This window comes from Solimicrobium silvestre (genome assembly GCF_002976435.1).
Taxonomy (GTDB): domain Bacteria; phylum Pseudomonadota; class Gammaproteobacteria; order Burkholderiales; family Burkholderiaceae_D; genus Solimicrobium; species Solimicrobium silvestre.
In genome coordinates this window covers 1-115343 of record NZ_PUGF01000009.1, presented here as the reverse complement: position 1 = coordinate 115343, position 115343 = coordinate 1, and the positions used below count along the sequence as shown (strand labels likewise).

Sequence of the window (115343 nt, the reverse complement as noted above, 5' to 3'; positions counted from 1 at the left end):
ACCGAATAAATGCTTACGGAAAGCTTGATCGGCCTGGCAATAACGTTGACCGAGGCTGGTTAAATGAATGTCGCCGTGCTCGATATGAACTAAACCAATCAAACGTAACGCTTCATAGACAGGGAACAAATCATCATCTGATAAACCGGCTTCTTCGGCCAGTTTAGGTAAATCGGCGCGGCCATTAAATGGCTCATCGGCCAGCATTTCCAGCAAGCCTTCCATTTGACTGATTTCAGCTTCCGGTAAGCGGAACGCTTGATTTTGAGCGCTGCTTTGACCGCTGAAATCGGACTCGACCGGCGTGGTCGTCATTTGGGTGTACACCTCGTCAATCAAGGCGCGCACTTCCGGTGAATCTTCTGAACGGTCGCGCGGTAAAGAGACTTTAATTTCTGCGCGGACCCGGCCTGGATCGCTAGAAAAAATCAAGATACGGTCCGCCATCATGACGGCTTCTTCAATGTTATGCGAAACGATCAAAATACCCTTCATCGGGGTTTTTTTACTTTCCCATAATTCCAGCATATCGTTACGCAGCGTTTCGCCGGTTAATACGTCCAAAGCGGAAAACGCTTCGTCCATCAACAATACATCCGGCTTCATAACCAAGGCACGGGCGATCCCAACCCGCTGTTTCATACCACCCGATAATTCGCGAGGCAAAGCGCCTTCAAAACCGGCCAGCCCGATCATTTCAATGGCGGCTTCCGCTTGTTCTGCGCGGATCTCTTTAGGGATTCCTTGCGCTTCCAAACCTAATTCCACGTTTTGCTGAACGGTCAGCCAAGGAAATAAGGCGAACGACTGAAACACCATCGCAATGCCGCGTGCCGGTCCAAACAATTGCTGTCCACGATAAATAACCTGGCCTTTATCGGCAGGTAACAGACCGGCCATAATCCGCAATAAAGTCGATTTTCCCGAACCGGATTTACCTAACAAGGCGACGATTTCACCTTCTTTTAAAGTGAAATCCACACCTTCCAATACAACTCGTTCCGAACCATCGGCGGTCCGGAAATTTTTACTGACGCCGCTCAAGTTAATCAGTGCTTGATTCGCTGGTGTATTCGTTGGTTGTTTCGCTGATTGATCCATTGCCTAGCCTTCACTATTTAAACTTTTAGAAACTCATTTTTTCTTCAGCGATCCGATATAACTTACGCCAGATAAAGCGGTTACACGCGATCACAAAAAAGCACATCACAGAAATACCCAGAGCCACCCGCGGGAAATCACCGGTAGCTGTTACCTGGGCAATATAGCTACCCAAGCCCGTCGCGGTCAGCGTATTGTTACCCCAAGTAACGTATTCGGACACGATACTGGCATTCCATGAACCGCCAGAAGCGGTAATTGCGCCGGTTACAAAACTAGGGAAAACTGCTGGCAGCAAGAACCGTTTCCAACGCATCCAGCCAGACAAGCCAAAATTATCAGCGGCATACACTAATTCAGTCGGAATAATACTAGCGCCAGCAATCACGTTAAACAAGATGTACCACTGGGTACCGAACACCATTAACGGGGTGAGCCAAATGTCAGGATTGAGATGATATTTAACCAGCACAATCACCACTAAAGGGAACATGAAGTTGGCTGGAAATGCCGCCATAAATTGCGCTATCGGTTGCAGGCGTTCAGTGTATTTAGGATTCAAACCAATCCAAACACCAATCGGCACCCAAACCAATGACGCCAACGTGATCATGATCGTCACCCGCAACAACGTCAGGAAACCATACCAAAATACTCTTAGCACTTCGCCCCAACCTACCGCGCTGTGAATGTACGAGCCGATTTCCCAGCAGGCAAACATCACCAGTGCGGCAATCACGGCGTCACTGACGCGTTCAAAAGTCGGATTAATCCGTTGCGGGCGCGCCATGATGGAAGTGCCGTCGTAGTTTCTTCTGAACAGCAATAAACCGCGCTCAAAGTATTCGATCAATCGTGCAGTAACACCCTGAACTGCATTGGTGCGTCGCAATAAGGTCAAAAACCACGATTCTTGTCCGCCTTGGTCGCCGGTTTGTTCGTATTTGAATTTATTCGCCCAAGCAATCAACGGCCGGAACAACAATTGGTCGTACATTAAAATACCGAGCAACATCGCACCAATTGCCCAACCCATTGCTGAATAGTTTTCCTGATTAATCGCATAGGCAATATAGGAACCAATGCCCGGCAATTGAATATTGTGATTGGATACGGTGATGGTTTCGCAAGCGACCACAAAAAACCAGCCGCCCGACATCGACATCATCATGTTCCACAACAACGCTGGCATGGCGAAAGGTAACTCCAAACGCCAGAACCGCTGCCAAGAAGAAAGATGGAAAATACGTGCCGCTTCGCGTAAATCGGATGGCACGGTGCGCATGGATTGGTACATGCTAAACGCCATATTCCAAGCTTGCGAGGTAAAAATTGCAAAAATCGCTGCGCATTCCACACCAAGCAAACTACCTGGAAACAACGCGATAAAACCGGTCACGGTAATGGTTAAAAAACCCAACACAGGTATCGATTGCAAAATATCCAAGGCTGGCACCATGATTTTTTCCGCCAGCCGATAACGCCCAGCCAACGCGGCAAATACAAAGCTAAAGATCAGGGATAACAATAGCGCTGTCATCATGCGCAAAGTGGTGCGCAATAAGTAATACGGCAAATACCACGGATCTAGCGTGATCTCTAATGGCATTCCAACCTGATACGGGGTCGCCATTTGCGACGCGCCAAATGCCAGGAAAAACAAGATTCCGATAATGATGGGCAAAGCCATCCAGTCCCAGCGATTCGGCTGGTGAGATGCGGAATTATTACGTTGCCATGCCTGGCCGTTGAATTGGGAATGTTCCATCGTATGAACTACTTTGCTGAAATCGGTCTATTGAGGGGCAGATTGCTGAATGGGAGATCAGTATTTAAGAGCTGCGCAATTATCCACTTTTTCACTGCACTTCGGAGCAATAATTTTTAAAAAACAACTTCTTTATGGCTAGTAATGTCGCATGATGTTCCTTGATCCATCAATGGATACCCGCCTATGCGGGGCTGACGCTGCTGTTTTTTTGACGTCAGAAGTAAAAAATGTACTGACAATCAACAAATGTCGACTTGTGATTAATAAGTAAAGCCGCATCACAAATCGCACCTCAAATTAATGAAATTCATTATAAAGTTGCCGTGTGACATAGAAATGACTGGCTAAATTGTGCTACTCAGCAATAACGCCCTACTCCGCCCAAAACACGTATTTAAATTCCACATTAAAACATTCCAACGTAGTAATTGGCGTTAAATCTCCTATCCTTCAGTGTGACTTAAGCTGCTTGGCCGCTTGCTTGATGCAATAAATTTAATGTCGAATTAACTCTCAACCAATCAAAAACTATCTGTTGATGAAAATTCTCATACCCATATCAGAATATCAAACCCATCGCACTTTGCTGCTGGGAACATTCGGCTTGGGTATCGCAGCACTGCTACTTAATTCCATCTTGTCTTTATATGTTGGCGACCAGACGCTTTTTATAAATATTGCCTGGTATACCGGGCTAGGAATTAGCGGCGCACTCTTTGCCGCGATTGCGGCCTATCTACTATTGCGCTTAGATGTTTTAAAAGAAGGTAGTAGCTTTAACATCCAAATTGCGGTTGCCTTGCTTGTTATGGGCTACCTGGATGCCTTGCATTCATTGCAACCCGCCGGATCGGTTTTCATTTTGCTGCACGGCCTTTCCGATGCCCTTGGCGGCCTACTATTTGCTGCCATTTTGCTACCCAGCGTGCTGCTTGAAAATAAGTTATTACGTAAGAATTTGGGTATTTTCATCCTCATTAGCATCGTTTTACTGAGCATCGCGGTAATTTTATTCCCACACCGCTTTCCAGAGATTGCGCTGGGAGGCGACTTAACCGCCTTGCTAAATGTCGGCGGTGGATGCCTGTTTTTAGCCGCGTCAGTGAAGCTGCTGGTTTGTTTCTATAACAATAAAAAATCAGCCGATTTATATTTATGCCTGCAATGCGTAATTTTTGGCCTGTCAGCGATATTGATCGAATATTCAACACCCTGGAATTTACAGTGGTGGATCTTGCACGGCGTGCGGATGATCGGCTACTCGGCGGGTTTGTTATTAATTAATTCAATGTTAAATCTGACGATGGCATTGAAAACCGATCTGGACTCCCGCCTTAATAAAAAACTAATCCGCGACAGCGATGCCCTGCTGGCAACGTTAAATGATCACGCCATTATTTCTATCACTGACCGCGCCGGTCACATCATTGAAGTCAACGATGCATTTTGCACAATTAGCGGCTATTCGCGCCAAGAACTGCTAGGTAAAAACCACCGCATCATTAACTCAGGCGTGCAAGATACGGCGTTTTGGCGCGCCATGTGGAAAACTATTTCTGAAAACAAATCATGGCGTGGCGAAGTCTGTAACAAGGATAAAAACAACACGTTATATTGGGTAGATCTTCTCATTGCTCCGTTTGTCGATGAGCATGGCCAGATTGAAAAATATAGCGCTATTCATACCGATATTACCGCCAGCAAAAACGCCACCTTAATGCTGGAAGGCACGCTGCGCGACAGTAAAGCATTGCAAAGCACATTAAATATGCATTCGATTATTTCTATCGCCAACCGAGCCGGAAATATTATCGACGTCAACGACGCTTTTTGCAAAATCAGCGGCTATTCACGACAAGAACTCATTGGCAAAAACCATCGCATTATTAATTCGGGACTACAAGATACGGCATTTTGGATGGCGATGTGGAATGACATTTCCAAAGGTATTCCATGGCACGGTGAAGTCTGCAACCGGACTAAAAAAGGTTCTTTATATTGGGTAGATACCGTCATCGCGCCGATTGTTGATCAAAACGGTCGAATAGAAAAATATATTTCTATATTCAACGATATTAGCGCCAGCAAAATCTCGGCGCTGAATTTTGAATCAGTACTGCGTGACAGTACTGCGCTGTTAAGTACCCTTAATCTGCATTCGATTATTTCTATTGCTAACCGCGCTGGAAACATAATCCAGGTCAACGACGCATTTTGCCGGATTAGCGGCTATTCACGCCAAGAACTGATGGGTAAAAATCATCGGATCGTTAATTCGGGAGTCCAGTCAGCCGATTTTTGGACGACCATGTGGAATAGCATCTCTAACGGCACCCCTTGGCGCGGCGAAGTCTGCAATCGCGCCAAAGATGGCTCTTTGTATTGGGTTGATACAGTGATTGCGCCGTTTGTGGACAAAGACGGCCTGATTGAAAAGTATATTTCGATCCGCACCGATATTTCAGCCAGTAAAAATGCGGCGTTAAATCTTGAAAACGCCTTGCGTGACAGCAGCGCGTTACTGAGTACACTGAATTTACACGCCATCGTTTCTATCGCCAACCGTGCCGGCACGATCACTGAAATTAATGATGCCTTCTGCAAAATTAGCGGTTACTCGCGCCAGGAGTTACTGGGGCAAAACCACCGTATTGTTAACTCCGGCACACACCCGCCTGAGTTTTGGCACGACATGTGGCGCACCATTTCGGTCGGTAAGCCTTGGCGCGGCCAGGTATGTAATTGCGCTAAGAATGGCTCCTGTTATTGGGTCGACACTTTTATTGCGCCGTTCATGGATGAATTTGGGCAAATAGAAAAATACATCTCCATACGCACCGACATTACCGCCAGCAAACTCGCCGAAGAAGCGCTGCGCTGGAATGAGTCACTGTTGCAGATGATGTCTAATTCATCGCCACTGGCGTTCCTGGTCGTGGATATTCGCAGCGATAAAATCCTTTATTTCAACCTGCGCTTCTGCACAATTTGGGGCATTGAACACTTGGCAGATGCCATGCGCCGTGGTGAATTAAAGCACAATGACATCGCACCGGATTGTCTGGCCGTTGTAGCAGACCCGATCAGCTATACGGAATCATGCTGGCCTTTGCAGGACGAATATAACCAAATTGTGATTGAAGATGAAATCCTGTTTAAAAATGATCGGGTGGTACGCCGTTTTTCAACCCAAATCCGCGATTCCGCCGATACGTATTTTGGGCGTTTTTATATATTTGAAGAAGTTACCGAAAGCAAACGGGTTGAGCGCGCGTTGTCCAGCGCGACCGAATCAGAGAAAAATGCGCTAAATGCATTGCGCATTAGCGAAGAACGTATCAAATTTGCGCTGGAAGGCAGTGGCGACGGCGTTTGGGATTGGGATATTAAGCAAGGCAAAGTACAGCTATCTAAGCGCTGGAAAGAAATGTTGGGATATCAAGAGTCCGATATCGGCGATGACATTAGCGAATGGTCGAGCCGACTGCATCCTGATGACATGCAACGGGTGATGGCTGACGTGCAGAAAAATCTGGATAATAAAAGTGGCAGTTTCTCTAATGAACATAGAATGCGCTGCAAAGACGGCCAGTACCTGTGGGTTTTAGATCGTGGCATGGTAGTTCAACGCGACAGTCAAGGTGCGCCATTACGCATGGTCGGTACCCATACCGATATTACGACGCAAAAACAAGCCGAAGACGCCTTAAAGCAAGCCAGCGAAACGGCACTTGCCGCCTCCCTTGCCAAGAGCCAGTTTCTGGCAAATATGAGCCATGAACTACGTACTCCAATGAATACCGTCTTAGGTATGTTGACCTTGTTGCGTAAAACGGAACTCTCTTCAGCACAGACCGACTATGCGGTGAAGAGTGATACTGCAGCGCGTTCCTTGCTTGATCTGCTCAATGAAATTCTTGATTTTTCCAAGATTGAAGCGGGCAAGATGTCGCTTGATTGTCATTCATTTAGTTTAGAGCAGTTGATGCTTAATTTATCCGACATCCTGGCGAACAGCGTCGGTGAAAAGCCGCTCGAAGTCATGTTTGACATTGATCCAACCATACCCGGTAATTTATTTGGTGACGCAATGCGCTTGCAACAGGTATTGGTTAACTTAAGCAGTAACGCCATTAAGTTCACTGAACGTGGGCAGGTGGTCGTTTCGGTAAGCGTAGTGCGACAAAACTCAGCTAAAGTCACCTTGAAATTTTGCGTGCTTGATTCAGGAATTGGCATTGCGTTCAAAAATCAAACCGATATTTTCAAAGGATTTATACAGGCCGAAGCATCGACCACGCGCCGCTTTGGTGGCACTGGCTTGGGTTTGGCAATTAGCCAGCATTTTGTCGAACTCATGGGTGGAAAAATTGAATTGGAAAGTAGCCTTGGGCATGGCAGCCGGTTTTATTTCTCTATTTCACTGCCTATCATCAATAACGTTGATGTTCCCGAGCAAAATCAAACTGCCCCCCACCGCAGATTTGATGTGCGTTCTAATCACAAACAAACTTCACCCGCCACGCTAACCAATAACACAGTCAAACGATTACAAGGCATGCGCGTGCTGGTGGCGGAAGATAACCTGAATAACCAACAGGTAGTGCGCGAATTGCTGGAATGTGAGGGCGCAATTATCCAGATTGCGAATAACGGGCAGGAAGTTATTTATGCCATTACGGAGGCCCACATACCGTTTGATCTGGTGTTGATGGATCTGCAAATGCCGGTAATGGATGGATTTACAGCCACCACTAAAATTCGTATCAATTTAGGTATGCAAAATCTGCCCATTATCGCCATGACAGCCAACGCCATGGCGTCTGACCGTGAAGCCTGCTTGGCTGCAGGAATGAATAACCATGTAGGAAAACCGTTCGACCTCAACCATTTAGTTAATATTTTGCTTAAGCATACCGGCCGCCAAGAAACGGTTGATGTGGAGATGACGCAAAAAATTAGTATTTTCACGTCCAAACAGGTGTTTACCAAACCAGCGATAGATGCGGCTGCTGCAGCGAATGTCGACCTGACCACCGCCTTTAACAGGATCGGTAACAAATCTGACGTGTACCTGCGCATGTTGCGTACTTTTATGAGCGATGTAACGTTGATGCCGGAGAAGTTTCATCGGCATCTGATCGCTGGAGAATATAACCAGCTCCGCAGTGCATTTCATACACTAAAAGGTTTGACTGGCGCATTAGGCATCAACTCGTTGATGACTGCCGCAGGCTATGCCGAGCTCCAATTTGGCGGTACGTTAAGTGTTTCAGAAGCCGAGTCGATCGTGAAGCAAGTCTGTAATGCCATCAGCTCTTGTTCGTCAAATTTGGCGATGCTGTTAAAGGCCTTACAAGCCATGCAGAATGAGACTGACGCCGTGACTAAGCGCATGGCCGGCGTACCAAAAAAATTGTCATCGAATGAATTAATCAGTGTTTTGCAAACCATGTCGGAGCGATTAAAAAATTCCGACATGGCAGCGCTTGAATCCATGAATTTATTACGAAAAAATGCCAACTATGGCGAATTATTATCACCTATCGATGAGGCGATTAATGCCTTGAATTTTGAAAAAGCATTTCAACTTTGCACCTCCTTGCTAGAGAACCTCTCAAAATGATCAACACTCCTATCGACACGTTTTCAGCTAGTGCGCAGACAGGCTCAACAATGAACCGGCAACGGTTACTGATTGTCGACGACCAGCCGTTAAATATTCAAACGCTATACGAACTTTTTTCCGCAAACTATCAAATTTTTATGGCAACCAGTGGCGAGCAAGCGCTGAGTTTGTGTCAAAGCAAGTTGCCCGATCTGATCATACTGGATGTGGAAATGCCGGACATGGATGGCTATGAAGTTTGTCGGAGGCTCAAAGCAGACGTACATACCAGCAATATTCCAGTTATTTTTATTACCGGTCACCATAATGAAGCAGAAGAAACCAAGGGGCTCGATACCGGTGCTGTCGATTTTATTTCAAAGCCGATTAACCCCAGAATTGTGCATGCCCGAGTCAAAAACCAGCTCATGCTCAAAGCGCAATCCGATATGCTGCGCGATTGGGTGTATATCGACGGTCTGACTGGCGTAAAAAATCGCCGCTATTTTGACGAGCGCCTGAATGCCGAATGGGGGCGCGCCATACGTCATAATTCAGAACTCAGCATTATCATCATCGATGTGGATTTTTTTAAACTGTATAACGATTGTTATGGCCATTTAATGGGTGATGACTGTTTGCGGCTGGTCGCCAACAAACTCAACAGTTGTATTAACCGTTCCGTCGATTTAATGGCGCGTTATGGTGGCGAAGAATTTGTCTGCCTGCTTCCGGACACTAATCTGGCAGGCGCGATGACGGTGGCAGAACAGCTCCGGCAAGAAGTGATATCACTACAAATACCGCATGCCGTATCTAAAGCGGCACCCTTTTTAACGATCAGTTTGGGGGTATGTACCAAGCAAAGTATGATGGTGGACTCAGCGACTTCAATATTGACGCAAGCCGATGCAGAGCTTTATCTGGCGAAGAATCAGGGAAGAAATCACGTCTGCGGTAAGGTCATGAGCTAACCGCCATGAGTTAGGGTTAGCCGGGCCGGGTTGACTCGCATTCACCAACTGCGCATATGGTAAGACTTCACCCGGGTTAATTGCACAAAGCCCAAATAACTGGAAGAAACCCCGCGACCGCTTTGTTTTACGCCACTCCAGGCTAAGGCCGGGTCATGATAATCACAGCGATTCATCAACCAGGTTCCGGTTTGCACCTGCGCACCGATCTGCATTGCCGCTGTAATATCCTGAGTAAATACGGAAGCACTCAAGCCATAATGGCTGTCATTCATCAGTTCAATTGCCTGCTCATCCGTTTGTACCGGCATTACGCCAAATACCGGGCCAAAACAATCTTCTTGCATGATCTTCATTTGATGATCGGCATTCGCTAAAATTTGCGGTGCCATGTAAGGAGTATTGATATTATCGAGTGCAAATTTATGGATATCGATCAAACATTTTGCCCCCATACTCATCGACTGCCCGACTATTTCACGCACCGTAGTAGCTGCAGATAATCGCACCAAGGGGCCTAAGGTAGTAGATGCATTTAAGGGATTTCCTAATACATATTTTTCAACCTCGACCACCGCCCGGTCTAAAAATTCCTGATAACGCGAAGCATGAACATACACCCGTTGCACTCCGCTGCACGATTGGCCGGAATTAAACATCGCGCCCTCGACCACTGCATCGACCGTTTTTTCTAAATCGGCATCGGCACGAATATAGGTAGGATCAACCCCGCTCAACTCCAACCCAAGCCCAATACAGCGTCCCAATTCAATTTGCTCCACCATTAAAGCGCTGCTGCTATTACCGATGAAGCACAGATAATCGATCTCAGGCGCTTTCATGATCAGCCGGGTATCGGCGTGGGTCGTATGCACATATTGCAAAACTCCATCTGGAACACCGGCATCATGAAACGCTTCCACCAGCCGCTCCGATACCAGCGGTGTTTGCGAGGAATGGCGCAAAACCACGGTATTCCCCGCCAGCAAAGCAGTAATTAAGCTATTTACGCAGGTAAGCAAGGGGAAATTCCACGGCGCGATGATGAACACAATGCCATGCGGTTCACGCCGCATTAAACGCTGCATACCACTGACCGGAGCTGGCATCACATCCGCGAGTGCCGCTGGAGCAATGGAAATTAAATGCAGGGCGCAGTCTTGAAAGGCGTTGATCTCGCTGGGCGTATAGCGAATTGGCCGCCCCATTTGACGGGTAATTTCTTCAGCGATACCGGCTCTGGCCGTTACCAACTCAGCCACTGCATTTTGAACATGCTGGCAACGGTCAGCTAAGGAAAGTTGCCGCCATTTACGCTGTGCAAAGGTCGCTTTAGCCAAAACTGCCTGGATTTCAGAACTGGTCGCGCAGCGACGCTGAACAACAATGCTGCCGTCTATCGGACTAATAGTGCTGATGTCTTTAAGCATAATTACCCCTTATTGCGAGGTTTTGCGACACGAAGGCGTGATTGTAATAGGGCTACGCAAAATTGTTCCGGCAAGGCGAGCCGACGTAGATAGTACTTTAGTACAGCAAGGAGAGCACAACGCAGCTGGAGCGGTTTTGCGTAGCCCTATTTAAAACTTTAGGATACAAAATACTAATAAGCAATAATATTTTGACTATAAAAAGTATGTCAATAAATCCAGCCGAGCTCGGCTGGATCCAGTGCGAGCGCCACTCCCTCGGCCCTCAACACTGATACCTACACGGTATGGTTTAAAAAACAATTCAGAATAATTATCTTTTTATATACTCTTGATTACACCAACACGCACGCCCCAGATCGCAATACAACCGCAAAGGTAACTAGCCTCGCGCTCAATCACCAAGCACGGCTGGAGTCAATTGTCGCTGTGAGTACGCCGTGTCTTAATCAAACCAGCTAGTTAACCATACAAAGGTCGTCATGAACCATTCACCACCACACCTAAATCAACCACCCGGCCAGTCTGACTGGCGCATATGGCTATCCATCGTCTTCTTGGGCATCGGCGCTTTCACCATCGTCACCACCGAGCTGGCGCCAATTGGCCTGCTATCGGCGATCGCCCAAGACATCGGACGCAGCGAGTCCGCAATCGGCCTGACAGTTACCTTGTACGCCTGGATCGGCGCTTTCAGTGCACTGCTGGCTGCGATTGCCCTTGGCCGTATTCCGCGCAAACCACTGTTGATCGGCTTGATGCTATGTCTTGCGCTGTCGAATGGTGCAGCTATGACGGCGGACGGCTTTGGCCTGCTGCTGGCGGCGCGAGCCTGCGGTGCCGTCGCACACGGCTTGTTCTGGGCCGTTATTGCCGCATCAGCTGCACAAATCGCGCCGCCTCGACACGTAGGCCTGGCCATGTCGATCGTGTTCGGTGGCGTCTCAGCGGCGAGCGTGCTGGGCGTCCCACTGGCCACCCTGATCGGCCAAGAAAGCAATTGGCGCATCGCCTTTGGCGCCGTTGGCGCACTGAGCTTGCTGACCGCGCTCGGAATGCTAGCGGTGCTACCGCGCTTGGAACAAAACCAGGTCAAGGACACCCGCGCAGCATTGGGTTCGGTCCTGCGCCGCATGGATCTGTGTAGCATCTACGTCGCCACAGCGTTTGCCGTGACCGCCCACTTTGCCGCGTTCACCTTCATTGAGCCGTTCCTACGCGAAGCACCGGGCATGCAGGCCACCATGGTAATTGCCTTGCTGTTTGGCTTTGGCACCTCTGGCCTAGCCGCCAACTTCCTGACCGGAATCTTCATTGATCGCTACCTGCGAGCCCTCCTACTGTTGGCCCTGGCACTGATGACGCTGTCCCTTTTCGCGCTTGGCATCTGGGGCACGCAGATCAGCGTGGCAGGCGTCGGCGCCATGCTGATCCTGTGGGGTGCATCGATATCGACCATTTTCGTCGGCTTCCAGACCTGGATCCTTCGCACCGCTGGTGCGGCGGCCATGCCAGCATCCGCGGTGTACGTCGCCATTTTCAACGCCGCCATCGGCAGCGGTGCCATGATCGGCGCCTGGGTGCAGAGCCACAGCGGTTTTGCGGCCGTAATGATGGTCGGCGGCTTGGGCGGCGCTGCGTCGATCTTGGTGGTGACGGCTCTCGGCAGCCATACCTCCATTCCGCAATCGGAGCTACAGCCATGACTGCCCCTCTCCGTAGCATCAGCGAGACGACGCTGCGCGGCCAGCGCTTAATGGACACGCTAGAACCCGGCCTTTCCGTGCGCGTCGGCGACAGGCTTTCCGAGCTAGATCCTGGACTGGAGCGCCTCGTGACCGACTACGCATTTGGCGACGTACTAAGCCGTCCCGGGCTCGACATCAAGACTCGCGAGATGCTGACCGTGGCGGCGCTCACGGCCATGGGCAACGCGCCCGGCCAGCTCGAACTGCATATGCGCGGCGCCCTGAACGTTGGCGTAACCCGGGCTAAACTGTTGGAAATCGTTATCCAGATGGCGCTGTATGCTGGCCTGCCGGCGTGCATGAATGGCGTTACGGCCTACCGCGCGGTGCTGGCCGCCGCCGACCAGAACAAGTGAATCCACCCGAAGCATTTACCTCCCTGACTTTAAAGAGACACCATATGACAAACGATACTAACAACAGCGCAGCGCAGGCCCTGCCGGTCCGCATAATCGGCAGCAGCCTGGCCGTATCGGCGCTTGGATTTGGCGCCATGGGCATGAGCGAATTCTACGGGCCCTCCGACGACATCGCCTCCATCAAGCTTCTACACGAGGTCGCCGAACGCGGCGTTACCTTGATTGACACGGCCGACCTGTATGGCCGTGGCCATAACGAACTGCTAATCGGCGAATTTCTGCGCGCACGGCGCACGCTATACAACGCGGGTGGACTCAAGATCGCCACCAAGTGTGGCATCGAACGGACGACGGGCGGCACGCCGCCACGGCGCATCAACAACTCGCCTGAGTACATCCGGAGCTGCTGCGAAGCTTCGCTCAAGCGGCTCGATGTCGACTGTATTGATCTGTACTACATTCACCGGGTCGATCCAGCAATCCCCATTGAGGACACGATGGATTGCCTCGCCGGGCTTGTTCAAGAAGGCAAGATTGCCCAAGTCGGCCTGTGCGAAGTATCGGCAAACACATTGGGGCGGGCGCACCGAATTCACCCAGTGGCCGCGTTGCAGACCGAATATTCTCTGTGGAGCCGCGAGGTCGAAGACGAGATCCTGCCCATGACGCAAGCATTGGGGATCGGATTCATCGCCTATTCGCCACTGGGACGCGGATTTCTCACTGGATGCCTGACCCAGACCGACACGCTGGCCGAAGGTGATTTCCGTCGCGCCAACCCGCGCTTCCAGGGCGACAACATGATCCATAACCTGATCTTGCTCGACACCATGCGGGATATGGCCGCACGCTACGGCGCGACGCCCGGGCAAGTTGCGCTCTGCTGGCTGCTGGCACAAGGCGACAACATCGTGCCGATTCCCGGTACACGCCGCTCGGCATACTTGGCCGAAAACCTCGGCGCCGCCAGTCTTACACTTGCCAGCGCCGACCTGGCGTTGCTGAGCGAGACCATGACGCCTCACGCTGTACACGGAGCGCGCTACAGCAGTGAAGGCATGCAGGGAATCAACGCCTGAGGGAGTGATAGACGGTCAAGACGGCTTGTCGGCTAGAATCGCCCGTATGGTTTCGACCTTGAGGCGTACCGCCGGCCGCGCTTCGCTCGCTCGCGAGATGACCTGCATGTCGATCGACAGTCGCCGCGCGAGTTTGGGCTGCAGCACGCGGTAAACCACGCCGATGTGCGAGGTGGCCTGCATCGATTGTGGACACAGGGCTACCCCCTCACCTGCCGCCACCGAGGCCAGCAGTATCGTGAAATCCTTCGGTTCGAGGCGCCGCGGTGCCGTGTAGCCTAAGCCCTTGAAGATACGCTCGCACTTGTCGTAGAAAGCGGGATTGTCGCTGCGCGACGACCAGAACAGCGGCGTTCCACCCAGTTCCGCCAAGTCCACCTCGGTCTTCTCGACAGCAGGGTGGGATGCAGGCAGTACGACGATCATCGGTTCGTGGCCGACGATCTCGACTGTCAAGTCGGCGGTCAGGGTGACGATATCGCCAACGATCGCGATGTCAAGCGCGCCGCTGCGAACTCGCTCGACTAGATGCTTGGACCAGGCGCGCTCCAGCGGGCGCCCGCCAGTAAAAGCCGGGTCAGTAACGAGGGCATTCAGCTGGGGAATCAGCCTGTAGTTGATCACACTGGTCAGGCCGATACGCACGACATCAGCGCAGACATCGTGAAAGTGCTCCTTGACTCCAGCGATGGCCAGGTCCAACCCCATCAAGAATTTGTACGCTTCTTCCTTAAACACTTCGCCGGCTGTCGTCAGACTCACACGGTGGGTATCGCGGTGAATCAGCTGCACCCGCAGCATATCTTCAAGCGCCTTGATCTGGCGCGACAACGGCGGCTGCGACATGTTCAACAGCTCCGCGGCACGACGAAAATTGAGCTCCTGCGCGACCGCAAGGAAGCATTGCAATGTTCTGGTGCTGGGTAAGTGCTTGGACAACATGAGCATAAAATTCCTCCGGAACCGGTTGGTCGCTAGCCATGGCGACGCAACGCGCTCACCACACGCAGCGAAACATTGTCTATTATTCCATCTTTGCAGCGGGCTTGCTCGACAGCGGTAAAGGTTTGCGAATAATGTTTTATAAGGACTATCTAAACCAACCTGCAACGCAATATCAAATACGCCTATAATCGCAGCCTCTGTTGATTACTTCCTTTTACCGCGATACGCTATGAAAAACGGCACTCTCTACCTGCTCCCAAATACTCTCGGCATTGCCCATCCAAGCCAGCCGTTGTTTGACGTTATTCCTGTTGAAGTTCAAAAAATCACGGCCAATCTGGCCTATTTTGTTGCTGAAAATGCCAAAACTACCCGAGCTTTTTTAAAGCTGGTGAATAGCAATTTCCCGCTAGCCAAACCGCTACAAGAAATTCAAATCAGTGAATTAAATGTCAATACCAAAGAAAGCGCATTGCCTGATTTATTAAGCCCTTTGTTGCAGGGTCATGATGTCGGTTTAATTTCTGAAGCCGGGGTTCCAGCAGTCGCAGATCCAGGTGCAAATTTAGTTAAGTTAGCGCATCAGTGCGGCATTAAAGTACGTCCTATGGTTGGCCCTTCTTCGTTGCTATTGGCGGTGATGGCAAGTGGCTTAAACGGGCAAAGTTTTGCGTTTAATGGCTATTTACCGACCGATGCAGCACTGCGCAGCAAGCGGCTTCAAGAATTAGAATTACGCTCACGCAAAGACAAGCAAACACAACTTTTTATTGAAACGCCGTACCGAAATGCAGCTTTACTTGAAGCCTTCTGCCAGAGCTGCAATCCTGCGACAGAACTTTGTGTTGCGACTGATTTAAGTTTAGAAACCGAACAGATTCAAACCTTGCCGGTTTCACAGTGGAAAGCCTTGTTAGCCAAAGGGAAAATGCCTGACTTTAATAAAAAACCGACAGTTTTTTTGTTTTTGGCGTAAAAAAAACCCGTTGAATTCAACGGGTTTTCATCTTTAATACTTAATTAGGCTTCAATTCCCTGACTACCCAAATACTCTTCATAAGTTCCGTTGAAATCAACGATTTCCTTCTCTTTAATTTCCAGGATACGGGTCGCCAAGCTCGACACAAATTCACGATCGTGCGACACAAATATCAGCGTACCGGCATATTTTTCCAGCGCGATGTTAAGTGACTCAATCGATTCCATATCCATATGGTTGGTCGGCTCATCAAGCAACAGCACGTTATGACGGCCCAACATTAATTTACCGTACATCATCCGACCTTTTTCACCGCCGGATAATACTTTGACCGATTTTTTAACGTCGTCACCGCTAAATAACAAGCGGCCTAAAATGGAACGTACTGCTTGATCATCATCGCCTTCGCCAGTCCAGTCGCCCATCCAGTCAGTCAGAATTTTACCGTTGGCGAATTCTTCGGTTGGATCTTGCGGCATATAGCCCGGATTAGCATTTTCTGCCCATTTCACCAAACCGGTATCAGGGCTCAAGCCAGCCAACTCACCGCCAAGGCAACGCAAAAAGGTGGTTTTACCCGCACCGTTGGCACCGATAATCGCGATTCGTTCACCGGCTTCAATAGCTAAGCTGATATTTTTAAACAGGGTACGATCATATGATTTGGTAATGCTCTGCACTTCCATAGCCAGGCGATGCAGTTTTTTCTCACCTTCAAAACGGATATACGGATTTTGACGGCTAGACGGTTTAAGGTCTTCAATCTTGATTTTGTCGATTTGTTTAGCACGTGAAGTAGCTTGACGCGCTTTCGATTTATTCGCCGAGAAACGACGCACAAAGTCTTGCAACTCAGCGACTTTATCTTTGGCTTTGGCATTGTTCGATAATTGCTGAGCACGCGCTTGCGAAGAGGCCAACATGTATTCGTCGTAATTACCTGGATATACCTTCAATGTCCCATAGTCCATATCGGCCATATGCGTACAGACCTGATTCAAGAAATGGCGATCATGGGAAATGATAATCATCGTGGAATTACGCTGATTTAACACGTTTTCTAACCAGCGAATGGTGTTGATGTCCAAGTTATTGGTTGGTTCATCGAGCAATAAAATGTCAGGATTAGAAAACAGCGCCTGCGCCAATAAAACCCGTAATTTCCAACCCGGTGCAATCTCGCTCATTGGGCCTTGATGCTGGGCTATTTCAATCCCTGCACCCATTAACAATTCACTGGCGCGGGATTCCGCGGTGTAACCGTCGTATTCGGCAAACTTCGCTTCCAAATCGGCCGCGCGCATGTAGTCGTCATCGGTCGCTTCCGGATTGGCGTACAGCGCATCGCGCTCGGTCATGGCGGCCCACATTTCTACGTGCCCCATCATGACCACATCCAACACCCGCATTTCTTCAAAGGCAAATTGATTTTGCCCGAGCTTACCCAAGCGCTCGCCCGGATCAAGCATGACAGTGCCGGAGCTTTGCTCCAGATCGCCGCCCAAAATTTTCATGAAGGTGGATTTTCCGCAACCATTCGCGCCGATTAAGCCGTAACGATTGCCATCGCCAAATTTAACAGAGATGTTTTCAAACAGTGGCTTGGCGCCGAACTGGATGGTGATATTTGCGGTGGAGAGCACGTAGTACCTTTTGCGAGTAAGAATTTAACCGGGCATTATACCAGCAACACCATCTTATTAGAGTCGTAGCATAGGCAAATATTGCCCGTGCGTTACCTTTGATTAAGAATATCCTCGAAGAATATTTATTGGAGTCCGGCAGTAAATCAACCGTTTTGGAGTGATAAATGAGGATATTTCTCAAACTGCAGCGTAAATCCGTTTACATCACTAGTTAAGCTGATTTGTGCGCCGATTGGGAATGTCGCTTTATTTGGGCAATGTCCAAATGGCAAACCGGTAATAATTGGAATGGAAATTTTGCTACGAATAAAATCCAGCATTGCGTTGAAGTCGTAGCCGTTATCGTACTCAGAAGCGCAGTAATTGGTGAAATGCCCAAGCACCAGCGCTTTTTGGTTCGCCAATATCCCCGCATGGTGAAGTTGCAATAACATCCGCTCAACCCGGTACGGGTTTTCATTAACGTCTTCAACAAACAAAATTCCGCCTTCAATTTTCGGCATAAACGAACTGCCGACCAAATGCGCCAGCATCGCCAGATTACCGCCCCAAAATTTACCTTGCGCATGCACCGTTGGGTTGCCCTCAACTACCACATTAAGGTGATAATTGGCTGTTGTCAGACAATCCTTAAAATACTGAAATGAAGATTCATACAGTTGCTCCTGACCAAAATCGTCGTACAACATCGGGCCAGCAAAACTGATCGCGCCTGTTTTGGCCAACATCCCCAGATGGAACGCAGTGAAGTCACTAAAGCCGACAAATAATTTGCCACTGTTCGCCAAACGTTGAAAATCAATATCATCTAACAAGCGCGACAAACCATAACCACCGCGTAACGCCAAAACTACATCCACTTCCGGATCTTCAGCTGCGCTGTAAAGCTGCGCCAGACGAGTAGCATCATCAGCAGAAAAGCGCTGATATTTAGAATTTGGATCAACCAGGTTTTTAATTTTCCAGCCGCGCTCTTGAAGCCGCGCAATCGCACGTGGCACATAATCTGGATTTGGTGCGTAGGCAGAAGGCCCGATAATGGCAATGGTTGGCATTGAACTTTGACTAGGTAATGGTTGATTTTTTCTGTAGGCGGCGCTGCGCAAAAAAACTACTCAACATATTACTGCACTCTTCGGCCAATACGCCACCCGTTAAGCTGGTGTGATGATTGAGTTTTTCTTGCTCAAACAAATTAAACACGGAACCCGCAACGCCGGTTTTAGGATCAGTCGCGCCAAATATTACGCGGCTTAAGCGAGCATGTAACATAGCGCCTGCGCACATGGCGCAAGGTTCCAACGTTACATACAGATCACATCCGGGTAGCCGGTAATTTTGCAATTCCACACCGGCAGCGCGCAATGCCTGCATTTCTGCATGAGCACTTGGGTCATGAAGGCCGATCGGATGATTAAAACCACTGGCAATCACCACGCCATCTTTCACCAATACGGCACCGACTGGCACTTCACCGGCACTCGCCGCTAATTCAGCCTGAGCAATTGCCAAGCGCATAAAATGCGCATCTTGATCAACTAAGTCAGTCAATGGATTAATCACTGAATCAGTCACGAATACTTGAGTCATTAATCTCAGCCCAGCAATTAGGCGTTTCGTACAGAGTAACTTTTTGCAATGCCAAAGCACGGCCGTAACGGTTGTGATACACCTCTTTGAGCATATCAAAAGCAATTTGGGCTAAGTTTTCTACCGTTGGAACCCGGTCAACCACGACGGTTTTATGACCTGGCAAGGTGTGTAAAAAGTCTTTGACCACAGCATCTTTTTCATACACCAAAAATGCATGATCCCAAAGGCTGACTAAGTGCTCGTGCGCCAAAGCTTTAATGTCGGAGAAATCCATAATCATGCCGTTGTCGGAAGCACCGTCTTGCTTGACCACTTCACCAACTAAGGTGATGAGCAAGGTGTAGCGATGCCCATGCAAATTACGGCACTGGCTATTATGATCAGGAATCCGATGTCCGGCATCGAATTCAATTTTACGTGTGATGGTGAGCATAAGTTGTTGGAATTAAGGTATTTGTAAGAGTTTATGAGTTTGTAAGCTTAATTTCCAATGCGGATGGAGTTTGCAGTAGTTCACCGCTTTACGTAAATTTTCCGCTTGCAAAGGGCCATCCATGGCTTGCACAAAAAAATGCTTGAAGTCGAGTTGCTCATACTTTTGCATATCTTGGCCCGTTTGTGGAATCACCACTTTCAATTCATCGCCTTTAAAAACGATTAATTCCGCACCCATTTTTGGGCTGACACAGACCCAGTCTATGCCTTCCGGTACCGCGATGGTACCGTTAGTTTCTATCGCAATTTCAAAACCGGCCGCATGTATCGCATTAATTAAAACCGCATCCAACTGCATTAACGGCTCACCGCCGGTAAACACAACGTATTTATTAGCAGGATACGCCGCTGGCCATAAACCATTAATCACATCAGCCAATTCTTCGGCCTGTTTAAATTTACCGCCTAATTCGCCGTCGGTGCCAACAAAATCGGTATCGCAAAACTGGCAGATAGCCTTGGCGCGATCAACTTCCCTGCCCGACCATAAATTACAACCAGCAAAACGACAAAATACCGCAGGACGCCCAGCATGATTGCCTTCGCCTTGCAAAGTGTAGAAAATTTCTTTAACGCTGTAGGTCAATGCAGAACTCGCAAAAAAACGGATAAATAAAAGTTTGGCAGAAAGTGGGAAAGAACCGGTACTTCTGACTAAGATGGATGCGTGTGCATTTTTGTGCTTCACAGCCTGCCATTATATCATTTATAGCTATTATTATTGTTCAAGCACAAACCTGAACGGCATAAAAAAAACGCTGCGAAAATCGGCAGCGTTTTTTAGTCATGAAGTAAAACTAATTACACACGTTTTTTGTATTCGTTGGTACGTGTATCAATTTCAATCATGTCGTCTTGTGCAACAAACAACGGCACTTGAACTGTGAAGAGATTGCCGGTGGCATTTTCAATCTTAGCTTCTTTCAACACGTTACCTGAAGTGTTGCCCTTAACTGCTGGCTCGGAGTACACCACTTGACGAACGATTGTTGTCGGCAATTCAACTGAAATTGCTTTACCGTCGTAGAAAACTGCTTCGCATTCCATACCGTCTTTCAGGTAGTTCAATGCATCGCCCAGGTTTTCGCCTTCAATTTCATATTGATTGTAGTCAGTGTCCATAAACACAAACAATGGATCTGCGAAGTAAGAATAAGTTACTTCTTTTTTATCCAGAACGATCACGTCAAAACTCTCGCTGCCTTTGAAAACGTTTTCCAGAGGGCTACCGGTCAACAGGTTTTTCATCTTCCATTTGAAAGTGAAACCTGTGCGGCTTGAACCATTGATATCAATCCTTAAAACGATCATTGGATTACCATCAACCATAATGATATTGCCGACTTTAATTTCTTTTGCTGGTTTCATAGCGAGTATATGTAAAAAGAGTAAATTATATAAAATAGGATTTACGCAATTCTGCGTAAATCCCTTAAAAATCACCTGTCGCCTACTAACAGCAATGTCGCAAGCTTACGGTCGATTGAATTTTGGAATGCGTTTTGAAATGCGTTAAAATTTAGCCGCAAATTGTAACCCGTTTTCGCATAATGACGACTAAATTCCGTCAATAAACTTCAGTAAATTTGCAGTAAAGTTACCATTTGCCAACATATTTTGCTGCCAATCCGATGTTAGTGCCGCAATTTTAGGCAAATCAGCCTGTAACAAGAGCCAGGTTGAAGCTAGCTCATGAGGGCTTACCACTCCCTTTACTGCATTCCAATTGAGCGACATATCGACTAAACTTTGCGTCTTTGCCTTATATCGTTGCAGAAACGCATTCAATTTAACGTGATGTAAATCGTTGTCTTGTGGATAAATATGCCAGATAAAAGGCTGCCCTGCCCATTGCGCGCGCACGAAAGAGTCCTCTCCGCGCACAAAATTAAGATCGCAAGCCCACAGCAATTTATCGTAGTCAGACTGCGGAACAAAAGGCATTACTCGCACAGTCAATGCGCCACGGGTCGCAGTAGCGCCAGCTTTCGCAGATTGCCCTAAAAACAGTTGCACGGCATCAGCGGCAACGCCTTCTGGCACCAAACAAGTAACCGCCGTAGCACCACATTCCCAAGCATTAAATAATGCTGCAACCGGTGCTTGCGGATAACAAAATAGAGAAACTTTGAGCGACGTCATCTCAGCTGCCGTTACGCCGAACTGCCCAAGAAAAGCCGTCATTGCTGCAGGATCTTGCTGAAACTTCTGACGCTGTAGCGTCAAATTAGACTCAATCAGCAAACCACCAGTCAACTCTGTAAAGCCGGGATAGAAAAAATATTTTTTCAAAGGCAGCGACGGATGTGATGAGGGTAATCTATGACAACCTTCCACCCACTGCTCAGCAGTCAAACCTTCCAGATTAATCCATGCCGGTTTTACTGCCCGCTGCGCCATCGCCAAAATATAGACCGGGGGGATATCACAACCGAAAAATTCAATCACGATATCAGTCACATCATCGGCAGCAAACACACCGTCTTGATTAAGCCAATGCCGCACAATGATCGTACCTATGTGCTGCACATCGCAATTGATTACGACCTCCGGGCAAATGCGCTGAAAACTGACTAAATCATCCACCCACAGCGTAACCGCAATACCATGCTCGCGCTCCAGCTGCAACGCCAGACGCCAGCAGATGCCGATATCCCCGTAGTTATCTATTACTTTGCAAAATAGTGCTAACGATCTTGCCTGATGATTTTTTTGATGCATAACTGATGAACTATTAATCTACCAATAAAAAGCCCGCGCTACACAACTGTGAGGCGGGCTGTAATGAACTTACCTACTGCTATCGACTATTTTATTCCCACTCTATTGTTAATAGGGGGATTTTCACTAAGCCCAGTAACGCTTTCAGGAATTATTCTACTGCCGATACCATTAAAAATACCATGTTGAAAATTTTCAATGCTTTAAATGAAAAAAACCCCACACCAAATTAGAATAACTCGCTTGGTATGGGGCGAATACTAATTTATTGCTGACAGCTGGTCAATGAGCAATTGCACTAAAAGAACCCCACCGGATCAAGCATCCGATCCTTGCCTTGCTACAATGAAACCTTTGCGGAACCATAGAATCCATTCGCGCCGTATAAGTTACGCATTGACGGACCTAGGAACCGCAAATATCAAATATTTCAAGGCTCTCAGGTCTAAATACAATGCTTTAAACCATGACCTCTTCATTTTCTGGCAAATTCAATTCGAACAGCTAGTTTGAATCACTTCAATCCCCGAACTAAAAAATTGTGCAAATGTTTGCACATAAGGCCAGCATAATTTATGAAAATCCCTTATTCGAACAATAAACTTTAAGTGCGCTGTGTAAAACAATATTCTGCTCTGCATTGAAACTATAAGTATCAGACCGCGGTTCCCTATGCTTATAAAAGACATATCCATTGCTGCCCATATTTCCAATTATCGATCTTTCAAATAAGTCAGAAAAAATTGCTCTCGGGATAATATCATTACAATTTTCTTCAAAAATTGTGCACGCCTGAGCATAAGTAATACTATTTGAAAAGGATTGTTTACATGCTGTTGATATTGATCCAATTGCATTGAAGATATTTAATATTTCATCCTGATAGTAAAAACAGTGGAGTTCATTTTTTAATTCATTCACGATTTCTTCACAATAAATACCAATAAGCTGATGAATATCATTCCTTACTAATGGAAACCTATATTTGTGATTTTGCAATGGAGCAAAAAAGAGTATGAGATCTCTAGGACGAAAGAACGTATGATCAAGAATGTATTTAAAACTTGTTTTTGGTGCGCTTTCAGCTGGAAAACTTTTATCGAATGGGTCATTTACTAAACTGAGCCATGGGTCGACTTCATTAACTACTAGATGTTCGACCGAGAATGCATATTTTATTCTTTCATTCAAGAATTTTCGGATATTTAATTCTGTTTCCGGGAATGATTTATGGTATTCATCTTGGTACCAATTTATAGAAGCTGAATAAGATGAAAATATTTTTGCTGTATCTGCACTGGCGGTTGATGTAGATTTTGCTATGTCATCGCGCAGTAAAATTACAACCTTTGAATCCAAATTATTTTTTGCAAAAAACTGATTATTAATTTCCTTTGATACACGCAGTAAACTAATTATCGATTCTATGGAATTTTGATCTTTAGCATTAAAATTAATATCTAAATCATCAAAAAATAACAAATAGCTATTCCCGTTTTCTTTTTCATCCTTGCTTTGCAGGACTTTTAAAATTATTTCTTTTAGATGTGGAATAAGTTTGTAAAAAGGTGCGCGTGTCTGTTTTATTTCAACATCTTTTTTAAACTTTGAACTGAAGAAACGTTTCAAATATTCAATATTTATTTCAAATCCATCTTTTACTACCATTTCCTTTATTTCAGATCCTCTGATATCAATATATCCTGAATTTTTCTTTAGGAATTGACTTAGTAGCTGATATTCATCATTTTCATTTGCTGCCTGATTATCGGCAAATAATTTAAGAATATTGGTCAAAATCAACCAAGTGTAAAGATTCTCTCTTTCAATTTCATGTCCCGACTCCTTTCCAATTTGAACAATATGTTCGAGATTGAATTCACCTTGACGAATGAATTTGCAAAAGAGATTAGGTTCATCATCTGCCAAAAGAGAAATATATTCGGCGAAAGCACTCTTCCCCGCACCTTTTTTCCCGCAAATTATAAATTTCTCATTTTGCAATGCATCAATTAAATTATGATGATCTTGATAAACTTTAAGCAGTGGCATCCTTGATGTAGGCAGTGCTTCTGCTTCTGCTTCAGGAGATCCAAGAAAAATGCATTCAATGTTTTTTTGGGGCGAATTTTTTTGGGCAATGTGCTTAAAAACCATTGTTTTCCTCATTGTGCGAAGTGGAATGATATGATGTTACTAATTGCTGCAAAATTTAATTTCCATTTAGCAAGTTAATTGATTTTCCACTTTCTGGCAATAAATATATCTTCATTGAAATTTATTCCGTTACCCAATAAAAATAGCTATACTGTATAAAAACACAGTTAAGCTATGAACTCCCCTATTCCAACTTTATCCACTCCAGCCCGTATCGTGCTGTTTTCATCGCCGGTGTGCGCTGGATTCCCCTCACCTGCGACCGACTACGCGCAGCACAGTATTAATCTGAACGAGTACCTGATTTCCAATGCAAATGCCTCGTTTCTCTTCACAGTACGCGGTGAATCGATGTCGGGTATTGGCATTTATGACGGCGATACGCTGATTGTTGACCGCTCCATTACCCCTGCACATAACAATATCGTGATTGCGGTGGTTGATGAAGACTACACGGTCAAGCGTCTATATCAGCGCAACAACATAGTAAAGCTGCTCGCAGAAAACCCCGCCTTCCCACCTATTGAACTCAAAGACGGCCAAGAGCTGCGAATTTGGGGCGTGGCAACCTTCAATCTGCACAATCTACTCCGTGTGTAGTCATGGCCACCCTACCCCGCAGCATCGCTCTGGTCGATTGCAATAATTTTTATGTCAGTTGCGAGCGCGTGTTTCGGCCTGATCTGCAAAACAGGCCCGTGCTTGTACTGTCCAACAATGACGGGTGCGTAGTTTCTCGCAGCAATGAAGCGAAAGAATTTGGTATAAAAATGGCGGTGCCGGTGTTCCAGATTCGCGACCTGGTTAAACAACATGGCATTGCGGTGTTTTCGTCGAATTACGTGCTTTACGCCGATCTCAGCAACCGCGTTATGTCGATACTGCAGGAGTATTCGCCAGTGCAAGAGGTCTACAGCATTGATGAAACATTTTTGGATTTAACGGGTTTTACCGACATCAACGAACGCGCTTTGGCGATGCGCAACCAAGTTTTTCAGCACATAGGCATTCCAGTCTGTGTCGGCATTGGGCCAACCAAAACACTGGCAAAACTCGCTAATTTTGTAGCGAAACGCCACCCGCGCTCAAATGGTGTATGTAATTTCAATCGCTACTCACCAACGCAAATCAACAGCGTGCTGAACAATATCCCGGTCGACGAAGTTTGGGGTATAGGTCGCAAATTAAGTGCAACATTGGAATCACTCAATATAAATTGTGTAGCCCAGCTGCGCGATGCGAACGTGGCCAGCATGCGTGCGCGGTTTGGTGTAGTGATGGAAAAGACGATACGGGAATTACGCGGCGAATGCTGTATCGATTTGGAAGATGCTACGCCTGCTAAAAAGCAGATTATCAATAGTCGTTCATTTGGCCGATCAGTCACTGAAATAGATGACCTGCAGGACGCACTGGCGCACTTCGTGAGTAACGCCGCCAAGAAATTACGCGAACAAGAATCGATAACCGCGATGCTGCAGGTATTCATCCAGACCGACCGCTTCCGCACTGATCGGTCACAATACTGCCCCTGCGTATCGATCCCGCTCACCAGCCCGACCGCTAACACTATGAAGCTGCAGCATTGGGCGCTTGGCGGGTTAAAGTCGATTTACAAGACTGGATATCACTACAAAAAGGCTGGCGTCATCTTGAGTGAAATTAGTGCAGCATCGCACTGGCAGGGTGACCTATTTAGCTCCACCACCGAGAATTCAACGCTGATGCGCACACTAGATGCACTTAATGATCGCTATGGCAAAGGGACGGTGAAGATCAGCCAGGACGGATCGCGGCATTCGTGGAAGATGCGGCAGGAGAGTAAGTCACCGGAATACACGACCAACTGGCATGAATTACCAAGCTGTCATTAACGTTTATACTTTTAAAAAACAATGGCTAAGGACGCTCACCATGTGCGTAAATTTCATCACACCGTCTCACCAGCAACTTAAAACCCATTTTAAAGCGCCGATAGCGGCTAGCGCAGAATGGAAAACAGCGGTGTGGCAGGATTATGCTGCGCCGATTATCGTTGGCGATGAACATGAGCGGCAATCGCTATTGGGACTATACAGCATGATCCCCAAGAGTCATCTTCCGCCGGGAACCAAGCGTTTTTCCACTATGAATGCGCGTGCTGAAACGGTTGCCACATTGCGCAGTTATGCACAACCGTGGCGCGACGGCCAGCTCTGCTTAGTGCCAATGACAACGTTCTTTGAACCATGCTACGAATCTGGTAAAGCGGAGCGCTGGAAGATTGGCATGGCGGATGAATCACCGTTTGCAGTGGCTGGACTCTACCGATCCTGGACAGAGACGGACGGTGGCACATCCTTTTCGTTTACCCAACTCACGATCAATGCGGATGAACATCCGTTAATGCGACGTTTCCATAAACCGGGTGATGAGAAACGTTCGCTGGTGATCTTGCCGGAGTCAGCTTATGGTGATTGGTTGGGGTGTCGTGATTCAGAGCGGGCGAAGGCGTTTTTAAAACATTCTTCAAATGAGCACTTAGTTGCTTACCCAGTACCTAAAGTAGCTATTTCTAAACCTAAGAGCACTTCAAACTTAGGCTTATTTAATTGAATTTTAATTACTTAAAACACAGCTAAATTTAAACAGCTCGAGATAAATTCTTGTTGGTTTGACGTAAGTTATCCAAACGAGCGGCACGAGTTATGAGCCTCGCAATTTCAGCAGGCTGATGTAGTTTTCTTGTATTTGCTTTTAAAGCCACGGCAATATGAGGCAGAACTGAATTTCGCGGCACAACAAGGTTATCAGAGAATATAAATACTTCATTTCCCTTGTATGCCCGTGCAGCATTGTATTGAAGTTCGTAAAGAAATTTACGACGGTTTGCATAGTATCCTAAAATTTGAGCAACGCCATCATAGGATACAATCCATTTTTTATCACGTTGCTGCTGAATAATGCCAGCTATACGTTCATGATCGTTCGGTGCATAGTGGTTTAGGTATAATTTACTCGCTTTTTCAAAGTACGGTGGGTCACAATAGGTCAACGTGTTTTCTGGGAGAGTGGGTATATAGTCCGTGATGATTTGCTCAGCATCTAAATTCAAGAGTGTAATCGAATCACGGAAACCACCAATCAACTCAATCCTCCGAATAAGTTCATTTCGTGGGAATCGAGCATCTATTTTCCATTTCCCAGCTTGATCAAGACCTCCAATCACGCCTGCGGATAACACACCAGACCGATTTGTTCTATTCAAGTAAAACGTAGCGAACCCAACATCTAATTCTGAATGGTCATTGGGGTTTCGCATTATCTCGCGGTAATCCTTCCATTCCTCAACATTAAGTAATGCTCGCGAAATGCGGCGGCAAAATTCCTCGGTGTGCGTCAGAATTGAATTCCATAAAGCGTATATCGGCAGTGACGAATCATTGAGATGTATTTGATTAACGTGACCAGCGACTAGTAACTCCATTGCTACGCCAGCCCCACCAGCATAAGGTTCTACATAGTGACCGCCCTCTAGCCCGTTCGCTCTGATTATCTCAAGCACAAACGGCGTCAATTTTTGCTTGCCTCCGGGGTACCGAAGTGGTGTTTTATTTTGTGCCATAGTGTTATAAGTCAATTTCTGCCAGGTGGCTATTTATTCATCTCTATTAGCAACGGAAATACAGCAGCGAATGTTGTTGGAATCTGACTTGAATTAATTGCAAAAGTAGGGTGATGAACTAGTTGATTCAGTGAAGTAATCGACAGTATACCATCCGTCCGTCCAAGTTCAGTAGCTGGTCCGTGAAGCATCTTAAGCATCGTCTTATCTTTTTTGTTTTGAGTTAAGTGATTAATTATGTCTCGCAATACATCCATCAAAAACTTGTCGGATCCATCGGACTTCTTCACCGACAATCCAGATTGCGAGTGATCGTCACAATATGCTTTGGCTGATATTTCAAACATGCTGCGTAACAAAAAACAAAAGGCAATTGGATTATCCTTCAATTTCAGCTTTCCAGCTTCAATCCGTAACGTTGCAACTTTTGCGCGATTTTGCCCCATGATTTTTAAACTTTTAAGAGCGCGCTTAACTGATTTTTCATCCTCAAGCGGAGTAGCAATAACTTTACTATTACTAGGTTTTTTAACTACCAGCTGAGCATCTTTCGATTTATCATCACCTTCCGATTCGGCTGGATGTGTTGTCGTGTTCGCTGAGTCAACATCTACATTATTAGTATCTGGCGAAGCTCCTGAGTTGCCATCATCTTGCATATTATTAGATTCATCACCCCCTAATACACTAGAAACATCTTGTGAAGGAGGAAGGGGTATCCCAAATAATGTAGCAAAATCTTCAGAGCCACGGATCTTCGAAAAACCAAGTGTTTCAAGGCCAATGGCACGAATTATGTCATCCAGTGCTTTTTTATGCTCAATTTTAGGGTATTGTTTGGCGAGATCTAAACTCGAAGTTGATCCAAGTCTTGATGCGATTTTTTTTATTGCTTCATCCAGCACAGTCAAAGAATAATCGCCAGCCCAGCGATCCCGTTGTTCCTGTGTGTGATTTGTAGAGTGTATGAAAAATTTCTCAAGTAAATCTAGCCCAGCTTCGATACTGCCATTCATATCCCGGCTATGTCGCGCACGTGCCACAGCACTCCACGTATCACGCCCAGCCTTTATACCCTTACCATGTGTAAGCGTAATAATTTTATCGACAACAGCAGAATCCGTTTCACCGTAGACCGTACATGGAACGGCAGTATTGTCGACAATCCAATTGGAGGATAAACCTGCAATGCGCTTTACGATCTTAGGAGGTAAGTCAAGGTCAGCAGTATCAATTACTTTTAAGGCTATCTTTAAAGCCGCAATACGCCTATTCCCTTCTTTTACTACTTTGGTACCGTCAGACCTTTCCAATACAATTATATTTTCAGTCGGTAAATATCCATCATCAAGCAAACTTTCCATTAACCCCCAAAAAAAAGCTGGGCTTATTGAAATCATTGCATGAACTGCATTTTGTTCATTTGTCTGAATTACTGTTCTGAAATTAGCTAGGTCAATAACTAAATCTTTTACTGCAATTTGTTTGTTCGATGACATAGTTCCTCGTTATATATTTTTTCTTTCTATCCATAAGGCAATACCTTACAAAAAAAGAATCATCACGCATGTATGAAAAAAATGCAAGTTTATCTTAATATCAAACACTTACATTTAAAACCTGCGAATAACGAGGACAAATAAAGGACCATTTTAAAGCGAATACTAATGATTAAAACAACCCCACCGGATCAAGCGTCCGATCCCAGCTATAAATAATCACCTCCAACCTATCCACCGTTTTCACCCCACCACCTACGCAATATTTAATAGGTACCGCGTCCATTTCAAACTCAGCAAAAATGCGCCGGATATCGGGGTGATCGTTCAGGCTGACGATGGCCTTACCTTTTAAATTACGCAACACGCTTGCCATTTTTTCGTACTGTTCAGTCCCAAATTCCACGCCATAACCAGCGGTTTCCCAGTACGGTGGATCAAGGTAAAAGAAGGTATGCTCCCGGTCATACTTGATCATGCATTTATGCCAGTCCAGGTTCTCAATATACGACTGAGACAACCGTAAATGTGCGGCAGATAAACTTTCTTCTATCCGCAATAAATTAACTGCGGGTGCGGTTGTAGCGGTTCCCCAATTTTGGCCGGATACTTTGCCGCCGAAGGCATTGTGCTGCAGGTAGTAGAAACGGGCAGCTCGTTGGATATCTGTCAGCGTTTCTGGTGGCGTATCTTGCAGCCATTTGAATAGATCACGGCTGGATAATGCCCACTTGAATTGACGCACAAACTCTTCCAGATGGTTTTGAACTACACGGTAGAGATTCACCAGTTCGCCATTAATGTCATTAATGACTTCCACTTCCGCAGGCGGCCGCAAAAAGTAGAGTGCAGCACCGCCCGCAAATACTTCTACGTAACAAGAATGTGCGGGGAATTGTGGGATCAGTTGATCAGCCAAGCGACGCTTGCCACCCAACCACGGGATAATAGGTAATACCATAAAGTAAACTCTTTTATTGTTTTTTTATGCTAGTCTTTGCACGCCTCGCGAGGTGGCAGAGCCTTGCTTGATTTACTGGCAGAATCAGTGAATTGAGGTCAGTTTGATTGTTTCCGCAATCTTGCTGTCGCTCTGTCTTTTTTACAGATTGTAGATAAACATTGTAACTTTCTTAGTTATCCCCACACGAGATGAAAATCTTATTTCATCAGCAAAGGAAATAAAATGACTATTAAAATAGACGATCAATTTCGCCAATTCAACGTGTCAATGTCGACATATCCTTATCAGTAAATTGTGGTCTTGCTGTTGCATTACTGGATGGACTTTTAGCTGGTAAAAGAGCCATGCGCAGGCAAGGAGTGCCTGCTGAAATTTATGCACGAGTTCTAGCCGATGCCACGTCGCGAAGAGCATCTGACTGGAAATAAATAATCAACCGGCTTAAAATCTAGCCGGTTGAATTAAAAATTATTCCCCCAATCCATTCTCTCGAATAAAAGCTTGAGCTGCCCTGCCCGTTGCGGCGACTTGCTCAGACTCAAAGATCAATTGCTTAACAGCTCTGTCCATTTCTTCTGAAAGTACCCTGCCTCCGGTATCGGCTGCAGCGCCGCTAGTGGCGCTTTGGGTGTCGGTTTGTCCGGAAGTAGCACCACAGAACTGGGAGCCGATGCGCAACCGACGAGAATCGTTAAGTGCAGTAGTAAGGCGGCTAATTTCATCATCATGTACTTTCTGAATAGTGCTGCTGATAGTGGTCTGTTGCGTTTTTAATTGTGAGTTTTCAGCGTCTCGTTGTTCCTGCTTGATTTTTGCTAATTGAGTTTGTACTACTTTGTCGCTATTCCATTGTCGCTGCACAAAACTCCTGCCATGAAATTCAAAGAATAGACTCGCAGCAATCAGCACCAACGCACTCACCCACCACGGCATATTCATAACTCCCCCAAACACAATTTACGCTCAAATTCGCGCCGGTTGACCAGACCCTGCACCCGCTGTTTGCCGACGTACACCCAGCGACGCAAGCCGTCGCAAGCGGCGGCATAATCGCCACGATTGAGTGGGCCGACCACGGTGTTTTTTGAATTGCAAAATGCATTCACACCGACATTACTAGCAAACAGCGTGAAAGCATTGACCTGGTGCTGTTTAAGCGGCACCTCCACGCATTCCAACATGCCGTTTAAGTGTTTAACGATGTCTTGATTACGGAAATCAGTGCATTCTTGCGGGGTGTAAATCCGGTTTATATCGACGTTGCCGGTGTGTCCGTCGCATACAGTGGGTATCCCGGCCAGATCAAAATACGGTTGTGTAATGACCTTTCCGGAGCTTTCCCATTGCACGAAACCGGCAGTCATGACGGCGGTAATAATACCGATGTAAATCCTATTTTTGAGGTTCATAGTAGTGTCCTTATTTTTGACTGATGCCTGCTTTTACCGCCAATACCACACCCCATGTGGCCAGCCCTAAACTGATAATGGCGGCCACCGGCTTGGCGATTTGCCCAATCCAACCCAGCACCTTGAATGCGCCTTTTACGCTATCAAATACGATAATAATTTCTGCAGTGTTGTCTTCGGTGCGGCGGCACACTTTCATGTTTTCGGCTAGGCCGTCTTCCAGTGAACCAACCCACTTGCAAAGCGATGCCCATTCATCTGGACTTGGTGAACGAGGGAGAGAGTTGCCGTAGTCGTCTTGCATGTTATTACTCCTTTATTTTTTAACCTTGGCAACTACTTCATAGACCAATTCCGCGCCGGCGAACGCGTTAATTGCTACAGGTACAGGCATGGCTGGTTGCGATTGGCTTGGGATAGCTTCCGGCGCGACAGCAGTAATTGTTTTGTACAAAAATTCCAGAACGTTGTCGGTGAGCGCCGGTGCCTGTGCAATAGTGGTAGTGGTTTCCATGATGTGTAATTTTCCGTTGTCGCAGGCTGCTTCTGTCACATAGCCTCGCACGATCAATGACACGTATTTAGAGCGCATATCGACTGAGTAATGCTCAATACGGTGAAATGCGGCGGCTGAGCCTGTGTTGACTTCCTCAATCGATTTTGAGATACCTTTGATTGCCATGATTTATTTCCTTTTTTAAAGTTGTAGGACGAAAAAAAACACCCGAAGGTGTTTGGTTGATTTGAAAATCAGTTAAACCCAGTTAATTAAATCAATTTCAGCAATGGAAGTTGCTTGATGTATTTCTTGACGCAAGCGCTGACTCTTTTCATTCACTTCTGCCATTTGCTTATTGAGTGCCGTTCCCACATTAATCATGTCCGACGCAGTTAATGTAATAGTGCTGTTGTCTGCCAGTACCCAATCGATTGTAAAAACGGTACCGTCCAACTTGGCCTGTAGCGCTGTTTGCATGGCCAGCGGTATACGCTCTTTATCTGCCTGATAAACTGCGCCGTTGCAGATAAAATTGGCCGACTCCGCCAAATTGCGTTCATTCTTTATGCGATTCCATGCCTGTTCTTTTACCATGCTCAAATCACGCTGATCAACGAGTATTCGTTCAGGCATTTTCCAAATAAAACCTTCTGGCACATTGTTTTTAAGACTTAATTCAATGTCAGAATACAAGTGGATCAACCCGTTTTCGACAAAATGCGTATCGGGATTTCCATCACCCTCCACTACATCAACTCCATCCCGTTTGTATTCATGCATTTGCCCATCTGAGCAGGTTCCCCATTGAATAATTTCACCCGTTTTACTATCGTGCATTACATAATTAATCATCTTTTTACCTTTATTGCTACTAAACTTGTTTGTCTTCCAGTCATCTCTCCGGCGTGGCTCACCCTACACACATATCGACCGGGTGGCGCATAAAAGACAGAGACAATAGACTCACTAGAAAAAATAGATTTACCGTCTTTATAAACAGTTAGACGGCGTGTAGGGTTAGCTGAATGCATCATAAAAACAATGGGTGTTGTTCCATTTCTCGAAACATTTCCGGCACTAACATTGACTACGACCTCCGCACCACTTGCACTAACCGCCGTTTCTATCTCCGTGACAGAATTATCTTCAAGCTGATCCGTATTAATCACTTTCAGCTCATTAATCGTCAATTTACCGTTAATAATACTCATGCCCGGCGCATAAAGGTCACCGTTTGCCGTTGCCTGAAAATAGCGCCCGTTGTGCGCGTTACCTAACAACAGGCCACTTGAACTTAAATGAAATCCATTCCCGCCGTTGTTCGGCCATGCATAATTGCTGGTCGGATAGCCGCTACCACCATGAATAGTCGTTGAGTACAAATCACCTGCAGTAATGCGTCCAAGATTCGCGCTGATGGCGGAGAGGTCCGACACGGCAAGCCGATCAGCGGTAATTGTGCTGGTTTTAATCGCGCCACCATGTATTTGGGTGCCAATGCCAGGTGGTGACCACGGTGAAGGCAGAGTTTGGTTTGCGCCATTAGCAACCCCAATATAGGGCATGCAGAGAAACATCCACGAATCCCCTCCATACAACGTCCCATTTTTATATGTGATTAATCTACCTGCTACTGCGCCAGCTGGTGCTTGCCCTAGGATGAATAATCGTTTATAGCCGCTTAACGTCGTACCGCCATAAGCTTCTTCAGCATTGATCCATCCACCGTGTGTGAACCCAGCCCATGCTCCGTTAACATCAACCCAGCCAATAGCGATACTGATATGACAGCGATGAGCCCCGGTATAAATTGACATTTCGTAATAAGCACCTTGCACGATAGATACCGCTGGGGAAAGCACATATTGGTTGTCGTTTGGTGCTACTCCCCGTTGATTGACCGAAATGACATTCACACCGACCGGACGCCAGGCATCGCCAGCGCCATTAATGCTAAACGTGAACGGATTGATATAAAAATCAGTACCGCCTATATAACCATCCGGCAAAATTAACCCACCTGTTTCATACGTGGCAGTCAGCGACGCGTTATAGAGCAGGTTGCCGGATCCAACACCGGACTCAAACACATTGGCGGACAAACTTCCTGCTTTAATTTTATCGCCAGTGATAGCATTGGCTAATATCGAATCAGCAGTAACTGAACCATTAACCAGCAAGTTTCCATCGATACCAATTTGCGCCACACCGTTTTTAGATGTCACCACAAACGGCACCCGCTTTTGCACACCCGGCTGTACCACGGCAAAGCGATCTGCAAGGATGGTGAAGTCGCTTTGTGGTATGCCTTCAACAATCGTGGTGGCTAGGCCATAACCTGCCACATAACCATTGACGTCTGTTTTTACGGTGTATTGCGCTGATAGTCCATCGATGGACTTGGCTTGCGCCTGTACGCTTGCGATGTTGCCGTTGAGCTGTGTTTGTACAGTGAGTACTGTTGTGGCCACGGCACCTACAGCATCTTTTCTCGCCTCTTCCTCTTTAACGATTTGAGCAACGATGTCATTTGGATCAAACTCACCGATGGCGGTTATTTTGTCGCTTAACTCTTTAGTCAACATTGACTCAAGAATCGATCCAACATCAGGTAAAACACCAGCCACTGTTAATGGTATAGCAGTCGAGACGTTCAGATCATCTTTGCCCAAGGAATCGTAAGCGGCTGCACGAATGTAGTACTCATTCTTTTTATCTAACGCTTCCCCATCAGTGAATTTGGTTAGAGTCACGAAGCTATCAGCTCCGTCATAAATTTCATTTTCTGGTAATGCTGGACAGGCTGGATCGGTACTGATCCAGATAATAATTCCGGCAAAATCATCTTCTGGCGGTGGTGTGCAATTGAAATAACCCGCCCTAATGCCCTGATCTACCCGAATATTGACCAGTGCACCTATTTGTTTATTAGTGGCGATTAAGGAAGCTACCGCGCTTCCTGTACCAAATTTGCCCAAAGCTTTGATTCTGAATTCAACTGTTCGCCACGGCCCACCGTCTACTTTCATGTCGCCCACGGTATATTCAAAACGTGGCGTATCACCTACGTTAATAGTACGTACAACGATGGCAGGTTTACCAACGACGACTTGCGCACGGTAGGACGTTGCTCCTTTAACGTTATCCCATGCGATTTTTGCGGAGTTGGTGGTAAAGCCGCTTTCTAAGCGTAACCCGGTAATGTCGTCCAGCGGGGGCAATGTCGGTGTGACCGTAGCATTAAAAATAGCAGGTGGCGATTCTAATCCGGTGGATGAAATGGCCGACACTTTAAATTCATACTCGCTGGCTTCAACACTTTTAAAATCGATGCTGGGTGAACGGGTTTTGATGTCAGCCCAGGTTCCCAATGCTTTGCGCCAGAGCACACGATACACTGGAGAAAATCCCGTCCAGCTTAAGGTGGCGTTAGTTGCCACTACGCTATCATCGACCCAATAAGGGTGCGAAGTAAAGAGTAGGTTAGTCGGCGTGCTAGGTGCGCTTTCTAAGCCGGTATGTGGCCTTTCTTCAATACGGGTGCCATTATCGATATACTCAAATTTACCCGGTTCGTGCTGCAAGGCGGTAATCTCATAGGTCAAGCCGCCCTTTTCAATGATCGATAGAATTTTATAGGAGGGTGCAATCAGATCGATATTGTCGACTGACCAAATCGCCTGCGCTACCGGCAAGGTTGACCAATCACGTTGGACAGTGACAGTGTCGCCACTGATTGCCATGACTTTTCGCGTTTCTGTGATGCCGGTAGGTAAAATGACGGTGAAGTCATCGCCCACGGCAATTACTGGTGCTTTATCTAAGGTAACAGTGCGGCCAACGGCATGACGAAGTCGGCCAGCGTTACGACGCCCCATGCGGTGCGGATCAGCTATCCGTACAATTTGCCCGGGGCTGGATACCAAACCATCTAAACCAACTGAAAACGTGAGTGTGTCAGTTTCCAGCCTCGACGTAAGCAGCGCCCAATTTCCGGCGCGTTGCGCTTGGCCTTGGCTGGTGCAACCAAACGCAGTCATGCTGATCTTTTGCACGCCATACCGGGCAATGCCGTCATCGTCCTGCACATATTCAACACGGGCTTTGTAAAAATCAGCTGGGTCATTCCAGCTCACCAGCGCCACGGTATAACGGGTTCGTTGGCTACTGCCTACGCCGGTGAATTTGCCGTCGATGACGTTGGCGGCGGTGTAAATATAAGTCGGGTCGGTGGGTATATCGGCTGAAGTGATAATGCTGCCAGCTGCCCAATAACTAATACCCCGGAACAAGGACGCCAAGTCTTGCAGCACTTTGTAGGCTTCGGCGGCGGTCTGCAGGTAGAGGTTACAGGTAAAGCGCGGCTCAGTGCCGCCCAACCCATCTGGCACCTTGACGTCACAATAACGCCCAATCTGGTACAGGCTCCATTTGTCGATCGTGGACGCATCCAGCGTGTGGCCTAAGCCGTACCGGTCATTGAGTACCAGATCATAAAATACCCACGCCGGGTTATTGGTCCATGCCGGTTTAAAGGTGCCATCCCAAACGCCGGTATAGACGTGTGAGATGGGGTCGTAATTACTGGGTACTTTAATGATGCGGCCACGCAGATCGTAACTACGCGTGGGAATGCCTTGAAACTGGCTGGCGTCAATTTGTATGCCCACAATGGCAGACATGGGATAGCGTAATTTGACGTCGATGACTTCGGTCAGCGTGGAAATGAGGGTAGTGTCGGCAATGAGGGCGCTATTAGCGTTTGGAGTGGCGCGTGTGATGCGAATCACCCAGCCTGTTTTTGCAGGCGGCAATTCGATTCTGTGGCTACGCTCATAGCGTGAGGTAGTTTTACCGTCAAAAGTTTGGTTAATGACTGGCTTATAGCCGCCGCCATCGGTTGCCACGTCAATTTGATAGGCGATTTTATAGCCGTTGACATCGCCATTTTCTTTATCCATTTTACTGAGTGCGGCGACAGCCAAGCGTAGCCGGACGGCGGAAAGCTGGGTGTTGTTAATGGCGCGCACCCAAGGTGCTTCTGATCTTAACTCATGGCCGATGGTGATTTCATTTTCTACACCGGGAAACCCAGCAATGACGTCCTGATTCTGGGTGCCCGGCCTGAAGTCAGCAGTAACATCCCGAAAGTTAAACGTGCCATCCTGATTTTGCAATCGGGTGCCATCAAAGAAAATGGATTGCAAGCCGTTGACTAAGCCTTGAATTTCACCTTCTGATACCAGATCAAGCACTTTTGCGTAGGAAATACTGCGCAAGCTATCTCTGGTTTCTTTGCTCCCACTGCCGCCTCCACCACCTTTACCGCCGTACCCGATAATTTCCGACATTACACACCCTTTTGACGTAAAAAAACCCGCTCGCAGCGGGTTACTTAGTTGGTTGTTTTATTAAGCTAGGCTTTATCTTCTGAGTAAATTCCTGCTGAGATAACGGCAGAACCGACGATCATCCGTCCGTATAAAATTGGCACTGGGTTGCCTTGAGCCGTAGTGTTGACAGCACCATTGAAATTATAGGAAGCGGCGTTTGCCGGGTCATCTTTGCCGGATTGCCCTAGCTGCTGCGGTGAAAGCATTTGAACTACGCCGCCCAACATCATCCCAATACCCGCCTGAACCGCCCACGCTTGTCCGAAATAGGTACCAACAACAACCAACACCGCGCCAACAATCGTCTGCAGAATCCCGCCACGCTTCGCGCCCTGCAGTATTGGAGCTATGCGAATATCATTAGAACCGGTCGGTTGGTGTAAATCATCTTTACTGATGTTCTTTTTACCGATAAAAACGGCATAGACAATGCCACGCGCCTTACTCGTTAATAGCTCGCGCTCAAAGCCAGGCAACAACACGGACAGGGCTTTTACTGCTTCGCGCACGTTGGCCACGGCTAGCGTGTGCACGCGCCCAAATTGATTTCCTAGCTTGCCGTATAAGCGGATTGTTCTAAGTTGGTTCATGTTTCGTCCATAAAAAAAGCCAGCTCAAAGGCTGGCATAACTTAAATTAGTAATAGTTATTGAGGAATAATCGGCGCTATGTCACCGTTGTCACCCTCTAAGTACAAACGAAACCACTTAGTTTCACCGGAGCGTAAAAAAGTCTCTCTACCGTGCCCGCCACTATCTTTACCTAATCTACATAGTCCCTTGCTAGCAACACCATGCGCAAGAATATATTCACCGCTAGGTAAGTAAAATTCTGCCCTCTCACCAGCTTCAAATTTTGCTACCAGTTTTCCATTAATTAAAAGACTCGTCGTACAAGCTATCCCATAAATTCCGCTATCCCTAGTAACAAAGATATGAGCATCTGCAACTGATGATTTCATTTGATAAGCGTAAATATTTTCAGATTTGACCTGCTTTGCTTCACTTTGTAATGTCTGAGTTGTAGAACAAGCGCTCAATAAAGTAACCCAAAATAGGATGAAAATCTTTTCCATAATCTCGCCAATAATTAATAAAAAGATAATTATATCACTGACCTTGTTTCCGCCTCAAACAACCTGATTAATCTAAGCTGAATCATAAATCCCTTGCGCTGATGTGTATTGATGTGTATATTTATTATATGAACAGCGCAAACCTAATTAAGAAATTAAAACAGGATGGTTGGTATCTTGCCCACACAGTGGGATCACACAACCAATTTAAACATCCCACTAAACCGGGCAAAGTGACCGTGCCACACCCACGAAAAGATATTCAAATTGGTACGCTGAAAAGTATTTTTAAACAGGCCGGATGGCCTTGGAAACAGGACTAATATCATGCTATATCCTATCTATGTACACCTCGGCGATGACACTCATGCACACAGCGCCACCTTCCCCGATTTTCCCGGCTGCTTTTCTGCCGCCGACGAATTGAACGATTTACCTGCCGCAGTACAAGAAGCGGTTGAAGCGCATTTCAGCGATGGTGAAGAAGTACCTGCACCTTCTGACGTGACAACGTTGGCAGCCAATCCAGACTACCAAGGTGGCCTGTGGATGCTATTTGATATTGATCTTTCAAAAGTCAGCACAAAATCTATGCGCTTAAATATCACGCTACCTGAAAATTTAGTGCATGAAATTGACGCTTTCGCCAAAGCCCATCATATGACGCGATCAGGTTTTTTAGCACAGGCCGCTAATAAAGCAATGCAGCATTAACCAACATATCTGATGACGTTCCGCGTCACTTCTTGCCAATAACCGCCATAGACATCTCGGCTGGATAAATGACCATGTAAGTGATGCAGAATCAAACCATCGCCAATATAAATTGCAGCGTGATTTGGCACACCGTTAGTACTGCGGATCTGCATCAGAATCACATCACCTACTTGCATTTCAGCATTTGACTCAATCGATACAAAGCCCGCTTGTGGAAAGCCTTGTGTATATAAATCGCTTTTTCCGTCATTCCACCACTCATCAGCGCGACTAAACTGTTTTAATTCAATGCTTCGTGTTTGTTGATACCAATCACGAATAAGTGAATAACAGTCCAACACACCATGAAAGAATTGCCGACCGACTAGTGGTACCTGATAACCGCATGGCTCAATGGTTATTAATTCGCCAGCAGTTGGAATACCTTCAGTACCATCAACTCGGATGATGTGCCAGAGCACACCAGAAGCCTCACAGCTCACTTTATCTGCTTCGCTTGGACTTGCCGGTGCATCGGGATGTGAATGGACGACAGCGACGATTTCGCCCATCTCTTCAGCAACTGCATAGTCTTGAGCTGAAATAATAAAATGCTCGGTATCCGGTGCTAAATTTTTGCAAGGTAGATATTTTTCACGACCTCTTCGGATGATGATCAGGCCACACGCTTCACGTGGGTAGTCTGCTTCGGCGTGCCGCTTAATATCTGTTAGTGTTTTTGGTTTCACGACAGCATTCCTGCAGCAGGGAAGCTGCCAAAATTCAAAATGTTATTCTCACCAAAGCGTTTTTTACAGTCAGATAGCTTCCCGCCGCATCGATCAAGCGCACTGCTCGCAACCGGATTACCGTCTTTATCAAACATGGCAGCGCCGGTATAACCGCAATATGTGCCGCGATAACCACCCGTGCTAAGCCAGGTGCAGACATTGGCGACTATTTGGCGGCGCGGCAGTTGCGTTCCTTGAAAATTTAATGCGCTGGCCAATTCAAATTCAACCGCCTCACTGGTTTCACTGGTTTTTTGTTCGATAGTCCAGACATCAACCGGGAATTCTTGGCTTGGATCCGCGCTGGGATTACCTTCACTAAAATTAACCGCATCCAGATATTTACCAAGCGTTGTATGGCGCGTTAATTTGGCACCAACTAAATCATCAAAATGAATACAAAGCGCGGAGATAGCACCATCTACGTTACCAACTGCCAGTGTTGGCGCAGGCTGTTGAGCGCTGGTTCTGGCAAAGCCTTCAGCCAATATCGGCCATGCTGTGTACTCTTTGCCTTGCCATGTGATTGCGCCAATTTCTTGATAGCCGTGAAATTTAAGGTAGTTGCCACCGATTTGGGTGGCATCCAGCTCAAACAACACCACCACTTCACCTACCTCTAATAGTTGCGCGTCAGACTTAATCATGGTTGAAAGCTCTGTTCAAAAGTAACGGTTAATGTCCAAACATCGCCGCCGTTTGGAGTTATTTGATAATCGCCTGCTTGGACTAAAATTGACTTACTCAAAGGTGGAGTCCACTGGAAGGATTGAGCGCCTTTTAGTGAATCTAAAAACGCTTTAATTTCAATGATGACGTTGCTTTTTGCGATAAAGGACAAGGGCCATGATTCGGATTTATTGTTTATTCCGTCGGCTGCCGTCTGCGCGTAACCGTCGCCAAATGGTGCTTTAAGTACGCGGAATTGAGTGGATCCAGTGGTTTCACTAATTGGTTTCCATGTGAAAGTTTTCATTAGCCCGTTCCGTGTTTGAGGTTGTAGAGGGAGCCGCCCGGACGCTGTGCATCGCGAGTGCTTTTTCCAATCCGAGCATCCACAAAGTCTGCAAGCTCTTTGCCGAACTGTTGCATGCCGCTTGGTGCATCTACTTGGCTATTTCCGTCTTGCTGTACATAGACGTTGACTTGAATGCTGGAAGAGACGCTATTACCCACTCCTTGCGCTCTGACACCCAACTCACCACCTGACATGCGTGTTAGTGGCATGATCGCCTCTGGTCCGGCCTCACCCATTTGCCCCATATTGAAATTGGTAGGCTGATCTACGATACTGTTAGTAAACGCGCCGCCACTGGCAAACTTGGTAACTCCGCTATCAAATGCACCACCTTTGGCAAAGGCCTGCTTGCCGCCATCGAACGCACCGCCGTCGGCAAACATGCCCATAGTGGCTTTAATGGCTTTCATAGCCAACATCTTAATCATCATCTTAGCGATATCGGCAATCATTGATTTAGCAAAATCACCAAAAGTAGATTTACCTGTCATAGCAAAATCAACGATAGAATCGGTCATTCCGTCCATACCTTTGGTAAATAGGTTTTCAGTAAGGCTGGCTACATTGGAGGATTGATCCGCATAGTTTTCCAAGGCGGATTTAGCACCGTTTATCCAGTCACCTTCCAGCTCTTTAATAGCAATATTTTTATTCTGTGCCAAAGCAATTTCTTTTGCGTAGGTATCCTCAACAATAGCCAGGTGCTGCTGATATTCTTCCGCAGTGATTAAACCCTTAGTTTTATCCCGATCTAATCGCTGGGTAGCTTCTATTTTTTTATCATCAATTTTATTGGTGATATCAGCTTGTAAGCCAAAGTCAACGCCGCGCCCGATTTTGGAGATATCGCGCTGATTTTGTCGGTCGATTGCGGCCAGATAGTTATTAGCCGAGAATGTGGCATCATCGTAAGCACGTCTGGTTTTATCAATCGCTGCTGCTTCTGCGATTGAATTGATCTGAATATTTGTTACGGCATCTTCTCGTGACTTTAATAGCTTTGCCTGTGCATCCGCTATTTTTTTATCGTTTTCGATCTTTTCTTTGCCAATAAACTTTTCTGTCTGCAAGCGAGCAATTTCAGCCTGCAATGATTTTTCTTGAGCTTCTTTGTTTAAGTTAATAAAACTAAGTTTAGAAAGATAATAATCACGGTCTGCCACTAAACCGGCAGCACGTCGGGCTTGCATGATTTTTTCTGCATTGGCATAAGTACTGATTAGTGCATCGGTAGATTGCCGGATGTTGCGTAAATCTGCATCAAGTTGAGCTTTGGCTAGTTGGCCACTCTCACCAGTATTCGTTTTGATGACAAGACCAGATGTATCAAGCTTTGGGCTTTCCTTGACAGGCTTACTTGTTTTTTCATTTTTTTCCGGCATAACGCCTATGGACATTATTTTCTGCTGAAATTTATCCAGCTCTTTACGCGCCCGTTCTGCATCTTCTTTTACGGCGTTGCTGATCGCTTTAAAACCGGAGATATCACCATGTGCTAATGCGACGAGTTGCGCGGCAATGGCACCAATTTCACGTCCTACGCTAAGAAACACATAACCGACTTCTGAACCGACAACTGCCAAAGTTTGAAAAAGCACGATACCAATTTCTAACGCGCCATTCAGGTGGTCGGAAGCAACTGCCATGACTGTTTCATCCTCTGATAAATCAACAAACACCGAATGCAGAGAAGATAAAACTGGAATTGCATTGGCAACTAATTTTTGGCTAAGATTAGAGAAATTATTTTTTAAAATAATGATCGATTTATTAAAGTTATCCGTTGATGCAATTTGTTGCTCTGTCAGTTCGGTGTGGCGCTGACCTTTATCGGCTAAGTCATTTAAAAACGGCATCATTTCTGCGCCTGTTTGGCCAAATAAAGCAACAGCCACTGCGGTTTTTTCAGCACCATTTTTAAATCCCGCCATTGCTTTTGCAATAGCATCAATCTGTTCAACTGGCGATAGTGATTTGAATGTTTGAAAATCAAGACCGAGTGCTTTAATAGCAGCACCAGTCAATTTGGATTCATCGTCTGTTTTGGATAAGGCAGAGGTTAATTTAACAGATGCCGCAGCCACCCTATCCAAGGCAACACCCGACAAATCTGATGCCAACTTCAACGAAGAGACGCTTACTGCCGTATCACCGATTTTTTCAGAGATCCCTTGATAAACAGTGATCTGCTCTATCATGCGACCAGTTAGTGCATAAACAGCATAGGCCGCCGCTGTTGCAGCAGCTGCTACCGCGATAAAACCAGTTTTTAACGACTGCATATTTTGTGCTGATTTACGCTGGGATTTTGCCATTTTCAAGGCTGAATCCGCCGCTTTTAACTGCTGTGCAGTTGCTCCTTTTAGCTGCAGCTTATATAGCTCAACTTCACGTGTTGATTTACCTAACGTCGCATTCTGCGTTTGTAGACGCTTAACATAGTTATCAATGCTGCGAGAAGAACGTGCACTGGATTTTTCGTTTGCGTCACCCAAACTCGCAATGCTTTTTTTGGCGTCATCAATGCCAGCTTTTAGCTTACTGCTATCTGCACTTACTTGAATTACACCTGAACCAATGACTTCGCTCATTTTTGTTTCGCCCATAAAAAAAGCTCACCGTGGTGAGCTTGATTGGAAATTGTTTGTTAATTTCAACTAACGGATAGGTACTTTGAGAACGAACTTTAGATCTGGCTTTAAATCGCTCGAAGTTTCTAGAACTAAACCGATTTCGTCATTTCCCAATGCCGATATAGGATTTATCGTAACTTCACAACCTTTCAGTCCATCCCATGTCGTTTGAACAGTTCCAGGCACGACTACATCTTGTGACTTAAAACTCTTAATCGTCCATATTTTTTTGCAAATCTGGCTTGGCAGGTCAAATAATGCTTGGTATGAAGAATCAATTCGCCGAACTGGGTTAGCTATCGTAGTGGAATTTACCAGTTGAACTGTAGTGTCGTTAATGGCTTTTAGATCAGAGCCAATAGTCGGAATTTCTTGAGAATTAATTATGTACGTATCAAATTTAGAAAACGAAATACTTTTCGAAAAAGTGGCATTGCCGGCGACGTTAGCTGAAGCTGAAAAGACCCCAACACTTGCTCCAAGATTACTCGATAGGCTTGCCTCGCCTTGCAAAGATGATGCCCCCGCACTTGACGTCCAAATCGCCGGTATCATCCTTCCAGATGATACCTTTGTAGTATCAGGTGCATCAACGTATAGTCCATTTATTTCCCGCGACAAAGAATAGAGAACGCTAATTCTCTGTCGTCGGCTCAAGTTCCCACCGATATCGGGAGAAATTGCGAGCGCAATTGGAGAAAAAACTGATGCTTTAACTGCAAGCATAGATTTTTTAATTTCTAAAGCACTTTTCGCTGCCATAGCTGCGTCGCTGCCAGAAATTCCTCCGGCACTACTGATGGAGGAATTAAGGAATCCAGAACAATCCATTGCGTAGGCAAAATTATCGGCCTGCATATCCATATTACCAAGTGGATCGTAGTTGATATACGTTTCAGCACCAGTCAATGTAACTTGAATAGAAACTGACTGAGCATTTACGAACCACGCCGTATTCAAAACGGCCAAGACACCCTTCCCAGAATATTTGTCGACTTCTGATGTCATATTCCCCGACATTAAATTCTTTAGCTCCCCAGGAATGTAAGCTTTATCTTGCTTATCTAACTTCTTGATTAATGCCTTTGGCAACGAACATCCACTATTTTTGAAAAAACTGTTTAGTTCGTCGCTTAGATTAATTTCGTTTTTTTCTTTCTGTATATCAGCCGTAAAACTTTTTACAGTGACCGCAGCAGACGAAATATCGCAGAAAATCAAAAAAATTAGCAGTGCAGCTATTAGGCGATTCATATCCATCCCTGTCTACTTTATTAAGGTTTCTATAGCTTCTCGTTTGCATATAAAAAAGGCTATCCATAACTTCCAAAGGAAGTTAGATTTATCTTCACCGTTGCGCTTCCACAACGTATTAGGTGAAATATCCTATCAAAACCGTGAATGAATTCGCCCGGTCATCGGTCATAGGGACTCTATCAAGGGCTGATTATGGCTCCCCCCAAAGTTAAATGTAAGCCAAACTTTAGGGTTTAGTTCAATGATCTATTACATGAAAAATTTAAAATATGCACTCATCGCAAGAAAACTAAATCCTAAAAACAACAAAGCATGTTCGACCATAGTCATGCTGCGCTTACCAGTTTTCGCATCTTTATAGATTTCAGGAATTGACATTTTCAATCTTACAAATCTATCTTTATAATAAAATATATCACCGTACAACCCCGATAAAAAAATCAACAAAAAACCCATATTGAATAAGAAAAGTACTTTATCGTGAGTCGTTGTTAATGCACCCCAAACAAAATAGCAAAAAAAAAGTGCTTCAGCAAATAAGGTTAAGAGTTGAAATTTTTTCATAGTTGTTTCACACATGTTTGCTTCAAAACATTATCAAATTAGATTTGATATTTTTTACAGGATCGGTAGTGATGGGTATTTAATCAAGTTTACACCCGTACGTGCATATACTCCCGCCTACGCTATTCATTTCAGCCATATCCTGTGTAACGTTATAATCGCCGGGCGACGTTAGCGGTAAAATCGATCCCATTAACGAATCCATTTGTGTTTGCGCTTGAGCGCCAGCTGCAGTTGTTGGAGTAGTTTGACCAAAATTAGTCACCGTATTAACTACTGTCGCTACCGCCGATCCAATTGCACTGCCTAACGCGGGGTCATAAGTATTAATCAAACTATTGACCTGTGTACCTACCGCATAACCAACTCCATAAGCGACAATCAATCTAGAACCTGCAAATGCCGCGCTCTCATATAATGCTGATTCAACACTTAACGAACCAATAGTAGCAGTGCGAAACTCTAAATATATATCATAGAGACTCATATCCGCTGTTGGTGCTGGTCCAACCATCGGTGTAGCAATACCTCCCACTAGAGTAGCAGTAGGCGCTGATACACGAGGGATAGAATGTGCGTTTGCAATGGCAAGATTTGCGTAGAAATTAATAGGTAAGACACTTCCTTTTGGCGTCACATTAAATTCATCTCGAACGTCTTTTGATGCGTATTTTGCTACCGCTGAATATGTTAATTCATTACCAAAAGCACGACCAACTTTTACAAGATGTTGTGCATTAAGTTTCGAAGCGAGGATTTGTAATAATGCCGACGTATCACCCTGTTTTGCATCACCGTAAAAAGCGGCTAAATCTGCCATTTCCTGACTGCTCAGGTTCTCGATAATTTGATCAGCTTTTCCATTTATGAAATTCTGCTCAATAATATTTGAAAAACGAGCTTGAATTTCAGCAGGTGTATTTCCTTGAATCGACGGACGAGGAGTATTTGCAAAGGATAATGTTGCGGTACAGGCTAGAGCCGTGGCGAAAATAACTTTTAAAACTTTCATAAAGTCTCCTAAGTCAAGTTTGCTTATCACTAACAAAATGTTAGCTCAGGAACTTTAGCAGGCTAAAAAATGAAATGATATGCCCTATTTAGGGCATTTTGAAAACAATATGGGTTATTTTTGAAGGAGTGTAAATAGTTTTATGTATTCACGCATTTACATACTGTTGCACTTCTGATACTTCATATTTTACAATAACACTACTCACTTACATACGTCATAACTAATTACAAAATAGAAAGTCTATTAAGACGAAATAGACCGCATAAACTTAAGCGCTTCAACTTCCATCATCTGCAGCCCACTAAAAACCTCTTTTTTATCGTCAACTTCAAATAAATCCATCACTAACAAAACAGCAGCATAGTCCAAGCCGGTGACCCCATTCATCCCCACTTTCCACTGCGTAGACAGCGCAATAAAACAATTTACTGTTTGCACATTATCCGGCCAGACCTCTACATCAGGATGCGCTTCTGCAAGGGTTAATCCCAATGCGGATAGAGCAGATTCACTCGGCGGCACGGTATAGAGGAACCGTGCCGCCGCTGCTAGTTTTTTGCTTTACCGTCCACAAGCAACGCTACGTAACGCTGAAACGTTACCTGGGCTGCGCTGATGTAATTTTCTAAAAGAAGTTTTACGTTATCTTCATTGAATTTATCTTTTAAATCCCAGCCGCTTACCATATCCATAAATGAAACATGATCATCCACGCCAGTGCGAGTTTTAATAAATTCATCCAACTGGGTTTTGGTCCGGTGAATAAAAGTGACTTCAATCGTCACTAAACCATCACCTGCACTAGGAATTTCTACGGTTCCTTTAAATTCTGGTTTGGGTTGCAAGGTCAGCTTGGCCATAATTAATACCTCACTGGTTTGGATAATAATGCCAGCTTAACTTCCACTGTCATGATTTCGTTTGCGTCCATTTTGGGAGTGCTATTAACCGAGACATACGCGTTGTAAAGAATCACGACCTTGTTTGGCAATACCGCCCTTACGGCGCGTGGCAAAGTGTCTGCATCTGCTTGATCTGCCACTTTGCGTCCTGCATCGTCTGGATCGTCTGGAATCGTTATCGTTAAACCTGTTGCATTTTTAAACGTAGGAAGACGCCGTTGTTGCGATGTTTTATCGTTGAGAAGTTGGTAGTCTACATACTGCTGCTCACCACCTTCGCCACTAGCATTAAGTACTTCTGCGAATGGTTTCCAGTCAATTATTTTGCGAAATGAACCAGCGCCACCCGTGTCGGGAAAATCTTCCAGACTAGATGTATTGACACCGACTAACCCAAACGAGGCGGCGGTTGGAGTAATTACTTTAAAAACTTTGTCATTAATACTCTGCCAGGCGCTTTTGATTTCAACAAAATCCCCCCCCGCCTACGTATTTGCAGCAGAAAAAATGGCAATAGCAGCATTGCTAATCTTAGTTATCGGTACCGCTGCCGCATAGCTGCCAGCAATGGCAAATTCTGTTCCGTTAGGTACTGTTACACTCATTTGATAATCCTCTCAGTTGTAAAAAAAGCACCCGTAGGTGCTTGATGGTCAATGCCCGTAGGCGTATTACGTTGCTTAGGTTACATTCACCCAAAAGCTAAAATCTTGGCGCGTGCCTCTCAGCTTAGTTTCTTGATCAATTACAGCTATTGCTTCGCCGAGTACTGTTGTTTGGAGTTCTTGGGCTTGGCGTAATGCCTTGTCTGCCCGCTTGGATAGCTTTGCAGCTTCATCACGTGTTTTTGCCCAGACGTTAATTTGAAAACGGCTGTTGCGCTTGGTTGGTATTGCGCCATTTAGAAAATTAACTGATGCACCGCCTACTTGTTGGTAGGTGATATAGGGCGGCTTGGTTTGCTCAGGTGCTATATCAGGGTAGACGCGCTGATCAACTAGTGGATTAAGTGCGTTAGTAATGTGAGATTCAACGCTCATGATGCCCTCTTGTTAAGTGCTTCTCGCATACGATCCTGCCCCGCTTTGATGGCGTCACTGATGCGATCAAAAGCTGGACGAATGAATGGGTACGCTGGCGCACGTACGGTACCGAACTCAATCAAATGGCCGTGTGGTGCTCTGGTTTTATTCCAGCTAATTTCGTAAGTCACTTTTTGTTCTGTTGATTTATCTTTGGAGTGAACACGATAAATGGCGTCATAGAGCGTGCCAGATTTAGTGTGCTTGAGAGCATTGATTTTGGCTTCGTCATAGATAACTTTTGCCATGGCTGCTGCACCAGAAAACAATACTTTTTCACGTACTTTTGACTCAAACTTAGTGAGCACACCGAATAAATCGCCGCTCATTTCTATGTCGAAATTAGCCATTATTTACCTCTTTAGAACACATTAAATTCAGCCAGACATTGTCTTGCCCTAGTACCGCTTCGATGTTGTAGATGCTGTCTTTATGCAGCACACGCATGGCTGGCGTTATACCTGCACGGTATCGAATTATTATTTTTGTCTGCACAGTGTTTTGTACTGCAGCTGCCGCTATAAATTCACGTCCGTTAATGTCTGTAATGCCAGCCCATACGGTGGCTACCTCACTCCAGCCATCAATCGGTTGTCCTAGCGCGTCTTGCTTGGTTGACGCGGCCTGAATTGTGATGCGTCTGTTTAATTGGCCAGAATTCATTACAGCCCCGCAAAAATACGATAGCGATCCAGGCGCTTACGTGTGCCATAAGGTAACGATGTGATGCTGACGCCAGTGACGGTTTCACCACGATTTTTATACGCTTCATCTATCATTATTAATATTGCGTGCTGAATTGGCGCAACAATCACCAACGGGCAAGCCCCAGCTTTATTGTCCTGAACCGCTTGCGCCATAGCTACCTCGTTAATAAATAATTTTCGGTTTAGATATTCCTCGGCCTCTTGCCCAGCAGAATTGATGAGAAATTCCAAGAATTCGTCTGTATCAGAACTATCTATACTCGAATTCTGCTTTACAAGTTTCAGAGTGACGAACATTAGTTAGTTACCTTTCACATTCGTTTTTGGCTTGGCTTCGACTTTATCTTCAATTGCGCCCAATGATTTAGCAGCCTCAATTAATTCAGGTGGACACTCATCACCGGCCTGATATTCAACCGGGTAAATCTGGCCGTCCGGAACACCTAAAAATGGTTTTGTTAGCTTCATACTCACCTCATAAAAAAAGCACCCGAAGGTGCTTTGTTGATTAACACCTGCCGACGTTATGCTGAGATTTTCAGCGCTTTTAAGTAGTCAGGATTGAGCAAGCCGCCACCGACGCGCTTAGTGGTGTAGAACGAGACGAACGGTTTTTTAGTGAAGGGGTCACGCAGAACTCGCACACCCATGCGATCAATAATCATGTAGCCACGTTTAAAGTCACCAAACATAATTGGGATTGAGTTGGCGGCAATAGCGGGCATTCCCGCCACTTCTGTAATGCCATAGCCGTTGATGGTTGCTGGCTTACCGGCTGTAAATGAGGGCTGCCATAAATAATTACCCTGACCATCTTTTAACTTTCTGGCAGCGGTGATAGTGGATTTATTGGCAATCATGCTTGCGCCTGCTGTTAGGGCGGTCGGCAGTGATTCCGTCAGGTCGATTAAACTGTCTGCGGTGATGGTTGCCGCCGCATTGCTTTTGATCGTTTTAATATCGCCGTAGGGATGCTTATTGGCATTTACGCCGCCTGTGATGTAGGTGAGTAGTCCGCGTGGTTTTTTATCGCCACTGCCTGTCAAAAATGCGATGCCTTCCTGGTACGCAAATTCTGTTTCTACTTCACCGGCCAGCCACACCTCCAAATTAATCTCGCTGTCATCTAGCATTTGCTGCGTTGCTGCTGGATTTGCATAGAGTTCACCAGTTTCATATGCCAAGCTGGATAAGGTGGGCGTGCCTGTTTCTGGACGCTCTTCAGCCTCACCTACCCAACCTGAGGTGGCGCCACGATGGGCAAATAATTTACTAAATCCCGCATTACCAATGGTTTGGACAAAGCACAATTGGCGAAGCGGGGATACTTCGATTAAGCGATCTGTAATGGAGCGATCCCACTCTACGGGCGCTAAATAGCCTCCGTCACTTGCTGTGCCTTTGTTTAAGGCGGCTTGTACATCGCCTTTTTTGAAGTGGGCTGAGAAGGCGGCTGAATACTCTTTATCTTTCAGTCCTGCGCTTGCTCCACCGTTTAATTCGGCTGCGGCCATGCGGCTATTAGCGTCGTCAACTGCGCGTTGGAGATTAGCAATGTCGGCATTGATATTTTCTACTTTGAGAGCTTGCAGTGCGTCTGCACTTCCCTTTTTAATATCGTTGAGTTGGCGATCATTTTCCGCTTTAAAGTCGGCAAATGCTTTGTTTAAACTACCAATTAATGCGCTTACGTCAGTTTCTGCGCGAACAGACTGGATACCGCGTGCGATGGCTGTTTGTTTCATGTTGATTCTTTCATGGTTTGAAGGAGGGATTGCAACGATGCTGCTATGTCAGCGCTCGGCTTGACGGTGTTTTCAGCAGCGCCGGGCTTGCTGGAAAAGAGGGATTTAAGGGTGTCGCGCCGGACCGAGCGAGAATGCCCAGCACGTGCCATGGCTGCTTCAACCAAAGCTAGGTGTTTGGTGTTGCCTTGTGCTTTGGCGTTGTGGGTGATTTCGTCACGTTGCATCAGGCCAGTGGCAAAGCCTTGCTCTACTGCTTTGGATGCGTTGAGCCATGTTTCGGCATCCATAAGCTTGGCGGCTTCTTTGGCGCTGAGTCCTGAACGTGCAGCATAGACATCGGCCATGGCTTCATCGAACGGGGTTAGTGTTTCTGCGGCAGCTTTCAGGTCATGGCGATTACCTACGGCCACCGCCCATGCGTTATGGATCATTAAGAATGCGCCGTCACCCATTTGAATTTCATCACCGGCCATGGCGATAATGGAGGCGGCGGAAGCGGCTAGGCCGACGACCTTGATAGTGACTTTGGCTTTGTGTTCTCGCAGTAGGTTGTAGATGGCGACGCCTTCAAAAAAATCACCACCTGGTGAATTGATGTTGACGACAATTTCGCTGTTACCGACGTTGCGCAAAATACCGGACATGCGTGCTGCTGTCATACCGGAGCCATCCCACGATTCACCAATTTGTTCATAGATTGATATGCTGGTGGAGTTGTCGGTTGACGCACAGATTGTTGGTTCCCAACGTTCTAATGCGTCGGTACGCATATCGAATTGTGCGTTGCCGATTCGTGCTTCGGCGTTAATTTTTGGCAGGGTTAGTAGTGACATTTTTGTCCTTAATTAATGGGGTCCCTAGTTCGTCAGCGTGTTTGCTTTTATCTTTAGACATATCAAGTAATTCACGAACTTGATTGGCTGTCATGAAGGGCTGTTGTCCTCCGGAGCCAAGTGCTTTGGTGAAAAAATCGGCCTGGTCTTTTAACGTTCCACGTAATAAGGCGCGTTCGTTAAATTTAATAAAATACTTGCCGCATTCTTCCGGTGTTAGTAATGAACGTTCTGTAGCTTGCTCCCACACGGTGAACCAATGTTGTAGGCTGTATTGCACGAAGAAGATGCCTAGCTGCTCGATGCCGCTGCCCCATGATGTGTCGTCCATCATGAGGAGTGGTCTTGGCACGCCCATGGCCCGGGCTATTTCTTCGATCTGGTGATTGCGGTTTTCGATGTGCTGGGCATCGGCGGCTGTATTGGCAAATTGCTCTGCCTTTAAGCCTTCTTCCAAAATCATCCAGCGGCCTGCGTTGTCGGCACCGGCCTTGGCTTCGACCGACGCTTGTAATTTTGTGTAGGCTTCGTCGCTTAATTTGTCGGGTGATGAGAGTGCGCCGCCTGCCATGACGCCGTTTTTGAATAATCTAGCAGCAGCTTTTTCTGCCTGCAGTGCGATGCCGATGGCTTCTCTGGCCAGCTTGACACGCGATAAGCCAACGATACCGTCGTCTGATAAATCCCTTAAATGAAATATTTCTGACGCTGGGAGAATTAATGTTTCGCCGTTCTTGCGTTGATAGTGGTATTGCATGTTCCATTGGTCGTCAAGCTTGGGCGTTACCAATGCAGGATCAATGGGAATTAATTGGATGATTTGATCGCGTGACCGGATTATTCTTGCGTAAGCGTTGCCGTGTAAAAGTAGGCGCAACTGCATCAAGCTTTTAAATTCATAGGCGGTTTGCCACTGGTTAGGTCTTGATTTTAGTAGTCTGTATAACGGGTGCGTTGTGGCGTATTTTTTTTCGTCACCACGCTCAATCAGGTTCAATGGGAGCATGCCTATTGATTCTGAAATGAGCGTGACGCATCGGAGTAGTGCCATGTTTTGCAATGCTTTGCTGGCTGTGACGTAGGCACCGGATGCAGTGCCACCGCCATTACGCATGAAAGCGAGCAGATCGGGATCGTCGAGCCCATCAAATAACTGACCTACCGAGGCTTGGGGACGTGATTGCGCCTCCGGCGTGGTCTTTGCCCGGAACAGGTTTAATAGTTTCATTGTTTAAAGCATCCTTATGCCGCGTGTTTCATACACTGAGGGCGGTTTAACGGCTAGGCCGCGCATCGCACAGCCGATTGCCATTACGGCTGCGACCATGCCGTCAATGCGGCCTGTTGCACGCTCTTTCGCTAATTTGCGGTTACCTGCCGGGTCAGTCATTAATACGGCGTTGGCGGCATTCCATGTCATGACCGGATTGCCGTTGTGCATGAGCCGCTGATCTAGCAGCATGCTTTCAAATTCATCAATGGCGGGTGCCATGTCTTTAAAACCTTGGCCGAACGGTGTTAATGGTGGCAGTGCGACACCTTCACGGTCGACCATTTGCTGAAAATCTTCTAGGCGCCAGCGATCACAGGCTATTTCGCGCAGGTTGAACATGGCGGTTAATAGAGAGATTCTATTTAGAACTGCCAGCTTATCAATCGCTTTACCTGGTAGAGCCTCAAGGTGACCAGCATCACGCCATGCCAAATAGGGAACGCGATCTTTGTCGGCTTTGTCATGCAGCCCATCGCCCGGTAGCCAGAAATAAGGGATGATGCGCGTAACAGGATCATCTTCAGTGGGATCTAGCGCAACAACGAGCGCAGTTAAATCTGTGGTACTGGATAAATCTAACCCAGCTACACCACTGCGCCCGTAAAATTGTTCTAGGGGTATGAGCGGATTTTGTTCACAGATAAACCACGACTCGCTCGATATCCACGGTGAAATTGCTTCCGTCCACTCGCAAAAATTCAACCGGCGCACTAATGACTCTTTGGATGGCATGCCACGCGCTTGGGTTACTTGCTCGCGTAAATATTTAAGTCCGGGTATTCCGTCCTTTAAACTTGGATTGGCCTTGTACCAGCACTTTTCATCTTTAAACGGGTTGTCGCCTTCATCGATAGAGCAGATGTAAGCAAAAAAACTGTCGTCCTTTAACTGACCGGCACTAACTTTGGCACCGTAGTCGTGGTAATCCCAGCAGACTGTGCGCTTATCTGTACCTGAGTTAGTAATCATGAAAATAAGGGCTTGGCGGCGGCTCTTGGTACCAGCTCGCATCATTTCTACTGCGTGGGCGTTGCGGTGCTCGTGGATTTCATCCAGTAGTGCAATGTGTGGACGTGGCCCGGATTGCCCTTCGTCTGAGCTGATCGGCCTGAAGAATGATGCGCTGGCTTGATGGGCTAGATTCCATTCTTTGCCTTTTGAGCCACTGCGCTCTATTCGGCGGTTTAAGTGCGGCGACTGATCAACCATGGCCACGGCATCACGAAACAAAATTTGTGCCTGGTCTTTTTTGGTGGCAGCGGCGTAGACTTCTGCCCTTGATTCACCATCGGATGTCATGCCGTATAAACCTACCCCTGCCGCCAACGGTGACTTGCCACTTCCCTTTGCCGTTTCAACATAGGCAACACGGAAACGGCGGTAACCATCATCACCAATCCAGCCAAACAAGCTACCAACGATAAAGGCTTGCCAGTCCAACAGGATGAACGGCAAGCCTTCGTATTCACCTCCATTGAGGCAGAGGACATTTTCAAAGTAGCCAATTGCCCTTGCAGCTAGAGCCTTGTCCCATTTCAGCCCTCTGGCTGCGCCCGTTTTAATATCATCAATGTGGCGCTTGCACGCGGCGCGAATATGCTGGCCTGCGAGTATTTTTCCTGATACTACTTTCTTTGCATAGTCGGTTGCGCGGTCAGAAATACGCGGCGGCTTTATCTTCTCCACCAAACAAATCTCCCTGCGGCTGAATAGCTATACGTGTTCTTGCGGCTGGTGACATGCCGAACTGTTGGAATACTGCCATGGCTTGTTTGAAACTCATGCTCTGCACGATCATCCATGGGTTGAGGCTTTCGCCTTTTTCAAAACCGCCTCCCTTGACCAAATCTTCACCACTTTTTTCTGTTGATAATCGGAAGTTAGCGATGGCAACGCAGCCCTGAGATAGCAGCTCGATATCAACGTTGGTTAATAATTTCGCGGCAGATAAATGAGGCGCAAGTTCATTCCAAATAATTTTGGCGCGATTCGGTAGCCACTCTGGCGCAGTTAAATCTTGAAGATAAGTTGGGTCGGGTTCCTGCTTATTCATCCCACGCTTGCCAGCATTTCCACCAACAATTTTTAAAGCTGTCGGTTTTGGCGGCCTACCTGCCATAGTGATCTCCAAATGATTACCCCCCACCCTATCCATTTCGCGGGTATGCAAAGAAAGGTAGACTAGCGGTGTGGGAAAGTGAAGGTTGTGGACTTTTCATGCCCCCCTTCTGATTGAATTACTTGCGATTCCAGTGATGATTACAATCAAGCGGCTGTCCAGATAAATCACAACCTCTTAATGTTCCAGACTTTTCTAATTCTTGCTTTGCTCCGTCGTGGCAAGTTTTGCATAACGATTGCAAGTTAAGTGGATCGAAAAACAGAATTTCATTACCGCGATGCGGCTTAATGTGGTCGACAATGGTTGCAGCTACAACCCTGTTTAATTTCAAATGAAGTTCGCATAGAGGCTGACGTTGCAATTGATTCCAGCGCAACCGGAACCAATTTTTTCTACCGTATAAATTCTTATATGGGACTGCAGTCATGTGTCTTTAAATATTGCTCCGTAAACGCAAAAAGCCGCATCTCAATAAAGAGTGCGGCTAATATATTTGGCCTATCATATCGTTGATAGTGACAAATCTCTGGGCGACAAAAACTACCCAGTGAGCGAACTCTAACAGAACTCCGTGCGCGTTGCAAGGTTGTTGCGTAACTTTTTTTCAAGCTCCGCCCTTGCTGCCTCAAGCTCATTTAAATAATTCAACTGCGGATAGTTCCAAACTCTGCATACATTCATTGATCGCTGAATAGCCCATCGATGGCACCCAGTTAAGCTCATGATCATTGCTTCAGTTGCATCTGCAATTTCATTATCTCTGCGTGACTGGCTTGAGTCTGATTGATAAGTATCGTTACTACCATAACCATCATAATCAGATTTCAAACTGAAACGTTTTTGAATACCCAGATCCTTATCATCGACTTGCTTTGACTTAGCCCAAAGCCGCAAGCATAAATCCAACGGAGACTCTTCGATATAATTTACCGGAATAACTCTTGCAACCCTATTCATAAACTCCTCCGATCAAATAGGTGAATTCAAAGATCAACATCTCGCTACTGGCTATAAAAAGTTCTGTCATGATCAATTGGCTTTCAATTCTTTCTTTTATTCCAACTATCAACACTCTCAACACTACTGTCCATCTCTCTAAGCCTTATATTTATTAGGTTTATTGATAGTGTGGATAGTATGGATAGTTAAAAGTAAGTCAGAGAGTGATTTAGTGAGTGTTACCGTTTAAAAATTACATCCTCGCGCACACGCACACGTGGGGCTAAAAAAACTATCCACACTGTCCATACTGTCAACAAAGCCTTATTTCATGCGGGTTACGCGTGTGGATAGTTGTGTTGAGAGTGTTGAGGGTTAGGTCTGTTCGGACTGATCGTATACATGGCGGTACTTCTTCAAATACGTCTCAAACAGGTCAGAAGCATCGCCAACCCACTCGTTGAGTTTCTTGCCCTCTGGTGGCGTACCAACCAAATAAACAATTCTTTGCTTCACCACATTTCTCAGATCATATTTCACCGCTTTCCGCTTAACAGCACCGGCGGCCATTCGCTCAACCTTGCCGCCAAATTCGGTTTGTGTTGGCGGGAATCGCTCGTTATTTAAATTACTCCAGCGTAAAAAAGCGGCAAACAGTTGCATCGCAGAGCAACTAATAAATGGCAGTGGTAATACGCCTGCCTCCCACTCTCGATAAAATCGCTCTGGTGACGTCAAACCTAATGAAATTAAATTGCGTTTAGCAACAGTATCAATCGGCTTTGTGTGCGCGTTAAAATCGCTGCAATCGACTTGTAAAAGGTAATGATAAAACGCTTCTAACCCACCACTTCCAACCTGGTCGGCAATCGCCTTGTAATATTCCGCTTCGTGCTTTGGCGGGGTCCAGACAACCAAATACCTGCGGTCAGTTTTGTCCAAGGCAAGTGGCTGCAACTCATTGGACAGAAATACAAAATTGATGTGATTTGCTTCGCGGCGTTCCGGTAAATTTTTTGGATTGATATTGATTTCATCACCAGAAATCAAACTCTTTAATTTACCCTTCATCTGCCTTAACTCATTACGAGTAACCACCTCATCCGCCACAAAAAACAGCTTCTTGGATGCCCATTCATTAAACTGCGCTTCGAGCTGAGCATTACCGATAACACCACCATATTCACCATACAAATTACGCACCACCGTTTCCCAAAACAGATTTTTTCCTGAACCCTCATCGCCATGCATAATGATGGAAGTCGACATTTTTGCGCCGGGATGTTGCAACGGATAAGCAATCCACTTAATCACCCAATCGATTAACTCTTGCTGGTCGCCACATAAATGCGCAAGCAAATCTAAAATCAAACCGCACTCACCAGCCTGCGGTTCCAAATTAAAACCATTAAACATATTGACATGTGTTTCCAAATCCACCGTTTCAGTTGGATCAAACACTAAACAACGCGAATTGATCATTTTTCGATCACGGTTATTCAGCCAAAATTTGACCTGATCTGCCCCAAATGCATAGCGCAAATTGGGAATCAGAATCTGAATTCGCTCAACATCGTCCCACGCTGTATTCGTCCCATACAGCAGTGTGAAATGCTCCAGCAGATGATTAACACCATCCCAAAACGATTCACCACGCTCAACCAACTTCCGCTTGGCCTTCCCTTCCCCCGGCTGAACTGCATCAGGCGCAGGGATATCAGGCTTATTAGAAACCACTAAACTCAACTTACGTGTAGTGTGATTTTTTTGGTGTTCATCTTTGGGGGATTCATCCCCCAACCGTTGTTCCTCTCCGGTGGGGGAGGGAGGGGAGCCGGTCTCGCCCAATGCCGTCAGGTCGCTCGCCGTCACCAGCACGGCAGCCGACAACATCGCCCGAACATCACGGCCGTCCTCTATCGCATTGACGATATCCCAACCCTCCTCCACACCATCGGGAATTAGGACGATTTTGACCGTACACCCAATGGCAAACAGAATTGCAATCAGCTTTAACGTAGCTTTTGCCCCAGCTGCATCAGCATCCGACCACACAATCACGTTGCGTCCGGCCAGCGGTGTCCAATCATGTTTAGCAACCGCATTACTACCGCCACCCCAGCTAACCACATCCAATTGTGGAAAAGCCTTAAAGCCTGCATCTGCGCATTTCTCCCCTTCAGGAATAAGGACGAGGGCATCGTCACGCAATGGCGCAGTCAGGTATAGCGGACGAGGATCAGGAAAACCCATCCAGCGCCACTCACTGGCTCCGGTATTAGGATGCCGCGCATAAACACACGGATAAAATTCCTTACCGGGCTTACCATCCTTACCGACTTTAGATGTTTTAAAACGGTGCACCATGCCGAGTAAGTAACCCTGCTGATTCCTGTATGCCCACGATATTTCAGAACGGCCACGGACTAAATGCGCCACGGGTGCAACCGGCGCATCATCAGGTACAGGCAAAATAGGAACCCAAGCTGTACGCTTGTTTTTAATCAGCTCTGGTATTGCCGACACGCTCGTTTTTATAGGTGTAATAGCGGATTTAATGCGCGCGCTGGCAATATCAATCCCCAACTGACCGGCCACTTCTTTCATGGCCACGAGTTGAGAAATGCTGTTTATATAGGAGTAAAGCGAAATCAAATCGCCGCCAGTATCGCCCGATGCAAAATCTGACCAACGTCCAATCCGTTCACCAGCTATACACACTTTCATCGAACGCCCAGCTTCGCCTTCACGCGAACCTATGCACCACTCACGCCCTTCAAGTACGCCATTTGGAAGCCATCGCGTTAGCAATGCTTCGATTGAATATAAGGCAGCTTGCTTAACATGCTGAAAATCGTCACGACTCAATCTACCACCTCACCATTTGGTAACTTTCTAACGTCACCAAATAGCGATGGGATCAAAGAATAGTCATTAGATCCCGCTCGATATGGTTGCTTATTTTGCTTTAATTGCAGCGGTCTAAATGGTCGAATCGTGCGCGAGGGAGTTATTAATGTAGGGTTGGATACATCAAAATCCATGCTATCCGGCTCTACTAATTGTCTACGTCCACGCTCTGTAATCGTCCACATTTCAGCCTTCACAGTGGCCATGCGTTCACTGATAATGCGTCCGCATCGATTGATAATTCTGGTGCCATGAGTAGTACTGCTTTTGCCCTTTAATAAATCAAAAAATGCGCTCACATGCAAACACCCTTTCGGCTCACTAACCAACATCATCAGCACTTGATGCGCCACACTGTCGGCGCGTAGATTCAACTTCATTTTCAATTCACCCTTATCGCGAATACTTCAATTGCTTCCAAACCAAAATGTGGATGCGTGATATTTATTCGCTCATATCCCATCCAAGGCCGCTGGATAATTCGGCTAACATCCCCTGTTTTCGGGTAGCCTCGCTTGATAAATATTCGATCAAATGATTTACCACCCAGCCGCTTTTCCCATTTGTGACATGATCTGAATTCATGCGTTTTAGTACCCGCTTTAATTTGGTCAAAATATTCACCTTTTAAATGTAAATGCAAATCAGCCATAGAGATTTTCCTAAATTCCGTCACTCAAACGACAGCTGTTCTACACAACTAATCTCATTTAAATTGGATCTGGCCAAAATCAAAATCGCGTCCATTTTGTCCGCTGGATAGCACTTCATTTCAACCGGCACCACCTTCAAACCAAGCACCGCCGCTATTTTGGCAAAGCGCTCCAGGTCGCCGTCTTTCATTTTTGAAATGGTGGACTCGTGAACGCCAATTCCATTAGCGACCGTTGACTGCCCCACTGATGCAAGGCGACTCAAGATAATGGCGTGGTTCTTGCGTGATCTTTCTACGTCTTCTGCTGATAATGGATTCATGGTTTTTAAGTGACGGCTTTCAATTTAAAGTGTTGCAAATGGCTATCATTTGGTTCAATATAATTCTTTGAGGCATTTTTTAAGCTCTTGAATTCTTAGATGCCGGTGTGGACACTACCTTGCTGCCGAGCACCTCAGGCGGTAGATGCTTTCTAGCAATTGCGGCTTGAACTCGATCCTGAAGACGCAATGGCAAAACATCTGGCCATTGCGAATAGGCTTGATATGTGATGCCGATCGCATCAGCTGCAGCGGTCGGTGTCCCTCCCAGCAATGTTGTAGCGTCAATTTTTTTCATGTGTAATTAAAGCATTCTTTAATTACAAAAGCAACCATGCTTTATGGAAATGAAAGTAATCTTTAATAATGAAAACTTATGGTGATCGACTTACTGAGTCGTTGCGGATAGCGCAAAAAGAGAGGCAAGAGCTAGCGGATGGAATAGGCGTGAGCGTACAAGCTATTGGTCAAGTCCTTGCAGGAAAGACTAAAGCTCTGACCGCTGAAAACTCAGCATACGCTGCAAAATTCCTGAATGTTGATGCATTTTGGCTCGCCACTGGTCATGGAAGTAGTACCACGAAAGTGAACGAGGCAACGTGGCCATTTAAAATAAGACTAGAAGCATTTCTTGCCTTACCTTTAGATGAAAGGCAGAGAATTGAAGATTATTTAGAATTTAGCGTCAATAAATGGCACGCGACCCAAGACGTAAAAAGTCTTAAAGCGTCATAAAAATCGTCCTACAGCAATAATTCTTCAGTTTCCTTTGAGTAGCAACTGGGAACTTATGAAAAGAAAATAAAGAAATCCGCCATGTGCGGATATTTTTTTGCTCATTTTTAAAGCATGCTTGCATTTGTAATTAAAGAATGCTTTAATGTCTATAAACATCCAGCCCGATTCCGTTGGTAATTTTAAAAGGCAAGTAAATGAAAAAACTCTACCCTTCCGAATTCATCCAGATTCGTCGCAGTTTACTGGAAAGAACAATTGCCGAGATTCGCGCCAATTACCCAAACAACGAACTATCAGACAATCAAAAAAATTCAAATGCTCGTGATTTCGTAGCGTGTGCCGTTGGATTGTTAGCCAATAGCGAGCCAGAAATAAGTAGCACGCTTGCGGCTGTAATTGGCATGAAACCACTCGATTAAATTTATTCATCGACTGAACACTTCTAATTTTTATCAACCAAGCGAGGAATCAAGATGGAATCAACTATACAAAACAGCCCTGTCCTAATTTATGGCGAACAAGGCTGTGGAAAAACCCGCCACGCAACTGCACTGGCAAAGGCGTTTAATAAATCAACTATCGTAGATGAGTTCATTGAGGGCGAAGGCATCGAACTCACTGAGCACGACATTGCTTTTACCAACGTTCGCCCAGTAAATCTGCCCTATATACCTTTTGCATTTGCGATGCTAAGTATTAGCCAACCGCAATCTTCAGAGCAGACAACACCGCCAACCGCTCTGAATACGCCGCCATCTTTGCCTTTGAATCAGTCGGAACACAGCCATCTGCATACAAGTAAATGCACTCAAGATCAGGCGAGTTTGAATGTGACATTTTCGCAGCCCGAATTGCCGTCAGCCCTTTAATCGTGCAAGCACTTGGGTGACCAACATAGTCAACCCAAGTGGCAACAGCAATACCAATCGGCTTATAAAGACGGTTCAAAACAATGTAACGGCCATCTGGTAGCAACTGAACACAGTACGGCAAATAAACACGACGAATATCTAAATCAATCATTGGAACTCCCATGAAAATATTTATTTTACAACAGTTAATGCGAGAGCCGACATGACGACCACTGACAAAGCCGTCGTCATCTACTGCGATCCAGGTTGCGACCGCAGTGGCTACGCCCTATCGCTGGCCAGGCACTATAAAAAAACCGCCATCATCGGCGGAGCATCGTGTCTAGAGTTTTCCGAGTTTCCATCCAATGCGCTGGTACTGACATCTGACGACACCATCCCCAGTGCCATCCCCTTCATCACAGCCGTCAATGACATGATGAAATGCGCTACTGGCCACATCAAAATCAAAGAACGGGAGAGCTAACATGAACCGCACATACTACTCAACACGCCGCAAATTCATTTGCTTCATATCAGACTGGCTCGGCACATTTTTACTCGCCCTAGTCGGCCTATTTGTCTGCTCCTACGTCGACAACCAGTACCAAGACGAAATCCTCTCTGCCTCTGTTGCTGAAGAAGCCCGGCAGCAAGTCGCCAAGGAAGCTAGCGAAGATCAACAAGCCAGATTACAACTCACGGCACAGGCTGAATATATGACGGGATTTGGAGCGGATTGATATGGCTAAACGAGCCCAACCAGACCGCGCCGCGCTGGAGATAGCGCACCGCCAGCTGTGCACCGATACACCGTTAGATGACATGCTGGCCAGTGCGGCATTGCGTCCCATTGTAGAAAACGTAGCACGTCGGCACATGGTACGCCGTGCCAAATTTGACGTAAAAAAACTGCAGGCGAATGACTTTGATTAATCATTAGGAGACAGGAATGGATAAGACACAAGCAACCGCCATGAAACGCTATACAAAATCCGCAATACAAGCCGAAAAACATCTCCGGGCGGCAGCTAACGCGCTGGCAGAAATGCACCACGCTTCCAAACCAGCCGGGATACCGATCAGAGGACTTGACGATACCAGGCTAACACTTCAAGAAAATTGCCGCGAATACGCAAATTTCTTAAATTCCGTTTTTACAAAGAAGGACAACTCATGAATACAACAACGCTTATCAATCGTAAAAAATTACTTGCTATGATTCCGTTATCAGATAGGGCGATCTTTGATATGGAAAAACGCGGTGAATTTCCACGCCGTATTGCACTCACCAGTCGCAATGTCGCCTGGGATTTGGGTGAAATTCAAGCGTGGATTGTGGAACGGAAATCATCTGGGGATCAAGCTAGGCGACCAGGCTTAACGCAGATGGTTGCTTCCGCTTGATTGTCCACTCATCGATCATATTAGCCCAATCCTGTAACATGGCCGTACGCTGTTCCCGATATTCGGCCTTGTTATAGACCGCCCTTACTCCCCTTTGTTCATGAGCAAGGCATTTTTCAATCCAATCGGTGTTATAGCCAGCTTCATGCAACAAGGTGCTGCCAGTCCTGCGTAAATCATGTGGGCCGAATTTTGGCAGCGCCTTGCCCTCCTTCTGCGCGAGTTTGTACGTCAACGACAAAACCTGATTGAGCGTGGCGCTACTCATAGGTAAATCGGAGTCATAACGCGATGGCAAAATATACTCAGATCCACCGGCAAAGGTTTTAAGAGCAATAAAAATATCCAACGCCTGTTGCGACAAATAGACATGATGCGGATTGCGACGCTTCATACGCTCTTTCGGTACGGTCCAGACTGCATCCGTAAAATTGATCTCGCTCCACGTTGCGTTAGTCAACTCACTTTTTCTCACCAGCGTCAACAAAAGCAATTTAGCCGCCGCACGAATCGACGGCGTTGTTCCGATGCGTTCCATGTACTGGTACATCAACCCTATTTCTTCCGGAGTTAAAGCACGATCACGTGGCTCAAACTTTGCAATGGTTGTTGGCCGCACCATATCAGCCGGATTTTCAACCTTCTGGCCGCGCTCAATCGCCCACCGGAATACTTGCATAACTACTTCACGGACATGTACCGCCGTTGCCGGCGCTCCGCGTTCCACAATGGAATCCGTCAGCGCACGCAAATCTTCATGCGTGAATTCGGCCAGTTTCTGATTGGCGAATTTAGGTTTTAATTCGCGCTCATAAATTGACTTACGCATATCGCGCGTAGAGTCGGCCATCTGGTAACCACGGAGCCATTTATCAGCCCAGGCACCGAATGTCTCTAGGTCTTTTATCCGCGCCTTGCCACGTGCTTTTTCTTTGGCTGGAGACTTCCCAGTTGAGATCAGTTTTTTAGCGTCATTAAGCTGCTCTCGCGCTTCCGATAGAGTTATCCCACCAGCCCCATACCGTCCAAACGTCAGTGTTTCCTGTCGTCCATTGATGGAGTAGTTATAGCGAAATGAAATTGACCCTGCCGGAGTAACGGCAACATAGAGCCCATCACGGTCATTTACTTTATACAGTTTGCCTTGCGGCTTTAAATTGCGAAGCTTGGTATCGGTTAACATGACATCCGTTCATATCGGTTATAAATACCATGATTTTTTCAGCCTATTTTTTATCAATTTAAATCATTAAAATCAATGTGTTAGATTATTTCAATACCATGCACAGTCAAAATGTAGCTTCATGGTATTGGTAGCGGCTCATGGTATAGGTTCAAATCATACCATTAACAATGCCACAATAAAAACCGTGCTTACGCAAACTTGCCACTGCTAGAAAACGCCAGATCAAATAGCAAAAAAGCCCGCAATCATGCGGGCTTCAGCGTGTTTATGTACTTCTAATTGCGAGTCAATGCTTGACGTTCTATCATTCCCACTCAATCGTCGCAGGTGGCTTACCGGAAATATCATACACAACGCGGTTAATACCACGTACTTCATTGATAATACGGTTCGACACTTTACCTAGCAATTCATGCGGCAAATGTGCCCACTGTGCAGTCATGAAATCCAATGTTTGAACCGCACGCAATGCCACGACATACTCATAAGTGCGACCATCGCCCATCACACCGACGGATTTCACCGGCAAAAATACGGCAAAAGCCTGGCTGGTCGCCTGATACCAATTTTGATCCGTACCTTCGACTGGCGTATTGCGCAATTCTTCAATGAAGATAGCATCCGCACGGCGCAGCAAATCAGCAAAATCCTGTTTAACTTCGCCTAAAATACGCACGCCCAAACCCGGACCAGGGAAAGGATGGCGATATACCATCGCCTCAGGCAAACCTAATGCCACACCTAATTTGCGCACTTCATCTTTAAATAACTCACGCAATGGCTCGAGCAATTTCAAATGCAAGGTTTCCGGCAAACCGCCCACGTTGTGGTGGCTCTTGATCGTGTGACCTTTTTTGCCTTTACCGGCACTTTCAATCACATCTGGATAAATAGTGCCTTGCGCTAACCATTTAGCATTTTTAATTTTGGCTGATTCAACCTGGAAAACTTCAACGAATTCACGACCGATGATTTTACGCTTTTGCTCAGGATCAGAAACACCGGCCAAATGCCCCATAAATTGTTGAGCCGCATCAATCCGAATAACTTTAACGCCTAAGTTTTCCGCAAACATTTCCATGACCATTTTGCCTTCATCCAAACGCAACAGGCCATGATCAACAAAAACGCAGGTCAACTGATTACCAATCGCACGATGAATTAAGGCCGCCGCAACGCTACTATCTACGCCGCCCGACAAACCTAAAATTACATCGTCCGAACCAACTTGAGCGCGAATTGCAGCAACCGCTTCGCTAATGTAATCCGGCATATTCCAGTCAGATTTACAGCCGCAAATTTCATGCACAAAACGACCTAATAAAGCTGCGCCTTGCACGGTGTGAGTTACTTCCGGATGGAATTGCACCGCGTAAAAACGGCGCTCTTCGTCTGCCATACCAGCGATAGGACAATTATCGGTGGATGCCATCAATTTAAAACCGACCGGCATACTATTTACTTTGTCGCCATGACTCATCCATACTTTGAGCATGCCATGACCTTCCGCTGTCGTGAAATCAGCGATGTCTTTTAATAAGTTGGTATGGCCACGGGCGCGTACTTCTGCATAGCCAAATTCACGTACCGTGCCGTTTTCTACCTGGCCGCCCAATTGAGCTGCCATGGTTTGCATTCCGTAGCAAATACCTAAAACTGGAACACCTAATTCAAAAACTGCTTGCGGAGCGCGTGGCGTTTCATCTTCAGTAACGCTATTTGGGCCACCAGACAAGATAATTCCTGCTGCACCATAGTTGCGAATAAATTCATCGCTCACATCATAGGGATAGACTTCAGAAAATACACCCGCATCACGAACGCGGCGTGCGATTAATTGAGTAACCTGTGAACCAAAATCAAGGATCAGAATTTTTGAATGCATGAAAGTAAATAAGCTAAATAAATGTTAAAAATAAAGTAAATGCGGAAGGAGGAGCTTTTAGAGCTTTGTTACGATCCAACCGGCACAGCATGAATTACCGAGTTATTACCGACCTTTTTCGCAGAGTGCAACGCTTGCTCAACCTGGCTCATTAATTCATCTGGACTCGCCGTAGTAAACACATCGGTTGAAACCGTGCCAACACAAACCGTAACATCTCTCGTTTTGTCATTAATAACTTCTGGATGCGCTAGCACAGTACTGCGAATTCGCTCCGTAATCGCTTGAATCACCACATGTGATGCGCCTGGCAAAACCACTAAAAATTCTTCTGTTCCATAACGCCCTAAAGCATCGAATGGGCGTATGCATGAACGCATCCGGCTAACCATTTTTATTAAAATGGCTTCAGAAGCATGTAGGCCGAATTCATTCTTCAAGTCAGCGTAATTATCAACACTAACCATGGCGAGTGACATTGGTTTAGCCGCAGCCCGACAGCGGATAACTTCAATTTCAAGTGAACGGACAATGGCCCCGCGATTCCAGGTGCCAAACATCGGATCTATCATGCTGTCGCGCCGCAACGAACGATTTTGTCTGACCATGTCATCGTGCGCGGCTTGCATAGAATCAAACTGCAATTCCTGCTCGACCAAGCCAGATAAATCATTGAGTAAAAACGTATCTTCTTCCTGATATTGACGTGCGACATAATCAATCAGGAAAATAGCGCCAACCACCGCGTTATTGTCGACTATCGGTTGCGACGCATAAAACCGAATATAAGGGGCGCCAACCACCCATGGATTGGTCGCCGTCTTTGGGTCTAAACGCGCATCATTAACAATCACAGGATCATGTGGGAAAGATAAAGAATCACAGAAGGCCGCCTCCAATGCAGCCATCGAGCGCTCACCCTTACCAAACCGAGCTGACACTTGTCCAAAACTAACAATACAATTTGCCACCCCAAATAAGCGTATCGCAATTCTTTCAATGCGAAGAATCCGATCTTCCTGAGGTGAAATTGCAAATGAAGCCACTCCCGTATTTGCTTCCTGATTAACAGCCGAAGTGCCAACAGGTGTCTTCATACGCGCTCCAGGGTTAGAAATACGGTTTAGCAAAATTAAGGTAATTACTCAGCGCGGTAGTTAGGTGCTTCTTTAGTAATTTGCACATCATGGACATGCGATTCACGCATACCAGCTGAAGTAATTTCAACAAATTCAGCCTTGTTATGTAAATCTTCAATCGTTGCGCAGCCACAGTAACCCATCGACTGCTTCACGCCGCCAACCAGTTGGAACAAGATGGCTAAAACGCTGCCTTTGTAAGCAACCCGACCTTCAATTCCTTCAGGTACCATTTTTTCTGTACTGGCATCGGCTTCCTGGAAGTAGCGATCTGCTGAGCCTGCCGCCATTGCGCCTAAACTACCCATGCCGCGATACGATTTATAGCTACGGCCTTGGAATAAAATCACTTCACCTGGCGCTTCTTCAGTACCGGCAAACATGCTACCCATCATGACAGTTGAAGCGCCAGCGGCCAATGCTTTAGAAACATCACCAGAATAACGCACGCCGCCATCGGCAATACATGGAACACCAGTGCCTTTTAAGGCATTTGCCACATTTGAAATGGCAGAAATTTGCGGCACACCAACACCGGCAACAATCCGGGTGGTGCAAATAGAACCAGGACCAATACCGACTTTAACGCCGTCAGCACCATGCTCGACCATTGCCAAGGCGGCCGCTGCGGTAGCAATATTGCCGCCAATAACGTCAACTTGCGGATAATTGGTTTTAATCCAGCGAATGCGATCCAACACACCTTTGGAATGTCCGTGCGCAGTATCAACTACCAACACGTCAACACCAGCTTTGACTAATAAATCAATCCGCTCGTCATTGTCAGGTCCAACGCCAACCGCAGCGCCAACTCGTAATTTTCCGTGAGTATCTTTAGAGGCAAACGGATGTTCAGTTGATTTTTGAATATCTTTTACTGTAATCAAGCCATGTAATTCAAAACCGGCATTAACAACCAACACGCGCTCTAAGCGGTGTTTGTTCATCAAGCGTTTCGCTTCTACTACGTCAGCATTTTCATCAACGTAGACTAATTTTTCACGCGGGGTCATTTTGTCGCGTACTTTGGCATCCAGTTCGCGCTCAAAGCGTAAATCACGGTTGGTAATAATGCCAACTACGACTTTGCCTTCCACAACCGGAAAACCGCTAATACCGTGTTGCTGCGAAAGCGCAATCACGTCACGAATTTTCATGTCGGGAGGAATAGTGATCGGATCACGTAACACACCGGATTCAAAACGTTTTACTTTAGCAACTTCGCTAGCTTGTTCTTTAGCAGTAAAATTTTTATGAATAATACCAATGCCACCCTCTTGCGCCATGGCAATAGCCAAGCGCGCTTCGGTAACGGTGTCCATTGCAGCGGACAACAAAGGTATGTTTAAAGTGATATTGCGTGTCAAACGCGTAGCAAGTGAAGTCTCTTTTGGGAGAATGTCTGAATAAGCTGGGACTAACAACACATCATCGAAAGTGAGTGCTTTTTGAAGGAGACGCATAGTATTTCCTATAGGCGCAAAACCGAATTATACAGAAAACCAATCGCACCGTCTTATTGCTTAAAAGATTTTTTAATTATTTTAAAAAAAAATTCAAATATGAAGGCTAAAGCGAAACTTAATTGACAGAAACGACAAAGCATGTCGAAATTGATGCTTTATCGCTGTTTAATCATTCTGTTTACAAGTGAATATTATGAAATTATCAATTCGTCACACGCTGATCGTTCTGGCCACCCTCGCCACAATCAGCACATCGGCATTAGCTCAGTATGTATGGTTAGATGAAAAAGGGAACAAACAATTTTCCGATCAACCACCACCAGCCTCTGTTCCTAAAAACAAGATTTTAAAGTTTTCGGGGAAAATAATCGACAATCAAGACTCATCGACTGATGCAGACAACAGCAAAGCTGGCACTACAAAGCCAGCCGATAGTTTGGCAGACAAAGAACTTGCGTTCAAAAAACGGCGTGATGAATTAGCCGCAAAAGAAAAAAAGGACGCCGATGAAGCCAAGGCCTCCGCTGCAAAAAGTGACAATTGCAAACGCATGCGCGAGTACAAGCAAAGCCTGGATTCGGGTCAACGGATAAGCCAAATGGATGCTACTGGTCAAAAAAGCTACATGACTGACGAAAAACGGGCGCAAGAGCAAACTCAACTTAGCCAAAACTTGAGTGATTGCGGCAACTAAAGATAGGGGTGAACTACTATTTTTTATTCGCCCTTCGATGTCGCGCCACCATTGGGTCGACTTGTAAAGGGCGATAAATTTCTACCCGGTCATGCTCCTTCAATACCGTATCCAGATTTTTAATCTTAGAATAAATTCCCACTTTCAACTGATTAATATCTATCCCAGGAATTTCATCCAATATGCCACTCAACGCAACGACTTGTTGAATGGTTGTTCCTGGCACTACGCTCAGCGTGCGAAGAAATTGTAATTGCGGTGTTATAAAGCACACCTGCACGGAGATATCACTTCCCATAAACACTTTCAGCCCTGCTACAAAACGCATCGACAAAGCTATTCGCTATTTTACTGAACACGGGGCCGATCAAATGCTCTAAAATCTTGCTGGAAAATTCGTAATGCAAGTCAAATTCAATTTTGCAGGCATTTTCGCGTAGCGCTTTAAAGTGCCAAGTACCATCCAAATGCTTAAATGGCCCGGAAATTAGCTTCATTTTCATTAAGGTAGGCGCAGAATTAGTGTTTTCTGTGGTAAAACTCTGATGCACTCCGTGAAAATTAATATTCAAGGTGGCGACTAAGCCCGTTTCACACCGTTGTAGTACTTGGACGCCACCGCACCAAGGCAAAAAGTGTGGATATTCTTCCACACCATCAACTAAAGCGAACATTTGTTCGGCGCTATATCCGACGAGAACTGATTTTTGCACTACTGCCATTTTTTATAAACCATATGTATGTGGATGAGGCTTTTCCTCTGATCCGAAATTTTACCTGACTTACCCGCTATGAGTATTGCTGATAATAAAAAAGCCTTTCACGATTATTTTATCGAAGAACAATTTGAAGCTGGTGTCGTTTTGCAAGGCTGGGAAGTCAAAGCAATCCGCGCTGGTCGCGTTCAGCTTAAAGAAGCCTATGTGATCGTCAAGAATGACGAGATTTTTCTGTTCGGTGCACATATAGGCGCGCTCCCGACCGCATCAACCCACATTAGCCCCGAAGCTCTACGCACCCGCAAGCTATTACTGAACAAATCAGAAATAAATAAGCTGGTGATCAAAGTTGAACGCGCTGGATACACCTTGGTGCCCGTCAATATGCACTTTAAAGGTGGCAGAATTAAGCTGCAAATCGGGCTTGCAAAGGGAAAGAAACAGTATGACAAGCGCGATACAGAAAAAGATCGCGATTGGCAACGTGAGCAGCAACAAATGATGAAAATTCATCGCCGATAAAAAAACGCTGCAGTAACTTACTGCAGCGTTTTTAATTTACATCAGCGTTTACTCAAACGCTATCTGGCCCTCTTTCACCAGCACATGCACCGTTTGTTTTGGTGCGTAGCGACCTTCCAAAATCAATTTGGACAAAGGGTTTTCGATCATTTGTTGAATGGCGCGTTTTAATGGCCTTGCACCATAAACCGGATCAAAACCCGCTTCGGCAATTTTCAATAACGCTTCATTATTAATTTCAAAGCCGATTTCCAGCTTTGCCAAGCGCCCTTGCAAAATACCCAGCTGGATTTTGGCAATAGAACCGATATTTTTAGCATCCAATGCGTGGAACACCACAATTTCATCAATCCGATTAATGAATTCAGGTCGGAAATGTTCTCGCACTTCAGCCATTACCGCCATTTTCACTAACGATGGTTCGCTTTCTTCCATCGCTTGAATGCGATGTGAACCCAGATTCGACGTCATCACAATGACGGTGTTTTTAAAGTCAACGGTACGTCCCTGCCCGTCTGTCATCCGGCCATCATCAAGCACTTGCAACAACACGTTGAATACATCGTGATGCGCCTTCTCTACTTCATCAAGCAAAATCACTGAATACGGCTTGCGTCGAACCGCTTCCGTCAGGTAACCGCCCTCTTCGTAGCCGACATAGCCCGGAGGCGCGCCGATTAAACGTGCCACGGAATGTTTTTCCATGAATTCGCTCATGTCGATGCGGATTAAGGCATCTTCACTATCAAACAAGAAGCCTGCCAACGCTTTGCATAACTCGGTTTTGCCGACGCCTGTTGGGCCTAAAAACAGGAAAGAGCCATATGGACGGGTGGTGTCGCTTAAACCTGCGCGAGAGCGACGAATCGCGTCAGAAACTGCCACAACAGCTTCATCTTGACCAACCAAACGTTGATGTAAGCGCTGTTCCATTTGCAGTAGTTTTTCACGCTCACCTGTCATCATCCTTGAAACAGGAATCCCAGTGGCGCGTGAAACTACTTCAGCAATCTCTTCAGCTCCGACTTGAGTGCGTAATAAACGCAGTTTCGGTGTTTTGCCATCGGCCTTTGCTTCACCTTTATCAATCTGCTTTTGCTGCGCCTCTAATTCAGGCAAACGACCGTACTGCAACTCAGACATGGCTTGCCAATCACCTTTGCGGCGGGCTTCTTCCATTTGCAAACGGGCTTTTTCAATCTCTTCTTTAATTAGCGTGCTACCTTGCACCGATGCTTTTTCCGCTTTCCAGATTTCTTCTAAATCGGCATATTCACGTTCCAGCTTAACAATTTCTTCGTCTAACAAGAGCAAGCGTTTTTTTGATCCGTCATCTTTCTCTTTTTTGATCGCCTCACGTTCAATTTTGAGTTGTATCGTGCGTCGATCAAGCTTATCCATCACCTCTGGGCGCGAATCAATTTCAATTTTAATTTTGGCGGCCGCTTCATCTATTAAATCAATCGCTTTATCAGGTAAAAACCGGTCAGTAATATAGCGATGTGATAATTCAGCCGCCGCAATAATTGCGGGATCCGTAATATCTACGCCATGATGCACTTCGTATTTTTCTTGCAAGCCCCGTAAAATCGCAATCGTCGCTTCTACGCTCGGCTCATCAACTAGCACTTTTTGAAAACGCCGTTCTAAGGCCGCATCTTTTTCCACATACTTACGGTATTCGTCTAAAGTCGTCGCGCCGACGCAATGCAATTCGCCACGCGCCAGTGCCGGCTTCAGCATGTTGCCAGCATCGATGGCACCTTCGGCTTTCCCTGCGCCGACCATCGTGTGCAATTCGTCAATGAACACAATCGTTTGCCCTTCGTCCAAGGCAATTTCCTTCAGCACCGATTTCAGGCGCTCTTCAAATTCACCGCGGTATTTGGCGCCAGCTAACAAAGAAGCCATATCCAGTGATAAAACTCGTTTTGACTTTAAGCTGTCGGGCACTTCACCGTTCACAATTCGTTGTGCCAAGCCCTCTACAATCGCGGTTTTTCCTACGCCTGGCTCACCGATTAGCACTGGGTTATTTTTACTACGGCGCTGCAAGATTTGAATAGTGCGACGAATTTCATCATCGCGCCCAATCACCGGATCTAATTTGCCTTTACGCGCCAATGCGGTTAAATCAACCGTGTATTTCTTCAACGCCTCGCGCTGGCCTTCAGCTTCTGGCGCATCCACTGCTGCACCGCCGCGCACGGCTTCTATCGCCGCTTTCATCGCGGTTTTATTTAAACCATGCTGGCGTGCCAATTGACCCGCTTCGGATTTATCGTCACAAAATGTGAGCAACACGATTTCTGACGCTAAAAACTGGTCACCGCGCTGCTGGGATTCTTTTTCAGCCAAATTAAATAAGGCAGATGATTCACGGCTCAATTGCACTTCACCGCCATGGCCTGAGATTTTGGCAAAACGCCCTAAAGCCGCATTCAGAGAGGTAGTTAATGCCGCCACGTTGACGCCAGCGCGTTGCAATATGGAGCTGGCCGACATATCATCATCGTCCAGCAAAGCCAGCAAAATATGCACGGGCTCGATATAAGCGTTGTCATGCCGCACAGCTAAACTTTGTGCATTAGCTAAAGCGGCTTGTAATTTTGTGGTCAGTTTGTCAAAACGCATGAAATTCCCCTAAACGATGTTGTCGATACTTGCCCTAGATTAGGTGTGTTTTTTATTTTGCAAGCGATTAACTTGATTCTAGGGGTGTTCAAATTAAATAGGATGATTAACATCAAATTTACATCAGTGACTCAAAAATAATCGCGCCACTTCCCAAATTATGAACATAAAAACAATAAATTCAATTCCAGAACTGTTGCAACACGCAGTCAAACTGCACCAACAGGGTGAGTTAGCGAGTGCGAAAAATCGGTATCAACAAATTTTGCAGATTAATCCGCATCAGTTTGAAGCGTTGCATTTTTTAGGTGTCATTGCCAAGCAAACCGGAAATCCCCTTGAAGCAATTTCATTAATATCAGCTGCCATTAACACGGTAACCACTGCCCTTAATGCCAACCACGCTAGTGCATTTTGTAATTTGGGGACGGCATTTCAAGATTGCGGGCAAACAGAACAAGCGCTTAAAAACTATCAACAGGCCATTCTTCTTAAGCCGGACTACTCCATTGCGCACAACAACCTAGGCAATACATTTAAAAATTGCGGCAAATTGGAGGCCGCCATTCACAGTTATGAAAACGCTCTGCATTACCACCCCAATTATCCAGATGCATACTACAACTGCGGCACGACTTACCAGCTTCAGCAACAATATACTAAGGCGCTAAATTGTTTTGAGCGTGCGATACAGCTAAAAACTAATTATCCAGCAGCCTATTTTGCGCGTGGTGTTGCATTTCAAAGTTTGTACGACTATGAATCAGCTCTCGTCAGCTATGATCAGGCGATTACACTGCAACCTGATTATAGTGAAGCATATTTAAATCGCGGGATAACACTCAACAAACTGCAACAATTTCAAGCAGCATTAGACAATTTTGAGCTAGCCATTCACTACCAGAAAAACTACGCCAAAGCGCATCATTACCGAGCTAATACGTTACGGCAGCTGATGCGTATCGAAGATGCGATTGAAGCGTATCAATGCGCATTGGAGCTTGGGGCTGACTCTCAGCAAATTACTTTTGCATTAGCGGCCCTTGGCGTCGGTGCTCCGCCATCTGCGCCACCGACCACCTATGTAAAAGAACTATTTGATCACTATGCAGAGCATTTCGATGTGCATTTAGTCGATGTTTTAAAATACGAAATGCCGCAAATAGTGGCCACCGCAATTGAAAAATATCGCATGCGAGATCAGCTTGATAGTTTAGATTTAGGATGTGGCACCGGGCTGTGTGGATCGTATTTACGTCCTTATTCTCGAACACTAACCGGCGTTGATTTATCGCAAAAAATGCTAGATAAGGCCAGTCAACTTAAGCATTATGACCAGTTAATTTGTACTGAAATAACTGAATTTTTAAGTGAAAAAATCGATAATTTCGATTTGGTTTGTGCTGCGGATGTACTGGTATATATCGGCGATTTATCTGGCGTGTTTAGCAGGGTTCATCAAGCTTTACGATCCGGTGGTTTATTTTGCTTTTCAGTTGAGGAAGCGGCGGAAGAAATTCAAGGCCATGACTTCATACTAAAAGCAACGAATCGTTATGCACATACAGAACAATATATTCGCCATTTAGCTAATCTATACGACTTTAAAATTCACGAAATTACCCAACAAGTTGCCCGGCAAGAAAATCAAAAAAATAGTAGCGCACTAGTTACGTTATTGAGCCGAGCTTAACCTATGGCTTAAGTAAAGAACAGGCATTGGGTTTATTATAAGAACCACCCAATTCAACTGGAGCCAGAATTTCCGGGGGCAAATTAGTGACAATCGCCTCATCTCCCACCCCAGCTAACGCCAGAAAAATTTTAGCTACATCAGCGTGAGCAATCATAGGTTCTTTCATTAACTGGCTTAAAATTTCTGTCGGCTTGCCTGTTTTCTGCATCGCTGAATTCCACAAAACAAATGACGTTGTGGTGCCATCCCTGAGCGTTGCTCTTGGCCCTAAATGGGTAGTCACACCATTATGATCACTAGGTAAATTTTCCCCATGGTCACTGCTATAAATTAAAAAAGAAGGTGCTTCGCTGGCATCTAGCAAAGCAGCTAAATCATTAATTACTTTAGCCGTATATTCCTCGGTTCGCTCATAGCGCAGATCAACTAAATCCTCATAAGAAAGCCCAGTTGGTTCTGCTGCAAATTGAGAGACCGGATAACGATCCTGATAGTCAAAGTGACTGCCATGCATGTGCAAAGCCATCGCATATGGAATACGTGATTGAGTACCATGATTAAGGATCGGGGCAGCAAAAGTTTTTGCGATAGGAACCAGTTGTTCATCGTATGAATCACTGACTGATGCGGAATGAGTGATTGTCCAATAATAATCATGGCCATGTTCGGTAAAAACGGACTTATCTTGATTGCTAATCCAAGCCGTTTTATAACCAGCAGCTTTTAATACCGCAAGCACCGATGGTGCTGTGCCAGATTCTGCATACTGACGTGGTGCTAAACCGGTCAACAACATCGGTACCGAACCAGCAGTACCATTGGCACCGGCGCAGGTGGTTGGCAGCCATACGCCTAAATGATTTTCAACGCGCTCATTGAGCGCTTTGGTCCAAGGGCCGCGTTGTTTTTGAGCTGGGCCTATACCGCCAGCTCTCATACTTTCGCCAATCACAAAAATGGCTAACCTTACATCCTTAGCCATCCGTGGAGCTACTGCCTTACGCCGTTCTGGAGCAACAGTCATAATATCGCCATACATAATCTGATCAACGCCTTCCCAGAGCAACCTAGTTGTCGTTCCTAATGTCGAAAAACTGGGATCAGAGGCAATAAATAACACGGGCAAATGCACGCCCGTTGCATTAGTCATAAACGAAATAAAAAACGGTGCAAGAGCTAGCACAAAAAGTACTTTACGACATTCTTGTGAAGCATCATTTAATACATGACTCTTTCGTGCTCGGAACATGAGCACGATACTCGCAATCAAAAGCAGGCTGCAAGCCACTGCAAACAGCAAAAAATTCGGCGTATTGATTGCCAATAGTGCAGCGCCACTAGCCTCTTGAGGCGAAGTTGAAATAGCTGCAACGGCGGCTTCCCATCCTGGACCTATACCATTGAGTGCAGCATAAGCTATCCACCAAAGTAAAACCGGTAGCAGAAGCAGACAGAGCCATTGAACTGCAATGAATAGCACTGGCGGTAAAATTGCCGGGAATAAACAAGCTGCCGCAGCCCAAAGTAGTGTTTGCCACGTACGTCCATTTCCATGTGAGCGCCATAACGCCAGGATAGTGGGTAAAAACAGCACTAACCAAAATAAAATACGTGCTATAGCACCGTTATTTTTTAATGTTTTGAATTTAAACACATTCCGCCTGATTTTTATAAAAGAAAACTCGGTACACTTTTTTTATTTACAATCATACTTATATATTGCACTCAAGCAAGCCATTATTACCAAAACCGAGCATAAAATGACCACTCTTCCTACCTACTTCATCTCGCACGGCGGCGGTCCTTGGCCATTCATGAAAACTGAATACGGACAAACTTACGCTAAATTAGAAGCCACCTTACAAGACATGCCACGTCAGCTTGGCGTAACGCCGAAAGCAATTTTAGTTATATCCGCTCATTGGGAAGAAGCTGAATTTACCGTGCAAGCCAACGCTACGCCCGGCATGATATATGACTATTCCGGCTTTCCTGAACACACCTACCACATCAGCTACCCTGCACCAGGCTCTCCCGAACTGGCTAAGCAAGTACAAGCATTGATTGAACAAGCGGGCTTTGCAGCCAAGTTAGATTTACAGCGTGGTTTTGATCATGGTACTTACTCGGCGCTCTTCCCTATTTATCCCAACGCCGATATTCCAATTGTGCAGCTGTCGTTAAAAGCACATTTAGATCCAGCCAGCCACATCGCGCTTGGCCGCGCCTTAGCACCATTGCGTCAACAGGGAATACTGATTATCGGCAGCGGCTTGAGTTACCATAATCTGCGTCAGTTTGGGCCCTCCGGATATGCTGCATCGCGTGAATTTGACGATTGGTTGCAAGACACATTAATTCAATCGGACTCGATTAGACGGGTCGAAAAGCTATTAGCATGGAGCCAGGCTCCATCAGCTCGTGCCGCCCATCCGCGTGAAGAGCATTTGCTGCCTTTAATGGTGGCGCTGGGTGCTGCGCAAGAAGACGTTGCTAGCTGTGTTTATCATGAAAATACGTTTATGGGTGGTCTGACAGTGTCTAGTTTTCGGTTTGGATAAATCAATGCAAGAAATACCATTCGATCACATTTCACGATTAAGGAAGCAAACTACTACCCTTGTTAGCGATCGTTTAAAATCAGATTTTTCGACATTATATAAATAATGCCCGATGTAAAATAACGGCTATATTGAGCAATACTAAAACGTATGCTACGGGTATGCTAAATCACAAATACTAATGTTGATTTTCACCTGTAGTCGGAAATATTGCCCGAGTATCGGCACCAATTACAACTCCCCGCACATCTGAAGCAAGACTCCCTGTTTGCAACCACTCTAACGGAATGTTCCACAGACTTTGCTCAAAACGGCTGTGAAAAAAAGCGAAATGACCAATCGCTTGTTGCGCAATCGATTCCGTGAAATGCGTAAATGTGTTGCAGGACTATTCCGAAAATAGCCTAACAAGCGCTCGATAGCGGACGTGAGCCGCCGATACCACGATAATCGTAGGTGATCACATCAAAACCGTTTTGGAATAAAAATGCAGCAAAGCAGAAGTAGTATTGACACCGCACCGATGTGGCAGGATTAATGATCGCGATCGGCCGGGCTTCTATCGGCTCTGAATGCCGCCATTCAAACCCGTTGATTGGATAGCCATCCGCCGCGTGAATTTTCAATGACACTGGAGCGCTGTTAAGTTAACTCTTGTTCATCTCTTTTAGATTTGACTGCTGGGCCGTTTTATTGGAAAAATGATAACCATAGATGGCTAACATGGTTATTTCAACGGATGTATTGCATAATTCGTTTCATTGAAACAGTTGAAACGCGGCGAAACTGCGTGGAACATTTTTTTAAAAACCCTCATGCGCCCCACTTCACCTCGCTCTGACCAATTCGACAAACCCGTTATCTGGACGGTATCCATCTCACGGCTATTCGATCTGTTTCGCGACATCATGCTGGAATACGCTGATGATGCTCACATCGAACCCATTCATCTCGGCTTTGAAGATGCTGTCAAAGTGCTCCGTGAACGGATGCAAACTGAGCGTTGCGACGCGATTATTGCCGCAGGGTCCAATGCCGCTTACCTAAAAAGCCGGCTACCGGTTCCCGTTATTATCGCCAAAGCGAGCGGCTTTGATGTGATGCAAGCATTAGCCCGTGCGCGCAAAATTAGCGCGGCGATTGGCATTATTACCTATCAACAAACCATGCCGGAACTGGCTGAATTTAAAACCACTTTCGGCTTTGACATCGCGCAGCGAACTTACAGTACCGAAGAAGATGCGCGCGCCCAGATTAATGAACTTAAAGCCGACGGAATTAAAGCCATCGTCGGAGCAGGTTTAGTGTCTGATTTGGCCGAAGAAGCGGGTTTAGCCGGAATATTTTTATATTCATCCAACTCAATCCGGCAAGCGTTTAACGATGCATTAGAAATCGCTAAATTTTCACGCTTGGAAGCTGGCCCGAGCTTGGCTAACCGCGACACATTACGAGCCCGACATGGGGTAGAAGCCTTACGCGGCGAATCTGAACTCATGCAACAGGTACGGCAAAACATTACGCTTTTTGCACGTTCAAATGCCAGCGTGTTAATTCAAGGCGCAACCGGTAGTGGTAAAGAGCTTGCCGCGCAAGCTACGCACCAAGCCAGCAGCCGCGCACGAGCACCTTTTGTAGCGGTAAATTGCGGAGCAATTGCCGAGTCTTTATTAGAAGCTGAGTTATTTGGTTACCAAGACAGCGCCTTTACTGGCGCACGGCGCGGCGGCCATGCGGGGCTAATTGAAACTGCGCAACGCGGCACACTTTTTTTGGACGAGATCGGCGAAATGCCGCTTACCTTACAAACCCGCTTGCTGCGTGTTTTAGAAGAACGCCAAGTGGTACGGGTAGGCGCAACTCGGCCGATTCCGGTAGATATCCGCATTATCAGTGCCACGCATTGTGATTTACTGGAAAAAATGGAATTAGGACAATTTCGACGTGATTTATATTACCGTTTAGCGGTATTGCAGCTGCGTTTACCTACTCTCTCAGCACGCTTGGAGGATTTGCTGAATCTGACCGAATGGTGTTTGAAAAATGCCTTGGCGAACCTGGGTGTAAAGCCGCATGCCAATCTGAGTGCGGAGGTGATTGCCTGCAGATCATTATTGGAAAGTTATGACTGGCCGGGTAATGTAAGGGAATTACGTAATGTGTGTGAACGGCTTGCCCTGTTTTTGTTGGCAGAACCACTACAGGCGCTCACACCACGGTTATTAATGCTGGCCATGCCGGAACTCAATACAAAATTACCACCACAACTTAGCCATCATTCCAATCATCAACAGCCTGAAGCCGATGCTGAACCTGACTTAAGCCGACAAAACTTAACTAACATTTTGCACAGCTTTAAAGGAAATCGCGCTGCGGCGGCAGCTCATTTAGGCATAAGTCGTACTACTCTTTGGCGCAAAATGAAGGAATGAAAGCGAGTATAAAATTTAAATACTCCTAGAAAATTGCCACAAAATAGACAATACTTTACCGAGGAAGCGCCGCCATGTGCTCCATTCTCCATTTCGTTAGTATTTAACTATTTTAGGTATTCTATGACGACCGAAACTAGCGATTTATTTTCATTGTTAATTGTTGATGACAGTCGAGTTTCACGGATGATGATTCGTGCTTTTGTACTGGACAAAAACCCAACATGGCAAATCACGGAAGCAAGCTCGGGCGATGAAGCAATGAAGTTAGTTGAGCAACATCGCTTTGATTTCTGCACAATGGACATCAACATGCCCGGCACACTTGGCACCGTCGCGACAGAACAAATTTTACTCAAATATCCACACATGCGAATTGCGGTTTTTTCAGCCAATATTCAAGAATGCCTGCGCACCCACGCAGCGAAACTTGGCGCCCGTTTTGTGGCAAAACCGGTTACTGAAAAATCCGTAGAGCAGGCAATCACGTTCTTTAAAAACGCTGACGGATAACCCAGGTGGATAAACTCACCGATCTGCAACTTGATGCACTTTCCGAAGTTTTTAATATCGGAGCCGGTCGCGCAGCTGCTTCGCTGAGCGAGATTGTTAATGAAGAAGTTAAACTTTCGGTTCCCGCCGTAGAAATTTGTAAAAGTGCGGATTTAAATGCTAAAGCATTATCCTTAGAGCAAACTCAATTCGGTGTTGTAAAGCAACAATTTAGCGGCACCTTTCAAGCGGAAGCCTCTCTATTACTAACAGAAGAGAACGCATTAGAAATTTTGCGCGACATGCTCGGTTCACAAATAAGCATTGAAGAATTAGCCGAATTTGAGCAAGAAGCGATGTGCGAATTAGGCAATATTATTTTGAATGCCTGCTTATCGGCTATGGCGGATATGCTAGATATCCAATTAGAAAGCTCACTGCCCACTTACAACATCTATAGTTCTGATGAAGTCATCAGCGACATTATCGAAACGCAAGATCATGGCTACGTCATGATTTTACACATCGACTTGGAAATTGAACGCCGCCAAATCAATGGCCGCTTGATTTTTTTATTTAGCTCATCGTCTTTAAGTATGCTACGCAGCAAAATAGATAATTTTTTGCAAAATATATGACAAAAGAGAACGTGCCGGCCATTCAGTTTGATTGGGCACAACTATTTGAAGCGCTCAATATAGGATTAATCCTGGTCGATGAACAAGGATGTGTATTACTTTGGAATGAATGGATTACCAAACATAGCGGAATACATAGCGATACGGTGATAAATAAAGCGCTCATCAACGCCTTTCCCGAGCCGCTAGCCGGTTCATTTATCGCAGCGATTAACCGAGCATTAAGCACAAAATTACCGGTGGTTTTATCCAATGCCTTACACAAATTTCCTTTGCCGCTATTTAACTTAAATGGTTCCGGCGAGCGTATCTCTCAATCGATTATTCTTAGCCCACTCAAAAACTTGCATGACCAAGGTAAGTTAATGTGCTTAATTCAGGTCAACGATTCGAGCACCTCCATTAAACGCGAGCAAATGCTGCGCGATCACTCTGAAACACATAAGAAAGACGCGACGACTGATCCATTAACCGGTATTTATAACCGTCGTTTTTTTGATGCTCACTACAAACTAGAAATAAGCCAGGCGCAACGCCAAAAAACAACCTTGTCACTCATCATGCTGGATATTGATTATTTCAAAAATTACAATGATCATTACGGACATCCGGCTGGTGACGCTGCCATTATCGCGGTTGCTAACTGCATCAAAAACAAACTGCAACGCAGCTCAGATATGGCAGCACGCTATGGCGGCGAAGAATTTATTGTTTTACTCCCCAACTCCACCTCTACCGCCGCACAATTATTCGCGGAAATCATACGGCAAGCTGTCTTTGATTTAAAAATACCGCACCTGAGCTCACTCACGGCGAAGCACCTCTCCGTCAGTATTGGCGTCTCAAGCTGCCCGCCAGGCATGATTGTCGACGCCGACACCTTCCTCAAAAATACTGACCTGGCTTTGTATGCAGCAAAACAAAAAGGCCGGAATCAAGTCCAATATCTGCCGCTTTAATCGCTAGCATAATTGCTCACCGGCTGTACAGCTGAACCCTCCCTAAAATAAACTTATGCAGTGAGCAGCAAACCATCAGCATTGCTTTTGATTCTGCCTTACAATTTGCGCTGCAAATCTGCGCAAGAATTTAGGTAGCGACGTACATAACAACGTACGCAAAAGAACAACACAACTAACCATTCATAGAAAATCCCCATGAAAGCTCCTAGCAGCATCAACACCTTAAAAGGTTTATTGCCGTTTCTACGTCCGTATCTCAAACAGTTTTATTTAGCCGGTTTAGCCTTGCTGGTAGCAGCGTCCGCTACCTTGGCAATTCCTTATGCGTTCCGTCAAATGATCGACATGGGTTTTAGCGGACAAGGTAGCATCAGCCATGTAGATGCCGCGTTTTTAGCCTTATTTGGCGTTGCCTGCGTACTCGCAATCGCTACGGCAGCACGCTTTTACATGGTTTCTTTATTAGGTGAACGCGTCACTGCCGACATTCGTACTGCTGTGTATGAACACGTGATTGAACAAAGCCCAGAATTTTTTGAAACGACCCGATCAGGCGAAGTATTGTCACGCCTAACTACCGACACGACATTAATTCAAGCCATGGTGGGGACCAGCATTTCCATGGCATTACGTAATACCTTATTATTTTTAGGCGGCTTGGTGATGTTGTTTATTACCAGCCCCAAATTATCCTCCATCATCATCGTGGCACTTGCTTTAGTCGTGCTGCCAATTGTTTTATTTGGCCGTCGGGTTCGTACTTTGTCGCGCGACTCGCAAGACCGCATTGCCGACGCATCTGCTTTAGCCGGTGAAATCCTCAACGCCATGCCGATCGTGCAAGCCTATACCCAAGAACCGCATGAAGCAGCACGCTTTAAATTATCAGTAGAAAACGCCTTTGCCACAGCCATGCGCCGCATTCGCGCCCGTTCACTACTAACAGTCGTCGCAATTTTGCTGGTATTTGGTGCCATTGTTTTCGTACTCTGGTTAGGCGCACATGCGGTAATGGATAAACGCATGACCGGCGGCGAACTTAGCCAATTTATTTTATATGCCACCATTGTGGCCGGCGCTGTTGGCGCACTTTCGGAAGTCATGGGCGACGCGCAACGTGCGGCGGGAGCCACCGAACGTTTATTAGAATTATTAGCCGCTAAAAGCAGTATTAGTGAACCGGCACAGCCAGTTGCGCTGCCACCGCGCTCCAGTAATGGTGCCACACTCACATTGAAAGACATCGGCTTTCATTACCCTTCACGCCCAAATACTGCAGCACTTTCACACCTATCGATTCAAGTCGCGGCGGGAGAAACTGTGGCCGTAGTTGGTTCATCCGGCGCAGGTAAAACCACCCTATTTCAGTTGTTATTACGTTTTTATGATCCGCAACAAGGTCAAATTAATCTGGATGGCATTAACATTCGTGACCTAAGCTTGCACACGCTGCGCGATACGATTGGTATTGTTCCACAAGACACCGTCATTTTTTCTGCTAACGCAATGGAAAATATTCGTTACGGACGTAGCGGCGCAAGCGATGCCGAAGTCATTAACGCTGCCAAAATGGCCGCGGCACATGAGTTTATTGAAAAACTGCCGGATGGCTACCAGTCATTTTTAGGCGAACGCGGCGTACGTTTATCGGGCGGACAGCGGCAACGTATTTCCATTGCCCGCGCCCTGTTAAAAAATCCTGCTTTGCTACTTCTGGACGAAGCTACCAGCGCGCTAGATGCCGAATCGGAACGCTTGGTACAAGGCGCATTAGTCACCGCAATGCAAGGCCGCACAACATTAATCATCGCGCACCGCTTGGCAACTGTGCAACGCGCTGACCGGATCTTGGTGATGGAACATGGCCACATTGTTGAAACTGGCACGCATAACAGCTTGGTTGCCGAAGGTGGTATTTACGCTAAATTGGCTGCATTGCAGTTTCAGACATTTGAGTCGTAAATCCACATAAAAGCACATTCAAAAATACAAAACCGCCCATGACTATGCAATGGGCGGTTTTTTATGGGATAAAAATTTTATAGCGAAATAAATGCCGCGTATACCAGCGCTACAGCAGCAATAACAGAACACGACGCACCAACTATATTCCCCAAATACACCAACTTACCTAAGCCAGTAGCATCAGAAGATAAGCCACGCTGACCGCAGATTGCGGCTAATGGTGTGGAAATACAAAAACCATACGCAGAAATAATTAACGCCACTGCTATTACCCAAGCAATTGCGGCCGACACGGCTAGAGCTGACAACACAGCGGCAATGGCAAACATCAGTGTTGCCCCAATGGGCAAACTCAGATGAGCGACTCGCCAGGAATTAATAATGTTTGCCGCAGCATTGTTTTTAATCGCTTTGGCATACGGTGCGCCCAATAATAAACCAAACAATAAAACTAATGATCCGTGAAAAATAAGCTGATGTGAAGAAGCCGGCATGTGTTGTACTTTCAAAACTAAAAAAGAATCCTAACAGAAAAGTACTAATTGACTGCCAGCCTCATTTCACTCTACCGATTTCAGGTTTTTATCGAGAAAAACTTCCACGTGTTTCCAAAAGTCGATATTGTTTTCCTCATGAATCCAACCGTGGCCTTCATCGGTATAAACGATCCACTCCACATTCTTATTGGTCTTTTTAACCGCATCACGAAATTCAGTTGCCTGAACGAGCGGTACGCGGTGATCTTGGACGCCATGTGCAATTAATAGGGGTTGCGTCAGTTTATCGGCATGATTTAATGGTGAATTTTCCTTAAACATCTCAGCATCAACACTTTGATCGCCAATCAAGGTCTTCATACTGTAATTGAGATTTTCCTGCGATGCGTCGCTTTCTGCCCGGTCAAACATCATATTGATATCTGTCACGCCTGCCCATTCAACACCACAACGGAAAATTTCCGGATTCTTGATCAAGCCCATTAAAGTCGCGTATCCGCCGTAACTTGCGCCCATAATGGCGGTCCGCTTAGAATCAGCCCAACCCTTCTGTGCGGCCCACTTTGCAGCATCGGCTAGATCATCTTGCATGGTTAGTCCCCATTGCTTCCAACCAGCCTTAAAGTGATCGAAACCAAAACCAGTACTACCACGGAATTCAGGTTGAATAACGACGTAACCACGTGAAGCAAGAAACTGCGCATCCTGTTCCCATTCCCATGATGATCCGCGCACATTCGGACCGCCATGCACCAGCACCACGGTTGGCATTGGTGCAGTGACATTACCTGGTGGCAGCGTGACGTAAACTGGAATCGACCTGCCGTCACGCGCCTGATAATGATAAAAATCACGCGTCCCCATTTGATCTGGATTGATATTTGGGTAAGCGCTCCCAATCCTGATCATGGCTCCAGTAGCTGTCGTATACAAGAAATATTGCTTAGGTTGACGATCTGACGTTGCCATTACCAATACGGCTGGTGAGTTTAGGCAGTCCGATCCGCAACGAACTGTATTAGAAGTTTGGGTAAGGATGTCATCCACTTTTTTTTGTATTTCTTTAAAATGGGGGTCCAGCCAAACTGTGGCTTTGGCATCGCCGTCATAATGAATGCCAAGTACTTTTTTCGCAACAAGATCAGTCTCCGGCCAACCGATAAAATCAAATCCGTCTATCGACAAAAACGGCTCACTAGCCATTTGCATTTTTTTGAGATCATATTTAAACAAGGCATCGTGGCCTTTGTAAGATGCACGTCCATACACACTTTCACTAGCCTCAAAAAATAACGGAGTAAATCGTTTGTCGTTATAACAGTCAGCATGCGCAATTTCAGTAAAGCTTTCTGAATCAGGTGCCCAATAAGAGGTAATGCATTGTCCTTCAAGTTTTGACAACGCTATGCGCGGCACGTCATTCGCATCGAGTTCCCAGTAATAAACATTACCTGGCTGTTTTCCCTTGTGTAAGGCGGTTAAACTACGCGTTTTTGTGTCTAAGCGGAATAAATAATGGCTTAGCACTTCAAAATGATTGTAAGTAATTTTACTAACGATGATATCGTCCGAACCATCATGCGTACTGCCAAAATAAGAGTAATCTGCGGTCAATGTTTTTTCAATGATATTGCTTCCGGTATTTTGCAGTTTATGTTTCCAATTTCCAGAAATCAAATGCGTCCTATTCGATCCGTCCAGATTCACCGCAAAAAGATCCAAATTGCCGATAAATTCGAGGCGCGTGCTCATCAGCGTAAAGCTAATTCGATTTTCATTGACCCAATTAAACGAAGTGATTTTATCGTCCGTGGCGGTTACGGGGACAGTCACTTTTTGCAGGTCAGAAGTATCACGTACAGCAATAACCTGACGACCATCTGGAAGTTTGGATAAAATAGCGATCGAATGACCATTCGGCGAAAGAATCGCCTGACGAATTTCAGGGTCTTTAAAAAAACTTTCAACACTCGGCAGGCTATCTGCACTCAATGCAAGATGGCAGCTTGGAATCAGAATCAGGGCACACAAAAAAGTAACTAGCGGATGTTTGTTCATTGGATGAATAAGTATCGTGAAGGTGCGAAAAGAAAACAGGGAAGTAACAGGCACATTTAAATGCCGAAAGGAATTATTACGTTTATGGACATAAAAGTGTGAAAAATATCATTAAAACAACCAAGAAATCAACAATATGTTACATAAATGAAACAATCACGATAAGTTAAATAAAATCAGGCTAAATTGTTTTGATATCAGCAAAAAATATACTATCTCAACTTGTGATTTTTCAACGTATCCAATGGCAATTAGAGTCACTAAAAACTAGTATTTTGACAATATATACATTACCAATAAGGCGTTATTTAAAATGCAATGCTAGATTATTCTCAAATTAAAAATGCCCATAAATATGCCAAACACAAATCGCAGTCACATTAAAAAACTAGAAGATTTACCCAATGTGGGCAAAGCTACTGCCGCTGATTTAAGGTTGCTAGGCATTGAACGAGCCGAACAATTACGCGGCCAAGATCCACACAACATGTATGTACGCTTGTGTGAGCTGACCGGCAAACGGCATGATCCATGTGTGCTGGATATGTTTATTGCCGTGGTTCAATATATGGAAGGTGGGCCAGAATTGCCATGGTGGGCGCATACGGAAGAGCGTAAAAAAAATTACAAAATCTAAGGAATGGAATGAGCTATCACAACATTATTCGATTTTGGTTTGAAGAAATTGACACTAAGCAGTGGTACAAGAAAGACTTGGCGTTTGATTTATTATTGCAACAAAAATTCGGGCAACTTCATCAAAGTGCCATCGCAGGAGAATTAGAGCATTGGCGTGCTAACGCTCAAGGCAGATTAGCTGAAATTATTATTCTAGATCAGTTTTCACGCAACTTGGGACGCAACACCCCGGCGGCTTTTACTTGCGATAGTCTGGCTTTATGTCTGGCGCAACACGCTGTTGCTGTCCACGCAGACCAGGAGTTAAATCCGATCCAGCGGGCATTTATCTACATGCCCTTTATGCATTCGGAATCCGTCTTAATTCATGAACAGGCATTGCAATTATTTGCCCAGCCGGGTTTAGAAAACAGCTTACATTTTGAGCAGCGGCATCGCGACATCATCCTGCGTTTTGGGCGCTATCCGCACCGCAATGCCATTTTGGGACGGGTTTCAACGCCCGAAGAAATTGAATTTTTAGAACAGCCGGGTTCGTCATTTTGAGGGCTAATTACGTCAACGTCGGCAAAACCAGTTTAGATAAATCAGGATGGCGGCAATGTTGCTGCAAAAATCCAAGCGCATTCACGGCACCTTGATTTACTTCTTCCCCAAAATCTTCCCGCTCAAACAAACACAGGCCATTACTCAATTCAAGTATTCCCTCCTCCAATTGATATTTATTCGCTGTCCCATGCTGAAACCGCATTGCTTGAAAACGCTCTTTTAAAATCACCGCCAATTCAATGTTGTGCGAAGCCGCGACAACCGGCGCCAATTTAGATAAAGCATGTAAAAACGAACTGGCGGCGGCGACTGATTCGATATGATTGGTGCCGCGAAAAATCTCATCAATTAAATACAAACCTCGACCAGAATTTTGCGCGCTATTGAGCAATTCTTTGGCACGCCGCAACTCGGCAATGTAATAGCTTTCGCCTCCCTGTAAATCATCTTGATTTTGCATGTTGGCATAAACCGGTAAATACGGAGCTCGTGCCTGTTTAGCGTAGCAAAAGCCAAAAGCGCGGGCCACAATCATATTTAGTCCTAAAGTGCGCATAAAAGTACTTTTACCACCCGCATTTTGCCCGGTGATTAACATCCCCGGCGCAGTTAAATTGACCGATATTGCCTGCGGGTTTTCTAACAAAGGATGAACTACTCCGTCAAAATGAAAAGTCTCTGCTTGCTGCCATTCCATCCATGTCGTGTACGGTACGCTTTGCAAATGCAGAACCAAAGCATAGGCCGCTTCAATTTCACCGAGTTGAACAAAGCTGGCGCGAATAAATTCACGGTGCAAACGATAATTTTGCATCGCTTTAAAATGATGTTTGATATTGGTCAGTAAAAACCAGTTGCCGTAGGCTTCAGTTTCTATTGATATAGAAGGTTTAGCGCTGATTTGTTTATGAATCAGCCGCGCCAAACGTTCTACATCCGCACTATTTTCACAGCCAGCAATGTGTATCTGGCATGGTTGTGCCAAGCGTTGCAGCGCATTCATCAAAGCACACACAGCGCCCCATTGCGAACGCCAAAGTACCATTTCACGATTAAACCGCGACTGCAAAGCCAAAATCAAGCTAAAGAACAAGGCCATTACAGCTAGCCCAAACACGGTTTGCGTAAATAGAAAGAAACCAAGTAATAAACCAAGCGGGATTAAAAAAACCGCCTTCGCCCAATATGGTGTATCAGAACCTTGTTCAGAAAAAAGCAGGCTACTTGCGTCGCCAGGAACCCTACGCAGTACGGCAGATGCAGCCGCAATTTGCTCCAGCACATCTGGTCGCAATTGCAGTTCACGGATACGTTTTTGCAGGGATAAAGAAGCACTTGCTTGCTGATGCGAGCGTAGTAATTTATACAGCGTTTGACGCGCAAAAATACTGACTGATGCACTGATTTTGCGTAGATAGGCATCCACCTGCAGATCACGCCATGTGGCGTCATCCATCTGGCGTGCATTGTGCAAGGTAATTTGATGGAAGGCAGCTATTTGTTCGAAGGTATATTCAGGAAATGCCGCGGGTTCTTTTTCTGGAAAGAATGAGCGAGAAATTTTAGCGGATTTACTTGCAGCGAAATTGAAAATGAAGCTGAACATGAAGTTATCCTAGCCCTGAGATGCCGGCTATATGTGACTTAATGCTCAGATTACAAGGTTAACCCAAGGCACTACGATCTATCCGATTACTCAAAATAACCGAAGTTGAAGTCTGCCGCACGCCCTCTAAATCACCAATTTGATCTAGTAACTTATCCAAATTTTCCGTGCTGGTGCAGCGTAACGTCATCATGTAATCAATCGCGCCGCTGACTGCACACAAGGTTTCTACTTCGGGCCATTGTTGCAACAATTTCACTAAAGCGGCAGAACTGCGCGGCTCTACCGACATGCCCACATAAGCACGCACACCTGATTGAAATAAAGTCTGATTTAACCTCACACCATACCCAGCAATAATGCCGCGCTGCTCTAACGCAGCAATTCTCGCGATGACAGTAGTACGCGCCATCGCAATTTTTTTGGCGATGACGGTAACAGGCATACGCGCATCATCCATCAATAACGAAAGTATTTGATTATCAATTTTATCTAAATTTGGTTTCATAGCCTTCTCTTACCTTTTACGCGCATATTTAATGAATAGTTCGTCATATTGTAGCGCAATACATCAGATTGACACTAGTTTGCTCTCTATTATCTGACACGAAAGCATTCTAAACTTCTGAGCAGCAGTAAATAACAAGCGTTTAAACGTTTAGAAAATATCAATCCCCTTCAGGAGACCCTACATGAAAACCAAATTAATTTTATTAGGCGCAGGCAAAATCGGCGATGCAATTTTAAATCTGTTGTCACATACCGGTGAATATCAAATCACTGTGGCTGATCGTGATACAGCTCGCCTTGATTACGTCACTAAAGCAGCGTTTCCTAATACTACCTGTGTGCAAATTGATTTGTCCGACAAACTTGCGGTAACTGAAATTATTCGCGGTCATCAAATCACTATGTCGGCCTGCCCGTATTTTTTAACGCCGATTATTGCGACTGCAGCTAAACAAGCCAAATCACATTATTTTGATTTAACGGAAGACGTTGAAAGCACACGTTTGGTTAAACAATTGGCAGAAAACGCCGAAACCGCGTTTGTTCCACAATGCGGCTTGGCACCAGGATTTATCTCTATCGTTGCCAATGACGTTGCAAAACGCTTTGACTCCTTGCGTGACGTGAGCATGCGAGTTGGCGCGTTGCCGACCTTCCCAAATAACGCCTTAAAATACAACCTGACCTGGAGCACCGACGGTTTAATTAACGAATATTGCAATCCATGCGAAGCAATTGTTGACGGCCAGTTACGTGAAACGTCACCACTGGAAGAATTGGAACATTTCTCTTTAGACGGTATTAATTACGAAGCATTTAACACTTCCGGCGGCTTAGGCACGCTGTGCGAAAGCCTGAAAGGTAAAGTACAAAACCTGAATTACAAAACCGTGCGTTACCCAGGTCACCGCGACATCGTCAAAATGCTGGTACGCGATCTGCAATTAGGCCAATTGGATCGTCGCCCGATTTTAAAAGAAGTGTTGGAAACAGCTATTCCAATCACCAAACAAGACGTGGTACTGGTCTTTGTCAGCGTATCCGGTATACGTGAAGGTCGCTTAGAACAAGAATCGTATGCTAAAAAAATCTATAGCCAAACCGTGAACGGTCAATTATTGTCAGCGATTCAGCTCACCACAGCGTCAGGTATTTGCGCCATGGTTGACATGCTGGTTCACGGCAAATTGCCACAAAGCGGCATGGTTCGCCAAGAAGAAGCCACCTTGGCTGACTTCCTTGCTAATCGCTTTGGACAATATTACGCTGCTTGATAAATGCAACTAAATTGATTACATTTGCACCCTCTCATTAACAGCTGAACATAACAGGTGAACACGATGAACAACATCAACGATTTGCTCAAGGAATTAGGCGTTGATCTAGCGCCTTATTCTGGCAACCAGATTCACAGCGTATCGCCAATTAACGGCCTCATTTTAGCCAGCTTACGTGCCGACAATAGCGCGCACGTTGCGTCCAAAATTGGCTCGGCACATGCCGCCTACTTACAATGGCGTGAAATTCCTGCGCCACGACGCGGTGAATTAGTGCGTTTATTTGGCGACGAATTACGTACGCACAAAGCTGCCTTAGGCCAATTAGTGACCTTAGAAGCCGGCAAAATTTTGCAAGAAGGCTTAGGCGAAGTACAAGAAATGATCGACATCTGCGACTTCGCGGTCGGATTGTCACGTCAACTATATGGCTTGACCATTGCGTCAGAGCGCCCAGGTCACCGCATGATGGAACAATGGCATCCGGTTGGTGTGGTTGGCGTTATTTCTGCGTTTAATTTCCCGGTCGCAGTTTGGGCATGGAATGCCGCACTGGCATTTGTCTGCGGGAACAGCGTGACGTGGAAACCGTCTGAAAAAACACCACTCACTGCCATTGCCATACATAGTTTGTTCATGAAAGCAGTTGCACGTTTTGGTAGCGATGCGCCTGCCGGTTTAGCCGAATTAATTATCGGCAATAGCGATGCCGGCATTGCCATGGTGGATGATCGCCGTGTTCCAGTAGTTAGTGCTACAGGTAGCACCCGAATGGGACGTGATGTTGCACAACGTTGTGCCACCCGTTTGTCTCGTACTATTTTGGAATTGGGCGGCAACAACGCAATGACCGTGGCACCAAGTGCAGATATTGAAATGGCACTGCGCGGCATTACTTTCTCTGCCGTTGGAACCGCTGGACAACGCTGCACAACCTTACGCCGTTTGTTTGTGCATGACAGCGTATATGACACCGTTGTGCCACGTCTGAAAAAAATCTATGCAGGTTTGCCAATTGGTAGCCCATTAGAAAAATCAACCTTAATCGGCCCACTGATTGATGCCAACGCGTTTAGCGCAATGCAAGAAGCGTTGAATACCGCCAAGTCAGAAAAAGGCAAAGTTTTTGGCGGAGAGCGTGCCAAAGTCGAAGGCTGTACCGATGGCTATTATGTGCATCCGGCGTTGGTAGAAATGCCGACTCAAACGGCATCAATGCATCATGAAACGTTTGCACCGATTTTATACATCGTACGCTATACCGATTTAGATCAAGCAATTGCCTGGAATAATGAAGTACCGCAAGGTTTATCTTCTTCCATATTTACTACTGATGTTCGTGAAGCTGAAAAGTTCATGTGCGACAGCGGCAGTGATTGTGGAATAGCCAACGTGAATATCGGCCCTTCCGGTGCCGAAATCGGTGGTGCATTTGGTGGCGAAAAAGACACCGGCGGCGGACGTGAATCCGGCTCTGACGCATGGAAAGCCTACATGCGCCGCTCTACCAATACCATCAACTACAGCCATTCTTTACCGCTAGCTCAGGGTATTAGCTTTGACTTTTAATCGTTAGATTATGATGCTGAACTTATCTTGCAGACATGCCTCATCGCTGCAAGGTAAGTTCAGGTACTTGGTTAGAATCGACTAAGTAGCCCTCCCTCATTCTTGCCCCACTCTCAGCAGCTAGACTGCGCAATTGAGCATCCACTGAACGCCATACTGGTCGGTCAGCTTTCCAAAGTAATCTTGTATATCGAGTTGCGGCGTGATGCGCATAGGCTCGGCATCGTGATTATCTGAAGCGAAAACAACACGCAGCAACTCCACGACCTGAACAAGCCCACATTCGGTGTAAAACGCACGTACCTGTTCACAAGAATCAGAAAAAAATAGTTGAATAGCTGCACTAGCACGCCCCTAAAAAACCATCAACGATTTAATCAGTTCGCCTGTCGAGCAAGCTTTTAAAGCTACCGTGCTACCTAGTTGACTAAAACCTTCCCATAATTTAGTGTTGATTTAATGAAACAAAAATTACATTTTCTGGTTGAAATCGTTACTTTTATTGCTGCTCATGCAATAATTTCCCATCACAAATTTTTCCTCTTTAGAAACAAATCTGACTCATTTTGACTACTCATCACCTTTAGGGATATGTAAATGAAGATTGTTTACCTTGTATTCATTGCCTGGCTGCTTACTGGTTGTGCAAGCCAATTAACAAAAACACCGCCAGTTAATGATTTGTTTCACGATGAAATGTTTGTAGCAGCCTCCATACCAATCAATGCCGCAGATGCACTTGCAATCTCCCAGCCGATGCGTGATTTTGCCCAAGCCAAACTCAGTCACAGACAAGGCCATCTCAATATGGAAGATAGGCGCAGGGCGTTGATTGAAGCTCTTTACAATGGCGGCGAGCTACACTTGGAATATGACTCTATTCTTACCCGCACGGCAGCAGAGTCCTTTGATGCAAAATCTGGTAATTGTTTGTCATTAGTGTTGATGACCGCCGCCATGGCGAAGGAATTACACTTACCGATACGCTATCAAACGGTGATTGGGGTGACGGATTGGAGTCGATCGGATAGTTTTTTTGTCGCCGTCGGCCATGTTAATTTACTGATGGATGAAATTCCGAAGGAAAGTAATATGAAGACCGTGGCGACACAAGCAATGCTGATTGATTTTCTGCCGCCGGAACAAGCAAATGTATTGGTAACGAGAGAAATTGAAGAAAAGACCGTGTTGGCCATGTATCTAAACAATCGAGCGGTCGAATCATTGATTCAGGGAAAAAACGATGATGCCTATTGGTGGGCACGTGAAGCGTTGTTACAAGACCGCGAATTTTTCAACGCCTATGTCACCTTAGGTGTTATCTATCGCACGGCACATCATCCGGAAATCGCTGAATTAATATTAGAGCGTGCTGCGATTAACGAACCTGACAACACAACTATATTAACCAATCAAATTTTAGTTCTTAAAGATCTGGGAAGAGTGCAAGAAGCCAAAGAAAAAGCGGCGCGTCTTTTAGAACTGGATCCGCATCCGCTCATGAGTTATTACTTTCAAGCCCAATCAGAAATGAGTGCAGGTCATTTTGAAAGCGCACGGCGCCTGTATGAAAAAGAAATTGCCCGCGACCCGGATCACCACGAATACGAACTAGGTCTGGCGCTCGTTTATTTTAATTTGCATGACAATGAAAATGCAATGAAACATTTAAAGCGTGCGATTGAACTCAGCCCATCAAAAAAGATGCGTGGGTTGTATGAGGAAAAACTGCAAAGGCTCAAAGCATTGGGTGTGAAGTAATCAGTGTGAAACAATACTAGGAGCTATTAATAGTGACTAATAAATACCCTCACCTTGCGCTGATCGTGGCTTTTTTCATGTTGTGCATGTCTGCGCAAGCCGTCACACGCGAAGAAGTCGTCGCAGGCGCAGAACTGTTATATCGCGCACGCATAGTCGAAGCTCAGTCCAAATTTCAACTGGATAATGACCCGGCCTTTCTGGCGCGCGTCCAACGCATCGCACTGGGTTTGATAGAACAGGCTAAGCGTGAACATCCCGTTACTGCCGCGCTAGATTGGGAGATTCACACAAGCGATGATCCTGAAGAAAGTGCTTTCTGTATGGCTGGCGGCAAGATGCTAGTCAGCCATAACTATGTAAACACCATGGATTTAAATAATGCCGAATTGGCGATGCTGCTTAGCCATGAAATTCAACACGCGGTGCTAGAACACAATCTAAAGGAATTTCAAGAGGCATTAAGGATAGAACCAAACCTGCAAAAATACTCTTTTCTTGCCTTGGAAGACGCGGTCGATCATGATGAAACGCTGATGGCCAAATTGAGCAAATTCAATGTCGAGCAAGAGAATCAGGCCGATTTAGAAGGTTTGCAGATGGCATGGCGAGCAGGCTGGCCAGCACTCAAGCTAGCTGGCTTTTTTCAAAAACTGGCACGGATCGACCCCATGGCCCATTTCGATAGCCTAGAACATCCAGCACCAGCACGGCGCTGGCAAGCAGCGCGGAAATTAGCCGAGGAACTTGATCAAATAAAGGCTCCCGCAGTGCCGATGAGGTAAATGGATAAGCAGTCAGACTTGGGGCGTGAGTTGACTTGTCCAACTCAAAGGATACAATACCGGGATCAGGCCATAGGTGAAAATATGAATACAGCAACATTGAATATACCGACCGGAGCTGCGCTAGAGCGCGAAATCGATAACGCCGAAGCGCAATTACATGACGAACTTATCCGGAAGACCATTAGTGAACGGATGGCGATCGCCAACGACCAACAAACCGTTTTCGTTACCCATGAGAATGCGTTTACAGCCTCCCAAGCCCGTCTGTTAAGCAAACTCGCTGGCAATTTCAATGCAAAGTAGTGTTGTTTGGTTGTCAGAAGCAATTGCAGAGAAAGACGATATCCTAAACTACATTGCTGAGCGCAATGTGTTAGCGGCATTAGGCATTGATACCCACATAAAACAGCAGGTCAGCCAACTTATTGAGTTTACCTTACTTGGCCGCAAAGGCCGTATTAGCGGCAGCTTCGAATTGGTTATTTCCAGTACGCCGTACCTTGTTGCGTATCAAGTGCAAGGTGATCAAGTGCAAATACTCCATGTTTTTCATGAACGCCGAAACTGCCCCCCGGAACATTAGTCATCTCAGCAAATCGGCGCAGCCAGCGAAAAATGACCACTCAAGCATTCCATAGCTTGGTAAAATCTCAGCTTCATCAATTGCTACTTTCCCCATGACACATCCTAACAATCCGCTGCAAGGCGTAACGCTTGAGCATATTCTGACTGAGTTAGTGAGAGTTTACGGCTGGGAAGAAATGGCTAAAGAAGTCAATATTCGCTGCTTTACCCATGAGCCAAGTGTTCAATCCAGTTTAAAGTTTTTACGCAGAACACCTTGGGCGCGTGACAAAGTCGAAGCCATGTATGTAGCAATTAAAAAAACTAACCCTTAAATAAAATGGGTTGACTGCCTTTTCTCCGGCGGACTGGCTGCTGGAGCAAACAGGGGCAACACAATCACAAAAGAAGTTCCGCCACTGGCCTGACTACTGACTTCAATCTGCCCGCCCAGCATTTTCCGCACAATATTATGCACAATATTCAGACCTAAACCAGTGCCACCACGCCCCAGTTTGGTGGTGAAAAACGGATCAAAAATGCGGTTTAAATGATGCTCGGGAATACCTTTGCCGTCATCAGAAAACTCTATCTTCACATTCTGATCTTGCTTGGCTGCAGTCAATGTCATATTGCCCTGCTTGTCTTCTTCAAAGGCATGCAAGATTGAATTGTTGATTAAATTGGTGACGATTTGCTCGATAGGGCCCGGAAAACTATCCATCGAAATATCCTCAGGAATAGAGATGGATAATTTGTACGGCGTTTTGCGCAACATCGGTATCATCAACGCGACCACTTCATTGACTACTTTGTGCAGCTTGAAGACACGCCGCTGCTCACTCGTCTGATCTACCGCAACTTGCTTGAAATTGCTGACTAATTCACTGGAACGGTTCAAGCCGCGAATTAAAATATCCATCCCGGTTTTACTGTCGTTCATATAGCGACTCAAACTTGAGCGGCGGATTGTGCCCTGCTCTACTTCTTCATATAACTCGACGCTACGGTCACGCAGCGTGGTGGCGACTGTTAAACAATTACCGATCGGGGTATTAATTTCATGCGCAACGACTGCCACGATATCCCCCAGTGCGGTCAGTTTTTCTGAACGCACTAATTCAGCTTGAGCTAACTGAAGATTGTGCATCGTATTCGCCAGATTTTTATTGGTTTCACCTAATTCCGCGGTGCGCTCTTCTACCCGTTTTTCCAGTTGATAATTTAATTCTTGCAGTGCCTGTTCCGCTTGCAGCTGCAACGTAATGTCGCGGGCGATACCAAGGAAACCGACTACTTTGCCGGCACCATCTTGCACTCTGGTAACGGTTAGCGAGACATTTAAGCGCTGACCATTTTTGCAAATATACGTCCAGTTTCTCGTTTCCGAACCTAGCTTGACGGGAATCAGGGTAAGCACCTCGGAAGTTTGCACTTCACGTCCAAACTGGCGGCTTAACTCCTTACTACGTTGCACTAATTCATACGTATCATGAATATCAAAGCGCATCGGCATACCAATTTGCTCCCTGGCACGATACCCCAACATCTTTTCAGCACCACGATTAAACATCTGCACGATGCCATTAACATCCGTAGAAATGATCGCTATCTCGGAAGCAGCATCCAGCACATAGTTTAATTGTCGGTTTGCATGTGCAACAGCGGCTTCAACTAATTTTCGGTCAGTGATATCGCGGCAGATAATCAAGACATGAGCAGCATTATCAATTTCCAACAAGGAAGCCGAGACCAATACATTAATTAAACTACCGTCTTTATGTTTAATGATGGTTTCGTAGTTGGTGAGTGAACCATTTCTGTTGAGCTGGTTTTGCCAATCTTTGCGCTGTGCTTTGGTGATGCCAAGTTCGACTTCATCAATGGTTTTTCCGACTAATTCGCTGTATGCATGGCCGGTCATGTTTTCAACACCGGCATTGGCATAAATAATGTACGCATCCGAAATACGGCTTAACAGCATAAAGTCAGGAACAGCATCAATTACCTTCAACATCCGCGCGGCGGTCTGGCGCTCGCTTTCTTCACTTTTCCTTAATGCCTGAATTTCATTTTTTAATGTTGTCGTCACCAGATTGATGGCAAAACCAACTCGTCCAATTTCATCATTACCAAGGTAATCAATCGAGACATCATAGTTACCTACTAAAATTTCGTTGGCCGCATTTTCGAGCATTTTCAAATGACGGCTTAGCCAGCCCATTAACAGAACAAAGAATGCGATGCTAAGAACAATCGCAATCAACGAAAGTACCAATGCTTTTTTGGCTAACTCAAATTGCGCCTGTTGTTTGAAAACAGTAGTTCCACCGTATAGCAAATGGGAATATTGCGGCGTAGTGAGCAGCATGGAATTGTAAAAGCTGGGAGTTTTCCACGGCAGGCTGCCAATAGCACTAATGGCGCTACTTAAGCTGGTCGTGCCGGACAATTCAGAACCTGGCCAGCCTTTTTTTAAGACAACGCGATCATTTTGATCAAAGAGTACAAAGTAAGTCAAACTGTCTTTGGTTTGGCATGCGTCCATCAGCGAAGCGACTACATCATCTTTTAAGTCAAAGCGGCGATGTTCAAACTGACTATTTAAACAAGTATTAAGTTGTTGTAGGCGATTTTGGGATATTTGGTCGAGATAATCGTTATTAATTTCAAAGTTAATGCCAGCAATAAACGCCAGAGCAATAATTTCCAGCAAGATACAACCAACAATGACTTTCCATTTAAGGGTAATTCTCATAGTGCTATCGTATACATGATGAAAAACCGGCCATAGTGCGCTGATTTATGTTTGAAAAAAGTAAGTTAGTTGGTTCTAGTCGCCTTACCTCGGCGAAAAATTCTAAAATGGATTTACTCAACATGGTTATAGCAAGATATGTTTCTTTTGTGGTTTTGCAAAGTACTAGTTCAATGAAAAAGCAACAAAACAGTTATTCACCGCATTGTTGCCATTGGTTACTACGCTTTGATGCTCACAAATGAAGCTTACTTACTGAAACATACCTACTCACGATAATTCTTGTTTCAGTATAGACATATCCAATTCATTTTCCCATTTTGACACAACAATAGTTGCAACACCATTGCCAATAAAATTAGTTAATGCCCGACATTCACTCATAAACCGGTCGATTCCTAAAATGAGTGCCATGCCAGTAATCGGTATTGTCGGGACTACCGCCAAAGTTGCTGCCAGGGTAATAAAGCCAGCGCCAGTAATACCTGATGCGCCTTTTGAAGTCAGCATCGCAACACCAAGTATAGTCAATTGCTGGGTCAAGGTGAGATCGGTATTAGTTGCCTGTGCAATAAATAGCGCGGCCATGGTCATGTAAATATTGGTGCCGTCCAAATTAAAGGAGTATCCAGTCGGCACGACCAAACCTACCACTGATTTTGCGCAACCGAGCCGTTGTAATTTTTCCATTAACAAAGGTAAGCCGCTCTCCGAGGAACTGGTGCCGAGCACAATCAGCAATTCTTCTTTGATATAAACCAAAAACCTCCAGATTGAAAATCCGGTTAATTTGGCGACAATACCCAGCACAACAAAGATAAATAAGCCGCAAGTCAGGTAAAAAGAACCCATTAATTTTGCTAATGGCAACAAGGAAGCGATGCCGTACTTGCTGATCGTAAATGCCATGGCACCAAAGGCTCCAATCGGTGCAGCCTTCATCAAAATACCGACGACTGCAAAGATGACCTTCGAGAGGTCATCAACCAAATGCAGAATCGGTTTTCCTTTTTCACCCAAAGTAGATAAGGCAAAACCAAACAGAATAGCGATTAGCAGCACCGGCAAAATATCCCCATGCGCAAAAGCGCCGACCAAGGTCTCGGGAATAATGTTCATAATGAATTCGACCGTGGTCGGCATTGCTTTTGTAGTGAATTGCGCAATACCGCTGGTATCTAGCGACGCTAAATTGGCATTAAAGCCGTCACCGGGACGTATTACATTGGCGACGATTAAGCCGATTAGTAAGGCGATTGAAGACAGCACTTCAAAATAAATCAAGGCCTTACCACCTACTCGCCCTACTTTTTTGATGTCTTGCATTCCCGCAATGCCGCTCACTACGGTGCAGAAAATAACTGGAGCAATGATCATTTTGATCAGCTTAATAAAGCCATCGCCTAACGGCTTTAATTCAACGCCAAAATGCGGTTGAAATACGCCGATTAAAATTCCGCAACAAATTGCAAACAAAACTTGGACATACAATATTTTATAGAAAGGTTTTTTCATTTTTAAAATTCTTTGATTAAAACTGATCGCGCTGATGGGGGGCTATGCGTTGACTATCTACGTACGTTCACAGCTTTTTATGCTCTATTGATATTGTCATTAATTTGCCTAAGAAGAACCACTAAAAATTCCCATAAAACAACACATATAACAAATTAATTCCTTTGCCATGTGACACGCGCAAGAATTTACGAAATTGCAGTTGAGAAAGCAATTACTTTAACGCTAAATAAAGAAGGAGGGAGTTTTAAATAATGGAAAATGGCAATATTATTTCCCCATTTAAGATTACAGTACTCTAGTATTTTTTTTAAAAACCATCGGAATGATTAATATCTAGCTTATGTATTAAATATACTGTCGAAAAATTTGTTTTTAATTGAAGGCAAACCCACTCAATAGGTGGAATATTTAAAAAAATATGGGGAGTATATGAAATACGCCCCATTTAGGTATCTTAATGCCTATTTATGCAATAGAAACTGGCATTGGAAATTGAATTGAAAAAGCGCTTCCCACACCGGAGGTCGATTCAATTGTTAATTGCGCCTTATGCCGCAACGCAACGTGCTTCACAATTGCCAAACCTAAACCAGTGCCTTGGGTTTCGCGTGAACGGCTTTTATCAACCCGGTAAAAACGTTCGGTTAAGCGCGATATATGCTCAGAACTAATACCAATTCCGCTATCTTTCACCATAAATTTCGGGCCTGCATCGGAATTAGTCCAGCTAATGGTGATCGTGCCGCCCACCGGGGTGTAGCGAACAGCATTAGAAACCAGGTTACCAAATGCACTGCGCAACTCATCAAAACTGCCCATCACATCCGGGCCTTCATTAATAAAGATTAATTCATGCTTGCCGACTGATAAACCGTGCATTTCCGATACAACCGACTCCAATAACTGCGTCATGTTGACGCGCTCCGGACGCACTGGAAAATCCACCGATTCAAGCCGCGTTAAAGTCAACATATCTTCCACCAAGCCTTGCATACGCTGCCCTTGCTCAGTCATCAACTTGATGTGCCCTGCCCTGATTTTACTATCCAGATCAGGTTGCATTGCGTTGATTTCCAAAAAGCCGTTAATCACGGTAAGCGGGGTACGTAACTCATGTGACGCATTGGCGATAAAGTCGCGCCGCATCATATCGATTCGTTCGCTTTCGGTAATGTCATGTGTGACTAAAATTTGGCGGCGATTTTCAAATTTAATAATGTGTAAAATTAATTTGCGGTCGCGGTGCGTGACAGTCAGCGGCTTGTCAAAACGGCCTAAAATAACGTAATCCATAAATTCCGGGCTACGAATCAGATTGGTTACCCGCATATTTTTATCTTTGCTCAGGCTCAATCCCAAATGTTGCTCAGCAACTGGATTGCACCACTCCAAAAACAAAACATCATCCATAATCACCACGCCATCGGGCAGCAAGGTCATGGCTTGTCTAAAACGAGCTAACCATTCCGAGAGTTCGGCCTGATTTTTTTCATCTTCACGACGCATCCGGTACAAGCGTGAAAAAATTTCTGTCCATGCGCCCCAACCGTCCGGTAATTTACTGCTATCAGGTTTATCCAGCCAAATTGAAAGCCTGTATAAATAGTGTAATTGCAGTCCAATTAATACCGCCAAGCCGCTACCAACCGCTATCGCGCACCACAAAATACCCCAAAAATAACCGACAACCAACGCGCCGCACACCACGATGAGAGTTCTTAAAATAGCGGGTACCCAAAATACAATTAACGGATTCATTAGTCTTCTTTATCTTCTTTATTTGATGATTTTGCTACTCTAGAACGAATAAAAAAGGTGCGCAAGGCTTTCCCCTCCACGCACCCCTTGCATCCCTATGCATCTTTTACGCAATTCAGCACATCTATTTTTCCGACAGCATATAGCCAACGCTACGCACCGTTTTGATCAGTGACTCCGATGTTTTAAGCACTTTCCGCAAACGCAGAACATGCACATCGACTGTGCGTTCTTCAATTACCACATGATCGCCCCACACTTTATCGAGCAACTGACTACGTGAAAAAACCCGGTCTGGATGCGCCAAAAAGAATTTAAGCAGTTTGAATTCAGCATGACCGATCTCAATGCGCTGATCATTCAACAATACCGAGCAGCTCACCGGATCTAACACAATCGGGCCAGCGGACAATACACCCTGCCCGTGTTCCGGTGCTTTGCGGCGCAATACAGTTTTGATGCGTGCGGTGAGTTCACGCGGTGAGAACGGTTTGGTGACATAGTCATCAGCACCATGATCCAAGCCAGCGATTTTATCCTCTTCCATACTTTTCGCGGTCAGCATGATAATAGGTAATGCACCAAATTGACGGTCTGCGCGAATTTTAGAAAGCAAGCGAATACCGCTTTGATCTGGCAACATCCAATCCAGCAGCACTAAATGCGGCATGCGCCGGGTAATGAAAGCCCAAGCATCTGCTGTGTTATTGACGGCATAGGTTTCCCAACCTGCCGCACGTAAAGTAAAGCTGACCAGCTCAACAATGGCCGGCTCGTCTTCCACAATCAATATCGTGGTTTTATCTAAGCTCATTTGATGTCCTGTTCAATTCACGCAAGATGTGTCGCAGCGTAATCCGTATGACGGATGTCTTTGCCTTCAACGATAAAGATCACGTGTTCGGCAATATTTTTAGCATGGTCGCCAATCCGTTCTATCGCTTTGGCTATCCATAAAGCATCCAGTGCGGCTGAAATGGTGCGCGGATCTTCCATCATGTACGTGATCAAATTACGCATAACGGCACGGAAATCCTGGTCAATAATCGCATCTTTGGCGATCAACTTAACGGCTTGTTTTTCATCCAGACGTGCTAACGCATCCAAGGCATCGTGCAGCATATTGCCGACTTGCGAAGCCAGGCCGCGTACTGCTTCGTAATCGTTAAATATCAACGCGCCACGCTGGGTATCTTTACCTTGCGCAATCCGCGCAATTTTACTGGCTTCGTCACCGATACGCTCTAAATCGGTAATAACTTTTACGGTCGCCATGACTGTACGCAAATCATTAGCGGCTGGCTGGCGCTTTAAGATTAAATGACGGCAAGCGTCATCTAAATCGACTTCCAGCTGATTAACACCTGCGTCCGCTTTAATAACACTGGCTGCTAATTCCACATTGCCGACTCTAAAACTCGCGATAGCGTCGTGGAATTGATTTTCTACCAATCCACCCATTAACAGTACTTTGGAACGTAAGGTTTCCAAGTCGGTGTCATATTGTCTGGAAGAGTGTTCGCCCGTCATTATTCATCCCCTAAAATTGTAATTTTTTACGCTTAATTATTAAACTGTTGATCGCGGCTAATCGTGATTAATTGTGACTTAGCCAAAGCGTCCGGTAATGTAATCCTGCGTTTCTTTTTTAACCGGATTCATAAATACCTGATCTGTCACGCCTGCTTCAACTAGCTCACCCAAATACATGTAGGCGGTGTAATCAGAGCAACGCGCCGCTTGCTGCATGTTGTGAGTAACAATCGCAATCGTGTAATCTTGCTTTAATTCGTTGATCAATTCTTCGATTTTAGCCGTTGAAATCGGGTCGAGCGCCGAAGTCGGTTCATCCAGCAACAGCACATCCGGTTTAACCGCAACGCCGCGTGCAATGCACAACCGCTGTTGTTGGCCGCCAGATAAACTCAAACCGCTTTTTGATAATTTATCCTTAACTTCGCTCCACAATGCCGCTTTATTCAAAGCCCATTCCACGCGCTCATTCATCTCGCCTTTGGACAGGTTTTCATACAGGCGCACACCGAACGCGATGTTGTCGTAAATCGACATCGGGAACGGGGTTGGCTTTTGAAATACCATGCCGATTTTAGCGCGCAGCATATTGATGTCTTGATCGGCATCTAAAATATTTTTATTGTTGTAGATAATATTTCCCTCAGCGCGCTGGCCCGGATATAAATCATACATACGGTTTAGGGTGCGCAGCAAAGTGGATTTACCACAGCCGGAAGGTCCGATAAAAGCGGTTACTTTTTTGTCTTTAATCGATAAATTAATGTTTTTAAGGCTTTGCGTTGCGCCGTAAAAAAAATTTAAACCTGATATTTGTATTGCAGATGGCAATGTTTCGTGCGCTATAGAATGTGCGGAAGAAGGCATTTAATAGTCCTGTGAATAAACTGTAAAGCAGCTATAAATAAGTGGCAAATAAGCTCTAAGGAAATTGAGCTTAACCTTGAATTTTTTGATTAAAAAGTGTGCGTGACAAAATATTTAAACCTAACACGCTCAAGGTAATAATCAAGGCACCGCCCCACGCCAGAGTGCGCCAATTTTCGTAAGGGCTCATCGCAAACTGATAGATCACTACCGGCAAATTCGCCATCGGTTTATTCATATCTGAATTATAAAACTGATTATTTAGAGCAGTAAATAACAAGGGGGCTGTTTCACCGGATATCCGAGCAACGGCTAACAACACGCCGGTAATGACGCCAGCCTTAACGGCGCGCAAACGCACCAGAATGGCGACTTTCCAACGTGGCGCGCCCAAGGCAAAAGCCGCTTCACGCAGGCTTCCAGGAACCAGTTGCAGCATATTATCGGTGGTACGAACGATGACCGGAATCGCAATCAATGAAATGGCAATACTGCCTGCCCAGCCTGAAAAATGATTCATGTTGGCGACATACAGCGCATACACAAACAAGCCGATCACAATCGACGGTGCCGACAACATAATATCGGTAACGAAGCGAGTTAATTGTGCAAACCAGTTTGCTTCGCCATATTCAGCCAGATACAACCCTGCCAGAATGCCGATTGGTGTGCAGATAACGGTCGCTACACCAACCATCATTGCGCTACCGACGATAGCATTTAATAAGCCACCACCATCGCTGCCTGGAGGAGGTGTTGATTCAGTAAGCATGCTTAAATTAAGTGAGCTAAAGCCTTTAATGAACAAGGTAAGCAAGATCCATAACAAGAAAAACACCCCGATCACCATCGCCAGGAAAGAAAGGCTAATGCCGATCCGATGTACCCATAAACGACGTTGATAAACTGCGTTATTGATTGGAGTTGACTTAGTTTCAACGGTTGTTAGTGTTGAGTGAGCATTCATTATTTTAAACCTTCACTTTTTTTCAAACCTAGCAACATTAATTTTGCCGCTGATAACACAATCAAGGTGATCACAAAAAGAATCAAACCTAAGGCATATAAAGAGGAAACATGTAACGGTGTATCAGCTTCAGCAAACTCATTCGCCAATGTTGAGGCGATGCTGTTACCCGCAGCAAATAAGGACCATGAAAGGCGGTTGGCATTTCCGATCAGGAAAGTAATTGCCATGGTTTCACCCAAAGCTCGGCCAAGTCCCAGCATCACGCCGCCGACGACACCAATTTTGGTATAAGGCAGCACCACTTTTCGGACCACTTCCCATTTTGTGCAGCCCAAACCGTAGGCCGATTCTTTTAGGATGTGCGGCACGACTTCAAACACATCGCGCATCACCGAGGCAATAAATGGAATAATCATGATGGCCAAAATAATTCCCGCAGCCAAAATACCGATACCGATCATAGGGCCTTGAAACAACTTCCCTATGCCGGGTAATTGACCTAACGTTGCCGCCAATACCGGTTGAATATATTTGGCAAAGAACGGTGCAAAAATAAACAGGCCCCACATGCCGTAAATAATGCTGGGCACACCTGCCAGCAATTCAACGGCGGTGCCTAACGGGCGTTTTAGCCAGGCTGGGCAAATTTCAGTGAGGAATAACGCAATACCAAAGCTGATCGGAAATGCGATCAGCAAGGCTATAAAAGAGGTGGCTAACGTGCCGACGATGGCGATCAATGCGCCGTATTTCTCATTGACCGGATCCCACTCGATGGTGGTGATAAAAGCGGGGCCAAATTCATGCAAGGCGGGCCATGCGCCGATCAGCAAGGAAACAATAATGCCTAATAAAACCAGCAATACGCTGAGTGCAAAACTAAGGGTGATTTTATGAAATATAAAATCACCCAACTTATGTGAACGCATTGGTAAATTCATCTTAGATTGCGAGGTTTCGACTGAAGACTTAACCGAAGTTTCAGTTGAAATTTGATTGATGGAGTCCGATGTCATATCAGGTGAACTATTCATAAGCATGAGAAAACCATTAAACCATTTTTTAAAATCCCAGCTTCTTGCAGAAAGAAGCTGGGATACACTTTTATGTTAATAAGTATTAGGAATTACCAGATACCAATTACCAGATTTGCTTACCAGCAGTATCTTTCAATTCTGCCTTCCAAGTTTCTTGAACCAGCTTAGTTACCGCACTTGGCATCGCAACGTAATCCAATTCAGCAGCCATTGCTTCGCCGTTCTTGAAAGCCCAGTCAAAGAACTTCAACACTTCACGGCCCTTAGTACTGTCAGCCTGCTGTTTGTACATCAAAATAAACGAGGCGCCAGTAATAGGCCAGCTAGCTTTACCAGTTTGATTGGTGAGCACAATGTTGTAGCCCGGCACTTTTGACCATTCAGCACCGGCAGCTGCCGCTTTAAATGAATCGTCACCCGGCTCTACAAAATTACCATCGCGATTTTTCAATTGCGCATAAATCATTTTGTTCTTTTTAACGTAGGCATATTCTACGTAACCGATCGTACCTTTGATATTCAGTACGCTGGCTGCTACGCCTTCATTGCCTTTACCGCCCAAACCAACTGGCCATTTAACAGCTGTACCTGAACCTATCGTTGATTTGAATTCTGCATTTACCTTAGACAAATAATCAGTCCACAGGAATGTAGAACCTGATCCATCAGAACGATGCACTACAGTAATATCTGTGGCTGGCAATTTAATATCTGGATTCAATGCAACGATTTCAGGTGCATTCCATTTGGTAATTTTGCCCAAATAAATTCCGGCAATAACATCACCGGTGAGCTTCATCTTGCCCGCAGCAATGCCGTCCAGATTGACTACCGGAACCAGCCCACCCATAATGGCTGGAAACTGAATTAGGCCCGCTGCATCTAATTCTTCAGCTTTCAGCGGCATATCTGATGCGCCAAAATCGACTGTTTTATTTTTGATTTGTTTGATACCTGCACCAGAACCAACTGATTGATAATTCAATCCATTGCCAGTTGCTTTCTTATAGGCATCGGCCCATTTTGCATAAATTGGATAAGGAAAAGTTGCACCAGCACCAGTCATATCTTCTGCATGCACTGCACTAGCTGCAAAAACTGAACTTGCACCAACTACAATAATGAGGCTTTTTATGAGTTTACTAATAGACATATTCGCTCCTTGATAATTTAATTCAACATTCATTTCCGATAACATAGGCGCACTTTACAGTCCATTTATGACATGCAGATGACAAACAGCAGTCCATTTTAGTGCTTGTCACAATTAGTTTCATAATATGGCACGCCCTCGCTAGAGAGCTTGATTAGAGGGGTAGATTACTAGTTACAGGTCAACATCGTTATTTTTAGTGTCATCTTAATGTCACAATTAAAATTTAGAATCTTTTAGCAACAATAGGTAAGGTCTACATGAGTACATCACATCTTGTTAATGCAAAATCAACACCAAAAGTAAAAAGTAAACGAAAATCGACCACCATACCCAAGACAACTGGACTGAAAAAATTGGCAAAGACTATAAAAACAAATGAAAGCTTAATTAGCTCGACAGCCTCGGCACCCTCCCCTGAAAAAAAAGCCGGTCAATTTTTAGATCGCGAAATATCTCAAATTTCCTTTAATTGGCGCGTATTGGCACAGGCCGAAGATAATAATGTGCCGCTACTCGAACGCTTACGTTATTTATGTATAGCCAGCAGTAACTTAGATGAGTTTTTTGAAGTACGGGTAGCTAGTCTGTTAGCCCATCAAGGCGAATCGACCAAACTGCACCCGCAATTAAAAGCGACGTTGGAACGCATCAGCATTGAAGCGCATCGCCTGGTTACACGCCAATATGAAGTATTAAATGAAGATGTATTGCCTCAATTGTCCTCACAAGGCGTACATTTATTACGCCATAATGATCGCAACCCGGCTCAGCGCGCATGGGTAAAAGCTTATTTTGAACGCGAAGTACGGCCACTATTAACTCCGATCGGACTCGATCCGGCTCACCCTTTCCCACAGGTAGTAAATAAAAGTTTAAATTTTATCGTTTCTCTGGCCGGCAAAGATGCATTCGGACGCGGCACTGCCATTGCGATTGTCAAAGCACCGCGCGTACTGCCACGGGTGATCCGTTTACCGGATGAATTAAGTCCAAAGGGCGGCGCCTCATTTTGCCTGCTCTCTTCCGTGATTCATGCCCATATTGATGACTTATTTAATGGCCGCGAAGTGGTCGCCTATTCACAATTCCGGGTGACGCGCGATAGCGATATGTGGGTCGATGAAGATGAGGTTAAAAATTTACGGGTTGCCTTGCAAGGTGAATTACAAGGCCGCCAATTTGGCGCAGCAGTCCGTTTAGAGGTGGCTAAAAATTGCCCACCTAATCTATCTAAATTTTTGCTGGAACAATTTAATCTACACCACAGCCGTTTATATGAGGTAAATGGCCCGGTTAATTTAGCGCGCTTGTCTGAAATCGGTGAACTGGTTAACCTGCCGGAATTACGTTTTACGCCGTTTTACGCCAATACCAGCACGCCCTATACGCAACCCGATGTGTTTGCCGCATTGCGCAAACAAGACATTTTATTGCATCACCCGTTTCAATCATTTCAAACCGTCATTGACTTTGTCCGCGATGCATCCGCTGACCCAGCTGTCGTCGCCATCAAACAAACCATCTACCGTACCGGAATGAATTCCGATTTAATGGAAGCCTTAATTAGTGCCGCACAAGCAGGCAAAGAGGTCACGGTTATTTTGGAGTTAATGGCGCGCTTTGATGAGGAAGCTAATATTAACTGGTCTGACCGTCTGCAACGCGCTGGCGCGCAAGTTGTTTATGGCGTAGTGGGGTTAAAAACGCATGCCAAACTCGCCTTAGTTATACGCCGTGAAGTTGGTCATCAATTACGCTGCTATGCCCATCTAGGGACCGGCAATTACCATCCGACCACCACCAAGTTTTACACGGACTTTGGCCTGCTCACGGCCAATCCAACAATTGCATCGGAAGTGAATGAAGTATTTATTCATTTAACCAGCTTAACCAAGCACAAAAAATTCCAGCATTTATGGTTAGCGCCATTTTCATTTCAAAACCAGCTTATCCGGGCGATACGCAACGAAGCACGCCTAGCCAGAGCAGGCAAACCCGGGCGCATTATCGCCAAAATGAATGCGTTACTCGATGAATCTGTGATTCGCGCTCTGTATGCTGCCTCGAATGATGGCGTAAAAATCGAACTGATCGTGCGCGGTGCTTGTGCATTAAGGCCGGGCGTACCGGGTTTATCTGAAAATATCAGCGTGCGTTCTATCATTGGCCGCTTCCTTGAACACAGCCGTATTTTTTACTTCCGCAATGACTTGGCGCATGACACCTATTTATCAAGTGCTGATTGGATGAATCGCAATTTATTCAGACGGATTGAAGTTGCCTTCCCGATTTTGGATAAAAACCTGAAAAAACGGGTCATGGAAGAAGGACTCATGCCCTACTTAAAAGACAATTGCAATGCTTGGCTATTGGATGAAGACGGCGAATATAAACTGCGTAAAAGCCGTGCCAAACCTTATGGTGCACAACAGTACCTAATGGATACGCTAGGCCAAACTGATTCTTAATTACGCAGCTAAAACCAAGAAGGGGGAAATTAATTGGATCTCATTTTATGGCGCCATGCGCACGCGGAAGCGCTAACCGAAGACATGCTGCATCGGGTTGATAGCGAACGTAAACTCACCCCTAAAGGCCAAAAACAAGCCGCTAAAATGGCGCTTTGGCTGGATAGCGTGCTTCCGCACAGCTGTAAAATTTTGGTTAGCCCCAGCCAACGCACAATGCAAACAGCCCTTGCCTTAGGCCGCAAGTTTAAAGTGGTGAGCGAAATTGGCACCGACAGTGATGCAGATCAGATTTTAGCGGCATGCAATTGGCCGAATAGCCGCGAACCAGTGCTAATTATCGGCCATCAGCCACATTTGGGTGACGTAGTAAGCAAGCTGATTCCTACGATTCAAGATTGCGCGATCCGCAAAGGGAATGTTTGGTGGATTAGCCAAAAAGACGCCGAAGATGCTCCTACGACGTTTTTAAAGGTGGTAATGACACCGGAGTTGGTGGTTAAGTAAATTCAAAAATAGTTATTCTCGCGTATTAATAGGGTGGGCATAGAATGCTCACCCTATTTTATTTACTCCGCTTTATCCTTCAAATAATGCCGCGAATAACGGCCATCCAAATTCTCTAGCGGTAGCAATAAAAACAAATCTGCACAATGGAAATCAGGATCCCAGGCAGGCTCACCACACACCCAGGCGCCAGCACGCAAATAACCTTTAAGCAACGGCGGAACATTTTTTTGAAAACTACCGTCTACTTCACCGCTTAGCGGAAAAGGGAGTATTGGCGTAACCCTATATTCTATCGGCGCCATTTCTTCCGGCTTCAGGCTGTTGAATAAGGCGTTAGCATTCATTCCGCCGTCTGCCAAGCTAATCGAAGCGCAACCGACTAAATAATTGCATTGCTCGCGCCGCATAAACGCTGCTAATCCAGCCCATAACATCATGATAACGGCGCCGCTGCGGTAATCAGGATGGATGCAAGCACGTCCGGCTTCGGCAATTTGATCGCGAATATGGGCAAAACGCGATAAATCGAATTCAGACTCAGAATAATAGCGTCCGATTTTGCGTGCCGAATGCGGGCCTAGAACCCGATAGGTACCGACAATTTTTAAGTTTTTGCTATCACGCACAATTAAATGGTCGCAATAGTCATCAAACTCGTCTTTATCTAAACCTTCCGGATTTTCTAAAGTAGATAAACCCATGGTTTCGATAAACACTTTATAGCGTAAGCGCTGAACTTCACGGACTTCTTCAGGGCTACTCGCTAAGCTTAAACTTAGTTTTGAAAAATTAGAATTTTGTTCAGATGTAGAGGTCAGTAATCGCATAGTGTGGCCTAGAATTTAGACCTGTATAGCGTAACTAACGAATACTTCAAGTTGATGACGAATTTATGTCGAATTGATGACAAATGAAAAGAGTAGGTCTTTTTAAAGCTATTCCTGCCTGAAAATAGCACTTTTTATATACACCCCTACCCCAACCTGTTTTTATGACCTATTCAATGTGTTTTAAGGTGATGAAAATCATAAAAACAGGCGGTATATTATTGGTTCAATAGCAATACTTAGAAAACCACGTAATTAACAATTAAATACCAAGTGTGGAAATTACGAAATAATCATTTCAAATCCAAACCATCCTGCGTCAAACTCAAAATCCGGTCACAGCGGCTCGCCAATTCCAGATCATGAGTCACGATCACAAAAGCAGTACCTGAACTGTGTGCTAAATCGAGCATTGCGTCAAAAATATGCTGGGCATTTTGCCGATCCAGATTACCGGTTGGCTCATCCGCCAAAACACAGGCTGGCTTAGTCACCAGAGCACGCGCCAATGCCACGCGCTGGCGTTCACCACCAGACAATTCTCCGGGAACATGACTAACCCGATGCCCCAGACCGACCTGCTCCAGCATCCGCTGTGCCTGACTCTGCGCTTGAGCGTGCGGCATGCGACGTATCATGAGCGGCATGGCGACGTTATCCAAAGCGGAAAATTCAGGCAACAAATGATGGAACTGATACACAAAACCAAGTGAGCTATTGCGCAAATTTCCGCGCTGCAATTCAGTCATTTTAGAAAAATCATTGCCCTGCAATTTTACCCAACCCGTACTCGCATTATCCAATCCACCCAGCACATGTAATAACGTAGATTTACCGGTACCTGAAGCACCTACGATGGCGACCCGCTCACCGCGCTTTACCTGCAAATTAACGCCCTGTAAAACCGGCACAGCAAATTCACCGTCACCATAGGTTTTACCTACGCCGGAACATTCCAGCACAATATCTAAATTCATCTTTTGTAGTTCACTCATAACGTAAAGCCTCAGCCGGTTTAACATTCGAAGCGCGCCAGCTCGGATAAATGGTAGACAACAGGGCAAACACTAACGCCATGCCGCCGATATAGCTCACGTCGTCCCAGTGCAGATCGGATGGAACGCTGGTGATAAAGTAAATGGCTTTATCAAGAAATTGCACACCAAATAAATGTTCGAAAAAACCCACCATCGCTGGAATATTTAACGCAACGATGACGCCCAAACCGACACCCAACAACGTTCCCAGCGTACCGACCATGCTGCCCTGAACCATAAAAATCTTCATGATGGAAGCTGGCGACGCGCCGAGAGTGCGCAAAATAGCGATATCGGCCTGCTTGTCACGCACCGTCATGACCAGCGTTGAGACCAGATTAAAGGCTGCCACCGCAATAATCAGCGTCAAAATAATAAACATCATGCGTTTTTCAACTTTAACTGCGGCAAAGTAATTACGGTTTTGTTGCGACCAATCGCGTAACAATAAATCGCCGCTTAAGCTCGTCGATAACTCAAGAGCAATCGCTGGCGCTTGCAATAAATCATCAACCCGTAATCTGACACCAGTGGGCGCGCTCAGGCGAAACAATTTTTCTGCATCGGTCATTTGCACAAACACCAGGGCAGAGTCATATTCGTAGGTTCCGGCTTCAAAAATACCGGTCACGGTAAATGACTTAAGGCGGGGTGTAACACCGGCTGGCGTTACCTGTCCTTGCGGCACTGCTAAAGTAATTTTGTCGCCCAGATGAGCGTCTAATGCCAGCGCCAAATCTTTACCGATCACAATATTAAATTCACCGCTCTGCAAGCTGGTAAAACTGCCTTGCTTGATTTTGCTGATCACTTCCGACACAGTAGGCTCTTGTTCAGGCAAAATCCCGCGCACTATGACACCGCGCATGCTGTCACTAATTATTAACGCCTGCCCTTCAACATAAGGAGCGGCCGCTTTAACGTGCTTATTGAGCAAAGTTTCGCGCGCAGTTTCCTGCCAGTCAGGCAGTACGCCGCCCGCGCCAGACACCTCGATGTGCGACACCACCGACAACATCCGGTCACGCACTTCTTTTTGAAAGCCATTCATCACAGACAGCACGATAATTAACGCAGCCACACCCAAACCGATGCCTGCCATTGAAATTAACGAGATAAAGGAAATGAAACTATTTCGTCCGCTGCGACGTCCGGCACGTGTATAACGTAGCCCAATCTGCCATTCATACGGCAGTTTTTTAAGAAAATTCAATATTGCCTCCCAAGAACAGCACGCAGTGTGCCATATAATGGCGGCATGAGTCATCCAGAAATTATCATCCCATTTAGCCTCCCCCCTGCTGAACACGCTAAAGACCTAGTGAAAATGCTAGCGTCTGAGTGCGGAACAGACGGTTTAGCCATGCTGCTATCACGCCATCAAACGCTTAAGCGCACGCATTTTGACGATTTTTCGCCCGAATTACCACATGAAACCTGGTTAACTAAAACGCAGCAACACAGCAATTTGCAACAGCAAGCCAGCACATTAGGCGTTGAACTGACGGCGGGACACTGGTTTATATTGAATCCCGTGCATTTGCATATCGCCAGAAACCATTTAGTGCTCACCGATTACCGGCAACTGGCGTTATCGGAACCAGATTCCATCCTGCTTTATCAAAAAGCCCAGGCACTATGCGAAGAAGTTGGCCTGGAGCTGGTCTATGGCAATGCCACTAGCTGGTTTTTACGCGCAAACGACTGGGCCGATTTCGCCACCTCCACCCCTGACGCAGCGTGCGGGCATAATATTGAAATTTGGTCCGCCAAGGGGCAAAAAGAACTCGCCTGGCGTAAATTGCAAAATGAAATTCAAATGGAATGGTTTATCCATCCGCTGCAAGAGCAACGTGAACGACGCGCTGAAAAAGTCGTTAACGGCTTGTGGTTATGGGGTGGCACAGCATTAAAAAATGGATTTAAAGCCGAGCAAATTAAACCGGCCAGCCCTGCACACAGTGTAGAAAACTTCATTCTTACACCGCAATTAACTGTACTGGATCAACTGAGCGCAGCGGCATTAGCAAACGATTGGGGTACTTGGGCAGCAGGAATGATAGAACTTGAACGCAGCTGGTTTAAACCGTTGTACACGGCATTAAAAGACCGCAAACTCAAGCAACTCCATCTGCATTTAAGTAACAGCAATACCTTATTAAGCGTACAAACTAGCGGCAACGCACTGCGTAAGTTTTGGTGTGTGCCAACTTTAAAGAATTTAATTGATACGAGCCGCGCTAGTTGAAGCTTGTTTGTGTTGCTGTTGAAGTTGCTTTTGAAGTGGCTTTTGATCTACCTCCCATTCTGACGCTGCCGGTTAATTGAGCTAAAAATGGATCAGAAAGGTTCGCTGTCTGAGCGCAGCGAGTTTCGAACTTTTCCCATTTTTAGCTCAATTAATCGGGAATTCAGCGGCAGTGGGTCGCCTTTTTTGGCTTACACTTTTTTGGCGAAGTGTATAGACGTGAGACATGGGTAACACCTGTATCAGGACATAGGTAACACTATTGGGCATCAAGAATGATGTCCAATCGGAGCCGCCATTATGACCTGGAATACAGCCAATACTATGGACTTACGTT

The 115343-nt window shown here is 45.7% G+C and carries 115 protein-coding genes (1 of these 115 running past the window's edge); 40 read left to right on the top strand and 75 right to left on the bottom strand.

Features of this window, described 5'->3' with window-relative positions; all coding sequences use genetic code 11:
• On the bottom strand, nucleotides 1–1101 hold the 5' portion of the coding sequence (locus tag S2091_RS11005; protein ID WP_105531864.1) for an ABC transporter ATP-binding protein. The gene continues 228 nt to the left of window position 1, outside the view; 1101 of the gene's 1329 nt are visible here — the first part of the coding sequence; its start codon is at nucleotides 1099–1101; its stop codon lies off the left edge, out of view.
• Between the two features lie 25 nt (nucleotides 1102–1126).
• Nucleotides 1127–2869: an ABC transporter permease gene (locus S2091_RS11000; RefSeq protein ID WP_105531863.1), complete on the bottom strand. Its 1743-nt coding sequence runs from the start codon at nucleotides 2867–2869 to the stop codon at nucleotides 1127–1129.
• 541 nt (nucleotides 2870–3410) lie between these two features.
• Here S2091_RS11000 and S2091_RS10995 point away from each other — a divergent pair.
• Together S2091_RS10995 and S2091_RS10990 are read left to right on the top strand one after the other, a co-directional pair.
• Nucleotides 3411–8498, top strand: coding sequence for a PAS domain S-box protein (locus S2091_RS10995; protein ID WP_105531862.1), 5088 nt, complete (start codon nucleotides 3411–3413; stop codon nucleotides 8496–8498).
• A complete protein-coding gene (locus S2091_RS10990; RefSeq protein WP_207769681.1) occupies nucleotides 8495–9454 on the top strand; it encodes a diguanylate cyclase in 960 nt (319 codons plus the stop codon). Before S2091_RS10995 ends, S2091_RS10990 begins: the two co-directional genes overlap by 4 nt.
• A gap of 41 nt (nucleotides 9455–9495) precedes the next feature.
• Here the strand turns inward: S2091_RS10990 and S2091_RS10985 are convergent, their stop codons facing one another.
• Complete coding sequence (locus S2091_RS10985) at nucleotides 9496–10884, bottom strand: aldehyde dehydrogenase family protein (protein WP_105531861.1); 1389 nt, start codon at nucleotides 10882–10884, stop codon at nucleotides 9496–9498.
• A 482-nt stretch (nucleotides 10885–11366) separates the two neighbouring features.
• On the opposite strand from S2091_RS10985, the gene S2091_RS10980 reads away from it, so the two are divergent.
• From S2091_RS10980 to S2091_RS10970, 3 genes are read left to right on the top strand one after another with little or no spacing between them, the layout of a single operon-like run.
• On the top strand, nucleotides 11367–12590 hold the full coding sequence (locus tag S2091_RS10980) for an MFS transporter (RefSeq protein WP_105531860.1): 1224 nt from the start codon (nucleotides 11367–11369) through the stop codon (nucleotides 12588–12590).
• Nucleotides 12587–12988, top strand: a complete 402-nt coding sequence (locus S2091_RS10975) for a carboxymuconolactone decarboxylase family protein (RefSeq protein ID WP_105531859.1) — start codon at nucleotides 12587–12589, stop codon at nucleotides 12986–12988. Before S2091_RS10980 ends, S2091_RS10975 begins: the two co-directional genes overlap by 4 nt.
• A gap of 44 nt (nucleotides 12989–13032) precedes the next feature.
• Nucleotides 13033–14070 (top strand): aldo/keto reductase, encoded by a 1038-nt coding sequence (locus tag S2091_RS10970; RefSeq protein ID WP_105531858.1) that lies wholly within the window; start codon nucleotides 13033–13035, stop codon nucleotides 14068–14070.
• Nucleotides 14071–14085: 15 nt separating this feature from the next.
• Here S2091_RS10970 and S2091_RS10965 read toward each other — a convergent pair whose 3' ends face one another.
• Nucleotides 14086–15012 carry a LysR family transcriptional regulator gene (locus tag S2091_RS10965; RefSeq protein ID WP_165794973.1) on the bottom strand — a complete coding sequence of 309 codons (927 nt, stop codon included), beginning with the start codon at nucleotides 15010–15012 and terminating at the stop codon, nucleotides 14086–14088.
• A 232-nt stretch (nucleotides 15013–15244) separates the two neighbouring features.
• Here S2091_RS10965 and S2091_RS10960 point away from each other — a divergent pair, with 232 nt between their 5' ends.
• A complete protein-coding gene (locus tag S2091_RS10960; protein WP_105531856.1) occupies nucleotides 15245–15991 on the top strand; it encodes an SAM-dependent methyltransferase in 747 nt (248 codons plus the stop codon).
• A 44-nt stretch (nucleotides 15992–16035) separates the two neighbouring features.
• Here the strand turns inward: S2091_RS10960 and S2091_RS10955 are convergent, their stop codons facing one another.
• From S2091_RS10955 to S2091_RS10920, 8 genes are all read right to left on the bottom strand, one after another.
• Complete coding sequence (locus tag S2091_RS10955) at nucleotides 16036–17637, bottom strand: ABC-F family ATPase (protein ID WP_105531855.1); 1602 nt, start codon at nucleotides 17635–17637, stop codon at nucleotides 16036–16038.
• A gap of 146 nt (nucleotides 17638–17783) precedes the next feature.
• Nucleotides 17784–18695 (bottom strand): muramoyltetrapeptide carboxypeptidase, encoded by a 912-nt coding sequence (gene ldcA, locus S2091_RS10950; protein ID WP_105531854.1) that lies wholly within the window; start codon nucleotides 18693–18695, stop codon nucleotides 17784–17786.
• A gap of 10 nt (nucleotides 18696–18705) precedes the next feature.
• Nucleotides 18706–19230 (bottom strand): tRNA adenosine(34) deaminase TadA, encoded by a 525-nt coding sequence (tadA, locus tag S2091_RS10945; protein ID WP_105531853.1) that lies wholly within the window; start codon nucleotides 19228–19230, stop codon nucleotides 18706–18708.
• Nucleotides 19208–19666 (bottom strand): 6-carboxytetrahydropterin synthase QueD, encoded by a 459-nt coding sequence (gene queD / locus S2091_RS10940; RefSeq protein ID WP_105531852.1) that lies wholly within the window; start codon nucleotides 19664–19666, stop codon nucleotides 19208–19210. Before queD ends, tadA begins: the two co-directional genes overlap by 23 nt.
• Nucleotides 19667–19678: 12 nt before the next feature.
• Complete coding sequence (queE, locus tag S2091_RS10935) at nucleotides 19679–20314, bottom strand: 7-carboxy-7-deazaguanine synthase (protein ID WP_105531930.1); 636 nt, start codon at nucleotides 20312–20314, stop codon at nucleotides 19679–19681.
• A gap of 215 nt (nucleotides 20315–20529) precedes the next feature.
• Nucleotides 20530–21096, bottom strand: a complete 567-nt coding sequence (locus S2091_RS10930; RefSeq protein ID WP_105531929.1) for an elongation factor P — start codon at nucleotides 21094–21096, stop codon at nucleotides 20530–20532.
• Between the two features lie 189 nt (nucleotides 21097–21285).
• Nucleotides 21286–22449, bottom strand: a complete 1164-nt coding sequence (earP, locus tag S2091_RS10925; RefSeq protein ID WP_105531851.1) for an elongation factor P maturation arginine rhamnosyltransferase EarP — start codon at nucleotides 22447–22449, stop codon at nucleotides 21286–21288.
• 573 nt (nucleotides 22450–23022) lie between these two features.
• Nucleotides 23023–24606: a P-loop ATPase, Sll1717 family gene (locus S2091_RS10920; RefSeq protein WP_105531850.1), complete on the bottom strand. Its 1584-nt coding sequence runs from the start codon at nucleotides 24604–24606 to the stop codon at nucleotides 23023–23025.
• Between the two features lie 174 nt (nucleotides 24607–24780).
• Between S2091_RS10920 and S2091_RS10915 the strand changes: the two genes are divergently transcribed.
• Genes S2091_RS10915 through S2091_RS10905 form a run of 3 tightly spaced genes read left to right on the top strand, consistent with a single transcriptional unit; the run spans nucleotide 24781 to nucleotide 27201 of the window.
• Nucleotides 24781–25206 carry a LexA family protein gene (locus S2091_RS10915; RefSeq protein WP_105531849.1) on the top strand — a complete coding sequence of 142 codons (426 nt, stop codon included), beginning with the start codon at nucleotides 24781–24783 and terminating at the stop codon, nucleotides 25204–25206.
• Nucleotides 25207–25208: 2 nt separating this feature from the next.
• On the top strand, nucleotides 25209–26480 hold the full coding sequence (locus S2091_RS10910) for a Y-family DNA polymerase (protein ID WP_105531848.1): 1272 nt from the start codon (nucleotides 25209–25211) through the stop codon (nucleotides 26478–26480).
• Nucleotides 26458–27201, top strand: a complete 744-nt coding sequence (locus S2091_RS10905; protein ID WP_243405396.1) for an SOS response-associated peptidase — start codon at nucleotides 26458–26460, stop codon at nucleotides 27199–27201. The genes S2091_RS10910 and S2091_RS10905 overlap by 23 nt, the downstream gene beginning before the upstream one ends.
• Before the next feature lie 28 nt (nucleotides 27202–27229).
• On the opposite strand, the gene S2091_RS10900 is transcribed toward S2091_RS10905, so the two are convergent.
• The 11 genes from S2091_RS10900 to S2091_RS10850 form a co-directional block, all read right to left on the bottom strand.
• Complete coding sequence (locus S2091_RS10900; RefSeq protein WP_105531847.1) at nucleotides 27230–28210, bottom strand: DNA adenine methylase; 981 nt, start codon at nucleotides 28208–28210, stop codon at nucleotides 27230–27232.
• 29 nt (nucleotides 28211–28239) lie between these two features.
• Entirely contained in the window at nucleotides 28240–29709 is a 1470-nt protein-coding gene (locus S2091_RS10895) for a hypothetical protein (RefSeq protein WP_105531846.1), read from the bottom strand.
• Between the two features lie 172 nt (nucleotides 29710–29881).
• The gene (locus S2091_RS10890; RefSeq protein WP_105531845.1) at nucleotides 29882–30670 is read right to left on the bottom strand and encodes a DNA adenine methylase; all 789 of its coding nucleotides are present in this window, start codon (nucleotides 30668–30670) and stop codon (nucleotides 29882–29884) included.
• Between the two features lie 471 nt (nucleotides 30671–31141).
• On the bottom strand, nucleotides 31142–31612 hold the full coding sequence (locus tag S2091_RS10885) for a hypothetical protein (RefSeq protein WP_133166896.1): 471 nt from the start codon (nucleotides 31610–31612) through the stop codon (nucleotides 31142–31144).
• Nucleotides 31609–32082 (bottom strand): lysozyme, encoded by a 474-nt coding sequence (locus tag S2091_RS10880; protein ID WP_105531843.1) that lies wholly within the window; start codon nucleotides 32080–32082, stop codon nucleotides 31609–31611. The genes S2091_RS10885 and S2091_RS10880 overlap by 4 nt, the downstream gene beginning before the upstream one ends.
• Nucleotides 32083–32092: 10 nt before the next feature.
• Nucleotides 32093–32386 (bottom strand): hypothetical protein, encoded by a 294-nt coding sequence (locus S2091_RS10875; RefSeq protein WP_105531842.1) that lies wholly within the window; start codon nucleotides 32384–32386, stop codon nucleotides 32093–32095.
• A gap of 12 nt (nucleotides 32387–32398) precedes the next feature.
• A complete protein-coding gene (locus S2091_RS10870; protein ID WP_105531841.1) occupies nucleotides 32399–32764 on the bottom strand; it encodes a hypothetical protein in 366 nt (121 codons plus the stop codon).
• Between the two features lie 72 nt (nucleotides 32765–32836).
• Nucleotides 32837–33433: a DUF4376 domain-containing protein gene (locus S2091_RS10865; RefSeq protein ID WP_105531840.1), complete on the bottom strand. Its 597-nt coding sequence runs from the start codon at nucleotides 33431–33433 to the stop codon at nucleotides 32837–32839.
• A complete protein-coding gene (locus S2091_RS10860; protein ID WP_105531839.1) occupies nucleotides 33430–37932 on the bottom strand; it encodes a TipJ family phage tail tip protein in 4503 nt (1500 codons plus the stop codon). Before S2091_RS10860 ends, S2091_RS10865 begins: the two co-directional genes overlap by 4 nt.
• Before the next feature lie 65 nt (nucleotides 37933–37997).
• Complete coding sequence (locus tag S2091_RS10855; protein ID WP_105531838.1) at nucleotides 37998–38564, bottom strand: tail assembly protein; 567 nt, start codon at nucleotides 38562–38564, stop codon at nucleotides 37998–38000.
• Nucleotides 38565–38620: 56 nt separating this feature from the next.
• Entirely contained in the window at nucleotides 38621–39049 is a 429-nt protein-coding gene (locus S2091_RS10850; protein ID WP_105531837.1) for a hypothetical protein, read from the bottom strand.
• A 128-nt stretch (nucleotides 39050–39177) separates the two neighbouring features.
• Between S2091_RS10850 and S2091_RS10845 the strand changes: the two genes are divergently transcribed.
• Nucleotides 39178–39372, top strand: a complete 195-nt coding sequence (locus S2091_RS10845; RefSeq protein WP_105531927.1) for a type II toxin-antitoxin system HicA family toxin — start codon at nucleotides 39178–39180, stop codon at nucleotides 39370–39372.
• A gap of 4 nt (nucleotides 39373–39376) precedes the next feature.
• Entirely contained in the window at nucleotides 39377–39763 is a 387-nt protein-coding gene (locus S2091_RS10840) for a type II toxin-antitoxin system HicB family antitoxin (RefSeq protein ID WP_105531836.1), read from the top strand.
• Here S2091_RS10840 and S2091_RS10835 read toward each other — a convergent pair.
• The 27 genes from S2091_RS10835 to S2091_RS10710 all read right to left on the bottom strand — a co-directional run bounded on the left by S2091_RS10835 (nucleotide 39760) and on the right by S2091_RS10710 (nucleotide 60812).
• Complete coding sequence (locus S2091_RS10835) at nucleotides 39760–40494, bottom strand: C40 family peptidase (protein ID WP_105531835.1); 735 nt, start codon at nucleotides 40492–40494, stop codon at nucleotides 39760–39762. The genes S2091_RS10840 and S2091_RS10835 overlap by 4 nt on opposite strands.
• Entirely contained in the window at nucleotides 40491–41183 is a 693-nt protein-coding gene (locus S2091_RS10830) for a phage minor tail protein L (RefSeq protein ID WP_105531834.1), read from the bottom strand. Before S2091_RS10830 ends, S2091_RS10835 begins: the two co-directional genes overlap by 4 nt.
• Nucleotides 41180–41512, bottom strand: a complete 333-nt coding sequence (locus S2091_RS10825) for a phage tail protein (protein ID WP_105531833.1) — start codon at nucleotides 41510–41512, stop codon at nucleotides 41180–41182. Before S2091_RS10825 ends, S2091_RS10830 begins: the two co-directional genes overlap by 4 nt.
• Complete coding sequence (locus S2091_RS10820) at nucleotides 41512–44145, bottom strand: phage tail tape measure protein (protein ID WP_165794972.1); 2634 nt, start codon at nucleotides 44143–44145, stop codon at nucleotides 41512–41514. The genes S2091_RS10825 and S2091_RS10820 overlap by 1 nt, the downstream gene beginning before the upstream one ends.
• 66 nt (nucleotides 44146–44211) lie before the next feature.
• Nucleotides 44212–45447: a hypothetical protein gene (locus S2091_RS10815; protein WP_105531831.1), complete on the bottom strand. Its 1236-nt coding sequence runs from the start codon at nucleotides 45445–45447 to the stop codon at nucleotides 44212–44214.
• A gap of 246 nt (nucleotides 45448–45693) precedes the next feature.
• Complete coding sequence (locus tag S2091_RS10810; RefSeq protein WP_105531830.1) at nucleotides 45694–46008, bottom strand: hypothetical protein; 315 nt, start codon at nucleotides 46006–46008, stop codon at nucleotides 45694–45696.
• A gap of 79 nt (nucleotides 46009–46087) precedes the next feature.
• Nucleotides 46088–47020 (bottom strand): hypothetical protein, encoded by a 933-nt coding sequence (locus S2091_RS10805; RefSeq protein ID WP_105531829.1) that lies wholly within the window; start codon nucleotides 47018–47020, stop codon nucleotides 46088–46090.
• Between the two features lie 246 nt (nucleotides 47021–47266).
• Nucleotides 47267–47545 carry a DUF1799 domain-containing protein gene (locus S2091_RS10800; RefSeq protein ID WP_105531828.1) on the bottom strand — a complete coding sequence of 93 codons (279 nt, stop codon included), beginning with the start codon at nucleotides 47543–47545 and terminating at the stop codon, nucleotides 47267–47269.
• Between the two features lie 26 nt (nucleotides 47546–47571).
• The gene (locus S2091_RS10795; protein WP_105531827.1) at nucleotides 47572–47883 is read right to left on the bottom strand and encodes a phage tail assembly chaperone; all 312 of its coding nucleotides are present in this window, start codon (nucleotides 47881–47883) and stop codon (nucleotides 47572–47574) included.
• A 2-nt stretch (nucleotides 47884–47885) separates the two neighbouring features.
• Entirely contained in the window at nucleotides 47886–48389 is a 504-nt protein-coding gene (locus S2091_RS10790) for a phage tail protein (protein WP_105531826.1), read from the bottom strand.
• Between the two features lie 216 nt (nucleotides 48390–48605).
• Entirely contained in the window at nucleotides 48606–48965 is a 360-nt protein-coding gene (locus S2091_RS10785) for a DUF3168 domain-containing protein (protein ID WP_105531825.1), read from the bottom strand.
• Nucleotides 48962–49357, bottom strand: coding sequence for an HK97-gp10 family putative phage morphogenesis protein (locus tag S2091_RS10780; protein WP_105531824.1), 396 nt, complete (start codon nucleotides 49355–49357; stop codon nucleotides 48962–48964). Before S2091_RS10780 ends, S2091_RS10785 begins: the two co-directional genes overlap by 4 nt.
• Entirely contained in the window at nucleotides 49350–49670 is a 321-nt protein-coding gene (locus S2091_RS10775) for a phage head closure protein (protein ID WP_105531823.1), read from the bottom strand. The genes S2091_RS10780 and S2091_RS10775 overlap by 8 nt, the downstream gene beginning before the upstream one ends.
• Nucleotides 49670–50011 (bottom strand): head-tail connector protein, encoded by a 342-nt coding sequence (locus S2091_RS10770; protein ID WP_105531822.1) that lies wholly within the window; start codon nucleotides 50009–50011, stop codon nucleotides 49670–49672. Before S2091_RS10770 ends, S2091_RS10775 begins: the two co-directional genes overlap by 1 nt.
• 3 nt (nucleotides 50012–50014) lie before the next feature.
• Nucleotides 50015–50182 carry a hypothetical protein gene (locus S2091_RS24030; protein ID WP_165794971.1) on the bottom strand — a complete coding sequence of 56 codons (168 nt, stop codon included), beginning with the start codon at nucleotides 50180–50182 and terminating at the stop codon, nucleotides 50015–50017.
• Nucleotides 50183–50238: 56 nt separating this feature from the next.
• Nucleotides 50239–51459, bottom strand: coding sequence for a phage major capsid protein (locus S2091_RS10765; protein ID WP_105531821.1), 1221 nt, complete (start codon nucleotides 51457–51459; stop codon nucleotides 50239–50241).
• Nucleotides 51456–52295, bottom strand: coding sequence for a head maturation protease, ClpP-related (locus S2091_RS10760; RefSeq protein ID WP_105531820.1), 840 nt, complete (start codon nucleotides 52293–52295; stop codon nucleotides 51456–51458). Before S2091_RS10760 ends, S2091_RS10765 begins: the two co-directional genes overlap by 4 nt.
• Nucleotides 52267–53523, bottom strand: a complete 1257-nt coding sequence (locus tag S2091_RS10755) for a phage portal protein (RefSeq protein ID WP_105531819.1) — start codon at nucleotides 53521–53523, stop codon at nucleotides 52267–52269. The genes S2091_RS10760 and S2091_RS10755 overlap by 29 nt, the downstream gene beginning before the upstream one ends.
• 3 nt (nucleotides 53524–53526) lie before the next feature.
• Nucleotides 53527–55254 (bottom strand): terminase large subunit, encoded by a 1728-nt coding sequence (locus S2091_RS10750; RefSeq protein ID WP_243405394.1) that lies wholly within the window; start codon nucleotides 55252–55254, stop codon nucleotides 53527–53529.
• Nucleotides 55223–55699 (bottom strand): phage terminase small subunit P27 family, encoded by a 477-nt coding sequence (locus tag S2091_RS10745; RefSeq protein WP_165794970.1) that lies wholly within the window; start codon nucleotides 55697–55699, stop codon nucleotides 55223–55225. Before S2091_RS10745 ends, S2091_RS10750 begins: the two co-directional genes overlap by 32 nt.
• A gap of 106 nt (nucleotides 55700–55805) precedes the next feature.
• A complete protein-coding gene (locus tag S2091_RS10740; RefSeq protein ID WP_105531818.1) occupies nucleotides 55806–56117 on the bottom strand; it encodes an HNH endonuclease signature motif containing protein in 312 nt (103 codons plus the stop codon).
• Between the two features lie 131 nt (nucleotides 56118–56248).
• On the bottom strand, nucleotides 56249–56647 hold the full coding sequence (locus tag S2091_RS10735) for a hypothetical protein (protein WP_105531817.1): 399 nt from the start codon (nucleotides 56645–56647) through the stop codon (nucleotides 56249–56251).
• Between the two features lie 357 nt (nucleotides 56648–57004).
• On the bottom strand, nucleotides 57005–59497 hold the full coding sequence (locus tag S2091_RS10730; protein ID WP_105531816.1) for a DUF5906 domain-containing protein: 2493 nt from the start codon (nucleotides 59495–59497) through the stop codon (nucleotides 57005–57007).
• Nucleotides 59494–59919, bottom strand: a complete 426-nt coding sequence (locus S2091_RS10725) for a hypothetical protein (protein WP_105531815.1) — start codon at nucleotides 59917–59919, stop codon at nucleotides 59494–59496. The genes S2091_RS10730 and S2091_RS10725 overlap by 4 nt, the downstream gene beginning before the upstream one ends.
• A 2-nt stretch (nucleotides 59920–59921) precedes the next feature.
• Entirely contained in the window at nucleotides 59922–60191 is a 270-nt protein-coding gene (locus tag S2091_RS10720; RefSeq protein ID WP_105531814.1) for an ASCH domain-containing protein, read from the bottom strand.
• A 20-nt stretch (nucleotides 60192–60211) separates the two neighbouring features.
• On the bottom strand, nucleotides 60212–60514 hold the full coding sequence (locus S2091_RS10715; protein WP_105531813.1) for a CII family transcriptional regulator: 303 nt from the start codon (nucleotides 60512–60514) through the stop codon (nucleotides 60212–60214).
• A 79-nt stretch (nucleotides 60515–60593) separates the two neighbouring features.
• Nucleotides 60594–60812 (bottom strand): helix-turn-helix domain-containing protein, encoded by a 219-nt coding sequence (locus S2091_RS10710; RefSeq protein ID WP_105531812.1) that lies wholly within the window; start codon nucleotides 60810–60812, stop codon nucleotides 60594–60596.
• 68 nt (nucleotides 60813–60880) lie between these two features.
• Here S2091_RS10710 and S2091_RS10705 point away from each other — a divergent pair, with 68 nt between their 5' ends.
• The 8 genes from S2091_RS10705 (at nucleotide 60881) to S2091_RS10670 (ending at nucleotide 63510) form a co-directional block, all read left to right on the top strand.
• Nucleotides 60881–61249: a helix-turn-helix domain-containing protein gene (locus tag S2091_RS10705; RefSeq protein ID WP_105531811.1), complete on the top strand. Its 369-nt coding sequence runs from the start codon at nucleotides 60881–60883 to the stop codon at nucleotides 61247–61249.
• Nucleotides 61250–61446: 197 nt separating this feature from the next.
• Entirely contained in the window at nucleotides 61447–61671 is a 225-nt protein-coding gene (locus S2091_RS10700) for a hypothetical protein (RefSeq protein WP_105531810.1), read from the top strand.
• A 54-nt stretch (nucleotides 61672–61725) separates the two neighbouring features.
• Nucleotides 61726–62121: an ATP-binding protein gene (locus S2091_RS10695; protein WP_105531809.1), complete on the top strand. Its 396-nt coding sequence runs from the start codon at nucleotides 61726–61728 to the stop codon at nucleotides 62119–62121.
• Between the two features lie 205 nt (nucleotides 62122–62326).
• Nucleotides 62327–62590: a hypothetical protein gene (locus tag S2091_RS10690; protein ID WP_105531808.1), complete on the top strand. Its 264-nt coding sequence runs from the start codon at nucleotides 62327–62329 to the stop codon at nucleotides 62588–62590.
• A gap of 1 nt (nucleotide 62591) precedes the next feature.
• Entirely contained in the window at nucleotides 62592–62846 is a 255-nt protein-coding gene (locus S2091_RS10685; protein WP_105531807.1) for a hypothetical protein, read from the top strand.
• A 1-nt stretch (nucleotide 62847) separates the two neighbouring features.
• Complete coding sequence (locus S2091_RS10680; RefSeq protein WP_105531806.1) at nucleotides 62848–63039, top strand: hypothetical protein; 192 nt, start codon at nucleotides 62848–62850, stop codon at nucleotides 63037–63039.
• 16 nt (nucleotides 63040–63055) lie between these two features.
• On the top strand, nucleotides 63056–63283 hold the full coding sequence (locus S2091_RS10675) for a hypothetical protein (protein ID WP_105531805.1): 228 nt from the start codon (nucleotides 63056–63058) through the stop codon (nucleotides 63281–63283).
• Complete coding sequence (locus tag S2091_RS10670; protein ID WP_105531804.1) at nucleotides 63280–63510, top strand: helix-turn-helix transcriptional regulator; 231 nt, start codon at nucleotides 63280–63282, stop codon at nucleotides 63508–63510. Before S2091_RS10675 ends, S2091_RS10670 begins: the two co-directional genes overlap by 4 nt.
• Here S2091_RS10670 and S2091_RS10665 read toward each other — a convergent pair.
• The 4 genes from S2091_RS10665 to guaB form a co-directional block, all read right to left on the bottom strand.
• Entirely contained in the window at nucleotides 63470–64693 is a 1224-nt protein-coding gene (locus S2091_RS10665; protein WP_105531803.1) for a tyrosine-type recombinase/integrase, read from the bottom strand. The genes S2091_RS10670 and S2091_RS10665 overlap by 41 nt on opposite strands.
• Before the next feature lie 307 nt (nucleotides 64694–65000).
• The gene (gene guaA / locus S2091_RS10660; protein WP_105531802.1) at nucleotides 65001–66581 is read right to left on the bottom strand and encodes a glutamine-hydrolyzing GMP synthase; all 1581 of its coding nucleotides are present in this window, start codon (nucleotides 66579–66581) and stop codon (nucleotides 65001–65003) included.
• Between the two features lie 68 nt (nucleotides 66582–66649).
• Entirely contained in the window at nucleotides 66650–67678 is a 1029-nt protein-coding gene (locus S2091_RS10655) for a sensor domain-containing diguanylate cyclase (RefSeq protein ID WP_105531801.1), read from the bottom strand.
• A gap of 44 nt (nucleotides 67679–67722) precedes the next feature.
• Nucleotides 67723–69183, bottom strand: a complete 1461-nt coding sequence (guaB, locus tag S2091_RS10650; protein WP_105531800.1) for an IMP dehydrogenase — start codon at nucleotides 69181–69183, stop codon at nucleotides 67723–67725.
• Nucleotides 69184–69379: 196 nt separating this feature from the next.
• On the opposite strand from guaB, the gene S2091_RS10645 reads away from it, so the two are divergent.
• Complete coding sequence (locus tag S2091_RS10645) at nucleotides 69380–69880, top strand: DUF4124 domain-containing protein (protein ID WP_105531799.1); 501 nt, start codon at nucleotides 69380–69382, stop codon at nucleotides 69878–69880.
• A gap of 16 nt (nucleotides 69881–69896) precedes the next feature.
• Here the strand turns inward: S2091_RS10645 and S2091_RS10640 are convergent, their stop codons facing one another.
• Together S2091_RS10640 and S2091_RS10635 are read right to left on the bottom strand one after the other, a co-directional pair.
• Nucleotides 69897–70178: an RnfH family protein gene (locus S2091_RS10640; RefSeq protein ID WP_105531798.1), complete on the bottom strand. Its 282-nt coding sequence runs from the start codon at nucleotides 70176–70178 to the stop codon at nucleotides 69897–69899.
• Entirely contained in the window at nucleotides 70168–70602 is a 435-nt protein-coding gene (locus S2091_RS10635) for a type II toxin-antitoxin system RatA family toxin (RefSeq protein WP_105531797.1), read from the bottom strand. The genes S2091_RS10640 and S2091_RS10635 overlap by 11 nt, the downstream gene beginning before the upstream one ends.
• A 69-nt stretch (nucleotides 70603–70671) precedes the next feature.
• On the opposite strand from S2091_RS10635, the gene smpB reads away from it, so the two are divergent.
• Complete coding sequence (gene smpB, locus S2091_RS10630; RefSeq protein ID WP_105531796.1) at nucleotides 70672–71121, top strand: SsrA-binding protein SmpB; 450 nt, start codon at nucleotides 70672–70674, stop codon at nucleotides 71119–71121.
• Nucleotides 71122–71169: 48 nt separating this feature from the next.
• Here smpB and clpB read toward each other — a convergent pair whose 3' ends face one another.
• Nucleotides 71170–73755, bottom strand: a complete 2586-nt coding sequence (gene clpB / locus S2091_RS10625; protein ID WP_105531795.1) for an ATP-dependent chaperone ClpB — start codon at nucleotides 73753–73755, stop codon at nucleotides 71170–71172.
• Between the two features lie 160 nt (nucleotides 73756–73915).
• On the opposite strand from clpB, the gene S2091_RS10620 reads away from it, so the two are divergent.
• Nucleotides 73916–75448, top strand: a complete 1533-nt coding sequence (locus S2091_RS10620; protein ID WP_105531794.1) for a tetratricopeptide repeat protein — start codon at nucleotides 73916–73918, stop codon at nucleotides 75446–75448.
• Between the two features lies 1 nt (nucleotide 75449).
• Here S2091_RS10620 and S2091_RS10615 read toward each other — a convergent pair whose 3' ends face one another.
• On the bottom strand, nucleotides 75450–77105 hold the full coding sequence (locus tag S2091_RS10615) for a sulfatase-like hydrolase/transferase (RefSeq protein WP_105531793.1): 1656 nt from the start codon (nucleotides 77103–77105) through the stop codon (nucleotides 75450–75452).
• 106 nt (nucleotides 77106–77211) lie between these two features.
• Between S2091_RS10615 and S2091_RS10610 the strand changes: the two genes are divergently transcribed.
• Nucleotides 77212–78012 carry a DODA-type extradiol aromatic ring-opening family dioxygenase gene (locus S2091_RS10610; RefSeq protein ID WP_105531924.1) on the top strand — a complete coding sequence of 267 codons (801 nt, stop codon included), beginning with the start codon at nucleotides 77212–77214 and terminating at the stop codon, nucleotides 78010–78012.
• A gap of 404 nt (nucleotides 78013–78416) precedes the next feature.
• On the opposite strand, the gene S2091_RS24280 is transcribed toward S2091_RS10610, so the two are convergent.
• Nucleotides 78417–78644, bottom strand: a complete 228-nt coding sequence (locus tag S2091_RS24280) for a hypothetical protein (RefSeq protein ID WP_207769680.1) — start codon at nucleotides 78642–78644, stop codon at nucleotides 78417–78419.
• A gap of 183 nt (nucleotides 78645–78827) precedes the next feature.
• Between S2091_RS24280 and prpR the strand changes: the two genes are divergently transcribed.
• The 5 genes from prpR (at nucleotide 78828) to S2091_RS10580 (ending at nucleotide 84498) form a co-directional block, all read left to right on the top strand.
• Complete coding sequence (prpR, locus tag S2091_RS10600; RefSeq protein ID WP_105531923.1) at nucleotides 78828–80444, top strand: propionate catabolism operon regulatory protein PrpR; 1617 nt, start codon at nucleotides 78828–78830, stop codon at nucleotides 80442–80444.
• Between the two features lie 123 nt (nucleotides 80445–80567).
• Entirely contained in the window at nucleotides 80568–80957 is a 390-nt protein-coding gene (locus S2091_RS10595) for a response regulator transcription factor (RefSeq protein ID WP_105531792.1), read from the top strand.
• Between the two features lie 5 nt (nucleotides 80958–80962).
• Nucleotides 80963–81574 carry a chemotaxis protein CheC gene (locus S2091_RS10590; protein ID WP_105531791.1) on the top strand — a complete coding sequence of 204 codons (612 nt, stop codon included), beginning with the start codon at nucleotides 80963–80965 and terminating at the stop codon, nucleotides 81572–81574.
• Nucleotides 81571–82533 carry a sensor domain-containing diguanylate cyclase gene (locus S2091_RS10585; protein WP_105531790.1) on the top strand — a complete coding sequence of 321 codons (963 nt, stop codon included), beginning with the start codon at nucleotides 81571–81573 and terminating at the stop codon, nucleotides 82531–82533. The genes S2091_RS10590 and S2091_RS10585 overlap by 4 nt, the downstream gene beginning before the upstream one ends.
• A 198-nt stretch (nucleotides 82534–82731) precedes the next feature.
• Nucleotides 82732–84498, top strand: a complete 1767-nt coding sequence (locus S2091_RS10580) for an ABC transporter transmembrane domain-containing protein (protein ID WP_105531789.1) — start codon at nucleotides 82732–82734, stop codon at nucleotides 84496–84498.
• Nucleotides 84499–84575: 77 nt separating this feature from the next.
• Here S2091_RS10580 and S2091_RS10575 read toward each other — a convergent pair whose 3' ends face one another.
• On the bottom strand, nucleotides 84576–84995 hold the full coding sequence (locus S2091_RS10575; RefSeq protein WP_105531788.1) for a styrene oxide isomerase: 420 nt from the start codon (nucleotides 84993–84995) through the stop codon (nucleotides 84576–84578).
• 66 nt (nucleotides 84996–85061) lie between these two features.
• Entirely contained in the window at nucleotides 85062–87056 is a 1995-nt protein-coding gene (locus S2091_RS10570) for an alpha/beta hydrolase family protein (RefSeq protein ID WP_105531922.1), read from the bottom strand.
• Nucleotides 87057–87411: 355 nt separating this feature from the next.
• On the opposite strand from S2091_RS10570, the gene S2091_RS10565 reads away from it, so the two are divergent.
• Both S2091_RS10565 and S2091_RS10560 read left to right on the top strand, forming a co-directional pair.
• Nucleotides 87412–87693 carry a helix-hairpin-helix domain-containing protein gene (locus S2091_RS10565; RefSeq protein ID WP_105531921.1) on the top strand — a complete coding sequence of 94 codons (282 nt, stop codon included), beginning with the start codon at nucleotides 87412–87414 and terminating at the stop codon, nucleotides 87691–87693.
• 8 nt (nucleotides 87694–87701) lie between these two features.
• Nucleotides 87702–88241 (top strand): DUF924 family protein, encoded by a 540-nt coding sequence (locus S2091_RS10560; protein WP_105531787.1) that lies wholly within the window; start codon nucleotides 87702–87704, stop codon nucleotides 88239–88241.
• A 7-nt stretch (nucleotides 88242–88248) separates the two neighbouring features.
• Here S2091_RS10560 and S2091_RS10555 read toward each other — a convergent pair whose 3' ends face one another.
• Both S2091_RS10555 and S2091_RS10550 read right to left on the bottom strand, forming a co-directional pair.
• A complete protein-coding gene (locus S2091_RS10555) occupies nucleotides 88249–89850 on the bottom strand; it encodes a MutS-related protein (RefSeq protein ID WP_105531786.1) in 1602 nt (533 codons plus the stop codon).
• A gap of 58 nt (nucleotides 89851–89908) precedes the next feature.
• Nucleotides 89909–90358: an Lrp/AsnC family transcriptional regulator gene (locus S2091_RS10550; RefSeq protein ID WP_105531785.1), complete on the bottom strand. Its 450-nt coding sequence runs from the start codon at nucleotides 90356–90358 to the stop codon at nucleotides 89909–89911.
• Between the two features lie 184 nt (nucleotides 90359–90542).
• Here S2091_RS10550 and S2091_RS10545 point away from each other — a divergent pair, with 184 nt between their 5' ends.
• The 7 genes from S2091_RS10545 (at nucleotide 90543) to S2091_RS10510 (ending at nucleotide 96654) form a co-directional block, all read left to right on the top strand.
• On the top strand, nucleotides 90543–91634 hold the full coding sequence (locus tag S2091_RS10545; RefSeq protein WP_105531784.1) for a saccharopine dehydrogenase family protein: 1092 nt from the start codon (nucleotides 90543–90545) through the stop codon (nucleotides 91632–91634).
• A gap of 66 nt (nucleotides 91635–91700) precedes the next feature.
• A complete protein-coding gene (gene amaB / locus S2091_RS10540) occupies nucleotides 91701–93206 on the top strand; it encodes an L-piperidine-6-carboxylate dehydrogenase (protein WP_105531783.1) in 1506 nt (501 codons plus the stop codon).
• A gap of 681 nt (nucleotides 93207–93887) precedes the next feature.
• On the top strand, nucleotides 93888–94967 hold the full coding sequence (locus S2091_RS10530; protein ID WP_165794969.1) for a tetratricopeptide repeat protein: 1080 nt from the start codon (nucleotides 93888–93890) through the stop codon (nucleotides 94965–94967).
• A 32-nt stretch (nucleotides 94968–94999) separates the two neighbouring features.
• Nucleotides 95000–95752, top strand: coding sequence for a M48 family metalloprotease (locus tag S2091_RS10525; RefSeq protein ID WP_105531780.1), 753 nt, complete (start codon nucleotides 95000–95002; stop codon nucleotides 95750–95752).
• Between the two features lie 84 nt (nucleotides 95753–95836).
• Nucleotides 95837–96058 carry a hypothetical protein gene (locus tag S2091_RS10520; RefSeq protein ID WP_133166894.1) on the top strand — a complete coding sequence of 74 codons (222 nt, stop codon included), beginning with the start codon at nucleotides 95837–95839 and terminating at the stop codon, nucleotides 96056–96058.
• The gene (locus S2091_RS10515) at nucleotides 96048–96338 is read left to right on the top strand and encodes a type II toxin-antitoxin system RelE/ParE family toxin (RefSeq protein WP_105531778.1); all 291 of its coding nucleotides are present in this window, start codon (nucleotides 96048–96050) and stop codon (nucleotides 96336–96338) included. The genes S2091_RS10520 and S2091_RS10515 overlap by 11 nt, the downstream gene beginning before the upstream one ends.
• Nucleotides 96339–96432: 94 nt before the next feature.
• Complete coding sequence (locus S2091_RS10510) at nucleotides 96433–96654, top strand: VF530 family protein (RefSeq protein ID WP_105531777.1); 222 nt, start codon at nucleotides 96433–96435, stop codon at nucleotides 96652–96654.
• Here the strand turns inward: S2091_RS10510 and S2091_RS10505 are convergent.
• The 9 genes from S2091_RS10505 to pstS all read right to left on the bottom strand — a co-directional run bounded on the left by S2091_RS10505 (nucleotide 96651) and on the right by pstS (nucleotide 107913).
• Complete coding sequence (locus S2091_RS10505) at nucleotides 96651–99077, bottom strand: PAS domain S-box protein (RefSeq protein ID WP_105531776.1); 2427 nt, start codon at nucleotides 99075–99077, stop codon at nucleotides 96651–96653. The genes S2091_RS10510 and S2091_RS10505 overlap by 4 nt on opposite strands.
• 270 nt (nucleotides 99078–99347) lie before the next feature.
• On the bottom strand, nucleotides 99348–100592 hold the full coding sequence (locus S2091_RS10500) for a dicarboxylate/amino acid:cation symporter (RefSeq protein ID WP_105531775.1): 1245 nt from the start codon (nucleotides 100590–100592) through the stop codon (nucleotides 99348–99350).
• A 468-nt stretch (nucleotides 100593–101060) separates the two neighbouring features.
• Nucleotides 101061–102353 carry a phosphate regulon sensor histidine kinase PhoR gene (gene phoR, locus S2091_RS10495; RefSeq protein ID WP_105531774.1) on the bottom strand — a complete coding sequence of 431 codons (1293 nt, stop codon included), beginning with the start codon at nucleotides 102351–102353 and terminating at the stop codon, nucleotides 101061–101063.
• A 124-nt stretch (nucleotides 102354–102477) separates the two neighbouring features.
• Nucleotides 102478–103167 (bottom strand): response regulator, encoded by a 690-nt coding sequence (locus S2091_RS10490; protein ID WP_105531773.1) that lies wholly within the window; start codon nucleotides 103165–103167, stop codon nucleotides 102478–102480.
• A gap of 17 nt (nucleotides 103168–103184) precedes the next feature.
• Complete coding sequence (gene phoU, locus S2091_RS10485; protein WP_105531772.1) at nucleotides 103185–103883, bottom strand: phosphate signaling complex protein PhoU; 699 nt, start codon at nucleotides 103881–103883, stop codon at nucleotides 103185–103187.
• Between the two features lie 78 nt (nucleotides 103884–103961).
• On the bottom strand, nucleotides 103962–104753 hold the full coding sequence (pstB, locus tag S2091_RS10480; protein WP_105531771.1) for a phosphate ABC transporter ATP-binding protein PstB: 792 nt from the start codon (nucleotides 104751–104753) through the stop codon (nucleotides 103962–103964).
• 70 nt (nucleotides 104754–104823) lie between these two features.
• Nucleotides 104824–105720 carry a phosphate ABC transporter permease PstA gene (pstA, locus tag S2091_RS10475; RefSeq protein ID WP_105531770.1) on the bottom strand — a complete coding sequence of 299 codons (897 nt, stop codon included), beginning with the start codon at nucleotides 105718–105720 and terminating at the stop codon, nucleotides 104824–104826.
• Entirely contained in the window at nucleotides 105720–106664 is a 945-nt protein-coding gene (pstC, locus tag S2091_RS10470; protein ID WP_243405398.1) for a phosphate ABC transporter permease subunit PstC, read from the bottom strand. Before pstC ends, pstA begins: the two co-directional genes overlap by 1 nt.
• Nucleotides 106665–106863: 199 nt before the next feature.
• Entirely contained in the window at nucleotides 106864–107913 is a 1050-nt protein-coding gene (gene pstS, locus S2091_RS10465; protein ID WP_105531919.1) for a phosphate ABC transporter substrate-binding protein PstS, read from the bottom strand.
• A 260-nt stretch (nucleotides 107914–108173) separates the two neighbouring features.
• On the opposite strand from pstS, the gene ppk1 reads away from it, so the two are divergent.
• Together ppk1 and S2091_RS10455 are read left to right on the top strand one after the other, a co-directional pair.
• Nucleotides 108174–110384: a polyphosphate kinase 1 gene (gene ppk1 / locus S2091_RS10460; protein WP_105531769.1), complete on the top strand. Its 2211-nt coding sequence runs from the start codon at nucleotides 108174–108176 to the stop codon at nucleotides 110382–110384.
• Between the two features lie 33 nt (nucleotides 110385–110417).
• Entirely contained in the window at nucleotides 110418–110891 is a 474-nt protein-coding gene (locus S2091_RS10455; RefSeq protein ID WP_105531768.1) for a SixA phosphatase family protein, read from the top strand.
• Between the two features lie 62 nt (nucleotides 110892–110953).
• Here S2091_RS10455 and S2091_RS10450 read toward each other — a convergent pair whose 3' ends face one another.
• The 3 genes from S2091_RS10450 to S2091_RS10440 all read right to left on the bottom strand — a co-directional run bounded on the left by S2091_RS10450 (nucleotide 110954) and on the right by S2091_RS10440 (nucleotide 113971).
• Complete coding sequence (locus S2091_RS10450; RefSeq protein WP_105531767.1) at nucleotides 110954–111721, bottom strand: GNAT family N-acetyltransferase; 768 nt, start codon at nucleotides 111719–111721, stop codon at nucleotides 110954–110956.
• Nucleotides 111722–112014: 293 nt separating this feature from the next.
• Nucleotides 112015–112716: a lipoprotein-releasing ABC transporter ATP-binding protein LolD gene (gene lolD / locus S2091_RS10445; RefSeq protein WP_105531766.1), complete on the bottom strand. Its 702-nt coding sequence runs from the start codon at nucleotides 112714–112716 to the stop codon at nucleotides 112015–112017.
• The gene (locus S2091_RS10440; RefSeq protein ID WP_105531918.1) at nucleotides 112709–113971 is read right to left on the bottom strand and encodes a lipoprotein-releasing ABC transporter permease subunit; all 1263 of its coding nucleotides are present in this window, start codon (nucleotides 113969–113971) and stop codon (nucleotides 112709–112711) included. Before S2091_RS10440 ends, lolD begins: the two co-directional genes overlap by 8 nt.
• A 45-nt stretch (nucleotides 113972–114016) precedes the next feature.
• Here S2091_RS10440 and S2091_RS10435 point away from each other — a divergent pair, with 45 nt between their 5' ends.
• Entirely contained in the window at nucleotides 114017–115006 is a 990-nt protein-coding gene (locus S2091_RS10435; protein ID WP_105531765.1) for a hypothetical protein, read from the top strand.
• Nucleotides 115007–115343: the final 337 nt, after the last annotated feature.

Excerpts from the sequence above, each read along its gene's own strand:
- S2091_RS10900 (WP_105531847.1), bottom strand. The coding sequence starts at position 28,210 with ATGGCACAAAATAAAACACCACTTCGGTACCCCGGAGGCAAGCAAAAA.
- S2091_RS10710 (WP_105531812.1), bottom strand. The coding sequence starts at position 60,812 with ATGAAAAAAATTGACGCTACAACATTGCTGGGAGGGACACCGACCGCT.
- S2091_RS10795 (WP_105531827.1), bottom strand. The coding sequence starts at position 47,883 with ATGGCCAAGCTGACCTTGCAACCCAAACCAGAATTTAAAGGAACCGTA.
- pstS (WP_105531919.1), bottom strand. The coding sequence starts at position 107,913 with ATGTCTATTAGTAAACTCATAAAAAGCCTCATTATTGTAGTTGGTGCA.
- S2091_RS10865 (WP_105531840.1), bottom strand. The coding sequence starts at position 33,433 with ATGATTAATTATGTAATGCACGATAGTAAAACGGGTGAAATTATTCAA.
- S2091_RS10620 (WP_105531794.1), top strand. The coding sequence starts at position 73,916 with ATGAACATAAAAACAATAAATTCAATTCCAGAACTGTTGCAACACGCA.
- S2091_RS10735 (WP_105531817.1), bottom strand. The coding sequence starts at position 56,647 with ATGAATAGGGTTGCAAGAGTTATTCCGGTAAATTATATCGAAGAGTCT.
- pstB (WP_105531771.1), bottom strand. The coding sequence starts at position 104,753 with ATGCCTTCTTCCGCACATTCTATAGCGCACGAAACATTGCCATCTGCA.
- S2091_RS10920 (WP_105531850.1), bottom strand. The coding sequence starts at position 24,606 with ATGGTTTTTAAGCACATTGCCCAAAAAAATTCGCCCCAAAAAAACATT.
- S2091_RS10970 (WP_105531858.1), top strand. The coding sequence starts at position 13,033 with ATGACAAACGATACTAACAACAGCGCAGCGCAGGCCCTGCCGGTCCGC.
- S2091_RS10450 (WP_105531767.1), bottom strand. The coding sequence starts at position 111,721 with ATGCGATTACTGACCTCTACATCTGAACAAAATTCTAATTTTTCAAAA.
- S2091_RS10880 (WP_105531843.1), bottom strand. The coding sequence starts at position 32,082 with ATGAACCTCAAAAATAGGATTTACATCGGTATTATTACCGCCGTCATG.
- clpB (WP_105531795.1), bottom strand. The coding sequence starts at position 73,755 with ATGCGTTTTGACAAACTGACCACAAAATTACAAGCCGCTTTAGCTAAT.
- S2091_RS10670 (WP_105531804.1), top strand. The coding sequence starts at position 63,280 with ATGAATACAACAACGCTTATCAATCGTAAAAAATTACTTGCTATGATT.
- S2091_RS10930 (WP_105531929.1), bottom strand. The coding sequence starts at position 21,096 with ATGAAACCAGCAAAAGAAATTAAAGTCGGCAATATCATTATGGTTGAT.
- S2091_RS10855 (WP_105531838.1), bottom strand. The coding sequence starts at position 38,564 with ATGAACCAACTTAGAACAATCCGCTTATACGGCAAGCTAGGAAATCAA.
- S2091_RS10875 (WP_105531842.1), bottom strand. The coding sequence starts at position 32,386 with ATGCAAGACGACTACGGCAACTCTCTCCCTCGTTCACCAAGTCCAGAT.
- S2091_RS10785 (WP_105531825.1), bottom strand. The coding sequence starts at position 48,965 with ATGAGCGTTGAATCTCACATTACTAACGCACTTAATCCACTAGTTGAT.
- S2091_RS10845 (WP_105531927.1), top strand. The coding sequence starts at position 39,178 with ATGAACAGCGCAAACCTAATTAAGAAATTAAAACAGGATGGTTGGTAT.
- S2091_RS10585 (WP_105531790.1), top strand. The coding sequence starts at position 81,571 with ATGACAAAAGAGAACGTGCCGGCCATTCAGTTTGATTGGGCACAACTA.
- S2091_RS10890 (WP_105531845.1), bottom strand. The coding sequence starts at position 30,670 with ATGGTATTACCTATTATCCCGTGGTTGGGTGGCAAGCGTCGCTTGGCT.
- S2091_RS10545 (WP_105531784.1), top strand. The coding sequence starts at position 90,543 with ATGAAAACCAAATTAATTTTATTAGGCGCAGGCAAAATCGGCGATGCA.
- S2091_RS10655 (WP_105531801.1), bottom strand. The coding sequence starts at position 67,678 with ATGAAGACACCTGTTGGCACTTCGGCTGTTAATCAGGAAGCAAATACG.
- S2091_RS11000 (WP_105531863.1), bottom strand. The coding sequence starts at position 2,869 with ATGGAACATTCCCAATTCAACGGCCAGGCATGGCAACGTAATAATTCC.
- S2091_RS10665 (WP_105531803.1), bottom strand. The coding sequence starts at position 64,693 with ATGTTAACCGATACCAAGCTTCGCAATTTAAAGCCGCAAGGCAAACTG.
- S2091_RS10805 (WP_105531829.1), bottom strand. The coding sequence starts at position 47,020 with ATGAAAGTTTTAAAAGTTATTTTCGCCACGGCTCTAGCCTGTACCGCA.
- S2091_RS10820 (WP_165794972.1), bottom strand. The coding sequence starts at position 44,145 with ATGAGCGAAGTCATTGGTTCAGGTGTAATTCAAGTAAGTGCAGATAGC.
- amaB (WP_105531783.1), top strand. The coding sequence starts at position 91,701 with ATGAACAACATCAACGATTTGCTCAAGGAATTAGGCGTTGATCTAGCG.
- prpR (WP_105531923.1), top strand. The coding sequence starts at position 78,828 with ATGCGCCCCACTTCACCTCGCTCTGACCAATTCGACAAACCCGTTATC.
- lolD (WP_105531766.1), bottom strand. The coding sequence starts at position 112,716 with ATGAGTGAACTACAAAAGATGAATTTAGATATTGTGCTGGAATGTTCC.
- S2091_RS10505 (WP_105531776.1), bottom strand. The coding sequence starts at position 99,077 with ATGAGAATTACCCTTAAATGGAAAGTCATTGTTGGTTGTATCTTGCTG.
- smpB (WP_105531796.1), top strand. The coding sequence starts at position 70,672 with ATGAGTATTGCTGATAATAAAAAAGCCTTTCACGATTATTTTATCGAA.
- S2091_RS10565 (WP_105531921.1), top strand. The coding sequence starts at position 87,412 with ATGCCAAACACAAATCGCAGTCACATTAAAAAACTAGAAGATTTACCC.
- S2091_RS10775 (WP_105531823.1), bottom strand. The coding sequence starts at position 49,670 with ATGAATTCTGGCCAATTAAACAGACGCATCACAATTCAGGCCGCGTCA.
- S2091_RS10560 (WP_105531787.1), top strand. The coding sequence starts at position 87,702 with ATGAGCTATCACAACATTATTCGATTTTGGTTTGAAGAAATTGACACT.
- S2091_RS10515 (WP_105531778.1), top strand. The coding sequence starts at position 96,048 with ATGCAAAGTAGTGTTGTTTGGTTGTCAGAAGCAATTGCAGAGAAAGAC.
- S2091_RS10575 (WP_105531788.1), bottom strand. The coding sequence starts at position 84,995 with ATGCCGGCTTCTTCACATCAGCTTATTTTTCACGGATCATTAGTTTTA.
- S2091_RS10760 (WP_105531820.1), bottom strand. The coding sequence starts at position 52,295 with ATGTCACTACTAACCCTGCCAAAAATTAACGCCGAAGCACGAATCGGC.
- S2091_RS10520 (WP_133166894.1), top strand. The coding sequence starts at position 95,837 with ATGAATACAGCAACATTGAATATACCGACCGGAGCTGCGCTAGAGCGC.
- S2091_RS10570 (WP_105531922.1), bottom strand. The coding sequence starts at position 87,056 with ATGAACAAACATCCGCTAGTTACTTTTTTGTGTGCCCTGATTCTGATT.
- S2091_RS10740 (WP_105531818.1), bottom strand. The coding sequence starts at position 56,117 with ATGACTGCAGTCCCATATAAGAATTTATACGGTAGAAAAAATTGGTTC.
- S2091_RS10435 (WP_105531765.1), top strand. The coding sequence starts at position 114,017 with ATGAGTCATCCAGAAATTATCATCCCATTTAGCCTCCCCCCTGCTGAA.
- S2091_RS10870 (WP_105531841.1), bottom strand. The coding sequence starts at position 32,764 with ATGGCAATCAAAGGTATCTCAAAATCGATTGAGGAAGTCAACACAGGC.
- S2091_RS10690 (WP_105531808.1), top strand. The coding sequence starts at position 62,327 with ATGACGACCACTGACAAAGCCGTCGTCATCTACTGCGATCCAGGTTGC.
- S2091_RS10965 (WP_165794973.1), bottom strand. The coding sequence starts at position 15,012 with ATGTTGTCCAAGCACTTACCCAGCACCAGAACATTGCAATGCTTCCTT.
- S2091_RS10695 (WP_105531809.1), top strand. The coding sequence starts at position 61,726 with ATGGAATCAACTATACAAAACAGCCCTGTCCTAATTTATGGCGAACAA.
- S2091_RS10915 (WP_105531849.1), top strand. The coding sequence starts at position 24,781 with ATGAACTCCCCTATTCCAACTTTATCCACTCCAGCCCGTATCGTGCTG.
- earP (WP_105531851.1), bottom strand. The coding sequence starts at position 22,449 with ATGCATCAAAAAAATCATCAGGCAAGATCGTTAGCACTATTTTGCAAA.
- S2091_RS10860 (WP_105531839.1), bottom strand. The coding sequence starts at position 37,932 with ATGTCGGAAATTATCGGGTACGGCGGTAAAGGTGGTGGAGGCGGCAGT.
- S2091_RS10705 (WP_105531811.1), top strand. The coding sequence starts at position 60,881 with ATGAAAACTTATGGTGATCGACTTACTGAGTCGTTGCGGATAGCGCAA.
- tadA (WP_105531853.1), bottom strand. The coding sequence starts at position 19,230 with ATGACTCAAGTATTCGTGACTGATTCAGTGATTAATCCATTGACTGAC.
- S2091_RS10985 (WP_105531861.1), bottom strand. The coding sequence starts at position 10,884 with ATGCTTAAAGACATCAGCACTATTAGTCCGATAGACGGCAGCATTGTT.
- S2091_RS10720 (WP_105531814.1), bottom strand. The coding sequence starts at position 60,191 with ATGGCTGATTTGCATTTACATTTAAAAGGTGAATATTTTGACCAAATT.
- S2091_RS10635 (WP_105531797.1), bottom strand. The coding sequence starts at position 70,602 with ATGGCAGTAGTGCAAAAATCAGTTCTCGTCGGATATAGCGCCGAACAA.
- S2091_RS10780 (WP_105531824.1), bottom strand. The coding sequence starts at position 49,357 with ATGGCTAATTTCGACATAGAAATGAGCGGCGATTTATTCGGTGTGCTC.
- S2091_RS10610 (WP_105531924.1), top strand. The coding sequence starts at position 77,212 with ATGACCACTCTTCCTACCTACTTCATCTCGCACGGCGGCGGTCCTTGG.
- S2091_RS10960 (WP_105531856.1), top strand. The coding sequence starts at position 15,245 with ATGAAAAACGGCACTCTCTACCTGCTCCCAAATACTCTCGGCATTGCC.
- pstC (WP_243405398.1), bottom strand. The coding sequence starts at position 106,664 with ATGAATTTACCAATGCGTTCACATAAGTTGGGTGATTTTATATTTCAT.
- S2091_RS10895 (WP_105531846.1), bottom strand. The coding sequence starts at position 29,709 with ATGTCATCGAACAAACAAATTGCAGTAAAAGATTTAGTTATTGACCTA.
- S2091_RS10700 (WP_105531810.1), top strand. The coding sequence starts at position 61,447 with ATGAAAAAACTCTACCCTTCCGAATTCATCCAGATTCGTCGCAGTTTA.
- S2091_RS10850 (WP_105531837.1), bottom strand. The coding sequence starts at position 39,049 with ATGGAAAAGATTTTCATCCTATTTTGGGTTACTTTATTGAGCGCTTGT.
- S2091_RS10975 (WP_105531859.1), top strand. The coding sequence starts at position 12,587 with ATGACTGCCCCTCTCCGTAGCATCAGCGAGACGACGCTGCGCGGCCAG.
- S2091_RS10995 (WP_105531862.1), top strand. The coding sequence starts at position 3,411 with ATGAAAATTCTCATACCCATATCAGAATATCAAACCCATCGCACTTTG.
- S2091_RS10555 (WP_105531786.1), bottom strand. The coding sequence starts at position 89,850 with ATGTTCAGCTTCATTTTCAATTTCGCTGCAAGTAAATCCGCTAAAATT.
- S2091_RS10990 (WP_207769681.1), top strand. The coding sequence starts at position 8,495 with ATGATCAACACTCCTATCGACACGTTTTCAGCTAGTGCGCAGACAGGC.
- S2091_RS24030 (WP_165794971.1), bottom strand. The coding sequence starts at position 50,182 with ATGAAGCTAACAAAACCATTTTTAGGTGTTCCGGACGGCCAGATTTAC.
- S2091_RS10580 (WP_105531789.1), top strand. The coding sequence starts at position 82,732 with ATGAAAGCTCCTAGCAGCATCAACACCTTAAAAGGTTTATTGCCGTTT.
- S2091_RS10815 (WP_105531831.1), bottom strand. The coding sequence starts at position 45,447 with ATGGATATGAATCGCCTAATAGCTGCACTGCTAATTTTTTTGATTTTC.
- S2091_RS10770 (WP_105531822.1), bottom strand. The coding sequence starts at position 50,011 with ATGTTCGTCACTCTGAAACTTGTAAAGCAGAATTCGAGTATAGATAGT.
- ppk1 (WP_105531769.1), top strand. The coding sequence starts at position 108,174 with ATGAGTACATCACATCTTGTTAATGCAAAATCAACACCAAAAGTAAAA.
- S2091_RS10825 (WP_105531833.1), bottom strand. The coding sequence starts at position 41,512 with ATGAAAACTTTCACATGGAAACCAATTAGTGAAACCACTGGATCCACT.
- S2091_RS10725 (WP_105531815.1), bottom strand. The coding sequence starts at position 59,919 with ATGAAGTTGAATCTACGCGCCGACAGTGTGGCGCATCAAGTGCTGATG.
- S2091_RS10640 (WP_105531798.1), bottom strand. The coding sequence starts at position 70,178 with ATGGGAAGTGATATCTCCGTGCAGGTGTGCTTTATAACACCGCAATTA.
- phoR (WP_105531774.1), bottom strand. The coding sequence starts at position 102,353 with ATGAATCCGTTAATTGTATTTTGGGTACCCGCTATTTTAAGAACTCTC.
- S2091_RS10510 (WP_105531777.1), top strand. The coding sequence starts at position 96,433 with ATGACACATCCTAACAATCCGCTGCAAGGCGTAACGCTTGAGCATATT.
- S2091_RS10910 (WP_105531848.1), top strand. The coding sequence starts at position 25,209 with ATGGCCACCCTACCCCGCAGCATCGCTCTGGTCGATTGCAATAATTTT.
- S2091_RS10550 (WP_105531785.1), bottom strand. The coding sequence starts at position 90,358 with ATGAAACCAAATTTAGATAAAATTGATAATCAAATACTTTCGTTATTG.
- S2091_RS10885 (WP_133166896.1), bottom strand. The coding sequence starts at position 31,612 with ATGAATATGCCGTGGTGGGTGAGTGCGTTGGTGCTGATTGCTGCGAGT.
- S2091_RS10840 (WP_105531836.1), top strand. The coding sequence starts at position 39,377 with ATGCTATATCCTATCTATGTACACCTCGGCGATGACACTCATGCACAC.
- S2091_RS10715 (WP_105531813.1), bottom strand. The coding sequence starts at position 60,514 with ATGAATCCATTATCAGCAGAAGACGTAGAAAGATCACGCAAGAACCAC.
- S2091_RS10830 (WP_105531834.1), bottom strand. The coding sequence starts at position 41,183 with ATGATTAAGTCTGACGCGCAACTATTAGAGGTAGGTGAAGTGGTGGTG.
- S2091_RS10645 (WP_105531799.1), top strand. The coding sequence starts at position 69,380 with ATGAAATTATCAATTCGTCACACGCTGATCGTTCTGGCCACCCTCGCC.
- S2091_RS10810 (WP_105531830.1), bottom strand. The coding sequence starts at position 46,008 with ATGAAAAAATTTCAACTCTTAACCTTATTTGCTGAAGCACTTTTTTTT.
- S2091_RS10490 (WP_105531773.1), bottom strand. The coding sequence starts at position 103,167 with ATGAGCTTAGATAAAACCACGATATTGATTGTGGAAGACGAGCCGGCC.
- S2091_RS10980 (WP_105531860.1), top strand. The coding sequence starts at position 11,367 with ATGAACCATTCACCACCACACCTAAATCAACCACCCGGCCAGTCTGAC.
- ldcA (WP_105531854.1), bottom strand. The coding sequence starts at position 18,695 with ATGCCAACCATTGCCATTATCGGGCCTTCTGCCTACGCACCAAATCCA.
- S2091_RS10675 (WP_105531805.1), top strand. The coding sequence starts at position 63,056 with ATGGATAAGACACAAGCAACCGCCATGAAACGCTATACAAAATCCGCA.
- S2091_RS10685 (WP_105531807.1), top strand. The coding sequence starts at position 62,592 with ATGAACCGCACATACTACTCAACACGCCGCAAATTCATTTGCTTCATA.
- guaB (WP_105531800.1), bottom strand. The coding sequence starts at position 69,183 with ATGCGTCTCCTTCAAAAAGCACTCACTTTCGATGATGTGTTGTTAGTC.
- S2091_RS10905 (WP_243405396.1), top strand. The coding sequence starts at position 26,458 with ATGAATTACCAAGCTGTCATTAACGTTTATACTTTTAAAAAACAATGG.
- S2091_RS10680 (WP_105531806.1), top strand. The coding sequence starts at position 62,848 with ATGGCTAAACGAGCCCAACCAGACCGCGCCGCGCTGGAGATAGCGCAC.
- pstA (WP_105531770.1), bottom strand. The coding sequence starts at position 105,720 with ATGAATGCTCACTCAACACTAACAACCGTTGAAACTAAGTCAACTCCA.
- S2091_RS10500 (WP_105531775.1), bottom strand. The coding sequence starts at position 100,592 with ATGAAAAAACCTTTCTATAAAATATTGTATGTCCAAGTTTTGTTTGCA.
- queD (WP_105531852.1), bottom strand. The coding sequence starts at position 19,666 with ATGCTCACCATCACACGTAAAATTGAATTCGATGCCGGACATCGGATT.
- guaA (WP_105531802.1), bottom strand. The coding sequence starts at position 66,581 with ATGCATTCAAAAATTCTGATCCTTGATTTTGGTTCACAGGTTACTCAA.
- S2091_RS10595 (WP_105531792.1), top strand. The coding sequence starts at position 80,568 with ATGACGACCGAAACTAGCGATTTATTTTCATTGTTAATTGTTGATGAC.
- phoU (WP_105531772.1), bottom strand. The coding sequence starts at position 103,883 with ATGACGGGCGAACACTCTTCCAGACAATATGACACCGACTTGGAAACC.
- S2091_RS10765 (WP_105531821.1), bottom strand. The coding sequence starts at position 51,459 with ATGAAACAAACAGCCATCGCACGCGGTATCCAGTCTGTTCGCGCAGAA.
- S2091_RS10755 (WP_105531819.1), bottom strand. The coding sequence starts at position 53,523 with ATGAAACTATTAAACCTGTTCCGGGCAAAGACCACGCCGGAGGCGCAA.